At 51.1% G+C, this 115,343-nt stretch carries 104 protein-coding genes, 1 tRNA gene and 1 pseudogene (2 of these 106 only partly in view); 43 read left to right on the plus strand and 63 right to left on the minus strand.

What is annotated here, in order from left to right:
* A protein-coding gene (locus H8K27_RS13125; RefSeq protein WP_186863628.1) for an L-serine ammonia-lyase crosses the window boundary here: on the plus strand, nt 1–523 show its 3' end. The gene continues 860 nt to the left of window position 1, outside the view; 523 of the gene's 1,383 nt are visible here — the last part of the coding sequence; its start codon lies off the left edge, out of view; the stop codon is at nt 521–523.
* A 31-nt stretch (nt 524–554) separates the two neighbouring features.
* Here H8K27_RS13125 and H8K27_RS13130 read toward each other — a convergent pair whose 3' ends face one another.
* The gene (locus tag H8K27_RS13130) at nt 555–2,750 is read right to left on the minus strand and encodes a prolyl oligopeptidase family protein (RefSeq protein ID WP_186863629.1); all 2,196 of its coding nucleotides are present in this window, start codon (nt 2,748–2,750) and stop codon (nt 555–557) included.
* A 127-nt stretch (nt 2,751–2,877) separates the two neighbouring features.
* Between H8K27_RS13130 and H8K27_RS13135 the strand changes: the two genes are divergently transcribed.
* Together H8K27_RS13135 and H8K27_RS13140 are read left to right on the plus strand one after the other, a co-directional pair.
* The gene (locus H8K27_RS13135) at nt 2,878–3,192 is read left to right on the plus strand and encodes a hypothetical protein (RefSeq protein ID WP_186863630.1); all 315 of its coding nucleotides are present in this window, start codon (nt 2,878–2,880) and stop codon (nt 3,190–3,192) included.
* A 102-nt stretch (nt 3,193–3,294) separates the two neighbouring features.
* Nucleotides 3,295–3,621, plus strand: a complete 327-nt coding sequence (locus tag H8K27_RS13140; RefSeq protein WP_176803707.1) for a hypothetical protein — start codon at nt 3,295–3,297, stop codon at nt 3,619–3,621.
* A gap of 53 nt (nt 3,622–3,674) precedes the next feature.
* Here H8K27_RS13140 and H8K27_RS13145 read toward each other — a convergent pair whose 3' ends face one another.
* Nucleotides 3,675–4,121, minus strand: a complete 447-nt coding sequence (locus tag H8K27_RS13145; protein WP_186863631.1) for an Lrp/AsnC family transcriptional regulator — start codon at nt 4,119–4,121, stop codon at nt 3,675–3,677.
* 141 nt (nt 4,122–4,262) lie between these two features.
* On the opposite strand from H8K27_RS13145, the gene H8K27_RS13150 reads away from it, so the two are divergent.
* From H8K27_RS13150 to H8K27_RS13250, 22 genes and pseudogenes are all read left to right on the plus strand, one after another.
* Nucleotides 4,263–5,354, plus strand: a complete 1,092-nt coding sequence (locus H8K27_RS13150) for a saccharopine dehydrogenase family protein (protein ID WP_186863632.1) — start codon at nt 4,263–4,265, stop codon at nt 5,352–5,354.
* Nucleotides 5,355–5,533: 179 nt separating this feature from the next.
* Nucleotides 5,534–7,045 carry an L-piperidine-6-carboxylate dehydrogenase gene (gene amaB / locus H8K27_RS13155; protein WP_186863633.1) on the plus strand — a complete coding sequence of 504 codons (1,512 nt, stop codon included), beginning with the start codon at nt 5,534–5,536 and terminating at the stop codon, nt 7,043–7,045.
* Between the two features lie 388 nt (nt 7,046–7,433).
* Entirely contained in the window at nt 7,434–8,159 is a 726-nt protein-coding gene (locus tag H8K27_RS13160; protein WP_186863634.1) for a substrate-binding periplasmic protein, read from the plus strand.
* 124 nt (nt 8,160–8,283) lie between these two features.
* Nucleotides 8,284–8,766, plus strand: coding sequence for a Fe-S cluster assembly transcriptional regulator IscR (iscR, locus tag H8K27_RS13165; protein WP_186863635.1), 483 nt, complete (start codon nt 8,284–8,286; stop codon nt 8,764–8,766).
* A gap of 15 nt (nt 8,767–8,781) precedes the next feature.
* Nucleotides 8,782–10,035, plus strand: coding sequence for an IscS subfamily cysteine desulfurase (locus tag H8K27_RS13170; protein WP_186863636.1), 1,254 nt, complete (start codon nt 8,782–8,784; stop codon nt 10,033–10,035).
* Nucleotides 10,036–10,092: 57 nt separating this feature from the next.
* Complete coding sequence (iscU, locus tag H8K27_RS13175) at nt 10,093–10,479, plus strand: Fe-S cluster assembly scaffold IscU (RefSeq protein WP_186863637.1); 387 nt, start codon at nt 10,093–10,095, stop codon at nt 10,477–10,479.
* A gap of 43 nt (nt 10,480–10,522) precedes the next feature.
* A complete protein-coding gene (iscA, locus tag H8K27_RS13180) occupies nt 10,523–10,846 on the plus strand; it encodes an iron-sulfur cluster assembly protein IscA (protein ID WP_176803699.1) in 324 nt (107 codons plus the stop codon).
* Between the two features lie 17 nt (nt 10,847–10,863).
* On the plus strand, nt 10,864–11,367 hold the full coding sequence (gene hscB / locus H8K27_RS13185) for a Fe-S protein assembly co-chaperone HscB (RefSeq protein WP_186863638.1): 504 nt from the start codon (nt 10,864–10,866) through the stop codon (nt 11,365–11,367).
* 71 nt (nt 11,368–11,438) lie between these two features.
* Nucleotides 11,439–13,304, plus strand: a complete 1,866-nt coding sequence (hscA, locus tag H8K27_RS13190) for a Fe-S protein assembly chaperone HscA (protein WP_186863639.1) — start codon at nt 11,439–11,441, stop codon at nt 13,302–13,304.
* Nucleotides 13,305–13,335: 31 nt separating this feature from the next.
* A complete protein-coding gene (fdx, locus tag H8K27_RS13195) occupies nt 13,336–13,674 on the plus strand; it encodes an ISC system 2Fe-2S type ferredoxin (protein ID WP_186863640.1) in 339 nt (112 codons plus the stop codon).
* 42 nt (nt 13,675–13,716) lie between these two features.
* Entirely contained in the window at nt 13,717–13,911 is a 195-nt protein-coding gene (gene iscX, locus H8K27_RS13200) for a Fe-S cluster assembly protein IscX (RefSeq protein WP_186863641.1), read from the plus strand.
* Nucleotides 13,912–14,103: 192 nt separating this feature from the next.
* Nucleotides 14,104–15,717: a sensor histidine kinase gene (locus tag H8K27_RS13205; RefSeq protein ID WP_186863642.1), complete on the plus strand. Its 1,614-nt coding sequence runs from the start codon at nt 14,104–14,106 to the stop codon at nt 15,715–15,717.
* Between the two features lie 196 nt (nt 15,718–15,913).
* Nucleotides 15,914–16,708, plus strand: a complete 795-nt coding sequence (locus H8K27_RS13210; protein ID WP_186863643.1) for a thymidylate synthase — start codon at nt 15,914–15,916, stop codon at nt 16,706–16,708.
* Nucleotides 16,709–16,722: 14 nt separating this feature from the next.
* The gene (locus tag H8K27_RS13215) at nt 16,723–17,205 is read left to right on the plus strand and encodes a dihydrofolate reductase (RefSeq protein ID WP_186863644.1); all 483 of its coding nucleotides are present in this window, start codon (nt 16,723–16,725) and stop codon (nt 17,203–17,205) included.
* A 9-nt stretch (nt 17,206–17,214) separates the two neighbouring features.
* Nucleotides 17,215–17,787 carry a DUF4337 domain-containing protein gene (locus tag H8K27_RS13220; RefSeq protein ID WP_186863645.1) on the plus strand — a complete coding sequence of 191 codons (573 nt, stop codon included), beginning with the start codon at nt 17,215–17,217 and terminating at the stop codon, nt 17,785–17,787.
* Between the two features lie 14 nt (nt 17,788–17,801).
* A complete protein-coding gene (locus H8K27_RS13225; RefSeq protein ID WP_186863646.1) occupies nt 17,802–18,590 on the plus strand; it encodes a MipA/OmpV family protein in 789 nt (262 codons plus the stop codon).
* Between the two features lie 319 nt (nt 18,591–18,909).
* Nucleotides 18,910–21,180 carry an arginine/lysine/ornithine decarboxylase gene (locus H8K27_RS13230; protein WP_186863647.1) on the plus strand — a complete coding sequence of 757 codons (2,271 nt, stop codon included), beginning with the start codon at nt 18,910–18,912 and terminating at the stop codon, nt 21,178–21,180.
* Nucleotides 21,181–21,377: 197 nt separating this feature from the next.
* Nucleotides 21,378–22,295, plus strand: a complete 918-nt coding sequence (locus tag H8K27_RS13235) for a flagellar brake protein (RefSeq protein ID WP_186863648.1) — start codon at nt 21,378–21,380, stop codon at nt 22,293–22,295.
* Between the two features lie 45 nt (nt 22,296–22,340).
* Nucleotides 22,341–22,472, plus strand: coding sequence for a hypothetical protein (locus H8K27_RS16630; RefSeq protein ID WP_268977364.1), 132 nt, complete (start codon nt 22,341–22,343; stop codon nt 22,470–22,472).
* 726 nt (nt 22,473–23,198) lie between these two features.
* Nucleotides 23,199–25,412 (plus strand): catalase/peroxidase HPI, encoded by a 2,214-nt coding sequence (gene katG, locus H8K27_RS13240; RefSeq protein ID WP_186863649.1) that lies wholly within the window; start codon nt 23,199–23,201, stop codon nt 25,410–25,412.
* Nucleotides 25,413–25,464: 52 nt separating this feature from the next.
* Nucleotides 25,465–25,865: pseudogene (locus H8K27_RS13245) on the plus strand (organic hydroperoxide resistance protein).
* A gap of 9 nt (nt 25,866–25,874) precedes the next feature.
* Nucleotides 25,875–26,225, plus strand: coding sequence for a cupin domain-containing protein (locus tag H8K27_RS13250; protein WP_230419289.1), 351 nt, complete (start codon nt 25,875–25,877; stop codon nt 26,223–26,225).
* A gap of 98 nt (nt 26,226–26,323) precedes the next feature.
* Here H8K27_RS13250 and dcd read toward each other — a convergent pair whose 3' ends face one another.
* The 4 genes from dcd to H8K27_RS13270 all read right to left on the minus strand — a co-directional run bounded on the left by dcd (nt 26,324) and on the right by H8K27_RS13270 (nt 29,511).
* Entirely contained in the window at nt 26,324–26,890 is a 567-nt protein-coding gene (gene dcd, locus H8K27_RS13255) for a dCTP deaminase (RefSeq protein ID WP_186863650.1), read from the minus strand.
* A gap of 166 nt (nt 26,891–27,056) precedes the next feature.
* Entirely contained in the window at nt 27,057–27,524 is a 468-nt protein-coding gene (locus H8K27_RS13260; RefSeq protein ID WP_186863651.1) for a (2Fe-2S)-binding protein, read from the minus strand.
* Nucleotides 27,525–27,570: 46 nt separating this feature from the next.
* Complete coding sequence (locus H8K27_RS13265) at nt 27,571–28,374, minus strand: ABC transporter substrate-binding protein (RefSeq protein ID WP_186863652.1); 804 nt, start codon at nt 28,372–28,374, stop codon at nt 27,571–27,573.
* Between the two features lie 270 nt (nt 28,375–28,644).
* Nucleotides 28,645–29,511 (minus strand): DUF1653 domain-containing protein, encoded by an 867-nt coding sequence (locus tag H8K27_RS13270; RefSeq protein ID WP_186863653.1) that lies wholly within the window; start codon nt 29,509–29,511, stop codon nt 28,645–28,647.
* A 327-nt stretch (nt 29,512–29,838) separates the two neighbouring features.
* Here H8K27_RS13270 and H8K27_RS13275 point away from each other — a divergent pair, with 327 nt between their 5' ends.
* Nucleotides 29,839–32,097: an OPT family oligopeptide transporter gene (locus tag H8K27_RS13275; protein WP_186863654.1), complete on the plus strand. Its 2,259-nt coding sequence runs from the start codon at nt 29,839–29,841 to the stop codon at nt 32,095–32,097.
* A gap of 137 nt (nt 32,098–32,234) precedes the next feature.
* Nucleotides 32,235–32,504, plus strand: a complete 270-nt coding sequence (locus tag H8K27_RS13280; RefSeq protein ID WP_186863655.1) for a hypothetical protein — start codon at nt 32,235–32,237, stop codon at nt 32,502–32,504.
* A 128-nt stretch (nt 32,505–32,632) separates the two neighbouring features.
* On the opposite strand, the gene flgL is transcribed toward H8K27_RS13280, so the two are convergent.
* The 11 genes from flgL to flgB all read right to left on the minus strand — a co-directional run bounded on the left by flgL (nt 32,633) and on the right by flgB (nt 43,518).
* Nucleotides 32,633–33,847, minus strand: a complete 1,215-nt coding sequence (flgL, locus tag H8K27_RS13285) for a flagellar hook-associated protein FlgL (RefSeq protein ID WP_186863656.1) — start codon at nt 33,845–33,847, stop codon at nt 32,633–32,635.
* Between the two features lie 8 nt (nt 33,848–33,855).
* Entirely contained in the window at nt 33,856–36,114 is a 2,259-nt protein-coding gene (flgK, locus tag H8K27_RS13290; RefSeq protein ID WP_186863657.1) for a flagellar hook-associated protein FlgK, read from the minus strand.
* Between the two features lie 119 nt (nt 36,115–36,233).
* Nucleotides 36,234–37,130: a flagellar assembly peptidoglycan hydrolase FlgJ gene (gene flgJ / locus H8K27_RS13295; protein WP_186863658.1), complete on the minus strand. Its 897-nt coding sequence runs from the start codon at nt 37,128–37,130 to the stop codon at nt 36,234–36,236.
* A gap of 9 nt (nt 37,131–37,139) precedes the next feature.
* Complete coding sequence (locus H8K27_RS13300) at nt 37,140–38,258, minus strand: flagellar basal body P-ring protein FlgI (RefSeq protein ID WP_186863659.1); 1,119 nt, start codon at nt 38,256–38,258, stop codon at nt 37,140–37,142.
* Between the two features lie 15 nt (nt 38,259–38,273).
* A complete protein-coding gene (locus H8K27_RS13305; protein WP_186863660.1) occupies nt 38,274–38,945 on the minus strand; it encodes a flagellar basal body L-ring protein FlgH in 672 nt (223 codons plus the stop codon).
* A gap of 16 nt (nt 38,946–38,961) precedes the next feature.
* Nucleotides 38,962–39,744: a flagellar basal-body rod protein FlgG gene (flgG, locus tag H8K27_RS13310; protein ID WP_176803676.1), complete on the minus strand. Its 783-nt coding sequence runs from the start codon at nt 39,742–39,744 to the stop codon at nt 38,962–38,964.
* Between the two features lie 63 nt (nt 39,745–39,807).
* Nucleotides 39,808–40,548, minus strand: coding sequence for a flagellar basal-body rod protein FlgF (gene flgF, locus H8K27_RS13315; protein ID WP_186863661.1), 741 nt, complete (start codon nt 40,546–40,548; stop codon nt 39,808–39,810).
* A 56-nt stretch (nt 40,549–40,604) separates the two neighbouring features.
* Nucleotides 40,605–41,960 (minus strand): flagellar hook protein FlgE, encoded by a 1,356-nt coding sequence (gene flgE, locus H8K27_RS13320; RefSeq protein WP_186863662.1) that lies wholly within the window; start codon nt 41,958–41,960, stop codon nt 40,605–40,607.
* Nucleotides 41,961–42,012: 52 nt separating this feature from the next.
* Nucleotides 42,013–42,681 (minus strand): flagellar hook assembly protein FlgD, encoded by a 669-nt coding sequence (locus H8K27_RS13325; protein WP_186863663.1) that lies wholly within the window; start codon nt 42,679–42,681, stop codon nt 42,013–42,015.
* A gap of 22 nt (nt 42,682–42,703) precedes the next feature.
* Nucleotides 42,704–43,108, minus strand: coding sequence for a flagellar basal body rod protein FlgC (gene flgC / locus H8K27_RS13330; RefSeq protein WP_186863664.1), 405 nt, complete (start codon nt 43,106–43,108; stop codon nt 42,704–42,706).
* A 2-nt stretch (nt 43,109–43,110) separates the two neighbouring features.
* Nucleotides 43,111–43,518: a flagellar basal body rod protein FlgB gene (gene flgB / locus H8K27_RS13335; protein WP_186863665.1), complete on the minus strand. Its 408-nt coding sequence runs from the start codon at nt 43,516–43,518 to the stop codon at nt 43,111–43,113.
* A gap of 174 nt (nt 43,519–43,692) precedes the next feature.
* Here flgB and flgA point away from each other — a divergent pair, with 174 nt between their 5' ends.
* The 3 genes from flgA (at nt 43,693) to H8K27_RS13350 (ending at nt 45,330) form a co-directional block, all read left to right on the plus strand.
* Entirely contained in the window at nt 43,693–44,400 is a 708-nt protein-coding gene (flgA, locus tag H8K27_RS13340) for a flagellar basal body P-ring formation chaperone FlgA (RefSeq protein ID WP_186863666.1), read from the plus strand.
* 124 nt (nt 44,401–44,524) lie between these two features.
* Nucleotides 44,525–44,839 carry a flagellar biosynthesis anti-sigma factor FlgM gene (flgM, locus tag H8K27_RS13345; protein ID WP_186863667.1) on the plus strand — a complete coding sequence of 105 codons (315 nt, stop codon included), beginning with the start codon at nt 44,525–44,527 and terminating at the stop codon, nt 44,837–44,839.
* 2 nt (nt 44,840–44,841) lie between these two features.
* Entirely contained in the window at nt 44,842–45,330 is a 489-nt protein-coding gene (locus tag H8K27_RS13350) for a flagella synthesis protein FlgN (protein ID WP_186863668.1), read from the plus strand.
* 90 nt (nt 45,331–45,420) lie between these two features.
* Here the strand turns inward: H8K27_RS13350 and motD are convergent, their stop codons facing one another.
* From motD to H8K27_RS13390, 8 genes are all read right to left on the minus strand, one after another.
* Nucleotides 45,421–46,206, minus strand: coding sequence for a flagellar motor protein MotD (motD, locus tag H8K27_RS13355; protein WP_186863669.1), 786 nt, complete (start codon nt 46,204–46,206; stop codon nt 45,421–45,423).
* Nucleotides 46,206–46,958, minus strand: a complete 753-nt coding sequence (locus H8K27_RS13360; protein WP_186863670.1) for a flagellar motor protein — start codon at nt 46,956–46,958, stop codon at nt 46,206–46,208. The genes motD and H8K27_RS13360 overlap by 1 nt, the downstream gene beginning before the upstream one ends.
* Nucleotides 46,940–47,671, minus strand: a complete 732-nt coding sequence (locus H8K27_RS13365) for an RNA polymerase sigma factor FliA (RefSeq protein WP_186863671.1) — start codon at nt 47,669–47,671, stop codon at nt 46,940–46,942. The genes H8K27_RS13360 and H8K27_RS13365 overlap by 19 nt, the downstream gene beginning before the upstream one ends.
* An 8-nt stretch (nt 47,672–47,679) precedes the next feature.
* Nucleotides 47,680–48,522, minus strand: coding sequence for a MinD/ParA family ATP-binding protein (locus tag H8K27_RS13370; RefSeq protein ID WP_186863672.1), 843 nt, complete (start codon nt 48,520–48,522; stop codon nt 47,680–47,682).
* Complete coding sequence (gene flhF / locus H8K27_RS13375) at nt 48,515–49,765, minus strand: flagellar biosynthesis protein FlhF (protein WP_186863673.1); 1,251 nt, start codon at nt 49,763–49,765, stop codon at nt 48,515–48,517. Before flhF ends, H8K27_RS13370 begins: the two co-directional genes overlap by 8 nt.
* A complete protein-coding gene (flhA, locus tag H8K27_RS13380) occupies nt 49,762–51,855 on the minus strand; it encodes a flagellar biosynthesis protein FlhA (protein ID WP_186863674.1) in 2,094 nt (697 codons plus the stop codon). The genes flhF and flhA overlap by 4 nt, the downstream gene beginning before the upstream one ends.
* Nucleotides 51,852–53,003 carry a flagellar biosynthesis protein FlhB gene (flhB, locus tag H8K27_RS13385; RefSeq protein WP_186863675.1) on the minus strand — a complete coding sequence of 384 codons (1,152 nt, stop codon included), beginning with the start codon at nt 53,001–53,003 and terminating at the stop codon, nt 51,852–51,854. Before flhB ends, flhA begins: the two co-directional genes overlap by 4 nt.
* A 176-nt stretch (nt 53,004–53,179) precedes the next feature.
* Entirely contained in the window at nt 53,180–53,434 is a 255-nt protein-coding gene (locus H8K27_RS13390; protein WP_186863676.1) for a hypothetical protein, read from the minus strand.
* On the opposite strand from H8K27_RS13390, the gene H8K27_RS13395 reads away from it, so the two are divergent.
* Entirely contained in the window at nt 53,433–54,869 is a 1,437-nt protein-coding gene (locus H8K27_RS13395) for a hypothetical protein (RefSeq protein ID WP_186863677.1), read from the plus strand. The two genes, H8K27_RS13390 and H8K27_RS13395, sit on opposite strands and share 2 nt — an antisense overlap.
* Before the next feature lie 344 nt (nt 54,870–55,213).
* On the opposite strand, the gene purL is transcribed toward H8K27_RS13395, so the two are convergent.
* Nucleotides 55,214–59,212, minus strand: a complete 3,999-nt coding sequence (purL, locus tag H8K27_RS13400) for a phosphoribosylformylglycinamidine synthase (RefSeq protein ID WP_186863678.1) — start codon at nt 59,210–59,212, stop codon at nt 55,214–55,216.
* A gap of 382 nt (nt 59,213–59,594) precedes the next feature.
* Here purL and mutS point away from each other — a divergent pair, with 382 nt between their 5' ends.
* Nucleotides 59,595–62,228 (plus strand): DNA mismatch repair protein MutS, encoded by a 2,634-nt coding sequence (gene mutS, locus H8K27_RS13405; protein WP_186863679.1) that lies wholly within the window; start codon nt 59,595–59,597, stop codon nt 62,226–62,228.
* A 79-nt stretch (nt 62,229–62,307) separates the two neighbouring features.
* On the opposite strand, the gene H8K27_RS13410 is transcribed toward mutS, so the two are convergent.
* The gene (locus tag H8K27_RS13410; protein WP_186863680.1) at nt 62,308–62,847 is read right to left on the minus strand and encodes an FKBP-type peptidyl-prolyl cis-trans isomerase; all 540 of its coding nucleotides are present in this window, start codon (nt 62,845–62,847) and stop codon (nt 62,308–62,310) included.
* Nucleotides 62,848–62,925: 78 nt separating this feature from the next.
* Here H8K27_RS13410 and H8K27_RS13415 point away from each other — a divergent pair, with 78 nt between their 5' ends.
* Together H8K27_RS13415 and H8K27_RS16555 are read left to right on the plus strand one after the other, a co-directional pair.
* Complete coding sequence (locus tag H8K27_RS13415) at nt 62,926–64,059, plus strand: cupin domain-containing protein (RefSeq protein ID WP_186863681.1); 1,134 nt, start codon at nt 62,926–62,928, stop codon at nt 64,057–64,059.
* 283 nt (nt 64,060–64,342) lie between these two features.
* Nucleotides 64,343–64,570 carry a hypothetical protein gene (locus tag H8K27_RS16555; protein ID WP_223827256.1) on the plus strand — a complete coding sequence of 76 codons (228 nt, stop codon included), beginning with the start codon at nt 64,343–64,345 and terminating at the stop codon, nt 64,568–64,570.
* A gap of 131 nt (nt 64,571–64,701) precedes the next feature.
* On the opposite strand, the gene bamC is transcribed toward H8K27_RS16555, so the two are convergent.
* The 16 genes from bamC to H8K27_RS13500 all read right to left on the minus strand — a co-directional run bounded on the left by bamC (nt 64,702) and on the right by H8K27_RS13500 (nt 82,194).
* Entirely contained in the window at nt 64,702–65,868 is a 1,167-nt protein-coding gene (bamC, locus tag H8K27_RS13425) for an outer membrane protein assembly factor BamC (RefSeq protein WP_186863683.1), read from the minus strand.
* Between the two features lie 78 nt (nt 65,869–65,946).
* The gene (gene dapA, locus H8K27_RS13430) at nt 65,947–66,831 is read right to left on the minus strand and encodes a 4-hydroxy-tetrahydrodipicolinate synthase (RefSeq protein WP_186863684.1); all 885 of its coding nucleotides are present in this window, start codon (nt 66,829–66,831) and stop codon (nt 65,947–65,949) included.
* A 90-nt stretch (nt 66,832–66,921) separates the two neighbouring features.
* A complete protein-coding gene (locus tag H8K27_RS13435) occupies nt 66,922–67,527 on the minus strand; it encodes a class I SAM-dependent methyltransferase (RefSeq protein ID WP_186863685.1) in 606 nt (201 codons plus the stop codon).
* Between the two features lie 13 nt (nt 67,528–67,540).
* Entirely contained in the window at nt 67,541–68,203 is a 663-nt protein-coding gene (locus tag H8K27_RS13440) for a site-2 protease family protein (RefSeq protein WP_186863686.1), read from the minus strand.
* Nucleotides 68,204–68,300: 97 nt separating this feature from the next.
* Entirely contained in the window at nt 68,301–68,924 is a 624-nt protein-coding gene (locus H8K27_RS13445) for an L-threonylcarbamoyladenylate synthase (RefSeq protein WP_186863687.1), read from the minus strand.
* A 52-nt stretch (nt 68,925–68,976) separates the two neighbouring features.
* Nucleotides 68,977–69,852: a protease HtpX gene (htpX, locus tag H8K27_RS13450; RefSeq protein ID WP_186863688.1), complete on the minus strand. Its 876-nt coding sequence runs from the start codon at nt 69,850–69,852 to the stop codon at nt 68,977–68,979.
* 68 nt (nt 69,853–69,920) lie between these two features.
* A complete protein-coding gene (locus tag H8K27_RS13455) occupies nt 69,921–70,775 on the minus strand; it encodes a 3',5'-nucleoside bisphosphate phosphatase (RefSeq protein ID WP_186863689.1) in 855 nt (284 codons plus the stop codon).
* A gap of 106 nt (nt 70,776–70,881) precedes the next feature.
* Nucleotides 70,882–73,146: a TonB-dependent receptor plug domain-containing protein gene (locus tag H8K27_RS13460; RefSeq protein ID WP_230419296.1), complete on the minus strand. Its 2,265-nt coding sequence runs from the start codon at nt 73,144–73,146 to the stop codon at nt 70,882–70,884.
* Between the two features lie 455 nt (nt 73,147–73,601).
* Nucleotides 73,602–75,122 carry an amidophosphoribosyltransferase gene (purF, locus tag H8K27_RS13465; RefSeq protein ID WP_186863690.1) on the minus strand — a complete coding sequence of 507 codons (1,521 nt, stop codon included), beginning with the start codon at nt 75,120–75,122 and terminating at the stop codon, nt 73,602–73,604.
* Between the two features lie 22 nt (nt 75,123–75,144).
* Nucleotides 75,145–75,633 carry a CvpA family protein gene (locus H8K27_RS13470; protein ID WP_176803645.1) on the minus strand — a complete coding sequence of 163 codons (489 nt, stop codon included), beginning with the start codon at nt 75,631–75,633 and terminating at the stop codon, nt 75,145–75,147.
* Between the two features lie 15 nt (nt 75,634–75,648).
* The gene (locus H8K27_RS13475; protein WP_186863691.1) at nt 75,649–76,758 is read right to left on the minus strand and encodes an SPOR domain-containing protein; all 1,110 of its coding nucleotides are present in this window, start codon (nt 76,756–76,758) and stop codon (nt 75,649–75,651) included.
* 68 nt (nt 76,759–76,826) lie between these two features.
* Nucleotides 76,827–78,116: a bifunctional tetrahydrofolate synthase/dihydrofolate synthase gene (folC, locus tag H8K27_RS13480; protein ID WP_186863692.1), complete on the minus strand. Its 1,290-nt coding sequence runs from the start codon at nt 78,114–78,116 to the stop codon at nt 76,827–76,829.
* Nucleotides 78,117–78,176: 60 nt separating this feature from the next.
* Nucleotides 78,177–79,049 carry an acetyl-CoA carboxylase, carboxyltransferase subunit beta gene (accD, locus tag H8K27_RS13485; protein ID WP_186863693.1) on the minus strand — a complete coding sequence of 291 codons (873 nt, stop codon included), beginning with the start codon at nt 79,047–79,049 and terminating at the stop codon, nt 78,177–78,179.
* Nucleotides 79,050–79,152: 103 nt separating this feature from the next.
* Entirely contained in the window at nt 79,153–79,950 is a 798-nt protein-coding gene (gene trpA, locus H8K27_RS13490) for a tryptophan synthase subunit alpha (RefSeq protein WP_186863694.1), read from the minus strand.
* Between the two features lie 192 nt (nt 79,951–80,142).
* Entirely contained in the window at nt 80,143–81,420 is a 1,278-nt protein-coding gene (gene trpB / locus H8K27_RS13495; RefSeq protein ID WP_186863695.1) for a tryptophan synthase subunit beta, read from the minus strand.
* 111 nt (nt 81,421–81,531) lie between these two features.
* Nucleotides 81,532–82,194, minus strand: coding sequence for a phosphoribosylanthranilate isomerase (locus H8K27_RS13500; protein WP_268977368.1), 663 nt, complete (start codon nt 82,192–82,194; stop codon nt 81,532–81,534).
* Nucleotides 82,195–82,318: 124 nt separating this feature from the next.
* Here H8K27_RS13500 and H8K27_RS13505 point away from each other — a divergent pair, with 124 nt between their 5' ends.
* Complete coding sequence (locus H8K27_RS13505; protein ID WP_230419298.1) at nt 82,319–83,101, plus strand: WecB/TagA/CpsF family glycosyltransferase; 783 nt, start codon at nt 82,319–82,321, stop codon at nt 83,099–83,101.
* A gap of 167 nt (nt 83,102–83,268) precedes the next feature.
* Here H8K27_RS13505 and aceA read toward each other — a convergent pair whose 3' ends face one another.
* Nucleotides 83,269–84,564: an isocitrate lyase gene (aceA, locus tag H8K27_RS13510; RefSeq protein WP_186863696.1), complete on the minus strand. Its 1,296-nt coding sequence runs from the start codon at nt 84,562–84,564 to the stop codon at nt 83,269–83,271.
* A 363-nt stretch (nt 84,565–84,927) separates the two neighbouring features.
* Nucleotides 84,928–87,267, minus strand: a complete 2,340-nt coding sequence (locus H8K27_RS13515) for a hypothetical protein (RefSeq protein ID WP_186863697.1) — start codon at nt 87,265–87,267, stop codon at nt 84,928–84,930.
* A 170-nt stretch (nt 87,268–87,437) separates the two neighbouring features.
* On the opposite strand from H8K27_RS13515, the gene H8K27_RS13520 reads away from it, so the two are divergent.
* Complete coding sequence (locus tag H8K27_RS13520; RefSeq protein WP_186863698.1) at nt 87,438–88,769, plus strand: O-antigen ligase family protein; 1,332 nt, start codon at nt 87,438–87,440, stop codon at nt 88,767–88,769.
* A gap of 10 nt (nt 88,770–88,779) precedes the next feature.
* On the opposite strand, the gene H8K27_RS13525 is transcribed toward H8K27_RS13520, so the two are convergent.
* From H8K27_RS13525 to H8K27_RS13545, 5 genes are read right to left on the minus strand one after another with little or no spacing between them, the layout of a single operon-like run.
* Entirely contained in the window at nt 88,780–89,823 is a 1,044-nt protein-coding gene (locus H8K27_RS13525) for an acyltransferase family protein (protein ID WP_186863699.1), read from the minus strand.
* A 24-nt stretch (nt 89,824–89,847) separates the two neighbouring features.
* The gene (locus tag H8K27_RS13530) at nt 89,848–90,786 is read right to left on the minus strand and encodes a glycosyltransferase family 2 protein (protein ID WP_186863700.1); all 939 of its coding nucleotides are present in this window, start codon (nt 90,784–90,786) and stop codon (nt 89,848–89,850) included.
* Between the two features lie 4 nt (nt 90,787–90,790).
* Nucleotides 90,791–91,738 carry a CpsD/CapB family tyrosine-protein kinase gene (locus tag H8K27_RS13535; protein ID WP_186863701.1) on the minus strand — a complete coding sequence of 316 codons (948 nt, stop codon included), beginning with the start codon at nt 91,736–91,738 and terminating at the stop codon, nt 90,791–90,793.
* A complete protein-coding gene (locus H8K27_RS13540) occupies nt 91,731–93,170 on the minus strand; it encodes a Wzz/FepE/Etk N-terminal domain-containing protein (RefSeq protein WP_186863702.1) in 1,440 nt (479 codons plus the stop codon). Before H8K27_RS13540 ends, H8K27_RS13535 begins: the two co-directional genes overlap by 8 nt.
* Nucleotides 93,171–93,178: 8 nt before the next feature.
* Entirely contained in the window at nt 93,179–94,120 is a 942-nt protein-coding gene (locus tag H8K27_RS13545) for a polysaccharide biosynthesis/export family protein (protein WP_186863703.1), read from the minus strand.
* Between the two features lie 400 nt (nt 94,121–94,520).
* On the opposite strand from H8K27_RS13545, the gene H8K27_RS13550 reads away from it, so the two are divergent.
* Both H8K27_RS13550 and H8K27_RS13555 read left to right on the plus strand, forming a co-directional pair.
* Nucleotides 94,521–95,465, plus strand: a complete 945-nt coding sequence (locus H8K27_RS13550) for a glycosyltransferase family 2 protein (protein ID WP_186863704.1) — start codon at nt 94,521–94,523, stop codon at nt 95,463–95,465.
* An 18-nt stretch (nt 95,466–95,483) separates the two neighbouring features.
* Entirely contained in the window at nt 95,484–96,902 is a 1,419-nt protein-coding gene (locus H8K27_RS13555) for an undecaprenyl-phosphate glucose phosphotransferase (RefSeq protein ID WP_186863705.1), read from the plus strand.
* A gap of 12 nt (nt 96,903–96,914) precedes the next feature.
* Here H8K27_RS13555 and H8K27_RS13560 read toward each other — a convergent pair whose 3' ends face one another.
* Together H8K27_RS13560 and H8K27_RS13565 are read right to left on the minus strand one after the other, a co-directional pair.
* Entirely contained in the window at nt 96,915–97,967 is a 1,053-nt protein-coding gene (locus H8K27_RS13560; protein ID WP_186863706.1) for a GNAT family N-acetyltransferase, read from the minus strand.
* Nucleotides 97,964–99,229 carry a YihY family inner membrane protein gene (locus tag H8K27_RS13565; RefSeq protein WP_230419303.1) on the minus strand — a complete coding sequence of 422 codons (1,266 nt, stop codon included), beginning with the start codon at nt 99,227–99,229 and terminating at the stop codon, nt 97,964–97,966. Before H8K27_RS13565 ends, H8K27_RS13560 begins: the two co-directional genes overlap by 4 nt.
* Before the next feature lie 73 nt (nt 99,230–99,302).
* Here H8K27_RS13565 and wrbA point away from each other — a divergent pair, with 73 nt between their 5' ends.
* The 4 genes from wrbA to H8K27_RS13585 are packed head-to-tail and all read left to right on the plus strand — an operon-like array spanning nt 99,303 to nt 102,180.
* Nucleotides 99,303–99,914, plus strand: a complete 612-nt coding sequence (wrbA, locus tag H8K27_RS13570) for an NAD(P)H:quinone oxidoreductase (protein ID WP_186863708.1) — start codon at nt 99,303–99,305, stop codon at nt 99,912–99,914.
* Nucleotides 99,911–100,297 (plus strand): DUF2069 domain-containing protein, encoded by a 387-nt coding sequence (locus H8K27_RS13575; protein ID WP_186863709.1) that lies wholly within the window; start codon nt 99,911–99,913, stop codon nt 100,295–100,297. The genes wrbA and H8K27_RS13575 overlap by 4 nt, the downstream gene beginning before the upstream one ends.
* Nucleotides 100,284–101,693: an FAD-binding oxidoreductase gene (locus tag H8K27_RS13580; protein WP_186863710.1), complete on the plus strand. Its 1,410-nt coding sequence runs from the start codon at nt 100,284–100,286 to the stop codon at nt 101,691–101,693. The genes H8K27_RS13575 and H8K27_RS13580 overlap by 14 nt, the downstream gene beginning before the upstream one ends.
* 16 nt (nt 101,694–101,709) lie before the next feature.
* Nucleotides 101,710–102,180, plus strand: coding sequence for a DUF4124 domain-containing protein (locus tag H8K27_RS13585; RefSeq protein WP_186863711.1), 471 nt, complete (start codon nt 101,710–101,712; stop codon nt 102,178–102,180).
* On the opposite strand, the gene H8K27_RS13590 is transcribed toward H8K27_RS13585, so the two are convergent.
* From H8K27_RS13590 to H8K27_RS13625, 8 genes are all read right to left on the minus strand, one after another.
* On the minus strand, nt 102,171–103,262 hold the full coding sequence (locus H8K27_RS13590; RefSeq protein WP_186863712.1) for an FUSC family protein: 1,092 nt from the start codon (nt 103,260–103,262) through the stop codon (nt 102,171–102,173). The genes H8K27_RS13585 and H8K27_RS13590 overlap by 10 nt on opposite strands.
* Before the next feature lie 341 nt (nt 103,263–103,603).
* On the minus strand, nt 103,604–104,380 hold the full coding sequence (locus H8K27_RS13595) for a transporter family protein (RefSeq protein WP_186863713.1): 777 nt from the start codon (nt 104,378–104,380) through the stop codon (nt 103,604–103,606).
* A 306-nt stretch (nt 104,381–104,686) separates the two neighbouring features.
* Nucleotides 104,687–105,064: a DUF2946 family protein gene (locus H8K27_RS13600; RefSeq protein WP_186863714.1), complete on the minus strand. Its 378-nt coding sequence runs from the start codon at nt 105,062–105,064 to the stop codon at nt 104,687–104,689.
* A gap of 285 nt (nt 105,065–105,349) precedes the next feature.
* Nucleotides 105,350–105,426: transfer RNA gene (locus H8K27_RS13605), tRNA-Arg, on the minus strand.
* Between the two features lie 112 nt (nt 105,427–105,538).
* Entirely contained in the window at nt 105,539–106,882 is a 1,344-nt protein-coding gene (glmM, locus tag H8K27_RS13610; protein WP_186863715.1) for a phosphoglucosamine mutase, read from the minus strand.
* A gap of 14 nt (nt 106,883–106,896) precedes the next feature.
* The gene (folP, locus tag H8K27_RS13615; protein ID WP_186863790.1) at nt 106,897–107,736 is read right to left on the minus strand and encodes a dihydropteroate synthase; all 840 of its coding nucleotides are present in this window, start codon (nt 107,734–107,736) and stop codon (nt 106,897–106,899) included.
* Nucleotides 107,737–107,811: 75 nt separating this feature from the next.
* Nucleotides 107,812–109,701 carry an ATP-dependent zinc metalloprotease FtsH gene (gene ftsH / locus H8K27_RS13620; RefSeq protein WP_186863716.1) on the minus strand — a complete coding sequence of 630 codons (1,890 nt, stop codon included), beginning with the start codon at nt 109,699–109,701 and terminating at the stop codon, nt 107,812–107,814.
* A gap of 121 nt (nt 109,702–109,822) precedes the next feature.
* Nucleotides 109,823–110,467 carry an RlmE family RNA methyltransferase gene (locus H8K27_RS13625; RefSeq protein WP_186863717.1) on the minus strand — a complete coding sequence of 215 codons (645 nt, stop codon included), beginning with the start codon at nt 110,465–110,467 and terminating at the stop codon, nt 109,823–109,825.
* 32 nt (nt 110,468–110,499) lie between these two features.
* Between H8K27_RS13625 and H8K27_RS13630 the strand changes: the two genes are divergently transcribed.
* Nucleotides 110,500–110,973: a YhbY family RNA-binding protein gene (locus tag H8K27_RS13630; protein WP_186863718.1), complete on the plus strand. Its 474-nt coding sequence runs from the start codon at nt 110,500–110,502 to the stop codon at nt 110,971–110,973.
* 121 nt (nt 110,974–111,094) lie between these two features.
* Here the strand turns inward: H8K27_RS13630 and greA are convergent, their stop codons facing one another.
* The 3 genes from greA to carA all read right to left on the minus strand — a co-directional run.
* Nucleotides 111,095–111,571 carry a transcription elongation factor GreA gene (gene greA / locus H8K27_RS13635; RefSeq protein WP_176803614.1) on the minus strand — a complete coding sequence of 159 codons (477 nt, stop codon included), beginning with the start codon at nt 111,569–111,571 and terminating at the stop codon, nt 111,095–111,097.
* 122 nt (nt 111,572–111,693) lie between these two features.
* The gene (carB, locus tag H8K27_RS13640; protein WP_186863719.1) at nt 111,694–114,912 is read right to left on the minus strand and encodes a carbamoyl-phosphate synthase large subunit; all 3,219 of its coding nucleotides are present in this window, start codon (nt 114,910–114,912) and stop codon (nt 111,694–111,696) included.
* A gap of 3 nt (nt 114,913–114,915) precedes the next feature.
* On the minus strand, nt 114,916–115,343 hold the final stretch of the coding sequence (carA, locus tag H8K27_RS13645) for a glutamine-hydrolyzing carbamoyl-phosphate synthase small subunit (RefSeq protein ID WP_186863791.1). The gene runs 727 nt beyond the window's last position; 428 of the gene's 1,155 nt are visible here — the last part of the coding sequence; its start codon lies off the right edge, out of view — the gene reads right to left on this strand; the stop codon is at nt 114,916–114,918.

Raw genomic sequence — 115,343 nt, forward strand, 5'->3', positions numbered from 1 at the left:
TGGTGCTGCGGGCATCATTCCTGCTGTGCTCCGTTACTATGCGGAAGACTGTAAGCCTTCCAATCCGGAACAGGGTATTCGAAATTTCCTGCTCGCTGCATCGGCAATTGGCATGCTTTGCAAAAAGAATGCGTCGATTTCCGGTGCCGAAATCGGTTGTCAGGGAGAAGTCGGCGTCGCATGCGCGATGGCGGCAGCCGGGCTGACTGCGGCACTCGGCGGCTCAAATGAGCAGATCGAAGCAGCCGCCGAAATCGGCATCGAACATCATTTGGGCATGACCTGCGATCCGATCGGCGGTCTGGTACAAATTCCCTGCATAGAACGCAACGGCATGGGCGCAGTCAAAGCCATTACTGCCGCATCGCTGTCCTTACGCAGCGACGGCACCCATAAAGTCACGCTGGATGACGCGATCGAAACCATGCGTCAGACCGGTGCCGACATGCAGGCCAAATACAAGGAAACCTCTCTGGGTGGTCTGGCGGTTCATGTGGTCAGCGTGAATTACGCGGCCTGCTGAGTACAACACTTATTTGAAGCTCATTGCCGGTTTATTGTGGCTGTTTTCCGCCCGGCTTTCCGGCTTGCAGGGAAAAATTTCGCTCGCCTGCCCGCCACAGCAAAAAAGCCCAGCCACTGAGCATATCCGTCGTCGGGTCAGTCACACCGGCAGACTCCGGAGCCGTCCGCAGTAAAACAGGATGGCTTTTGTCTGCATTCAATAACTGCAGGGCAGCCGCCATTTTGGCTGACATCCATACAGGCGCCTGCCCCACTTCGCCTGTGGCGGAAAACAGCATTGCCGGATAAGCCACTCCCGATCGCAGCTGCTCATAAGGAGAATTCGCCAGACCGGCTGCATTGTCTGCCGGTTTCTGCGTGTTGCGCAAAGTTCCGTGATTTTCCGCCTTCTGCACTACCGCCACAGATTTTGCCTGACTAAGGCAATTTCTGACATGCATTGCGGCAAACAAGTCAGGACGGCGCAATGCTGCAAGCAAAATGGCATTGCGTCCACTGACCAGCTCCTGAGCCAGTAATGTTCCCGGTTGCACCAGATGCTCTTTTTGCAGCAGCTCGATTAACCGGATCACATCCGCTGCCGGATCATCCCTGACAGCCGGAGCAGCCCTCGTTGCCACGGCCGGAAACCACCGAAATACAAGCAGCGTTCCATAGCGCCTGACCCACTCAAGACGTGATGCTTCGTATGCCAGATCAGACGAATCTGCGCTGCCGTACTCCAGCTGCAACAGCGTCGGACCATGCGGTAGTTTGTCATCTGAAGGCGATGGATTCCGGCTAATCAGGGTTGCCCATAAAAGTCGTCCGTCCGCCGCCGTCACGGATAAGCGCCTTTCTGTGAATGGCAAGGGTATGAATGTTTTCTGCGCAGAAAACGGCAGAATTTCCCCCTGCGCCGAAACCCGGTAAGCGGATGGCGCAACCGATGCCGATTCAAGCACAAAGCTGGCTCCGCTTTTTGATATTACCGCCTGCAACCGGCTTAATTTCCCTTGAAACGGCAGCATCACTTCTTTGATATTTTTTCCGTTCAATGCGGACTGCATGAGTTTATCTACGCCCCCGCTACGAGCATGCCAATACAAGCCATTCGCAGCGACTGCCAGCTCCACGACCTGACTCTTGCCAGTTTCAACAGCCAGCTTTGCCCTGCTCAACTGCGGAGCTTTCGGGTCTATTCTTAAAATACTGCCTTGCGGATTTTTTTTGACAGACAATGCGTACCAGCCATCCGCTGTCAGCATCACCTGCCGGACACGATCGCCAAACGTTGCCAATTGCTTCCATCGCGTACTGAGACCATTCATGTCACTGTTTCTGACATAAAAATAACTGCGCTCAGCTAATCCCGGTTGCTGCAATTCCAGCAGGACAACCGCCGCATCAGGAGAGAATTGCAATCGGTAACTGCTACCTGGCACAATTCTGAGTTTATTTTTTCCGGGGAAAATGTTCTGGTCCCGCGTCACTGCCTGCCCAAGCAAATGTTGCCGGACTTCAGTTTTCACTTTACCGCCAGCCTGATTCCAGCGCGCATAAATAACTCCCTGACCATCAGAACGCCAGGTCACTGCGGGCAACATGCCGTCCACATCGTTCAGCACATCCTGCATCAGTCCGCCGCCATCGGTCTGAATAAAGCGCAGTTTGCTGATCAGCGTATTTTTGCTATCCGTCAGTAAAAACGCCAGTTTATTTTTATCAGCAGAAACAAAGAATTGGCCGATACGCTCGCCCTGACCGGTCACATACCAGACCTTTTCGGTTCCCAGTGTTTTATCACGCTGCAGAATGCGCGTATTGCCATCACTTCCCGTCAGGGTGTAAACCTGCAGCACCTTCGAGTCCAGCCAGACCGCATCCGGCTCCAGCGGAGTATCCTCCTCACGCATGGCAACCGGTGAAGAAATCGGTTCGGGCTTCGCAATCAGGCCCAGTATGTTTTCGGTGATCGCGTTTTGCCTGGACAACCAGGACCGGATCACAGGATCAGACGTATTTTCCAGCAAACGTAAAGGATCTGCCACATAGTCAGCCCCGGCCTTGCGCTCTTCAGCATCACGTGGCACTGGCGGGTAATCGCCCCATACCTGTATCTGGGCATGCACCGGGGCAGCCCAAAGCAAGAGAAACAGAAAATAAGTTAGTCCTGTCGCGCAGGTTGCCAAGCTGTCGCTACGGTTCGCAAGGCAAAAAAAATGATCATTTTTATTATTTTGCATTCAACCGTCCAGTCTCTGTTTCCTGAATTTCATCCTCCGCATTCTGCATTTCGTCGCAATCCGGTGGCAGCAATACGCAAGCTTATCTACAGTGCAAGCATCGTAACCACCAATGAGGAGAATCATCATGAAATCACTCAATCGTTCTGACAAAAGTATCTTAACCATCGCTATATTTGCTGCTACCATAGTGGTTGGAGCCGCTTTTCAGCACCCGACTGAAACCGCTCTGACTGTCCCTACCGTCACCATAGCAGCCCAGCGAATGACGGAGCAAGAAAAAATCGCTTACGACTTCGCGCAATCAGGCACAACAGTGCAAACCGTGCTGATTCAGGGAAAACGATTGAATGCAGAAGAAAAAATTGCATTTGATCAACAAGATCGGCAAATCCGGCAAGCAAAAGCAAGAGCACAGAAAAAAGCAGCGTTGCTCGTATAACAAGCACCATCAGGCCATAGATGGTGATATATTTACCAAAGATTGAGTTTTATTGTCCGGAATCAAAGAAAGTTTGTCTCACATTTCTCATAGCAGGCAATCATGTTAAAAAAATCATTACTTCCCGGTTTGCTTTTCATCACGACATTAGCTGGTGTTAGCGTCTGCAATGCAGGGCTGGCGATGACTTCGGCATCGCTTCCACAGACTCAGCAAGACCGGAGCACGGTGGATACTGCTGTTGAAACCGTATCAGCCAGTGCCAACGCACAAATCCAGACACAGCTGGATCGTAGCGGTGTTGATCGCGCTTCTGTTCATTTGCAGCTGTTGCAACAATCAAATTCGCATTTCTCGGAAATAGTTTCCCCTAAAAAACCGGGTGTCTATGACAAGAAAGCGCAGATCAAAGCCCCAAGCAACTCCTGAGCAGGTCACATCTCCAGAACCGGTGATGATGCCTACCTGAACCGTTGTACCGGCTACAAGGCAGCCCGGTCAATCCGCTTGCTCAGAATCACTGAAGTGGAAGTCTGACGCACACCATCCATCGCGCCGATATGATCCAGCAACCGGTCCAGCGTATCGGTCGTATCACAGCGCAATGTCAGCATATAGTCAATCGCACCGCTCACCGCGCACAAGGTTTCCGTTTCCGGCAAATGCTGCAGATATCTGATCAAAGCTGCCGCATAACGTGCCTCGACCGATAACCCCACATACGCCCGCACTGCTGGCTGAACGACTTTCTGATTCAGTTTGACACCATAACCGGCAATCACGCCCCGCCTTTCCAAGGCAGCAATCCTTGCAATCACCGTTGTGCGTGCAACACCGACCTGCTTTGCAATCGTCGTCACGGGTAGCCTGGCATCATCCATCAGCAATGCCAGCACCTTATTATCAATTTCATCAAGTTCTGGTTTCATATGTCATTTCATATTTATACATCGTCACATTGTATTAAATAATGGCATATTGACGATAATTTAGAGACTATTATCTGACAAAATTTACATCTAGACTTTCTCCAGCGACTTTTAATCCACAAAAATTACCTGGAGACAATCATGACAACCAAACTCATCCTGCTGGGTGCAGGAAAAATCGGCGATGCCATTCTGAACCTGCTCTCCCACACCGGTGATTACGACATCACGGTCGCCGACCGCGATCCGGAGCGCCTGAAATATGTGGCGCAGGCCAACTTCCCCAATACCCGCATCGTGCAGGCAGATCTCGGGGACCAGGCAGCCGTTACCCGCTTAATTCAGGGGCATCAGGTAACACTGTCTGCCTGCCCTTATTTTCTGACGCCCGTGATTGCCGGCGCGGCGAGAGCAGCGCATTCCCATTACTTCGATCTGACCGAAGACGTTGAAAGCACCCGCATCGTCAAACAGCTGGCGGAAGGCGCTGATTGCGCCTTCGTTCCCCAGTGCGGGCTCGCCCCCGGCTTCATCTCTATCGTTGCCAATGATGTCGCCAGCCGCTTTGATTCCTTGCGCGACGTCAGCATGCGTGTCGGCGCGTTGCCGACCTTCCCGAATAACGCCCTGAAATACAATCTGACCTGGAGTACAGACGGCCTGATCAATGAATACTGCAATCCGTGCGAAGCCATTGTCGACGGGGAATTGCGCGAAACAGCAGCCCTTGAAGAAATCGAGCACTTCTCTCTGGACGGTATCGATTACGAAGCCTTCAATACCTCCGGCGGTCTGGGGACGCTGTGTGAAAGTCTGAAAGGTAAGGTGCAAAACCTGAATTACAAAACTGTCCGTTATCCGGGGCACCGTGATATCGTCAAAATGCTGATCCGCGATCTCGAACTGGGCAAACTGGAACGCCGCCCGATTTTGAAAGATGTTCTGGAAACCTCCATTCCGATGACCAAGCAGGATGTAGTGCTGGTATTTGTCAGCGTCGTCGGAACCCGCAATGGCAGGCTGGAGCAGGAATCCTATGCTAAAAAAATCTATGCGCAGCATGTGAACGGGCAATTGCTGTCTGCGATTCAGCTCACAACAGCATCTGGTATCTGTACCATGGTGGATCTGGTTGTCAGCGGTAAATTGCCGCAACATGGCCTGGTCAGGCAAGAGCAGACCCGTCTGACTGACTTCCTGAGCAACCGCTTCGGCAAATACTATGCTGTCTGACAGTAACTGATGCTGAATCTGTCACATCACTGATTTTTCAGGTACGCCGTCCGCATCCGGATTGACGACACTTGTTGCAATCCTTGCGATACCGTACCTGATCGTCATAACCCCATACCGGATTTTGTTTTTCTGCTGAGCAGGCTAAGATTTCCGGCACAAACTGAGCGAGATTTACCATGGCAATTTCTTCGATTGACAACCTACTCGGCAAACTTGGCGTCACACTTGATGGTTACGCAGGAAGCGATATACCCAGCATCTCACCGATTGATGGAAAACTACTCGCCAGCCTGAAAGCTGACAGCAGCGAAGTCATTGAACATCGCATTCATGAAGCTCATCAAGCCTATCTGGCATGGCGGACTGTTCCGGCCCCACGGCGCGGGGAGCTGATCCGGCTGTTCGGTGAAGAATTACGTACACACAAACAGGAACTGGGACAGCTGGTCACACTGGAAGCAGGAAAAATTCTGCAGGAAGGCCTCGGCGAAGTTCAGGAGATGATCGATATTTGCGATTTTGCAGTGGGTCTGTCCCGTCAGCTTTACGGCCTGACAATTGCATCCGAACGTCCCGGACACCGGATGATGGAGCAATGGCATCCTGCCGGTGTTGTCGGCATCATTTCAGCATTCAATTTTCCTGTTGCGGTCTGGGCATGGAATGCAGCACTGGCCATCGTCTGCGGAGATAGTGTGATCTGGAAGCCTTCAGAAAAAACACCGCTGACTGCCATCGCGACTCAGGCACTATTCCTGAAAGCTGTACAGCGCTTCGGGAACGACGCGCCGGCCGCTCTTGCGCAATTGATTATTGGTGGACGCGACAGCGGCGCACAAATGGTGGCTGATCACAGAATTGCACTGGTTAGCGCCACTGGCAGTACGCGTATGGGCAAACAAGTCGCCGAGGTCTGTGCCAAACGTCTGGCACGCAGCATTCTTGAGCTGGGCGGCAATAACGCGATGATTGTCGCACCAAGCGCCGATCTGGAAATGGCGGTACGCGCCATTACTTTCTCCGCAGTAGGCACTGCAGGTCAGCGCTGCACCACCCTGCGCCGCCTGTTTGTCCATCAGAGCATCTACGACACGCTGGTACCACGTCTGAAAAAAATCTACGAAGGTCTGCCGATTGGCAATCCACTTAATCCCGGCACACTGGTTGGACCGCTCATTGATGAAGCTGCCTTTGACAACCTGCAAAAAACCTTAGCTCAGGCCCTCAGCCAGGGTGCAAACATCAGCGGCGGTCATCGTGTCGACGTGGCAGGTTACGAAAAAGGTTTCTACGTCCGCCCGGCAATTGCGGAACTCGGCGCACCGACCGATATAATGCAACACGAAACCTTTGCGCCATTGATGTATATCGTCCCTTACAGCGACCTCCGGCAGGCTATCCACTGGAATAACGATGTGCCGCAAGGCTTGTCTTCTTCGATCTTCACGACCGACATGCGCGAAGCCGAGCTGTTCGTTTCAGCCGCTGGCAGCGACTGCGGCATTGCCAATGTCAACATCGGCCCCTCCGGTGCGGAAATCGGCGGTGCGTTCGGCGGCGAAAAGGAAACTGGCGGCGGGCGTGAATCCGGCTCTGATGCATGGAAAGCGTATATGCGCCGAACAACGAACACATTCAACTACAGCCATTCTTTACCGCTGGCGCAAGGCATCAGCTTCGATATCTGATCCTGCACATCAACGCATTGATTCGTCTCCCCTTCCTTCACCGGAAGGGTTTTTTATTTCCTGAAAGCATTAAAAAAAATTTAACAACTGTTGACATAAGTCTTTCCATAAAACCATCTTTCCCAAAAGCACAGGACTTATAATGACGCTGTCATCTGCCTTCCCTCAAAAGAATTCAATCAGGGCGAGCAATAACAAATCAGAATAACGACCATATTCCAATCTCAGCCAGATTTCCTGTCAGACTTCATTGATGATGCTCTCTGCTCTTTTTCGCCTGCTGTTGTTGTATTTGCTGTGTGCTCCGCTCACGCTCTGCGCACAAGAAACACAAATCGTCCGGTACCCCAGACAGTCAATGGATGCCGACCCCAACGGCAAGTACATTATGCGATTGCTGTCAGAATCTCTCGCGCTGAACAACCAGCATTACGAGTTAATTCCCAGCAAAGATCCTATGCAGCAAGCGCGCGCCATCTACGAGATGACGTCAGGAGTGGGTTCCATTGATGTGATGTGGACAGTTACCACCGATGAGCGCGAGAAACAACTGATCCCGATCCGGATTCCGATCGACAAAGGTCTTTTCGGCTGGAGGCTGGCACTTGTCGTTAATCCGAAACTGTTGCATCAGGTCAAATCTCTTGATGACCTCAAAAAATTTTCTGCCGGCCAGGGTTTTGACTGGCCGGATGTTGGCATCCTGCGTCAAAATGGTCTGACAGTAATGACCGCTACTGCGTATGAACCGCTGTTTTTTATGTTGCGTGCCAGACGTTTCGACTACTTCCCGCGATCAATGCTGGAAATTCAGCAAGAACTGGATACTTACCGATCTATCGGTCTGCATATCGATAATGCGATCGCACTGCATTACCCCACCGCCCTGTATTTTTTTGTTTCCCCCAGAAAACCGGATGTAGCCAAAGCGTTGCAGCAAGGGTTAGAGAAAATGCTGAAAAATGGCCAGTTTGAAAAATTGTTCCAGCAATATCTCGGCTCAACCATCCAAAAAGCCAGGATGCGCAATCGAACCGTCATTGAACTCAATAACCCCCTGCTGAAAGCAGAATCCTTACCATTAGACCGGAACGAACTCTGGTACCACCCCTGACCCTCAGCCCATAGACGGGCATTACCTGACAAAATTGCTCAAGTTTGCTATACTTGATAAAAATGCTCAACAACTCAGGGCATTCAGTTTATTGCGCCTCCCCCGACATACCGGAGCTTATTGTATGCGCCTTACGACCAAAGGACGTTTTGCCGTCACCGCCATGATTGATCTGGCTCTCCGCCAGGATCAGGGGCCTGTCACGCTCGCCGGTATCAGCCAGCGTCAGGATATTTCCCTGTCTTATCTTGAGCAGCTGTTCGGCAAACTGCGCCGCCATGAAATTGTCGAGTCTGTGCGCGGCCCCGGAGGCGGCTATAATCTGGCCCGGAAAGCACAGTATGTCACCGTCGCAGACATCATCATTGCGGTCGATGAACCGCTGGATGCCACACAATGCGGCGGCAAAGGCAACTGTCACGGCAGCGATCATGCCAACGGTCTGCACTGCATGACCCACGATTTATGGGCGACGCTGAACGCCAAAATGGTCGATTATCTGGACTCTGTTTCCCTACAGGATCTGGTCAATCAGCAAAAACAGAAAAACCTGGAAAACCACGTCGTGGTCATGCATAACAGTCATGCAAACCACACTGCCTCTTGAATATTGGAGTCCCGAATGAATGCCCCACTGGAACAAAGCCTGCTGGACACACTGAAGTCACCGCATTTTCCGATTTACATGGATTACTCGGCCACAACACCGGTTGATCCGCGTGTCGCCGACAAGATGATTCCGTTTTTGCGGGCTCAGTTTGGCAACCCTGCTTCCCGCAGTCACATGTATGGATGGGACGCTGAAGCTGCCGTCGAAGAAGCGCGCGCCAATGTTGCGGCACTGGTCAATGCCGATCCCCGTGAAATTATCTGGACGTCCGGCGCAACAGAAAGCAACAACCTGGCATTAAAAGGTGCTGCAAATTTCTACAAAGCCAAGGGCAAGCACATCATCACGGTCAAAACCGAACACAAGGCTGTGCTCGATACCGTACGCGAACTGGAACGTCAAGGCTTTGAGGCAACCTATCTGCAACCGCAAGACAACGGGCTGATTACGCTGCAACAACTGAAAGATGCGATTCGTCCAGATACGATTCTGGTATCAGTCATGTGGGTTAACAATGAAATTGGTGTGGTGCAACCCATCGCTGAAATCGGCGAATTGTGCCGAGAAAAAGGAATCGTGTTTCACTCTGACGCTGCGCAGGCGACTGGCAAAGTCGAGATTGATCTCGAAAAAGTCAAAGTCGACCTGGTTTCTTTTTCTGCGCACAAAAGCTACGGTCCGAAAGGTATTGGCGCGCTCTACATCCGCCGCAAGCCACGGGTTCGCCTGGAAGCGCAGATGCACGGCGGTGGCCATGAGCGGGGATTCCGCTCCGGTACGCTGGCACCGCATCAATGCGTCGGCATGGGTGAGGCATTCCGTCTCGCAAAAGAAGAAATGACCAGCGAATTAACGCATATCCGCGCAATGCGCGACCGCCTCGCCAAAGGCTTGCAGGAAATCGAGGAAACCTATGTCAACGGCGACATGGAACACCGCGTGCCGCACAACCTCAACGTAAGCTTCAACTACGTAGAGGGTGAATCGCTGATCATGGCAGTCAAGGATATCGCCGTTTCATCCGGTTCGGCCTGCACCTCGGCAAGCCTTGAACCATCGTATGTGTTACGTGCACTGGGCCGCAGCGACGAATTGGCGCACAGTTCAATCCGTTTTACTATCGGTCGCTTCACTACTGAAGAAGACATTGATTTCGCAATCAATCTGCTGAAATCAAAGGTAGGAAAATTGCGCGAACTATCTCCACTGTGGGATATGTACAAAGACGGTATCGATATCTCGACGATACAGTGGGCAGCCCACTAAACGACGGACATCGGCCGCAATGAATGCGGCCTAACGAACAGACGGAGGAACATCATCATGGCTTACTCAGATAAAGTTTTAGATCACTACGAAAACCCGCGTAACGTAGGCGCTTTTGAAAAAGGCGACGACAGTGTCGGAACCGGCATGGTCGGCGCACCAGCCTGCGGCGACGTCATGAAATTGCAGATCAAGGTTGGCGCTGACGGCGTGATTGAAGATGCCAAATTCAAAACCTATGGTTGCGGCTCAGCCATTGCCTCATCCTCACTGGTGACAGAATGGGTGAAAGGCAAAACTCTGGATCAGGCACTCGAAATCAAAAACACGGCAATTGCAGAAGAACTGGCTTTGCCGCCAGTAAAAATCCACTGCTCGATTTTGGCTGAAGATGCCATTAAAGCTGCCGTGCTGGACTACAAAAACAAGCACAATGCAGGCTAAGAGCGACAGAGGGACTGATTAAGGCAGTAAAGGCAGAGACATCATGGCAATCACACTCACAGAAAAAGCAGCAAAACACGTCACCCGTTACATGGAGCGCCGCGGCAAAGGTATCGGACTGCGGTTCGGCGTGCGCACGACTGGCTGTTCAGGCATGGCGTACAAGCTGGAATATGTGGATGAAATCGGCAGTGATGATCAGGTATTTGAATCGCATGGCGTCAAAGTGTTTGTGGACCCGAAAAGCCTTCCTTATATTGACGGCACAGAACTTGATTTTGCACGTGAAGGTCTGAACGAAGGCTTTAAATTCTACAATCCAAATGTCAAGGATGAATGCGGTTGCGGTGAAAGTTTCCGCATTTAATTCTGCGAAAATCAGCAATGCAAAATCACTTCGAATTATTCCAGCTGCCGGTACAGTTTACTCTTGACACGGACCGGCTCAACGCGGCCTATCGCGAGGTGCAGAATCAGGTTCATCCAGATAAGTTTGTTCAGGCTACCGACGCAGAAAAACGGATCGCCATGCAATGGGCTACCCGCGCCAATGAAGCCTATCAGACACTGAAAAAACCACTCAGGCGCGCGACCTATCTGTGTGAATTGCATGGCGTGAATTTGCAAAGCGAATCCAATACCAGCATGCCCGCAGAGTTTCTGATGCAGCAAATGGAATGGCGCGAGGCTTTTGAAGAAGCACGTCACCTGAACGATATGCATGCATTAATGGAGCTGGAAACCATATTGCACGATGCGCTCAAAACACAACTGCAGCAGGTCGCCAGTGCGCTGAACAATCAAGACTTCGCAACAGCATCACAACACATTCGCTCCTGCATGTTTCTGGAAAAATTCATCGCCGATATTGCCGCTTTAGAAGAATAGTATCGACGCCCGTTAAATTCGCACATTTTGTGTGCTAACCGGATGGATCAACCATCCCCGACATCATCATCATGGCATTACTGCAGATTTCCGAACCCGGCATGTCCACCGCCCCTCACCAGCACAGACTGGCAGTCGGCATCGATCTCGGCACCACCAATTCGCTGGTTGCCACCGTTCGTAATAGCATTCCCGAAGTATTAAATGACGAAGAAGGCCGCCCGCTGTTGCCATCAGTCGTGCGCTATTTGCCAAACGGTCATGCGCATATCGGTTTCAAAGCACAGGCCGAACAGAGTAATGACCCTAAAAACACGATTGTGTCGGTCAAACGCTTTATGGGACGCGGCCTGAAAGATATTGCTTACGCTGAAAATCTTCCCTACGATTTTCACGACGAGCCTGGCATGGTAAAACTGAAAACCATCGCTGGAATTAAAAGCCCGGTCGAAGTATCCGCCCAGATTCTGGCAACCTTACGCCAGCAGGCAGAAGATGCTCTGGGCGATGATCTGGTGGGCGCCGTCATCACCGTGCCCGCCTATTTCGATGATGCACAGCGTCAGGCCACCAAAGATGCGGCCAAACTGGCCGGGCTTAACGTGTTACGGCTGCTGAATGAACCAACCGCTGCCGCCATTGCCTACGGCCTCGACAATGCTTCGGAAGGCACTTACGCCGTATACGATCTGGGTGGCGGCACTTTTGACATCTCCGTTCTGCGCATGAGCAAAGGCGTGTTTGAGGTCCTTTCTACCGGCGGTGATTCCGCGCTTGGTGGCGACGACTTTGATCACCGTCTGTTTTGCTGGATTTTACAGGAAGCAAAGCTGGCGCCCTTGTCCCACGAGGACACCAGCCTGCTGATGGTGAAAGCACGCGAAGCCAAGGAAATTCTCTCCAGTAAGCCACATACCTATATTGATGCCAAACTGAACTCTGGTGAGAGCGTTCATCTTCAGATTCATGCCACGCAGTTTGCAGAGATGACGCAGAATCTGGTTTTAAAAACCATCACCCCATGTCGGAAAGCCTTGCGCGATGCCGGTCTGTCAGCGGACGATATCGACGGTGTAGTGCTGGTTGGCGGTGCAACCCGCATGCCGCACGTACGTAAAGCTGTCGGCGAATTCTTCCAGACCACGCCACTTGCCAATATCGATCCGGACAAAGTCGTAGCACTTGGCGCTGCCATTCAGGCAAATCTGTTGGCAGGAAACCGAGCGCCGGGAGATGACTGGCTGCTGCTCGACGTCATTCCACTGTCTCTGGGAGTGGAAACCATGGGTGGCCTGGCTGAAAAAGTCATCCCGCGCAACTCCACGATTCCCTGCGCCCGGGCCCAGGAATTCACGACCTTCAAAGACGGCCAGACTGCAATGGCGATTCACGTCGTACAGGGAGAGCGCGAACTGGTCAGCGACTGCCGGTCTCTGGCACGCTTTGAATTGCGCGGCATTCCGCCAATGGCGGCAGGTGCGGCGCGCATTCGCATCACCTATCAGGTCGATGCGGATGGATTGCTTTCTGTCTCAGCGCGCGAATTACGTTCCGGTGTAGAAGCTGCGGTGACCGTGAAACCATCATATGGACTGGCAGACGAAGACATCACCCGCATGCTGCAAGACTCATTCTCGTCAGCGGACAGCGATATGCAACAAAGAGCATTACGCGAAGAACTCGTGGAAGCAGAAAGAATTCTGCTCGCTACCCAGTCTGCGCTGGATGCTGACCGGCATCTGATCAACGATGCTGAAAATACCGTGATTCAGACACTAATGCATCAGGTCAGGGAGTTAATGCAGCAACAAGATCATCAGGCTCTGCACCATGCGATCAGCACGCTGGCGCAAGGCACCGAAGAATTTGCGGCTCGACGCATGGACCAGAGCGTACGCCATGCCCTGGCTGGAAAAAAACTGGATGAAATCGCCTGAACGGCATACTATTTTTGAATCGAGGCCTACTATGCCACAAGTTATCGTTTTACCGCACGCACAACTTTGCCCGGAGGGGACTGTGCTTGATGTTCCGGAAGGTAAGTCTCTGTGTGAGGCATTGGTTGAAAATGATGTGGAAATTGAACACGCCTGCGAAATGTCCTGTGCCTGCACTACCTGTCACGTCATCATTCGCGAAGGCTTTCAGTCATTAAATTCTTCCAGCGATGATGAGGAAGACTTGCTGGATGCAGCATGGGGGCTGGAATCAACTTCCCGCCTGTCCTGCCAGGTAAAATTGGGCAAACAGGATATTACGATTGAAATTCCTAAATACACGATCAATCACGCACGGGAAAATCACTGACCAACAACCTCTCTCCGGTCAGTCACACTGAAGGGGAAAATCATGAAATGGACAGATACACATCAGATTGCCGGGGCACTGTATGATAAATTCCCGGAGATTGATCCTTTAACTATCCGTTTTACCGATCTGCATAACTGGATTGTCGATCTGGAAGGTTTCAATGACGATCATCAGCGTGGTGGCGAAAAAATTCTAGAGGCCATTCAGGCAGCCTGGATTGAAGAAGCACGTTGAATAATTTGTTGTGTTGCCACCAGCAGAACATTTGATTTCTTGCTGAAACATAAAAAAACTCTTACTATTTCTTGATTGTCTACAATATTTCGCTGCTCCAAATATGGTAGACGCGTCTGAATTTGTGCAGGCCGGGAGTTTAAGCTACCTGACTCTGCATCCCACAGAACAGCGACAAATTAGGATATGGCAATGTGGTTTCGACATGTACTTTCCTCCATTCGCAGCCGAATCACACTTCGCCTGGCGATTATTGCCGCTGTTATATTTGGACTTATGGTACCGTCCGCCATTTTGGTACCTTATCATCTGCATACAATCGAACAAGCAGCACGGGTTCGCAACGCAGAAGACCATAACCGGCTGGTTGAGATTTTATCGGTCATCCTGAGTGAGCCGCTGTGGCAAATCACGCCTGAAATTGCCAATATTTCAAGCGAAGTGGTTTACTCTGACCCTCGTGTTGCCACGATAGAAGTCATTACCTTACCGGATCGCAAAGAATTCATCAAAAACGACACCCGGCGCGCAACGCAAAAAGGCCCATTCACCAGCATGACGCGTGAAATACGGCACGGCGGACAGATCATCGGCGAGGTAAAACTGACGTTAGCCGAAGACCTGCTGCAAGAAAGTCTCCGGTCTGATTTCCGACGCTACGTGACAACAGCTGTCTTGTCGCTGTTGCTGGCCGTTATTTTTATTTTGCTGGTGCTGCAATGGCGGCTGGTCAGGCCAGTCAGGTTGCTGATGGATGAATCGGACAGGCTGGCCAACGGCGAATTAAACGACCCGATCGCCTTAAACCGGGAAGATGAACTGGGACATCTGGCAAATAGTCTGGAAGCCACACGGCAGGCGCTAAAGCGCTCATTTGGCGAGCTGGAAATTAAAAACCAGCAATTACTGGAATATTCCAGCACACTGGAATCCAAAGTACGGCAAAGAACCCAGGAGCTGGAGTTCGTTAACCACAACCTGGAAGCCGCATTGCACAATGTGAATACGGCGCAGGCCGAATTAGCCAGAGTTGAACGCATGGCGGCACTGGGCTCCATGGTGGCAGGCGTTGCTCACGAACTCAATACGCCGCTCGGCAACTGCCTGCTGGTTGCCAGCACCCTCGAAGAAGAAACACGTCGCTTATTGGAAATGGTGGAAGGCGGCCAGATCCGGCGCTCGGACTTAACCCGCTACGCAACGACAGCTGTTGATTCCACCAAATTATTATTGCGTGGATTACAACAATCTGCGCATCTGGTGGGCGATTTCAAACAAGTTGCCGTCGATCAGTCCAGCGCCCAGCGTCGCACCTTTGATTTACTGATCACGCTTCAGGAACTGACGGCCCTGCTGCATTCCAGTCTGCGCAAAACCCCGTTCACACTGGAGCTGGACATTCCTCCCGACATCCAGTTGAACAGCTACCCCGGGCTGTTAGGACAGGTATTTACAAATCTGGTCAATAACGCAGTTATTCATGGCCTGGAGGGGCGCAGTTCCGGCCACATGCGCTGTACCGCAGAAAAGCAAGGCGCTTTTGTACTGATGATTTTCACCGATGACGGCAAAGGAATTCCACAAGAAATTATTAACCGGATTTTTGAACCCTTCTTTACCACTAAATTTGGTCAGGGCGGCAGCGGCCTCGGCCTCAGCATTACATTTAATATCGTCACCAATGTACTGGGCGGATCCATTCATGTATCCAGCGCGCCCGATCGTGGCACACGCTTTGAAATTCGCCTCCCCCTGATTGCTCCTGGTGAAAAGGATGATAAAGATCCGCTGTTCAAAGACCAGTAACCGCCCATTCACAATTGCGATCGTACGATAGCAAATACATTGTTCCTGAATACCCGGGAGTGATTTGCGTATTCCCGAAACAGCAACCGATCTGCTGCCAGTATTTGAAAAATTTACCATAAAACAATACCTGATCCGGGAATGCTGACTGCGCTTGCTGGTATACTACGCATCATTATTTCTTCCCCCTTTATTTATGCGCCAATACCTCGACTTCATGCGGCATGTGCGGGATCACGGCACGACCAAAACTGACCGGACAGGCACCGGTACTATTTCGGTATTCGGTTATCAGATGCGTTTCGATCTGCAACAGGGTTTTCCGCTGATCACTACTAAAAAGCTGCACTTGAAATCAATCGTCCATGAACTGATCTGGTTTCTGGCTGGCTCAACGAATATTCAATATTTGAAAGATCATGGCGTCTCGATCTGGGACGAATGGGCTGATGAAAACGGCAATCTGGGACCAGTTTATGGCTCACAGTGGCGTAACTGGCCAACACCGGATGGTCAGCACATTGACCAGATCGCGCAGCTGATCGACCAGATTCGCAGCAACCCGGACTCAAGGCGCCTGATCGTTTCAGCGTGGAACGTGGCAGACATTCCACAGATGAAACTTCCTCCATGCCATGCACTTTTTCAGTTTTATGTTGCAGATGGAAAATTATCCTGCCAGCTTTACCAGCGCAGTGCCGACATTTTCCTTGGCGTTCCGTTCAACATCGCTTCGTATGCCTTGTTGACCCATATGATTGCCCAGCAAACCGGGCTGGATGTGGGAGAGTTTATCTGGACAGGCGGAGACTGCCACTTGTACTCGAATCACTTGCAACAGGTAGAAGAACAATTATCCCGCACGCCGCTGCCTTTACCGCAGTTGCGGATTCTCCGCCACCCCGAATCTGTGTTTGATTACCGCTTTGAGGATTTTGAATTCAGCAATTATGAATTTCATCCGCATATCAAAGCGCCAGTCGCCGTATAGGGAATGTCATCAACATGTCTTCTTTGACTATTATTGTTGCTACGGATCAACACGCCGGCATCGGTATCAACAATACCCTGCCCTGGCACTTACCGGAAGATCTGGCGCATTTTAAAAGAACAACCAGTGGTCATCCGATCATTATGGGGAGAAAAACTTTTGAGTCCATTGGCCGTCCGCTGCCAAACCGGCGCAATATCGTCATCAGCCGCAACGCAACATGGCAACATGAAGGCACCGAAGTCTTCCCTTCTCTTGAAGCTGCGCAAAAAGCTCTGGCAGCGCAATCCGCTTTTGTTATTGGCGGCGCGCAAATATACGCCCAGGCGATGCCACTGGCTAATCATTTGATCGTTACAGAAATACAACAGGAATTCCCCTGTGATGCATTCTTCCCTCCAATTGAACCAACACAATGGAAAGAAATCAGTAGAGAATCCCATTATTCCGAACCCCGGCAACTACATTACGCTTTTGTCACTTACGAAAAAATTTAAGGATTGCTTATGTCATCTGAAGGCTTTCACGTGCATGGCCCGCACGATCATGAACTTGAACATGTCGCAGAACATGGCGGCGATGATTTCGCCAGCCGCATCGCAGTGATGACGGCCATCATGGCAACAGTCGGCGCACTGTTTGGCTACGAAGGTGGCGCCACACAAAATAATGCGGCGATGTATAAAAATGAGGCCTCCATCAAAAAGACGGCGGCAGCAAACCAATGGAATTTTTATCAATCGAAATCCAACAAACAAAACCTGGCCGAGCTGGCGCTGATTTTACCCGGGGCAGACGAAGAAAAATACAAAGCCAAGATCGCCCGCTACGAAAGCGAAAAAGAACAGATCAAGCAAGATGCTGAAAAACTCGAGGCAGAATCCAAAGAATGGGATCACAAGTCCGAAGAAGCCATGCACCAGCATCATCGCTGGGCACAGGCGATGACAGCGGTACAGATCGCCATATCACTGGCAGCCATCACCCTATTGACAAAGAAGAAATGGCTACAATATGTTTCATATGGCGTAGCCGGGGTTGGCGTTATACTGGCCGGACTTGCCTGGCTACATATCTGAATGAAAGAAAAAAAATGAAACAGGTTCTCGGTATCCTGCTGCTGGCAGGTACAGTTATGGCCCAAGCCCAGACCGCCGATTTTGTGCAAATCGTTCCAGAGTATTATCTGCCGAAAGATGTAAATTTTTCCTTAGGCGCGGCAGCTCTTTATTTACCTAAATATAAGGGTTCGGATGAGCATCGTGTTACTGCTTATCCCTTATTTGATGCTCAGTGGAAAAATGGCGCATTTTTCAGCGCAATCAATGGCCTAGGTTATAACTTTTCCAAAACCCAGGGACTGCAATACGGCCTCCGCATGTCGCTGGAGGCTGCCCGTGATGAATCACGTTCGGCTAAATTGCACGGATTAGGCGATGTCAATACGGCACTGGAACCCGGTGCTTTCCTGAATTATTCATTCACGCCGAACTATTCCCTGCTGTCGTCAGTGCGGTATGGTTCAGGGATCGACCATAACGGATTGCAGATCAGTCTCGGCGGACGCATTTCCACTGCACTCAACAGCCAGCACAGGCTGTCTGCCACAATTGGCGCAAACTGGGCTAACAGCGCATATCAGCAATCATATTTCGGCGTCACCCCACAGCAATCCCTTGCCAGCGGGTATGCGCAATACACGCCAACAGCAGGGCTGACCGACATTCGCCTGCATGCCAGCTGGCATTGGAATATCGATACCAACTGGTCCCTCACGACTGGCGCATCCATCAGCCGGTTGTCAGGAGATGCTGCCAAGAGTCCGTTTGTATTTGACCGGACTCCGGTCACTGTCTATTCAGCTGCCAGCTACCGGTTCTGATCCAGCGCGACCGACCAGATCCGTAACCAGCCACAAAAGGGCGCAGTGCAAGCTGTGCCCTTTTTGTATTCCGCCTCAAATATCCCGCATTATCAGGAATTCAATCTGACACATTCCCCCACCCTCTCCACTTTTCATCTCCACCCGGCACTTCATGACCATCCGATGAAATATGCAGGAAATCCTGAAAATTCACTCTTTTTTTCTACATTATCCGCCGCATATCTGAGAGAATTCGCTCTTTGAATTTTTCGGCGCGCAAGCGGTTACCAAACTTGCCCAGGCGTCTCCCTTGTACGACGTTTTTTTGGAGACCTCCATGAAATTCCGCTTCCCCATTGTCATCATTGACGAAGATTTTCGTTCTGAAAACACTTCCGGCCTGGGCATTCGCGCACTCGCAGACGCCATCGAATCCGAAGGTATGGAAGTCCTCGGTGTCACCAGCTATGGCGATCTGTCTCAGTTCGCGCAGCAACAATCGCGCGCTTCAGCGTTTATTTTGTCGATTGATGACGAAGAATTCGGTGATGGCAGCGACGAAGAGACTGATTACGCACTGAAATCATTACGCGCTTTTGTCGAGGAAATCCGCTATAAGAATGCAGATATCCCGATTTATCTGTATGGCGAAACACGGACCTCGCGCCACATTCCAAATGACATCTTGCGCGAACTGCATGGCTTCATTCATATGTTTGAAGACACTCCTGAATTCGTCGCACGGCACATCATCCGGGAAGCAAAGTCTTATCTCGACAGTCTGGCGCCGCCATTTTTCCGCGCGCTGGTTCACTATGCCAACGATGGTTCTTACTCCTGGCATTGCCCCGGACACTCCGGCGGCGTAGCTTTTCTGAAATCACCGATCGGCCAGATGTTTCACCAGTTTTTTGGCGAAAACATGCTGCGTGCCGACGTCTGTAACGCGGTAGAAGAGCTCGGCCAATTACTCGACCATACTGGTCCGGTAGCCGCCTCAGAACGTAACGCGGCACGTATTTTTAATGCAGATCACTGCTACTTCGTCACTAATGGCACATCGACCTCGAATAAGATGGTCTGGCATTCCACCGTTGCGCCGGGCGATATCGTCGTGGTCGACCGCAACTGCCATAAATCCATTCTGCACTCCATCATCATGTGCGGCGCAATTCCGGTATTTTTAATGCCCACCCGGAATCATCTTGGCATCATCGGCCCTATTCCGCTGGAAGAATTCAGCATGGAAAGCATCCGTAAAAAAATCGAAGCCAATCCATTCGCACGTGAAGCAAAGAACAAAAAACCCCGGATTCTGACGATTACACAATCGACCTATGATGGCGTGCTGTACAACGTCGAAGTATTAAAAAACATGCTGGATGGCGAGATTGACACCCTGCACTTTGACGAAGCATGGTTGCCGCATGCCACCTTCCACCCCTTCTATCAGGACATGCATGCCATTGGCAAAGACCGGCCAAGAGCAAAAAAATCAATGATTTTCTCGACCCAATCCACGCACAAACTGCTGGCTGGTATTTCCCAGGCGTCGCAGATCCTGGTGCGTGAATCGGAAACCGTGAAACTGGATAAGGACAGCTTCAATGAAGCCTACCTGATGCATACGTCTACCTCGCCGCAGTATTCGATCATCGCATCATGCGACGTCGCTGCAGCCATGATGGAAGCGCCTGGTGGCGAAGCACTGGTCGAAGAGTCGATTCTGGAAGCGCTGGACTTTCGCCGCGCCATGCGCAAAGTCGATCAGGAATGGGGCCAGGACTGGTGGTTCCAGGTCTGGGGACCGGAAGAATTCGCTGCAGATGGCGTTGGTTCCAGAGAAGACTGGGTCATTCGTGCTGAAGACGACTGGCACGGTTTTGGCAAACTTGCCTCCGGCTTCAACATGCTGGACCCGATCAAGGCAACCATCGTCACTCCCGGCCTGTCTCTCGAAGGTAAATTCGGTGAAACAGGCATCCCGGCATCGATTGTGACCAAATATCTGGCTGAACATGGCGTGATTGTAGAGAAATGCGGCCTGTATTCTTTCTTCATCATGTTTACGATCGGCATTACCAAAGGTCGTTGGAACACGTTGCTGACCGCGTTGCAACAATTCAAGGACGATTACGATAAAAATCAGCCGATGTGGCGTATTTTGCCGGAATTTGCAGCCGCCAATCCACGTTACGAAGGTGTTGGCCTGAAAGACCTGTGTCAGGGCATCCATGAAGCCTATAAGTCACACGACGTTGCCCGCCTGACAACTGAAATGTATTTATCCGACATGCAGCCCGCCATGAAGCCATCTGACGCATTCGCTATGATGGCGCATCGTGAAATTGAGCGTGTGTCGATTGATGAGCTGGAAGGCCGGGTCACTGCAATTCTGCTGACGCCCTACCCGCCAGGTATTCCGCTATTAATTCCGGGGGAGCGTTTTAACCGGACAATCGTCGATTACCTGCGCTTCGTGCGCGATTTCAACGAGAAATTCCCGGGTTTTGAAACAGATTGCCATGGTCTGGTCAAAGCCGAACTGGATGGAAAACGCGGATATTTTGTCGATTGCGTCAGACTGGCAGCAGAAGCAGGAAAATAAAAACAGCGTATCTCGTATCTGAAAAAAATCCCTGAAGACAACAGTCTGTCAGGGATTTTTTTTAATTATTGCAAACATTTTGCCTGGAACCGGCAGATCGCTTGCTGCTTGCAGTAAAAAAGCAGTAACATCAGACGAATACATGATCAGAATGCCATTTCCTGAACAAGGTCGTCACCGGATATATACGGAAAAACATGGGTGAAGTACAAGGTCTAATGCCGCTGAGAAAAACGGAAATCAGCGTCGGAGAAACAATCAACTGGCCGATTTATAGTCAGGATGGCTGTCTGTTACTTAACGCCGGGTTAAAGATTAAAGACCAGCAGCAACTTGAGCACCTGATGGAAGTCGGGTACTGCAATGCTAACCATCTCTGGGACAGCATCCCATCAAAGCTGTCTGCGTCAGAAGCACTCTCCAAATCATCTGCAGAACAAGCTGCACCTCAGGCCGACCTGAACAAAGAAAGTATCGTTGAGCTCGATAGTGTGCGCTGGACAGTGGGAGAGGTTTTTTATCTGCAGACGCATGACCAGTCGGCAGCACGCTACACTGTCCGGCTCATTGGTTTTATTAAAAATAAAACGCTGCTGGTGACAGCTCCGGTGATTAATGGTAAAGCAGAATTAATTCGTGAAGGACAGGCATTTATCATTCGTGCTTTTCCGGGGAAAAAAGCTTACGCCTTTACTGCCACGCTCGTTAAATATATCTACTCACCGCATGCGTATCTGCATCTGAGTTACCCGAAACAGGTACGCTCCACAACAATTCGCCAGGGCGCAAGGGCTTCCGTCAAAATCATTGCGTCCGTTTCAATGAAAAACTCAGATACCACTGCTGCTGCCACACTTGGCGACCTGAGTATGGGTGGGGCTTCGGGTGTTCTGAAAAAGCAGATTGGCAATAAAGGAGATATCGGCATCATCAAATTCAAAGTTCACGCCGCCGGTAACGACGAGTACCTGGTACTGGATACGATTTTACGATCCGTAGCAGAAACCGAGAATGGCGAAGAATTCCGGCATGGTTTTGAATTTATTAATCTGACACCACAATCTCGTTTAGTGCTCTCCGCTTTTGTGCATCAGACCTTAGCAGAAATCGAATGAAGTCACATAAAGAAATTCTTCACGCCTGACAACCCGCAATATTTGATGTCTTCAACAAAAGGCAAATTTGGTAAATTTCCTTTCTATGTGATGAATGTTTTTGCCACTATTGCAAGCTATATGATTTATGGCACGATAAAGCAGCATCAGATTGCTCACAAAGAAAAATCACACTGATACGAACAAGCATTGGTGTGCAGTACAACTCCCAAACACCAGCCGCATCAATATATCCTGACTTTCCTGGCGATCTGCACCACTGGCAGTGACATGTCAGACTCAGGTTCATGTCATCTGAGTCATACCAAGAACTATGGGGCTGGTTGATTTAAGTGAATACCAGAGCCAGCAGTGATGCTTCTAACTTGCTGATAGCAGTTTTTCTCAGCCCCAGCGGGCGGGCGATAAGCCCGTGTTCTAAAAGCCGATAATGGTCTTACCAGAAATCCTATTCTAAGGTGGCAACCTGAACGGCCTTTCTTATTTCCCCGGGAGCCCGCCAATAAACCAGCCTGCTTTACATAAATCATTGCGCGTTTCAATTAGCGCATTATCTAACTATCACCACGGCTAACCACTGATCGCCTCATGTTTTCCTCGGTCAGGCTTGCACTATACCAATACGAAGATACATGCAGCGTCGAGCGCATTAACAGAGTTCCGCATGGCTCTGAATTAAAAATCAGAGAATAGATGAATACTATCGAATATATAAAAACAATTTCTTGGATATTTTTGATCACTTATCCAATAATTGAATCCGCAGTAAGTGGTTGAGGGTAACTACAACGAGCATCAAATTTTTTCATGTATCTACATTATTCAGAAATGCTCACTAAATTGACGCTTTGCTTTTAAGTGTATTTTCTTCTGTTACACATCTATCAACGACGAGAATCAAACATGAATCAAAATCCAGAAACCACCAAATGCCCATTTCATGCTGCCGTTGGAGCTCGAGTACAGCAAGGTACTCAATCAAATGCAGACTGGTGGCCCAATCAGCTCAATCTGTCTATTTTGCATCAGCACCAGTCCCAGTCCAACCCGATGGATCCCGACTTTAACTATGCAGATGCTTTCAAAAAACTGGACTTTGAAGCACTGAAACAGGATTTGACTAATTTAATGACCAACAATCAAGAGTGGTGGCCAGCCGATTGGGGGCATTACGGTGGTTTGATGATTCGCATGGCCTGGCACGCTGCAGGAACCTACCGCACTGCGGATGGTCGCGGTGGCGCAAACACCGGCAACCAGCGATTTGCCCCGCTCAACAGTTGGCCAGACAACGGTAACCTTGATAAAGCACGCCGGCTACTGTGGCCAATCAAACAGAAGTATGGCAATGCTATTTCTTGGGCCGACCTGTTCATCTTAGCTGGTAACGTTGCAATGGAGTCGATGGGCTTCAAGACTTTTGGTTTCGGTGGTGGGCGCGTTGACATCTGGGCACCTGAAGAAGACATCTACTGGGGTGCCGAAAAAGAATGGCTGGCCACCAGCGATAAACCCAATAGCCGCTACAGCAGTGGCCGATCGCTCGAAAGCCCGCTCGCTGCGGTACAAATGGGGTTGATCTACGTGAACCCGCAAGGACCAGATGGCATCCCTGATCCTGTTGCCTCTGGCCATGATGTACGTGAGACCTTTAGCCGCATGGCCATGAACGACTACGAGACCGTGGCATTGATAGCAGGCGGTCATACATTTGGCAAAATGCATGGCGCCGGAGATCCAGCTCTCGTTGGCCCCGAACCTGAAGCCGCACCAGTGGAAGAAATGGGTTTTGGCTGGATCAATAAACACGGAAACGGAAAATCTGGCGACACAACAACCAGTGGTTTCGAAGGCGCATGGAAACCTAACCCCACCAAATGGGACATGGGCTATCTTCGAGTGCTGTTCAAGTATGATTGGGAACAGGTCAAGAGCCCAGCCGGCGCAACGCAATGGCGCGCCAAAGATGTGGCGGAGGAGGACATGATTGTCGATGCACACGACCCGAATAAAAAACATCCGCCACAGATGACTACAGCAGATTTAGCCCTGCGCTTCGACCCGGCATATGAGAAAATCGCCCGCCATTTCCACAACCATCCCGAGGAATTTGCAGACGCTTACGCACGCGCATGGTTCAAACTGACCCACAGAGATATGGGGCCAAAATGTTGCTACCTAGGCCCTGAAGTGCCAGCAGAAGATCTAATCTGGCAGGACCCAATACCTGCAGTTAGGCACCCATTGATCGACAGCCAGGATGTAGCCGAGATCAAGACAAAAATATCAGCTAGTGGCCTCACTGTTGCTGAACTTGTATTCACCGCGTGGGCATCAGCATCAACATACCGTAACAGCGACAAACGTGGAGGGGCTAACGGAGCGCGTATACGTCTCGATCCACAAAAAAACTGGGAGGTCAACCAACCCGGGCAATTAACCCGTGTACTGGCCACACTAGACACCATCCGTACCGAGTTTAACTCCAGCCAGCGCACAGGAAAGGAAATCTCATTAGCCGATTTGATAGTTCTAGCCGGCAACGTGGGGGTTGAAACTGCTGCCAAAGGTGCGGGACACGCAATAGAAGTCCCTTTCACACCGGGTCGTACCGATGCCACGGCAGAACAAACGGATGCCGAATCATTTGCCGTCCTTGAGCCGCAAGCCGATGGATTTCGCAACTACTGCAAGAAAATTTTTCGGGTTTCACCCGAAGAAATGTTGGTGGATAAAGCACAGCTACTTACCCTATCCGCACCGGAGATGACAACGTTAATCGGTGGTCTGCGCGTGTTAGGTGCGAATCATAATAACAGTCAACACGGCGTATTTACCCACCGTATGGGGCTGTTAACAACCGACTTCTTCGTTAATCTCGTTGACATGTCTGTCACATGGAAACCCATCAGTGAAAACGTATACGAAGGCCGCGATCGTAAGTCGGGTGCGTTGAAATGGACCGCCAGCCGCGTAGATCTCGTATTTGGTTCCAACTCGCAATTGCGAGCGATTGTTGAAGTCTATGCGCAAAATGATAATGCAGGGAAATTCGTTCGCGACTTTGTTGCTGCATGGACCAAAGTTATGAATCTTGACCGCTTCGATCTAAAGTAAATTTGTGCCTAGTAAGCAAAGGAATGATCTTGATACTCACCTGTAAAAAGTTATTTATACTGCGAAAGCACGTACGACCGGGGGACGTGAAGGCCGATCCGTAACTGATGATGGGCTACTGGATGTCAAGCTGACTCCCCCCAGAGAGCTGGGAGGAGCCAGTGGAGCCACCAATCCTGAGCAGTTATTTGCGGCAGGTTACTCAGCCTGTTTCATGAGTGCCCTGAAGCATGCCACCAGGCAAAAATCAGCATTCCGGCTGAAGCTTTCATCCATGCCGAAGTCGATATTGGCCCCATTGCTCAGGTGTTCGGAATTGCTGCTCGATTGAAAATTGCGCTGCCAGGAATGGATCGCCACGTGGCCAAAGACCTCATCGAGGCGGCTCATATTGCGTGTCCATATTCCAATGCGAGAACAAATAATATTGATGTCACTTTGACCCTGTTGTAAGCAGGACTTATGCAAGTCGATGCGGGGAATGAGCGTTCAAAGATTACCGTTCCCCATCAATATCCAATAAATAAATCAGGCGTAACTATGGATGATTTTGAAACCTTCAAAGACAAAAAAATAAAACTAGGATTCGATGAGGTGTTAATTCGCAGCTGGGAACCTCATTTTCAAAACGAAATGCACTCTCATCCATTTGATACTGAGGCAGTCGTGGTGAAAGGCGAGTATTGGCTGACACTTGGGAAGCATATCCAGCATCTTAAAACAGGGGATACCTTTAAGGTACCACGGGATGTGCTGCATAGCGAAAGGTATGGCAAAGAGGGTGCTGTGTTTTGGGCCGCAAGGAAAAATTAAGCTTGATCGGTCAAGCAGTTCAAAGATATTGCTCTACTCCATACACTATAGATGTAAGTGCGCGGAGATACCAAGGCCAGCACCGGGATTACGTCAACTTATGTTTTCGGTAGCGTCACACCATGCTGTCCCTGATATTTGCCGCCGCGGTCTTTGTAAGATGTTTCGCAGACTTCATCACTCTCAAAAAACAACACTTGGGCACAGCCTTCACCGGCATAAATCTTGGCCGGCAGCGGTGTCGTGTTTGAGAATTCCAGCGTGACATATCCTTCCCATTCCGGCTCAAACGGCGTCACATTCACAATAATGCCGCAACGGGCGTAAGTTGACTTGCCGAGACAGATCGTCAGCACACTGCGCGGTATCCGGAAATACTCCATCGTCCGGGCCAGAGCAAATGAATTTGGCGGAATGATGCAGACATCCCCTTTGAAATCGACAAATGATTTTTCGTCGAAATTTTTGGGATCAACAATCGTGCTGTTGATGTTGGTGAAAATCTTGAATTCATCGGCACAGCGGATATCATAACCATAAGACGATGTGCCATAACTGACGATGCGCTGACCATCGCGGGTACGTACTTGCCCCGGTTCAAACGGCGAAATCATGTCGTGCTGTTCCGCCATGCGGCGTATCCATTTATCCGATTTGATGCTCATGCAATTCTCCTGCCAGAAATAGTGGGGAGAATTTTACGCGAAAACAACCGCTTTAATGAGCAAATTGCACAAACATCCATGCAAAAGCGGTCTCTGCGTGTTGCAACGATCTTCCGGCGTCCGCAAATGACAACACGCTTTCGGATATAACTGACGCAAATCAAAATCAGCTGTGCTTTCGCAGATCAGCGGCAGCTGTCTTGATGGCTTCACGGATACGCTGATAAGTGCCGCAGCGGCAGATATTACCGCTCATGGCGTTGTCGATATCCGTATCAGTCGGCGAAGAATTTGATGCCAGCAAAGCTGCGGCGCTCATCAACTGGCCCGACTGACAATATCCGCACTGCGGCACGTCATGAATCATCCATGCCCGCTGCAGAGCCTTGCCATAAGCGCTCTCCAGATGCTCAATCGTCGTGATTTTTTTATTTGCGACCGAGGCGACCGGCGTCTGGCACGAGCGCACAGGCACGCCATCCACATGGACGGTGCAAGCGCCGCATAAGGCTGCACCACAACCGAATTTAGTTCCGGTCAGCCCAAGTTCATCACGCAATACCCACAGTAATGGGGTATCGGACTCAGAGCGACAACTGACTGTCTGATCATTAATCTGCAAATTGGTTGTCATCAGGTCTCCTCTTCGCCGGGTCATATCCCGACGAGCAATAGTTAAGTTATTTTTTATAGGAGGGGAAAAACAACTGCTGCCCATCCACTTTAAATTCTGCAATTTTGTTCTGCCCTTCCGGCGAAGTCATCCATTCGATCAGGCTGTTCGCTCCGCGGATATTGATGTCTTTGTATTTAGCCGGATTCACCGCGATGATGCCATAAGGATTAAACATTTTGGGATCACCTTCGACCTGAATTGCCAGGCCGGTTTTGGCCTTATACGCGCCGTAAGTAGCGCGGTCAGTCAGGGTGTACGCCTGCATCTGTGCCGCCATCGTCAGAACCTCGCCCATACCGAGACCTGCGGAGATATATGATGCGCCAGCCGGCCTGACACCTGCCTCTTTCCAGTACGCCTGCTCCATCTGGTCAGTACCAGAATTATCCCCGCGGGAGATGAACCTGACCTGCGCCCCGGCCAGTTTACGCAAGGCCGCGATCACATCTTTGCTGCCCTTCAGACCTGCCGGATCAGATACTGGTCCGACGATGATGAAGTCGTTGTACATCACGTCACGGCGGTTAATGCCGTGACCTTCTGCCACAAATTTATCTTCTGCCGCACGTGCATGAACCAGAGTCACGTCCACATCACCATTCTTTGCCAACTCAAGCGCCTTGCCGGTACCGACAGAAATCACATGCACTTTGATATGCGTTTTTACCTCAAATTCCGGCAAAATGGCTTTCAGCAATCCGGAATTATCGGTGCTGGTCGTTGTGGACAAACGCAACACTTCCTCAGCATGGATAAGCGGATTCACGCAAAAGATCAATACGGTAGCAGCAGCCATTAGTTTTTTCATTGTTCCTCCTGAAATAAGTGCCACGCTATTCTCGCATGAAAGCAGGTCGTTACGCCGCCCGCCATTCACCGCCACTGCAACGGAATCACTCCTGTACTCCGACCGATTTTTCAAATATCTGCCCGAAAAATGTGTGACATAGATCCGGGAAAATTTCATGTTTGGAGGGGTATCATTAAAAATAAGCCTGTCCTCTGCATCAACAAAGGCTTAAATCTTATCCTCCCCCCAGTATATTGAAACGGAATTTACGGATAAGTGATCCTTGCTTCAACCTGTCAATGGTGTAAACCGCTGCACCCGTTGCCCGTCAATTTCCAGCATCTCAAAGAACACAGTCTTGGGCCGGGTCCAGATGCTTCCGTTCTGGGCGCGATAAACGATCACCGGACTCAGATCCGCCTCTTGAGTCGCCTCGCAGACCAGCTCGTAAATCCCGCCTTTGTAATGTCTGAAACGCTGCGGATGCCCGATACTGACTGCAGGCGGCGCAACCGTCACGGCAGCGTGTTCCGGAGGTGTAAAATACTTTTGTAAAAATTCAGGAGCTTTGGCTGCAGCCAGCCGATTCACCTGCACCAGCAACTGCGGATTAATTGGCGCCTGTGTGGTGTAGCGTTGCTGCAATTGCGTCGCCAGATGCAACATCAGGTCTGCCGTAACCTGCGCATCAGCTTCTGCCCGATGCGCGCGCCCTTCAAAACGGATTTTCAATGTAGCCGCCAGCGGGCCAAGTGAATAGCTGGGTAAACCGGGACAAATCCTGCGTGCCAGCTTGACGGAACAGATCACGCCCTGATGTGCTGGTTGCAACCCAAGACGCTGACTTTCGGACCACAAGAATTTCTCGTCAAAACTCGCATTGTGCGCCACCAGCGCTGCATCACCGATAAATGCCAGCAAAGAGGGGAATACTTCTTCGGCAGGTGGTGCAGCATCGACCATGGCCTGCGTAATACCGGTCAGTTCAGTAATAAAATACGGAATCCGCACACGACTATTGACCAGCGAGACAAACCGTTCCGTGACCGCGCCGCCCACTATCCGCAACGCTGCGACTTCCGTCACGCGCCCACCCTGCTCCGGACTCATGCCGGAAGTTTCAAAATCGATGACAACCACTGCCTGTTCAAACATACGCCTTCAATCATTAATCACATTATCTGACTCGCACCAAATCGCCCGCACCACGCATAACCGCTTGCCTGAGGCCGGCAACCCAAAACCCCCGCCAATCTATCACGTTTAAATCATGATGAACTTTTTCGGCCTCCGGCAATCAGCAGAAGAAACGACACATCACCGGAAAAGGAAGCATCCGGTGATTGCTCAGAAAGGAAAAAAAGCGTGATAATGCGCGATTAGTAAATTGATCATCTGCGGCGACAAAGATCATCAAGTCCGGGCGGGCCCGGCCAGCACAACTAGCAGAGTCCATCATTCATAACAAAAAAAGGGTCACCAATGCAAAAAGAAACCACTTCCGCATTTAAGCCATACATACCCGCTGCAGCACAGTTACCGGAAATGACTGCCCGCGCCCTGATCATGGGGGTGGTGCTCGGTATGATTTTTGGCGCTTCATCACTTTATCTGGTGTTAAAAGTCGGTCTGACCGTCAGTGCCTCGATTCCGGTGGCGGTCATTGCCATCACGCTGTTCCGCCTGTTTAACAAGGCCGGTGGCAAGGATTCCACGATTCTGGAAAACAGCATTACCCAGACTGCCGGCTCGGCGGGTGAATCGCTCGCATTCGGCCTCGGCGTCACTATGCCCGCTATCCTGATTCTGGGTTTTGATCTGGAAATCTCACGTGTGATGCTGGTCGGCTGCCTTGGCGGACTACTTGGCATCCTGATGATGATCCCGATGCGGCGCACCATGATTGTGGAAAAACACGGTGAACTGAAATACCCCGAAGGAACTGCCTGTGCCGAGGTCTTAAAAGCAGCAGCCACTGACACATCGCGTGAGGCAGCAGGTGAAACCAGCAATCCGCATGCCCAGGATGATGCAAACCGCCGCGCAGCCATCATCTTCGGCGGATTCGGAATCGGTCTGTTATATAAAATTGCCAACGTCGCGTTCAAGGGATGGAAAGACACTCCCGAAGTCGTCTTTGGCACACCGTTGAAAGCCGGCTCGATCGGCGCAGAAGTATCTCCGGAATTGCTTGGCGTCGGCTACATCATCGGCCCCCGTATTGCTGCTGTAATGGCCGCAGGCGGCGTTATGTCTTACCTGCTGCTGATCCCGATGATCAAATTTTTCGGTGATGCGCTGACCGTTCCGCTGACGCCCGGAACCAAGCTGATCAGCGCCATGAGTCCTCACGAAATCCGCAGTGCCTATGTGCTGTACATCGGCGCAGGCGCTGTGGCTGCTGGCGGACTGGTCAGCCTGATGCGCGCCATGCCAACCATCTGGCGCAGCTTGTCCGCCGGATTGACGGGCATGCGAAACAGCAAAGAGCAAGCGAGTGCCGTATTACGCACTGATCAGGATATTCCGATGAAGTGGGTAATCATCGGTGCACTGGCAATCATTGCCATCATCACACTAGCGACACCATTGCACATGAATTTACTCGGTGCCCTGCTGATACTGGTATTCGGATTTTTGTTCTCCACCGTGTCTTCCCGCCTCACGGGTGAAATTGGTTCGTCTTCCAACCCGATTTCCGGCATGACCGTAGCAACGCTGTTATTCACCTGCCTGATTTTCCTGCTGATGGGCTGGACCGGCGGACAGTATTATGTAACCGCCCTCTCTGTCGGTGCGATCGTCTGTATTGCGTCCAGCAATGCAGGCACCACTTCCCAGGATTTAAAAACCGGTTATCTGGTAGGGTCCACGCCACGCCTGCAACAGTACGCTATTCTCGCCGGCGCCCTGTCATCAGCGCTGATTCTGGGCCCCATCCTGCTGAAGCTGAACGATGCAGGCACAGTCTACGTGCCTGCAGCACAGGTTGCCGCAGGCCTCAGCACCGATGCCGCCAAACTGACTGAAACCGCGCAATTGCAAGGTCCGCAGGCCGAACAGGATAAAGCCACTTATAAAGTCTGGCACAAGAATGACAGCAATGGCGGCCCTGCCGGCAAGTATCTGGTGAACGATGCAGGACAAGTGGTTTATCTGGTTGATCCGGGCATCAATGGCGCTTACAACAAGCGCCCTGACGGGACTGAGGTAAAAAAATACGATGCCCCCAAAGCTGTGCTGATGTCATACATCATCAAGGGGATACTGGATCGTCAGTTACCTTGGACGCTGGTATTATTTGGCGTGATGATTGCGCTGGTGCTGGAAATGTCCGGTATCCCATCGCTGGCATTTGCAGTCGGCGTTTATTTGCCGCTATCATCATCAGCCCCCCTGTTTGTCGGCGGCATGATACGCTGGCTGGTCGATCGCAGAAACAGCAAGCTCGACCAGTATAAGAACCTGAATGCAGAAGAAATGCAGGCGGCAGGTGACCGCAGTGCAGGCGTTCTGTTATCCTCAGGTTATATTGCCGGCGGAGCGTTGGCAGGAATTGTGATCGCCTTTACCGCAGGTATACTGACTGGTTTTGATCAGGCCATCGGCAACTGGGCAACTGCGCATAATCCTTTCTTTGAAGGACCTAATGCCAATACCCTGACGATGTTGCCCTATGCGGTGATCGTGCTGCTACTGTACTGGGTCGGCAGGGAAAAAAATACCGTATCCCATCGTTAAACAAAGACGACATCCGGCCACATTGACTGCATTAAAGAGGCCGGCATTGCGACCGTTTCAGGGCTTGAATTCCTGTGAATTTGAGCCCTTTTTATTCCCGGCTGTCCACTGACAACCCTAATTGCATCAAGGAACAAATGATGATTTCCTCTCCCATTTACGATTGTAAAAATCAAGCCGTTGCGATTGGCGATATCGTTCGCATCGTCACACTGAATCCTCAGTTCATCAAGAGCTTCCCGGAGGATGAACGCATTCTGATCGAGTCAATGATCGGCCAGTTTTTTAAAATCATCGCACTTGATGAAGATGGCTATCCTTGCGTTGTCAGGGAATGGCATGACGAACGCGGACAACTGCAGACACACGTCATCGGGCTGGACTCAGAAGAAATGGAAAAGATCTGAGATTATCGGTCTGCATCATGATTCTTATATCAAAAAAAATGCCACCAACAGGTGACATTTTTCATGACAGAAATGCGACGGATGCAAATGATCTGAAGAAGTCGCACTGAATCCACTGAAGACGGTAATCAGCTGATATAGCTGAACAGCGATAAGTTGGCCGTTTTAACAAATGATTGCTGCGCTGCCTGCAAAATCGTCTGCTGCTGACTCAGAGATGTAATCGCTTTCGCATAATCCAGATCCTGAATCTGCGACAACGACTGCTTGTAATAGACACTGTTTGCTGAACCGACACTATCCAGATCATCGATTTCTTTCAGGCTGGAACCTATCTGGGCGCGTTGCGTCAACACATTACTCAGCGACATATCCAAATTTGAACCACCCTGGCTCAAAGCTGCCGTCAAATCTTTTTTGGCTGGCGCAGAGGAAGTCGGTGTCTTCAAGGCATTAATCACATCCGTGACGGTTTCAAAGATGTTCTGATTGCCCGGTTGAATAGAAAAGTGATCCCCCGGTGCTGGCGCGCCAGGAGTATTCGTCAAAGTAATCTTCATCCCATCTACAGTGACCGTGGCAGGACTGGTATATGCGGTACTTGGGACAACCACGGCACCCGTGGTCTTATTGGTGATCGTGAAATTTGCGGCCAACGCATCAAATGCCACATCATAATTATTACCTGTCAGGCTAGATGCTGTCGCAGGATTAATACTGACGGTAGCAACCGCTTGCCCGGTATTAGAGGGATTCGGAACGACATTAAACTGTCCGGCTGAAGTGCGGATATTTTCAAACACCATCGTCCCGGGCGTACTCAGCTGCAACTGACGTGTGGTATCGACCTGCAGATAGCGCTGTCCCTGATCGCCATTGTACTTCGCACCGCCGGCAGTCTTGGTATAGGGCGCTGTTGTGGTCGAAAATCCTGAAAACAAATATGCACCGGTACCATCAGTCGTATTAGCCAGCCCCATCAGCTGATCCAGATTACTCTGCATTTCAGTGGCAATAGCACCACGGTCACTATCATTTAATGCCCCATTACCGGCATTGACCATCAGAACTTTCAGATTTTGCAAAGTGGTGGTGACACTGCCCAGTACCGAGTCAGACATTGACAGGTTTGCTTTGGCATTTTGCCGGTTAACGGCATACTGGTCATTGATGGAATCTGCCTGTGTAATCACCAATGCACGCGCAGAACCAATGGGATCATCGGCAGGTGTCAGAATCTGGCGGCCAGATGCGATCTGCTGCTGAGTTTTATTCAGTGAGGATTGCAGATCGCTGATGCGTGAGCCACCGCCCTCATAAATCATCCGAGTACTGATACGCATATAAGTTCCTACCTTCCGATTGCCAGCAAGGTTTCAAACAGCTGGCTGGCGACTTGCATCAGTTTTCCAGCGGCCTGATATGCCTGCTGATATTTCAGTAAATTGGCGGCCTCTTCATCCAGATTAACACCCGATACAGATTGCTGTATATCGGTTGCATTTTTCAATGTCGTTGTTTCAGAAGCACTCGTTATCTGCAATTCATGTGTCTTATTGCCAACCTGGCTGACAAATTGTGCATAGGCCCCCTGAATTGTCGTCGTGCCGCCAATCAGGTTATTTTGCGTCTGTATTCCAGCGAGCAACAAGGAATTACGGTTATCACCAGTTCCGGCAACATTCGGAGAGATATTAAACACGTCGCCATTTGTCGGCGTGCCGGAAATGTTAAAACTGGTTCCCGAAAAACTGTATGTTGCTCCGCTGACGTATGGTACTGCCGTGCCAGCTGGATAAGTAGTGCTGCTTGCGGTATTGGGATTGGTGACAGTGACATTGGCATTCGTAGGAAAACCAGTCAGGGTATTGGCCGGAGCATTGAAAGTCAGTTTGGATGTTGCTACCGGTATCGATGGACTCAGCGTAAAGGTGTCTCCATTTGCCGGTGCAGCTGTTCCGTTGGCAATGACAAAACTCATACCGCTAAAACTGATCGTAGCCCCGCTGGTATAAGGAACAGTCGCCGGAGGTGCATAATTTGTAGTCACCCCGCCAGCTTTCACTGTCACTGTGGCATTCGCCGGGAATCCGGACAAAGTATTCGCTGGCGCCGCAAAAGTCAGCGTGGCCGGTGCTGTCAGCGGCGCACCGGAATAAGTATTGTCTGTTGATACCGGGCCAATCGTTGCACCGGCGGAGGTGGATGCTGCTGCAACTGGCGAGTCCAGCGTGCCCGCAGAAATTTTACCGTTGCCAGTATTGGTTGTCGGTGCAGAGCTGGTCATTGGCGCAGAAGCAGCGACCTTAGACGGATCGTTAATGTAAACCCCAAATCCTGCTGCAGCCGCTGAGGTTGGCCGGATCATATATTCATCACCTGCCGCAGGCTGTGTCGCCGGTGGTTGAGGAAACTGCATACTGACCCCATCCACAGTGATAGGTTGTGATGTTGCGGTTGTAACCTGCCCGTCAGAAACACGAATCACACGATAATTACCCGGACTGGTCACCTGCAACCGATAGTCGCTGGTTGTCAATGCACTCACATTGGTAATGCTTGCTGTGGGCAATGCGTTAGACGTATTTGAAGTCGATGGTGTGGCGACTGGCTGGGGAATGGTAAAAAATTTACCGCCGACTTGCCCGTTCAGATCCAAGCCCAGCGCATGCTGGTCGTTAAAATTAGAAGCAATACCAAGCGCCACCCGTCCAATGGCATTTTGCGCCGGGTCTAATGTATTTGAACGAAAATCAAACAACCCGCCGAGGATGCCTCCGGGCAATCCGTTTTCAGCAACCTGAATAGCGGTACCGTTAGTCGTATAAGAAACTTCAGTTCTTGATGGATCCGTTGTCGATTTGCTGGTCTGCAATTGATTCACCACGCCACCGATAACAATAGGTTGCCCGTTGCCGATAAAAACATTGTATTTACTATCTTGCGGTACGACGGTGACCTTGGTGTATTTGGATAACTCAGTCACCAGCTGATCCCGCTGATCCAGCAAATCGTTCGGTGGAGAACCTGTCGTACTTTGAGACCTGGCAATTGTTTCGTTCAGGTCTGATAACTGTGTCGCATACGTATTGATCGCACTGACAGCCGACTCAATCTGACCATTGATACCCGTCCGGATCTGGTCCAGGCGGGTTTGCAGGCTATTGAAACGGCCGCCCAGCGCCTGAGCGCTGGAGAGTATCGCCTGGCGTGCCGCTGCTCCGGCAGTACCATTGGGGGATGAAGACAAATTCTGGACTGATTTAAAGAAATCTTGCAATGCGGGAGTCACGCCTGCTGTTGAATCGGCAACCAGATTATTAATTTGCTGTATTTGAGACAAATAAGAGTCGGCCTGATTTTTGGATGTCTGCGCAGCATTCACCTGTTGGCCAATAAACGTATCATATTGCCGCTGAATCTGGCTGACCGATACGCCTTGCCCGACATATGAGCCGCCCAGTATCTGGGGCGCATTGGCAGTCTGAAGAACGACTTGACGGTTATATCCTGGGGTTGATGCATTGGCAATATTATGCCCGACGGTACTAATACCCGTTTGCGCAGCAGCCAGAGCACTCTGCCCGATATTAAGAATATTTGTACCCATAATTTATTTGTTGCCCATTAAAACCATCTGATGCCGCTGGGAATGTTTTCGGTAGGAAACCCAAAAACTTTAATATCGCAAAACAAGCTACGCATTAGTCATTAATGTATGTTGATAATTCAGGTTGACAATGTCTGCCTGATAATCCGCGTCAGTTTATTCGCGTACTGAGGATCAGTTGCATAACCGGCACGTTGCAACCCCTGAGCAAAGGAAGTGGCATCCTTGGCATTGGCAATCACTTGTTCGTAACGTGGATTATTTGTCAGCACTTTTGCATAATCCTTAAAAGCATCTGCATAAGAGTCGTAAGCCTTGAATTTTTCGAGTTTGCGGTGCGCGACGCCATTGATATATTCTGTGGTCACGGCATTCACAGTTCTGCCCTTCCATTTACTGGTAGCCTTTACACCAAAGATATTATGGCTGGCAGAGCCATCCGTTGTTTTAATTTCCTTGCGTCCCCACCCACTCTCCAGCGCAGCCTGCCCCAGCATGAATTTGGCGGGAATTCCGGTCTGTTTGCTGGCTTCCTCGGCATGTGCGGCTAATTTTTCCTGAAATTCCCGCACATGGCTGGGTCCGGAAAAGCCGCTTTTCGCGGAAGGGACAGGTTGTGGCTCAAACTTCAGGTTATCCAGGTAGGAATCAATCGCCCGTCCGTTCCCAACGACATTGCCACTACCGTCTCCGGAAAGAACCTGATTGACGGCGTTATTGCTTAATTGCCGCACCAGCGCATCCGCCAGACCAACGCCACGGTTTGCCATAGTCTGGGACAATTGCTGATCCAGCATGGATGTATAGGTTTTCGTTTGTTCATTATCAAACACCCCATCCTGTCCGCCTGCCTGCCGCATAGATTTCAGCATCATGTTCATGAATAATGCTTCAAATTGTTTGGCTGCAGCCTTGATGGATTCCGGAGAATTATCTTTGGCAGACTGTTTCAGTCCATCCAGACTTTTGCTGTCAAAAGCCAGTTTGCTGTCCATGGCATCGGCGCGGCTGATCATGGCTTTTCCTTAAATAATTTCCAGCTCAGCGCGCAATGCGCCGGACGCTTTGATTGCCTGCAAAATCGCCAGCAAATCCTGCGGGGTGGCACCAATCGCGTTCAAGGCCTTGACGACATCCGCCAGTGATGCGCCCGCCTTGAGCATCATTAACTGCCCGGCATCCTTGGTGATTGTAATACCTGAATTCGCAGTAGCAGCGGTCTGCCCGCCCGCCAGCGCATTCGGCTGACTGATCGCATTGTCAGTATTGATCACGACCGACAAATTACCATGTGCCACTGCACAGGCATCCAGTGTGACTGCCTGGTTCATCACGATTGACCCGGTGCGTGCATTCAGAATCACTTTCGCCACCGTTTGTGCCGGTGTCACATCCAGACTCTCCAGCGCGCCCAGAAATGCCACCCGCTGATCACTGCTGACCGGCGCCCGGACCTGAATCGTGCGTCCGTCCATCGCGGCTGCCGTATCAGTACCGAAACGGCGGTTAATTGCCTCCACCACACGGCTGGCAGTCGAAAAGTCCGATGTATTGAGTTCCAGCTGTACTGTTTCTCCCTGTCCCACGGAACTCTGAACCGCACGCTCCACCGTCGCACCACCTGAAATTCTGCCGACGCTGAGATGATTCACCTGTGCCTTGCTGCCGTTCGCAGCGGCTCCTACGCCACCGACCAGCACATTGCCCTGTGCCATTGCGTAAATCTGATTATCCGCACCTTTCAGCGGTGTCATCAGTAGCGTTCCGCCACGCAGGCTTTTGGCATTTCCCATCGATGAAACAGTAATATCCAGCGTCTGGCCCGGTTGCGCAAACGGAGGCAGCGAAGCGGTCACCATCACGGCAGCCACATTTTTTAACTGCAAACTGGTTCCGGGAGGCAGACTCACACCGAGTTGCTGCAACATACTGACGATACTCTGAACAGTAAATGGCGTCTGCGTGGTCTGATCACCACTGCCATCCAAGCCCACCACCAAACCATAACCAAGCAACTGGTTCTGGCGCACCCCCTGAATGCCGGCGAGATCTTTCAGGCGCTCAGCCTGACAGGCTCCAGAAAACAATCCCAAACCCAGGCCACATGCGAGGATGCTGATACGCGTTAATGCAAGCCATTTCATATTAATTCCTTCTGCTTACATAGGTAAAAAACTGAGGAAGAAACGTGTCAGCATCGAATTAATCTCTGCCTTGTCAACCCGGGTGGTTGAGCGATATTCAAAACGGGCATCAGCAACCTGCGTTGAAGGAACAACATTGCCCGTTGCAATCGTCTGCGGATTCACCACACCGGAAAAACGGACAAATTCGGCCCCCTTATCAAAGGCCAGCTGCTTTTCCCCGCTGACCAGCAAATTACCATTCGGAAGCACATCAATCACAGTCACGGCAATCGTACCTGTGAAACTATTGCTCGCCGTTTCTGCTCCTTTTTCATCAAATTTTGAAGAGCCGCTGGAAGTTAAACTCCCTTGCCCTGTACCGGCTGAAGGTAATCCCAGAAATTTTGGTCCCGACAAAGATAAAGCAGATGATTTGCTGGCAGAAGCCGCACTGCCTTTGGCTGCCGAAGTTTTTTCACTGATCGAGATGGTCAGTACATCCCCTACCATACGCGGCTTATTATCCTCATACAAAGGGCGATAACTGGCTGACTGAAAAATTGCACCGTTGATTTCTTTATGCGGCTTGGCAGTCTGCGCCGGCAAAGAAGTCGGCTGATGCACAATCGGGGGCGGTGTGACCGCACAGCCAGCCAATCCAAGAATGGCAACGCCAACGCCACACAATAAAGCTGCAATTTTCATGATTTCCCCGCGTACTTTATAGCTGCGTCAGTTTCTGCAACATCTGATCCGATGTTGTGATTGCTTTACTGTTGATTTCGTAAGCGCGCTGCGTCTGAATCATATTGACCAATTCTTCCGCCACATTCACGTTGGAAGTTTCCACAAAATTCTGTGTCAGTAAACCAGCGCCATTGGTTCCCGGAACATTCGTGCTTGGACTGCCAGAAGCGGCTGTTTCGACATACAGATTTTCTCCCATCGACAACAGCCCGGTCGGATTAATGAAGGTTGTCAGCTGCAAGGAGCCGACCTGCACCGGTGTGTTTGAACCCGGCTGCGTCACAGAAACGGTACCGTCGCGGCCAACCGTGATGGTCTGTGCATTTGCCGGAATCGTGATGGCAGGCTGAATCACAAAACCACTGGATGTGACCAACTGTCCCTGGCTGTCCATCTGGAATGAACCGTCCCTGGTGTATGCTGTTGTGCCATCCGGCATCAGTACGGAGAAAAATCCCTGTCCCTGAATCGCCACATCTTTCGCATTGCCGGTTTGTTGCAGATTACCCTGAGTGAAAATTCTCTCCGTTGCCACAGGACGCACACCTGTACCCAACTGCAAACCGGATGGCAATTGGGTCTGCTGGGAGCTTTGCGCGCCCGGCTGGCGCAAAGTCTGGTACAGCAAATCCTCAAACACGGCACGCGAGCGCTTAAAGCCCGTTGTACTGACGTTTGCCAGGTTATTGGTGATCACATCCATTTGCGTCTGCTGTGCATCCAGCCCAGTCTTGGCAATCCAGAGTGAACGTATCATTTGAATTCTCCATCGCCATCAGGTGGCATCATTAAATCTGTCGCTATTGTGCGCCGTAACGTATCAGCTCAAAGCGATAATCTGAGTGGCTTTTGTCTCGTTATTCTCAGCGTTTTGCAACAACCGCATCTGCATTTCAAACTGGCGCCCCAGATTAATCATGGTCACCATCGAATCGACAATATTCACATTGCTGCCTTCGAGCGTACCACCAGCGACCGTCACGGCGGCATCCGCATCGGGAGTGCTGTTATCTTTAGTCTTAAATAATCCATCGTCGCCACGCACCAGATTTTCTTCCGGAGGATTCACCAGTTTCAGACGCCCGATTACCTGCACTGAATTCAGATTGCCAGTGACAGGAACGGTTGAAATGGTGCCATCTTTGGCAATCGTGACGGAGACATCCGGCGGAACAGTGATTGGCCCGCCATCACCCACAATATTCAGACCACTCAAGGTTTGCAAGACACCGTTTTCACTCAGCTTCAAACTGCCGGAACGGGTATAGCCTTCTGAGCCGTCAGGTTTCTCAACCGCCAGCCATCCTTTACCCTGAATCGCGACATCCAGCTCACGTCCCGTCATCTGCATGCTGCCAACCGAAAAATCGGTGCCGACCGTCGCATCAACAACAAATGCACGCGTCGGCATATCGGCACCCACAACAGGAACCGCGCGGAAAGAATCAAGCTGCGCCCGGAAACCGGTTGTGGTGGCATTCGCCAGATTATGCGAATTGGTTGCCTGCTGCTCCAGGATATGCTTGGCGCCGGTCATCGCGGTATAAACTAGTCGGTCCATCGCGTCTCCTTAAAATACGGCAGCAGAAAAAGATGTATTGACATACCCGACAGTCATTAACGCAGGTTCACGATCGTCTGCAAAATCTGATCCTGCGTTTTGATCGTTTGTGCATTGGCCTGATAAACGCGTTGTGCCGTAATCATGCTGACTAATTCGCCCGTCAGGTCAGTATTGGAATCCTCTGTCGCTGATGATGTCAGCGCACCGATATTCCCTGAGCCTGGAGGACCAATCAGGGACTGTCCGGAATCGGAAGTTTCAGCCCACTGATTATCACCCAGAGATTGCAGGCCATTTGGGTCAGTAAATGAAGCCAGCACGACCTGCCCAAGTACCTTGGTTTGTCCGTTGGTGTAACTGCCAATGATTGTTCCGTCTTTTGCTGTATTAAATTTTGACAATTTACCGGAAGTAAAACCATCCTGCTTCATGCTGCTGACACTGAAATCCGAACCAAACTGGGTTGAATTGGTGTAGTCAAATTTAATATTGGCAGTCGTATTAATTGGTGTGACCGCACCGGACGAAACAGGAACAATCATGTTTAATGCGCGCGGATCTGTAGCGGCATACGCCGGAATGGCACCCGTTAATTTACCCAGATTATTAAAGGCCAGCTTACCAATAGGGGATGCAGCCGTTCCCGTTGGCGTCAAGGCACCAGTTGCATCGAAGCGATTACCATCGATCGTAGCAAACACATTCCATTCGATCGTTCCTGCAGTTGCCGGCGGCGTGGTTGCAGGATTAATCCGCACATAATAAGTTTGTAAAACATGCGAATTTCCGAGACTATCAAAGACCGTCACTGAAGTTGACTTGTTATAAGAAGTCGGATCGGTTGGAGAAAACGCAATCGGAGTAACGACTGGTGGAACCGTGACAGGCAGCTGCGTTCCAGGAACATTCTCGCGAGAATCCAGATTCATCACACCGCTGATTTTGGCAGTTTGCGCAGGCGCGATATCTGCCGTATTAATCGTGATCGGTGACGCGGAACCGGTTGATAATACGCCATTCACATCCGCCAGATACCCGGTCAGGTTTTGACCCGATGCATTCACAATGGCACCGGTTTTATCCAGCTGAAACTGGCCATTGCGCGTATAGGTAATCGCGCCATTTTTACTCATCCGGAAAAAACCATTGCCATTAATCGCAATATCCAACGGATTATTCGTGGAGCTGATATTCCCCTGTGTGAACTGCTGCGCAATGGTCGATACCTTGACGCCAATTCCGACGGTATTCGATGAGGCACCACCGCTCAGGGAATTTGCGTAGACATCAGCAAACTGTACCTGAGCCTGTTTAAAGCCAACCGTATTGGCATTTGAAATGTTGTTGCCAATAACGTCCAGTGATTTGGAGGCTGCATTCAAGCCACTTAAACCTTGCTGAAAACCCATGATATTTTCCCTTCAACGTTGATACTGCAAATGTTCTGTTGCTATAAGTGGCTTAATAAATCTGGCGGATATCGCTCATTCCGATCTGACCAATTCCACTGACATTTAATTTCATGCCCTGCGTGCCGGAACTGACACTGGTGACCATGCCAAAAGCGAGCTGGGTCGCATCAATCTGCTTGCCCTGTGCACTGGCGGTCAGGGTGTAGGTGTAATTACCGTTGGCGGCAGTCGTTCCAGAGTCCGTCTTGCCATCCCAGGTCAGATTATTGGTACCGGAAGACAAGGATCCCAGATCCATCGTCCGCACGACCAGCCCATTGGCATCCTTGATCACGACGCTGGCTTTATCTGCCGCCTGCGGCAAATCGACGGCGTACACCGATTTTCCATCCGACAGTGTCAATGCCTGCCCCGGGGTGAGTACCCCATGTCCGATCATCCCTGCCGCTTGCAGGTTTTGGCTGGCCAGGAAATTCGCATTCAGCGCATTGACGGAGGCATTCAGTTTGTCAATGCCCGTTACTGTTGATAATTGCGCCATCTGACTGGTGACCTGAGCGTTATCCATCGGATTCAGCGGATCCTGATTTTTCATTTGCGTCACCAACAAGGTCATGAAACGATCCTGCGCATCCTGTACGCTGGATTTGCCGGAGCTGGCGCCATTCATCGTCGTCAATAATGATGGATCGACGGTGTTTGTCTGTATGGTTGTCATTTATATTCCTTTACATCAAAGATCACTGACCTAGCGTCAAGGTCTTCAGCAGCATGGATTTAGCCGCATTCATGGTTTCCACGTTCGTCTGATAAGAGCGGGAAGCCGAGATCATATTCACCATTTCCTCAACAACATTCACATTAGGCATGGCAACGTAACCCTTTTCATCGGCCAGCGGGTGCTTTGGGTCATACATCATCTTCGGCGGAGCCGCATCTTCCACGACCTCTGAAACTTTTACCGCAGTGGACGCCGTACCATTGACGGGGACAGCGCTGAATACCACCTGCTTCGCCTTGTACGGAGAACCATCCGAACTGGTGACGCTGTCTGCATTAGCCAGATTGCTCGACACCGCATTCAGGCGCTGGGATTGCGCACTCATTGCTGAACCTGCAACATTGAAAACATTAAAAAGTGACATGATTATTGCCCCTGTATCGCAGCCAGCATATTGCGGATCTGCATATTAATAATGGTCAGACTAGCCTCATAGCGTATCGAATTGTCTGTAAACTGATTTCGCTCCACATCCATATCAACGGTATTACCATCTATGTTCCCCTGCCCGTTTGGACGATATTGCGGCACAACGCCCGCCAGATCCGTCGCAGAAGCCAGGTGCTGGGGATCTGTCTTATTTAATGTGGCAGCAGACTGTTTTCCATCCGTATGAAGCGCATTACTTAATACGGAAGAGAAATCAATATCCCTCGCCTTATAATTAGGCGTATCGGCATTGGCGATATTCGATGCCAGCAATTGCTGGCGCATTCCGCGAACAGCCAGTGCTGTTTCATGAAAGCGCATAAAGTCATCCAGCTTGCTCATCAACCTCTCCCAACAGACTAATCAGAACCATACGGTTTCCCATACGTCTCATATTACTTCGCCGCCACTCGCTTCAATCCGGCAAGAAGAGGCCAATTCCCCCTCTTATTCCCCACTTTAGTTAAACCGGACCGATCTACAATGAAGCCATATCAATGTCGGGACTGGTCATCATTCATGAAACACCTATTTGCATACGGATGCCTGATTGCCGGTTTGTCCAGTCAGGCACTGGCAGCCGGGAGCGGCAGCGACGCGGCCAAACAGGATCATGAGATTCTGAGAAAAGCGGCAACTGACTTCCTGACCCAATTGTCAGCAACCCAACCAGGTGATGCACATATCACAGTGGGGCAGATTGATAATCGCCTGAATCTGGCTGCCTGTGATGCGCCAACCCCATTTTTGCCGCCAGGTGGCAAAACCAGCGGAAAAATCAGTGTTGGCGTGCGCTGCAGCGTCCCGGTCAATTGGGTTGTGTACATTCAGGCAAGCGTTCAGGTGAATGGGGAATACTATGTGGCAGCACGGCCACTCAGTCAGGGACAAATAATCGGAACTGCAGATCTGAATAAAATCAAGGGAGAAATCTCGAATCTGCCCCCTGGCATTATTCACAACCCGGATCAGGCTATTGGTAAAGCGCTGCAGTTGTCTATTGCTGCCGGCACCCCGATACGACTCGACAGTCTCAAAAGCCCTGCGGTGATCCAGCAAGGTCAGTCCGTGCGGATTATCAGTAACGGCCCCGGGTTTCAGGTCGCCACTGATGCGCAATCACTCAGCAACGCCGCAGAGGGTCAGATTGCAAGAGCCAAGACAAGCAGCGGGCAAACTGTCAGCGGGATTGCCAAAGCCGGGGGCGTGATCGAAATAAATTACTAAAAGTATATTTTTTAAGAAATGATGCTTCCAGTCATCTTTTTTGAGGGCAAGATTAAAGTTTAAAAATACCTGGCCGATAACCGGATTGTAGATGTAGATTATTCCCATTATCGAGGGTATCGCTGTGAAAATTGATGACACATTAAATAAACCTGCCGGACTGACGAACACCACCAGTCCCCAGCAGGTGCGCACTGACAAGGCGCCGGACAGAGCGATCTCGACTCCGACACCTTCCAGTAACGTACAAATTTCGACTCTTTCAACGCAATTGCAGGCCATGCAGAGTACGCAGGCAAGCAGCGCGGTGTTTGAGACCAAAAAGGTTGAAGAAATCAAATTGGCAATTTCCGAAGGCCGCTTTCAGGTCAATTCAGAAAAAGTTGCTGATGGACTTCTGGAAACCGTAAAAGATTTACTTAACGCCAGAAAACGATAACGATGAACAATTCAAGCGCATCTGCCACATCCATTACCCAATGCCTGCAAAGTGAGAAAGCTGCTATGCATCAGCTGACGGCATTGCTGAAAGATGAAGAGACTGCGCTTGTAGATAATGACATTGAATCACTGAACAAGGCCATTTCTGCCAAAAACGATCTGGTGCGCACCATGTCCGATCTGGAACGGCAGCGCAATCTTCTGCTCCAAAATCTGGGTTACAGTGATCCGGCAAGCAGCTTGCCAGATTATCTGCGTAGCGAGCTTGCGGATAACGCAGTCAAAGAATTATGGGATGGCATATTGGCGTTATCGGCAGAGGCAAAAGAAAATAACCGGACTAACGGATTATTAATTTCCCGCAAATTATCCCAAAACCAGGCCGCATTAAGCATATTCCAGCAAGGCAATCCTACCGCTTCATTATATGGCCCGAATGGCCAATCCAGCATACAGTCGACCCCCATTAAGGGACTCATTGTTCGCTGAGATAATGCTGCTTCTGCATTTCTGCTGCATCAATATTAAAAAAATGCCCCTTTTTACGAGGGGCATTTTTTTAATTGAGCCTGTAATCAGTCATAAATGCGGGTTACTGCCGGAAGCAACGGGAATATCCACTACTGGTTCTGGCAATACTGCCAACACCGTAATACTCACCCGACGGTTTCTTGCCCGGCCATCCGGCTGCTCATTCGGTGCAACAGGAAACTTTGCTCCCTGTCCCACCGCAGTGACACGGGTTTCATCAACCCCGTTTTCAGTCAGCAACCGGGCAACCGTGCTGGCGCGAACCGCAGATAATTCCCAGTTAGAAGGAAATACTGAATTCCTGATGGGTAAATTATCGGTATGTCCCTCGACCTGTATTGAATGCTTATCCAGGCGCAGCACTGAAGCAATCGCTGTCAGCGCCTGTACAGAATCAGGACTGAGCTTTGCTTCCCCTGTAGGGAACAGCAGACTTGCATTGATCTCGATCGTAACTCCCTTGCTCGTCTGACTGACTCTGACTTTTCCTTCCCTGACCAAAGGTTCCAGCACGGCGAGAATATCTTTTGCCATGTTGGTCATTTGCTCGCGTTCCTTGCGCAAATTTTCATTCGCTCTCGGCTTAATCAGGGGTAAAGGTTCGAGCCTGACCATATTCTCTTTCATCCCCACACCGTCTCTGATGGGAGACGGGGGAGCGTTCGTGAACGCACCGTTTAAGGAATTGGATAAGACGCGATATTTTCCTTCATTCAAAGAAGAAACTGCATACATCACGACAAAGAAAGCAAACAGCAAGGTAATAAAATCCGCATAGGAAACCAGCCAGCGATCATGGCTGTCGGCTTCCTCCTTGTACTTTTTCCTCGCCATCAACTGCTCCCAATAGTGCGCTGATGGTCAACCCGTTCCTCCAGAATACGTGGGCTATCTCCCATTGCAATGCTGTAAAAAATATCTGACAGCATTTCACGCCGGGTTACTTCACGGGCAATGATTTCTTTTAATTTATTACTGACTGGTAAAAACAATAAATTTGCCAGCCCGACGCCATAAATAGTGGCGACGAATGCAACTGCAATACCGCCCCCCAGTTTTGCAGGATCAGTCAGATTTTCCATGACATGAATCAGACCCAGCACCGCACCCAAAATGCCGACTGTCGGGGAATAACCTCCGGCAGATTCCCAGATTTTTGCAGCCTGTCGCTGCTCCATCTCATAAAGAGAAATATCCACATCCAGAATATCTTTCAGCCGCCCCGGATCCACGCCATCAATTACCAGACGCAGGCCTTTACCGATAAAAGGATCCTTCGACGCCGTCATATAGCCCTCCAGGCTGAGAAATCCCTCCCGCCTTGCGACCACACTCCAGACCAGCGCATCCTGAATATTTTTGCGGCTGTTATCCGCTGGCTCGGAAACAATCCACTGGAACATATTCAGCCCCCGGCGGAAAGTGCTCATGCGGCTCTGAATCAGCACTGCGCCCAGCGTTCCGATGACAACGATGACAAATGCGGTCGGCTGCACCAGAGAAGAAAGCTGTCCGCCCTCCATGACTTGTCCAACGGAGATACCGGCAATCACCAATATAAAGCCAATTATGCTAGCCCAGTCCACGCCTTCTCCCTCAGATATGCGCGCAGCCTGGCGACTGCCTGGCTATGCAGTTGCGACACGCGCGATTCGGAAACCCCCATTACAGCGCCAATTTCCTTCAGATTCAATTCCTGCTCATAGTAAAGGCCCATCAACAGTTTTTCCCGTTCGGGCAAGCTGTCAATGGCGCCGATAACGGCATCACGGAAATCGTCGTTCAGCAAATCCTGCAGCGGATCACCGGAACCGTCTGAGCAATAATGATCGAGAAAATGTTCTTTGGTGTCTGAATCATGAAAGTCTTCGTAATACACCAACTGGTGACCACCGCTGTCTGTCAGCATGTCCTGATATTCACCCAGGGATAATTTGAGCGATTTAGCGACCTCTGTTTCAGTTGGCGGGCGCCCCAGCTTCTGCTGCAGCACATTCATGGCGCTTTCCACCTTGCGCATGTTCTGTCGTACCCCGCGCGGCAACCAGTCTGTATTGCGCAATTCATCCAGCATTGCGCCACGTATACGCTGCACGGCATAGGTCTCAAACTGAGCGCCATGGGTATCTTCGTAGCGATTGACGGCATCCAGCAAGCCAATCATGCCAGCCTGAACCAGATCATCCACCTCCACGCTGGGCGGCAGACGCGCCTTCAACTGGTAAGCCAGACGCTTGACCAGTGGCGCATGCTCCCGAAGGAGAAAATTTTTATCTGATTTTCCGCTAGCGGTGTACATAAAATAAATTAAATTCCAAGGCCAACACCCTGACCAGAAAAACTTTCCGGACACAATGCCGACCGCGCAGTGGCAGCAAACTGGCCTGCCAGTCTGGAAAATGCCATCGAAGCACGTGCTTTAGGAAAAGCATCAATGACCGATCGCCCCTCATGCGCCGCTTTTCTTACATGCTCATCATCAGGCACACAGCCGGCAAAATGCAGCGGTACAGCAAGATAACGCTGAGATGCCTGTGCCATATTTGCATAAATCAAATTTGCTTCTTTTTCTGAAGCGCCAGATACCAGAATCGTAAAAGAACGCCGTCCCATTCTGCCGCTCATACGTTTGATCAGACCATAGGCTGCCTTGATTGCTGCCGGATCAGGCGACACCTGAACAACCAGTTCTCCATCGTCCAGAGAGGTCAGCGGAAATGCATCGTTAGCATCCATTTCTCCATCCACAATCACCAGATCCGAACGATGCACAACAAGGTCAAATGTCCGCGACAACAAGCGCGCACTTTCTTTTGGCAAACAGGATGATAGCCCGGCCTGTCCTGACAGCATGGTGACTGACAAACCCGGTACGATGTTTTTGACAGCCTCTTGCATTGTACGCTGTTGTCGTGCCACATCCAATAAGGTACGGTCTTTTCTGGCATTAAACCATGCGCCAATACTTCCGCTGGTTGCCTGCGCATCCACCATTAGAATCTGATGTCCCTGCCGCGCCAGCGTCACCCCCAGATTCACCAGCATTCGACTTTTTTCATCTTCCTTCAGAGCAGACAAAAAAGTCAGCACCCGTGGGCGCGGTGCGGCCAGCAAACGCCGCAAGCCATCTGCCTGATCGATATTAGCCAAGAGACACCTCCCGGGAGGCCTGGCGTGCACGGGCAGCCACCGAGGCGCCCGCCATTAACAGAGGCAACTCTTCATCGAGATAACGGAAAGGTGCCGTTTCACGCTTGAGTTTAAAGGCGCGATCGATCAGGTATTGTTTGTTCGCAACGTGTAAATCTTCCGGCACTCGCTGCCCGCTTGCCACATAGTACAAATTCAGTTTCTGACGGATCGAAATATCCAGTGCGCCACCTATCGTTGCGGCTTCATCAAGTTTGGTCAGAATGCATCCTGCCAGACCAGTTCCCTGATAAGCACGCACCACCTCGCTGAGCGTCTCACCAGTCGATGTGGCGTTCAGGCATAGCAGGCGTTTCACGCCATGCTCCGCACCCGACAGCATCGCGACCTGTTCTGTCACCATTTTGTCCCGCTGACTGACGCCGACAGTATCAATCAGGACTGTATGTTTGTTTTTCAATTCAGACAAAGCAATCCGCAAATCGCTTTCGTCCTTCACGGCATGCACCATCACGCCCAGAATTTTTCCATAAATACGCAGCTGTTCATAACCACCGATACGGTAACCGTCTGTGGTGATCAAAGCCAGCTGGGATGGCCCATGACGCATCACACAACGCGCTGCCAGCTTGGCGGTGGTGGTGGTCTTGCCGACACCTGTCGGTCCTACCAGCGCATAAACACCGCCCTTTTCAAGAATTTCATTTTCATTATCAATTGTTGACAAATTTCTGGCGAGAACCGACTTGATCCATTCGATACCGCTCTCCAGCGTTTCGCCCTCCGGTAATTTCGTGATCATAAAACGGGACAGGCTGGCGCTGAGTCCGGCCGCCAGCATTTCTTTCAACACCCCTGCTTTGACCGGCTCACGCTTCTGGGTCGCTGACCATGACAGCTCTGCAAGCTGGGATTCGAGCATGCTGCGCATGGAACGGATTTCGCTCATCATGTCCTGCAACTCGGAAGAGCCTGGCAGCATCTGATCAGCCCCCCCCTGACGCGGCGTAAATAAACGCTGTTCGGATTGAAAAGCCGGAATCTCAGAGGCTTCGGAAGCAGGAGCAGAGGCAATATGGGAATCTGGTGCAATCGACTGCATCGCTTCATCCGCCATTGCCATAATTTCAACCTTACCATTGACATTACGGTTCGACAAAATCACCGCATCCGCCCCAAGTGCATCCCGGAGCATACGCAATGCCTCGCGCGAACTGTTAGCAGTAAATTTTCTCACATTCATGATTGCCCTCCGACCAGACTGGTGACTCTGATAGTTTTTGTTTCAGGTAATTCGGCATGCGACAGCACTTTCAGCTGAGGCAAAGCTCTGCGCAAAAATCTTGACAGCAAAGCCCGTAAAGGCGCGGGGACCAGCAGCACAGGCGTCAGCCCCATCTGCTCCTGCTGCCGCGCTGCATTTTCAGTTTGGGATGTCAATGTATCGGCCAGACCCGGCTCCAGCGCAGCGGCCTCTGCCCCACCGGTATTCATCGCCTGCATCAGCAAACGCTCCAGCCGGCTATCAAGCGTCATGACGCTTAATTCATTGGTGCCCGGGAATATCTGCTGAACGATGGCGCGTCCTAATGCCACCCGCACCTGGGCGGTCAGCTCGCTGGCATCCTGTGTATGCATTGCCTGCTCTGCCAGCGTTTCAATGATGGTGCGCATATCACGAATATGGACGCCTTCTGTCAGCAGATTCTGCAGCACTTTTTGCAAGGTTGACAAAGGCAACAGTTTCGGTACCAGGTCCTCCACCATCTTCGGCATTTCCTTGGCGAGATGATCAAGCAGTTGCTGCACTTCCTGGCGCCCCAGCAATTCTGCCGCATGCGTGGTGATCAGATGATTCAGGTGCGTCGCAATCACCGTCCCCGCATCTACCACGGTGTACCCCATGGACTGCGCCTGCTCACGCAGGCTGGCGTCTATCCAGATAGCCGGCAGACCAAAAGCCGGATCGGTCGTCTCCACACCAGGCAAGGGACCAGTCACCATACCCGGATTAATCGCCAGATACTGACCATTCACTGCCTCCCCTGCGCCGACCTCAACACCTTTTAAAGCGATCCGGTAAGCAGATGGCTTGAGTTCCAGATTGTCACGAATATGCACCGGCGGAGACAGAAAACCGACTTCCTGAGCAAATTTTTTGCGTATTCCTTTTATCCTGCGCAGCAGCTCGCCTCCCTGGGCTTTATCCACCAACGGAATCAGGCGGTAGCCCACTTCCAGGCCAAGCGTATCAACCGGCAAGATGTCCTGCCAGGTTGCTTCCTCCATCTCCGGCGCAGCTGCTGCCTGCGTCTCCGGTTTTGCATCCGCAGCCGCAGCAGCCCCCTGCTCCGCCTTTTTACGAACCAGATAACCGGCACCCGCCAATAACGCTGCCAGCAGCACGAAAGCGATATGTGGCATGCCGGGAATAATGCCCATGCCACCGATGATGGCAGCGGTAATGAACATCACCTGCGGTTTGGCAAACAGCTGTCCGATCAGCTGCCCGCTGATATCCTGCTCACTGGCGACCCGCGATACCACCACACCGGCAGCAGTAGAAATGATCAGCGATGGAATCTGCGCTACCAGACCGTCACCAATCGCCAGCAAGGTGTAATTTTTAATCGCAGAGGAAAAATCCAGATCATGCTGCACCATGCCGACAATCAGGCCGCCGACGATATTAATCACCGTGACCATAATCCCGGCAACAGCATCACCGCGCACATACTTTGACGCACCATCCATCGCGCCGTAAAACTCGGCCTCCTGCGCCACCTCCGTCCGGCGACGGCGTGCTTCCTGCTCCGCAATCAGGCCTGCATTCAGATCCGCGTCAATCGCCATCTGCTTGCCAGGCATCGCATCCAGAGCAAAACGGGCGCCGACTTCCGCAATACGGCCTGCACCCTTGGTCACCACGGTAAAGTTAATAATCGTCAGAATAATGAACACGACAATACCGACCGTGTAATTGCCACCGATCAGGAAGTGTCCGAATGCCTCAATCACCTTACCCGCGGCATCCGGGCCGGTGTGCCCCTCGGTCAGCACCACACGAGTTGATGCCACATTCAGGGAAAGGCGCAGCATGGTACTGACCAGCAGCACTGTCGGAAACACCATGAAATCCAGCGGCTTTACCGTGTACAGACTGGTCAGTAAAACGATTACCGCAATCGCGATATTGAAACTGAAAAACACATCCAGGACGAATGCCGGCAAAGGCAAGATCATCATCGCCAGCATCAGCACAATCAACAACGGCGCAGCCAGCGCCCGGCCATTAATCCCGCTCATCCACAGCGGTAACTTCAGGCTATTCATACCATCACTCCTGCTTGATTATTCGGGTCCATCTCAGCCGGAACATTCAGCTGCAGAGGCTCCTCAGGCCGCACCCCGCCACGTTCACGGTATACCCGTAACTGGAACACGTACGCCAAAACTTCCGCCACTGCTGCATACAAACCTTCAGGAATTTCATCGCCCAGTTCGGTATGCTTAAACAAGGCCCGCGCCAGTGGTGGTGCTTCCAGCAACGGTACCTGATGCTCTTTCGCCAGTTCACGGATTTTTGCTGCAACCTCATCCGCCCCTTTTGCCACCACCTTTGGTGCGCGCATGCCGCCTTCGGTATATTTTAACGCCACAGCAAAGTGCGTCGGGTTCGTGACCACCACATCGGCTTTAGGAATTTCCGCCATCATGCGGCGGCGTGCCATCTCGCGCTGCTGCTGGCGGATCTTGGCTTTGATCTGCGGATTACCATTGGCTTCTTTTGACTCCTGCACCACTTCCTGATGCGTCATTTTCAGTTTGTTTGCGTAATGCCACATCTGATAAGGCGCATCAATCGCGGCAATCAGGATCAGTGCCGCCACGATCGACATAAAACTGACTGCCATCATGTACCCGACGTGGCCTGTCCCCAGTTTTACATTCTCCAGAGGTAATGCAAAAATCGCCTCTTTCTGCCCCATGATGACGACCCAGGCCACACTGCCAACCAGCACTGTTTTCAGAATAGCTTTCAGCAACTCGACTCCGGCGCGGGCAGATATCATGTTGCCCAGGCCAGAAGCTGGATTGAGCCTGCCAAAATTTGGCTCCAATGCTTTTGCGCTGAACAACCATCCGCCAATCAGTAAAGGTGACCCTAAGGCAACCAGCATCAGCAATACTGCAACGGGAGAAAACGCCAGCATCACATCCAGCAACCCCGAACCAATCTTGCCAATCAAAAGATTAAAATCGAATGCCACTTCACGTTCCAGCGTCAAACCGGCAATCAGATTCTGATTTAAATGACTGATCAGCGTATCGCCCATTGTCCACAAAGCACCACCAGCAGCCAGCAATATCGTTGCGGTGGACAATTCGCGCGACCGCGGAACATCGCCCTCTTCCCGCGCCTGTTCAAGGCGCTTGGGCGAGGCCGGTTCGGTTCTTTCGAGATCGCTTTCTTCGGCCATTGCCGACTCCTGTTATATTTCTGCACCAACCATGATGCGTTGACACTCATTCACAGATGCCATTATTGGCGAATCAATGACAACGGTATGCGATGAACAGCATGGTAAACACCCGTTTATTTCCGATTAAACACATCAATTCACGTAACTAAAAATGTTTCACTAACTTCAAAAAATTACTTTTCAAACAAAATCATCCCCAAAACCCCCTTACCAATACAATTTCCGTTAAAGAACGCAGAGATTGCATCTTTAATGCGACAAGCTGCGAGCACCCAGCGAAGCAAATTTTCGTTGCTGAATTCCTGTAAGGTAAAATAGGTTTTTATCAAAATACAAACACCGCTTATGAAGCCCTGCCCACTCAAATATTCAGCGATGACAAGCGCTCTGATGATTGTTTTTTCCGGTTTATTTGCCGGACCAGCCATGGCCGCAGAACCGGATCAAAACGCCATGCCTGTAGAGAAAGAAACCGCTTCACTTCACCTTGGTCTGGAAAAAATCAAACTTCCCGGTAGTGAAAACATGGGAATGATTAACACCAGCTATCTGATCCAGATCGCACCTGAACTGTATTTCGGACCATCGGTATACGGTTCAGTCAGCGGCAAACGCGGCGGTTTCTATACCATCGGCGGCGAACTGGCCTGGCGCCATCCACTGATATCGAAACTGAATCTCGAAACCGGCATGTACGTTGGCGGCGGTGGCGGCGGAACTTCACTGGTTGGCGGCGGCCTGATGTTGCGTCCTCACGCTGATCTGATGTGGGATTTCGGAGGGTATAAAGCAGGTATTTCTGCTTCTCAGGTTCGTTTCCCAAACGGTTACATCAGCAGCAAACAAATCGGCTTGGTCGTCGATTTCGATACCGAGTTTTTACATACCAGTGCGTCTTCCGGGGATCATAACCGGCCATTATCAACCCGCACTGGTGTTGGTTTTGACCGTGCCATGGCGGTATTCGGCCGCTATCAGCCCCGTAGTAATTCACGATTCATCAGCGGCGCGCCACTGCAGCAATCAATTACTTATGTCGGCACCCGCATGGAACGGTTCCTGACACCTGGGGTATTTGTCGGACTGGAAGCCAATGGCGCTGGTAGCGGCGGCGTGGCGGGTTATGCCGAATATCTGGGCACTATTGGCGCCGAAATGCCGGTATTCAATGACAACTTTAAAATCGGCACGCGCTTCGATCTGGGTATGGGTGGTGGCGGTGCAGTGTCAGTGGGTGGCGGCATCATGCTTAAAGCCGGTGTGTATGCGAGTGCCAATCTCAGCAAAAATTTCCATGTCAATCTAGAAGGCGGCTTAGTGGATTCACCCAACGGGAATTTCCGCGCCACCTACGGTTCTGTGGCTCTGCAATGGGATCTCGATCACCCGTTCAGTCAGTCCAGCAGTTCTACCGTCATCGCCAATGAGTGGATAGGCGGCACCCAGCATTATTTCAATGCTGCCCGCAAAGACGGCAGCAAACGTGATATGGATAACATCACACTGCAACTCAATCGCTATCTGACCGATACGGTTTATCTGACCGGTCAGGCGCACAGTGCATACAGCGGCAATGCCGGTGGTTACTCAGTCGGCCTGATCGGACTTGGCTATCACAGCCCGAAAACCAGCTCAGGTTTATATGTGGGTGCAGAAATGCTGGCCGGTGCAGCCGGTGGCGGTGGCGTTGACACCAATGGTGGTTTTTTGATCCAGCCTTCGGCATATTTAGGCATCCAGATCAATAAAAATCTGTCGGCTCAGTTAAACGCAGGCCGAGTGAAATCACTCAAAGGCAATCTGAACAGCAATCTGCTCGGCCTCGGACTGAGTTATTCATTCGGTACAGTAGAACGTCACTAATTACCGGCTCAAAAAAATCCACCTTACGCAAGCCGTCTCATTAAAGTTTTGAGATATTCAGGCACTGACGATTATGGCCCCTTCGAGGGGCCGTAATCATTGAGGTACTGATTTAGATCGAACGAGGGTCTTTTCAAATTCGTACAAATTTCGTTGCTCCATATAGATTACCACTTCAAATCTATTTGAATCTCTCTCATTGGGCAGTTATTTCACAAACTTCAAATACCCAAGATAAGTACAAGCAGACACGACTCACCCAATATGAACGGCACCTAAAACAATGGGCAGATCGTTTTGTACGACCTGCCCATTGTTTAAAGGTGATTCACCCGCAGTCAGATTCAGCCAACCCACTTTCTGGCATTACGGAACATCCGCATCCATGGTGAATCTTCTTTCCAGTCATCCGGATGCCATGACTGAATCGCAGAACGGAAAACGCGCTCCGCATGTGGCATCATGACGGTAAAGCGACCATCCTGATTGGTAACAGACGTGATACCTTGCGGTGATCCGTTTGGATTAAAAGGATAAGCTTCCGTTGCAACGCCCCGATTATCGACAAAGCGCATTGCCTTGATCGCATCCTGCAAATTTCCGGTAGTTGAGAAATCAGCATAACCTTCCCCATGGGCGACAGCAATCGCCGTGCGTGTACCCGTCATTCCGTCAAAGAAAATCGAAGGTGAAGGCATAATTTCCACCATAGCAAACCGTGCCTCAAACTGCTCGGATTTGTTTTTCGTAAATTTCGGCCATGCCTCTGCACCAGGAATGATCGATTTCAGATTGCTCATCATCTGGCAGCCATTGCAAATACCCAGACCAAACGTATCCTGACGATGGAAAAACGCCGCGAACTGATCTGCCATCATGGCATTGAACAGGATCGTCTTGGCCCATCCCTCACCTGCTCCCAGCACGTCACCGTAAGAGAAACCACCTACAGCGATGAGCCCTTTGAACTCTGCCAGACTGACACGACCAGCAATCAGATCACTCATGTGAACGTCCACCGCTTCGAAACCGGACTTATGCATCACGTAAGCAGTTTCAATGTGAGAATTCACACCCTGTTCGCGCAAAATCGCAACCCGTGGTTTAACGCCGGTGGAAATGTAGGGCGCTGCCACATCTTCATTGATATCAAACGTCAGCACCGGTTGAATACCGGGGTCCTTCAGGTCCAGCAAGCGGGCGTATTCTGCGTCGGCACATGCCGGATTATCCCGCATTCTGGCGATCTGCCAGCTGGTCTTACTCCAGATCTGATGTAAGGAGGAGCGACTCTGGCTGAATATCTGCTTGGCATCCCGCGTGAATTCGATCACATCGCGCGTATCCGGTTTGCCGATGATATGGCTGCATGCACCCAGATCAAATGAACGCAACACATCCATGACTTCCGTGCGCTGCGCTGTCCTGATCTGAATCACTGCACCGAGTTCTTCATTGAATAACGCGCGCAGAGTCTGGTCATTGCGTCGTTCTGCAATCTGACCAGCCCAGTTTTTAGCGTCCCCCTGATCAGCAGCATGTTCTGGATCCATCGTCAGGATATCCAGATTCACGGACAAACCAGCACGTCCGGCAAATGCCATCTCGCACAAGGCAGCAAATAAGCCGCCATCTGATCGGTCATGGTAAGCCAGTAATTTCCCTTCACTGTTGAGCTGCTGGATCGCAGAGAAGAATGCTTTCAGATCATCTGCGCTATCCACATCCGGCGTCTGGCCTCCAACTTTCTGCATGACTTGAGTAAAGCAGGAGGCGCCCAGGCGGTTTTTACCACGACCCAGGTCAATCAAAATCAAGGATGTATCACCCTGATCAAGGCGAATCTGCGGTGTCAGTGTTTTACGCACATCGTAAACCGGTGCAAAGCCTGAAACGATCAGCGAGACAGGAGATGTGACCGATTTATCACCCTGTTCATCTTTCCAGGTAGTACGCATGGAAAGCGAGTCTTTGCCGACAGGAATACTGATACCTAAAGCCGGACACAAATCCAGACCAACCGCTTTAACAGTGTCAAATAAAGCTGCATCCTGACCTGGTTGCCCGCATGCAGCCATCCAGTTAGCGGACAACTTGATATCCGAAATCTTGCTGATCGGCGCGGCGGCAATATTAGTGATTGCTTCGCCCACAGCCATGCGTCCGGAAGCCGGGGCGTTGATAACAGCCAGAGGAGTACGCTCCCCCATCGACATTGCCTCGCCCAGATACCCTTCAAAACTCATGGTTGTGACGGCACAATCAGCAACCGGAACCTGCCACGGCCCCACCATCTGATCCCTGACAGTGGTCGCGCCAACGCTGCGATCGCCAATCGTAATCAAAAATGATTTATCGGCTACTGTTGGCAGACTCAATACGCGCTGAACCACCTCACTCAGCTCGATGCCGGTCAGATCGAGCGGGGAAAACTGTTTGCTGACACGCTCCACCTTGCGATGCATTTTGGGTGGCTTACCCAACAAGACATTCATTGGCATATCGACCGGCGCATTATTGTGCTCAGGATCAATCACCTTTAACTGGCGCTCTTCCGTTGCAGTACCGACGACGGCAAACGGACAGCGTTCGCGTTCACAGAATGCCTGAAAAACTGCCAGTGATTCCGGCGCAATCGCCAGCACATAACGCTCCTGTGACTCATTACTCCAGATTTCTTTCGGTGCGAGACCACTCTCTTCCAGCGGAACTTTACGCAAGTCAAACAATGCGCCGCGCCGGGCATCGTTGGTAATTTCCGGAAACGCATTCGACAATCCACCAGCACCGACATCGTGAATCGACAAAATCGGATTCTGTTCACCCAGTTGCCAGCAGGAGTTAATGACTTCCTGAGCCCGGCGCTCCATTTCCGGATTACCGCGCTGCACAGAGTCGAAATCCAGATCTGCCGTGTTGGTACCGGTTGCCATAGAGGACGCCGCACTGCCCCCCATTCCAATACGCATACCAGGACCACCCAGCTGAATCAGCAGGCTGCCGACCGGCAAATCATTTTTCTTGGTATGACGGGCAGAAATATTGCCCATGCCACCGGCAATCATGATCGGCTTATGGTAACCATACACTGTGCCGCCAACATTCTGCTCGTAGGTACGGAAATAACCTGCCAGATTGGGGCGACCAAATTCGTTATTAAATGCCGCACCACCAATCGGCCCTTCCACCATGATCTGCAACGCGGAAGCAATGCGGTCTGGTTTACCATATGCAGCATCAGTCAATGTGTCACCATCACAGTCAGTCGCATTTTCCCAGGCCTGCACATGACCAGGCAGCATCAGATTCGAGACTGTGAAACCTGTCAGGCCTGCTTTCGGTTTGGCGCCACGCCCAGTCGCACCTTCGTCGCGAATCTCACCACCGGCACCGGTCGATGCGCCAGGGAAGGGAGAAATCGCTGTCGGATGGTTATGTGTTTCAACCTTCATCAGGATATGCGTCTCTTCCACAGATGGCTGATAAGTATTGCCAGCTGCTGCCTGAGGATAAAACCGCATTACCGGCGCCCCGGCAATCACGGAAGAGTTATCGCTGTAAGCAATGATGGTTCCTTCCGGATTTTTCTCATGCGTATTCCGGATCATCTGGAACAGGGATTTATCCTGCTCCACACCATCAATCGTCCAGTCCGCATTAAAAATTTTATGCCGGCAATGCTCACTGTTTGCCTGAGCGAACATCATCAGCTCCACATCCGTCGGATTGCGCTTTGCGGTCAGAAATGCGTCTTCCAGATAATCAATTTCATCATCTGACAGCGCCAGCCCTAATGCGCTATTTGCGTTTAACAGCGCCGCTTTTCCGCCTTCCAGCACATTCACGAATTCCAGAGGTTTGGCTTTCAGTTCAGAAAACAGAGCCTTCACGGCATCCAGATCAGTCAGCACCATCTCGGTCATGCGGTCATGTAATTGTGCCGCCACGGCATCACGCAGCTCCGGCGCGAGTTCTTTGGTTCCGCCGAAGAATCCAGATTTCATCTGGATAAAATAAGCAATACCGCGCTCAATCCGGTGGATCTGACGCATACCGCAATTCCGCGCGATATCCGTCGCTTTGCTGGCCCAGGGAGAGATCGTTCCGATGCGTGGAATGACGATAAACATCAGCCCATCTTCTGTCCCGGTAAATTGTTCGCCATACTCCAGCATCGCCCCGAGACGTTCGGTTTCGTTTTTTTGCAGATCTGCATGAAGATCAACAAAATGTTGGTAACGCGCAGTGATACCAACAATATTGGAATCAATTTCTTGCAGTCTGGAGAGAAGATTCGATGAGCGGAAAGCAGACAGGGCGTTGGAGCCTGGCAATATCAACATGGCAAAAGGGATAGTTGAGGCAATAGCCCGAGTCAGGTTCAGTTTCCCGGTGACTATCGCGGGTTAGACGAGAAAACCATGATTATACCTTGATGCCCTTGACCGCTCCAGAATAATGGGCGATCAGTCCGAAGGAAATGATTTAACAGAAATTCGTCCGGCAGAGGTCCTGTATGGAGTGCCCTGCCCTAAAATTAGCCATGCCGGTAGATTATAATGTGCACCAATTGCAACGCCCCCAAAGCTTGCCTTTTTCCATCGCATGCTGCCCTCCCGTCACGAATGCCCGGAACAGCCTGTGCACTGTGCAGCATGTTTTTGAGAAATATGGCACGTCGCACGACAAAACAATTTTAAAATAATAAAAATCACCTCCTTACTTATGAGCATAGAAAAATCCAGCCATACACCAATGATGCAGCAATATCTCAGCATCAAAGCCGATCATCCGGAAACACTCGTTTTTTACCGGATGGGTGATTTTTATGAACTTTTTTTTGAGGATGCAGAAAAAGTATCCCGCCTGTTGGGAATCACGCTGACTCAACGCGGCAGCTCCGCAGGCAATCCGATCAAAATGGCTGGTGTGCCGTTTCACTCACTGGAATCCTATCTTGCCAAACTGGTCAAACTCGGTGAATCTGCCGCCATCTGCGAGCAGATCGGTGACCCTGCGACCAGCAAAGGCCCCGTCGAACGCAAGGTGATGCGCATCATTACGCCAGGCACGCTGACCGATACGGATTTATTACCCGAAAAATCGGAGCGCCCTTTACTGGCGCTGTGCCTCACGCAGCACAGAAGAACAATCACTGCCGGGTTGGCATGGTTGTCGCTGGCAAGCGGCAATCTGAAACTGATGGAAATCAGTACCGATGAAAAATCCCTGTTGCAGCGTTTGCAGCAGGAGCTGGACCGGATCAGTCCGGCAGAAATCCTGATATCGGCAGGCGTCTTGTTGTCAGATACGTATTACGAACAATTGCCCGGTAAATTTTCGGAAGTGGCCGACTGGCATTTCGATCTGAAGCAAGGACAAAAAGCACTCCAGGAACAGCTTGGCACTATCTCTTTAACCGGATTTGGTGCAGATCATTTGAGTGCGGCTCTGGGGGCTGCTGGCGCCTTGTTGCGTTACGCAGAAAACACGCAAGGCCGGGGACTGAAGCATATCAACAATCTGACGGTTGAAAATGAACATGAGTTTATTGGCCTCGATACAGCAACCCGGCGCAATCTTGAGCTCACCGAAACGCTGCGCGGGCAAGAGTCCCCGACGCTGTTTTCTCTGCTGGATCATTGCCGTACGGCGATGGGCTCAAGACTGCTGCGGCATTGGCTGCATCATGCAAAGAGAGACCAGTCGGTCGCGATTTCAAGACACGAAGCAATTAAAGCTTTATTGAAAATCGACTCGACCGAGGGCTTGTCTGCACTTCTGAACGCAATACCTGACATTGAACGCATTACAACGCGCATAGCGTTGCAGTCGGCTCGCCCCCGCGACTTATCGGCCTTAAGGGACGGATTGCAGCATCTGCCGAATCTGCGTAATTATGTGAGCATGTGTATCGCTGACAACCAGACCACGGTACTCAGCCGCATCCTGGCGGATCTGGCAACGCCGGATGATTGCCTCGATTTATTAGAACGAAGCCTGATGCCGCTGCCAGCTACGATGGTCAGGGATGGCGGCGTGATCGCCACCGGTTTCGATCATGAACTGGATGAATTACGTTCACTGTCTGAAAATGCAGGACAGTTTCTGGTACAGCTGGAAGCATCCGAACGGGAACGCACTGGTATTGCCAACCTGCGGGTGGAATACAACCGCGTGCATGGTTTTTATATTGAAGTCACCAACGGACAAAGTGACAAAGTACCGGATAACTACCGTCGCCGGCAAACCCTGAAGAATGCAGAACGTTACATCACACCGGAATTAAAAGCATTTGAAGATAAGGCGCTGTCGGCGCAGGAACGTGCGCTTGTCAGGGAAAAGACTCTGTATGAGCAAGTGTTACAGGATTTACTGCCATTCATTCATCTGCTGCAAACTGTCGCGCAAGCGATTTCCCAGCTGGATGCACTGGTCAGCCTGGCGGAACATGCCAATAAAAATAACTGGTGCGCACCTCAGATGATTTCGGAACCTGTGCTCCAGATACGTCAGGGCAGACATCCGGTTGTGGAAAATCAGATTGAACGCTTTATTGCCAATGACTGCGAATTATCTGCCGAACGCAAACTCTTGTTGATTACCGGACCGAACATGGGTGGTAAATCGACATTTATGCGCCAGGTGGCACTGATTACTCTGCTTGCCTACATTGGCAGCTACGTACCGGCAGAAAGTGCCGTCATTGGGCCGATCGATCGCATATTTACCCGTATCGGAGCTGCGGACGATCTGGCTGGCGGGCGTTCGACCTTCATGGTAGAGATGACAGAATCTGCTGCCATTCTGAATGCGGCAACTGCTAATTCGCTGGTACTGATGGATGAAGTCGGGCGCGGCACATCCACATTTGATGGCCTGGCACTTGCCTGGGCGATTTCCCGGCATCTGATACAGGTATCGCAAAGCTACACCCTGTTTGCCACCCATTATTTTGAATTGACGCAATTACCGGACATGCATCCGACTGCAGAAAATGTTCACTTGTCTGCAGTTGAGCACAAAGAAAATATTGTATTTCTCCATGCGGTACAACCAGGACCGGCATCGCAAAGTTACGGTTTGCAGGTAGCGCAACTGGCCGGCATTCCCCAGTCAGTCATCCGGTCAGCGCGCAAGCATCTGGCTGAACTGGAGGCACAATCACTGCAGGCAACACCTCAATTTGACCTGTTTTCTTCGGCTCCAGCCATTCCGCACCCAGAGCTGGAACCTGAAATAATAACGGCGATCAATCCAGTTTTGATGGAAAAGCTCATGGCGCTGGACCCGGACAAATTAAGCCCGCGAGATGCACTGGATATGCTGTACGATCTGAAAACGCTAGCGAGCCAGTAGCAGTCTTTGATTGACTTAACGTGATCTAAAATAAAAAAACCGCAAGAATTTGCGGTTTTTTCATTTACTCAGGAAAGGCTCAGTGAATGATATGCGTCCGGTATTCATCTCCGGTATCGCCATCATCTTCATCATCGTGCGCGTGTCCATGTTCGCCATGCACGTGACCATGTGCAACTTCTTCCTCAGTAGCTTCACGCACTGCCTCTACTGTCAGAGTAAAACGCAGCGCAATGCCTGCCAAGGGGTGATTGCCATCCAGCACGACCTTATCATCAGCAATATCGGTGATGGTGAAAATATGTCCATCATGATCATCAGATTCTTCAGGGGTTCCTTCAAACTGCATACCGACTTCCAGCGGTGAAGGAAAACGGTCACGCGCTTCCACCTTCACCAGTTCCGCATCATAATCACCAAACGCGTCTTCCGGATTAAGCTGGACGGTCGTGTGATAGCCGGCTTCCTTGCCTTCCAGTGCTTCCTCAATTTTCGGAAAAATATTGTCATAGCCACCATGCAGATAAACCATAGGCTCAATGCCTTCCTCGATCAGATTGTCTTGCGCATCCGTTAGCTTATAACGGGCTGTAACAACTGAGTTTTTGACAATCTTCATATTTCATCCTTCAAAATTTTATCGATGTCAGATTATACCTGTCTGGAACTGCCGGGCAGGCAAGCCTATAATGCCAAAATGAAAAAATTTAATTCCCCGATCAGTCTTTTGGGCAACATCAGCCCGGAGCAATTTCTCAGCGAGTACTGGCATAAAAAACCTTTACTCATCCGTCAAGCAATTCCTCAGTTTAAAGCCTTTATTGAGCCCCAGGAGCTATTTTCCATGGCAGAGCGCGATGACGTGGAGTCTCGCCTCATCAGCTTCTTCAGCAAGCATTGGGAAATGCAACGCGGCCCCTTGCATCAAATTCCGCTCCAGCAAAAGAAAGACTGGACTCTGCTGATTCAGGGTGTCAACCTGCACCATACTCAGGCAGACGAATTACTGCGGCAATTCCGCTTTCTGCCCGACAGCCGGCTGGATGACCTGATGATCAGCTATGCCGTGGACGGCGGCGGTGTTGGTCCCCATTTCGATTCCTACGATGTGTTTTTGCTGCAGGCGCATGGCCAGCGCCGCTGGCAAATCAGCGCCCAGAAAGATCTGTCATTGATTGAGGGAATGCCCCTGAAGATCCTGAGCCATTTCACTCCGGAACAGGAATTTATTCTGGAACCGGGGGACATGCTTTACCTGCCACCCCATTATGCTCATGATGGGGCGGCAATTGGTGAATGCATGACTTATTCGATTGGTTTCAGAGCACCGGCTTATCAGGAAATCGGTGAGGCATTCCTGCATTTCATGTCAGACACCATTGATTTACCGGGCCGCTACAGTGATCCAGATCTGCAGGCAACATCAAAACCAGCCGAAATCAGTCAGGAATTTTTGCAGAAAATCAGCGAACAAATTCAAAAAATCCAGTTTACGCCGGATGACATCGCCATTTTCCTCGGAGAGTATTTATCCGAACCCAAACCCAGCGTGTATTTCTCGTCGCCAGAAAAACCTTTATCACCCAAGCGTTTTGAACAGGCAGCACGCAAAAAAGGAATCCGGCTCTCATTAAAAACGTCCATGCTGTACAAAGGTAAACATATTTTCATTAATGGAGAATCGTTTGCTGTCGGACGGGAAGACAAATCATTGCTCAACAAGCTGGCCAATCAGCGCTTTCTCGAGGGTATGGACTTAGAAACTGCTTCAACTGACGTCATTGAAGCTTTTTGTCTCTGGTATGAAGATGGCTGGATAGAAATAAACTGAAGCGGACAACTCGAATAAGTAACTGTTTATCAATATAATAACGAGCAAATGGATTAATTTTTTTTCTTATATGAAATATTTATGAAATTAAATCTAATTAGACGCCAATATCTATTCCATTGCCTGAAAAATCATTATAATCGTGGGTTAGGAAACTTTTGAAGGAAAAAGTGAGTTCCATCAGCAATTTCCTTCGGGTAAGCCTATAGAGCGATAATTACCGGTAATTATTCATCGCAAAATTTTGATCTTATTTTTTGATCTACTTATTGAAAGTACAAACATGAAAAAATCACTCTTGCTCGTATCCCTGTTGGCAATCGCTTTGGCTGCTTGCGGCAAAAAAGAAGAAGCTGCACCAGCTCCAGCAGCTTCTGCAGTTGCTCCAGCTCCAGCATCCGCAACTGACGCTCCAGCAGCAGCTCCAGCTCCTGCAGCAGCTTCTGACGCAGCAGCAGCTTCTGGCGCAGCTCCAGCAGCTTCCGCAACAGCAGCTCCAGCTTCCAAGTAATTTTTACTTGTTTGCAAAAAAGCCGGCCATTGGCCGGCTTTTTTTATGTCTGAACTTTCCCCCTCCAGAAGAATGCAGATACAAAAAAAGCACGGAAATCCGTGCTTTTTTTGTATCTGATTTTATTGCGTTTACTTCAATTGTTCATTCAACAGTTGCAAAATCTTTTCAGCAACTGGCGAAGAATCAATCTTGCCGTCATTGTTATGAACAGAGATATGACTTACTTCGCCATTTCCTGCATTTTTTACCAGGATACGATACCGCTTGGCATCTTTGGCTGCATCGCTTGAAGAACCAAATGAGAACAATCTGGAGAAGAAACCTTCACTGGCACCTTTCGACTTGGCATCTATATCCTGATCAATATAGCGAACAAAATACAATCCCTGAGAACGATCCCGGTCTTCAACAGTGAATCCGACGCGGTCCAGCGCCAGTCCAACACGACGCCATGAACGCTCAAAGCCCTCATCTACCTCAACATAGCTCAGCTCACCACTCTTCAGCAGTTGTGAACGTGGCTTCACCGGAGCAGCAGCAGTCGTCACAGCAGCTTTCGCTGTTTCCGCATCAGAACCCAGGCGAACCATCAGGCGGGACAGAAATTCCGCCTCCAGGCCAGGATCTGCCGGGCGCGGAGTCCAGATCGTGCCATCCTTCTGTGCGCCGGTCACCACTTCCTGCGCGCCACGGTGGCTGATATAGATTTCGACTTCGCCATTCGCACTGCGCTCCAGTCGGGTACGGAATTTATCCCGTTCGCCTGTCGAGTACAGCGAGTCAATGACTTTACCCAGCGTACTGCGGATAATGTCTTGTGGAATCTTTGCCCGGTTTTCCGCCCAGTCCGTTTCCATGACGCCAGCTTCCTGATTTTCTACATTGATCAGGAAACCCAGTTCTTGCCAGAAATCTTTAATCTGCGGCCATAACGCTTCAGGCGCTTGCCCGACAACCAGCCAGCGCTGGGAACCATCACGCATGATGCGCATATTTTTCAGTTGCAGCGGAGCGACTGTTGCTGTCGTACCAGTCGTCTGCTTCACACCTTTTTCCAGATTGTAACTGGAAGCAGTTGCGCTGCTTTTATTCGCATCAGGAATAGCAAAACGGCTGTCACGGCGAATCTGGGTTAAATCAGGCGGGACCTCCAGCGAAGCAGTTGTCACTTTTCCTGCACTCTTATAATCAATTTTATTGGGCTCGATCATATTACTGATCGAGCTGCAACCGGCTAATCCGATAATTGCGACCGCTCCGATAATCCCATTTTTGGCGACAAAGCTTTTTGCCATGTGAAAGTCCCTAGATTGATAATCAATTAAACTGCACCTGCGCCGCGGACAATGCATGACATTGTCCGCCGGGGATGCTTATTGTAATACACCTGCTTCACGCATCGCTGCACGCACAGTTTCGTGATACGAGTCCGCGAGCGGAACGAGCGGCAAACGGATTCCTGACGGGATCAGCCCCATTTCTGTCATCGCCCATTTCACCGGCAATGGGTTTGGTTCAATGAATAACTTGTTATGCAAAGGCAACATACGATTATTGATGCTGACGGCCTGACGGATGTCTCCGCGCATCGCTGCCGCACACAGTTCGCTCATGGCTTTTGGTGCAACGTTTGCAGTGACGGAGATATTTCCTTTACCACCGCAAAACATCAGGCTCATAGCAGTCGCATCGTCACCCGAATACACGGCAAAATCTTCAGGAGCGAGGCGGATCAGGTCTGTGCCACGCGCAATATTACCTGTTGCATCTTTCACACCGATAATGCCCGGCACCTGAGCCAGGCGCAAGATCGTATCGTTCGACATATCCGCGACAGTACGGCCTGGGACGTTATACAAAATGACAGGAATATCGACAGATTCAGCGATTTTTTTGAAGTGCTGGTACATTCCCTCCTGAGTCGGACGGTTATAGTAAGGCACGACCTGCAGGGACGCATCAGCACCGATCTGTTTGGCAAACTTGGTCAGTTCAATGGCTTCAACAGTGGAATTGCCACCAGAACCGGCAATGATGGGAATGCGCTTATTTGCATGCTCTACCGTCACACGGATCAGCTCGCAGTGTTCTTCAACTGAAACTGTCGGCGATTCGCCAGTAGTTCCAACGATCACAATGCCATCAGTTCCTTCTGCAATATGCCAGTCGATCAGTTTGCGCAAGCATGGCAAATCAAGACTGCCATCCGCGTGCATAGGGGTCACAATCGCGACCAGACTTCCCTGAATATTTGTCATGTTAGTGCAAGAAAAAAAGTAAAACCCCGATTGTAGCGGATACACCATCAGTCTGGGCGCAAATGGAATGTAAATAGCTGGAATTAAGACTCAAAGTGCCGCCGTCCGGAGGCAAAGGGAATCCAGCGCAGTCAGTGCGCTGGCCTTGCGGGCACATATTCTCTGCACCATCGCGACCCTGGGAGTTTCAACAACACCATTTTCATAAGCAATGATCTGCATCTGCACAAGAGGATTAGACTGCATTTGCTGCAGAAGTTCGCCAGTACGCAGCAGAAAATCCGGGTTGGATGGTCGGCCGAACTGCGCATTGCCATCTGAAAATGTTTCATAAATCAGCAAGCCCCCCTCTTTCAGGCTGGAGAGCAAATGCGGGAATAACGGTCTGTGCAGATAATTACAGACAATGACACTGTCAAACGTATGTTCGCCAAACGGCCAGTTCACACCGTCCGGCCCGGATTCGAGATCATGCAGCATCGTTTCGGCACCAAGCTGCTGCAGCGCATGCAATGCAGCTGGATCGCGATCCAGCGCCAGTACCGGTCTGCCCTGCGCCAACAGCCACTGCGTGTGCCGGCCACCGCCACAAGCGAGATCCAGACACAGGCCTGGCGGCAATAACGGGGTGAATCGCCGGACCCAGCCGGACGGTGGTACTGCTTGCACAGAAGAAACGACGGCAGCTTGTTGCATAAATTTTTCCCGGCTATACGCCCAGCAGCAGCGTCAGTGGCGACAAGAGCAACTGTATCAGCATGCTGGACACCATCATGACAGGCATCAGCCAGAATTGCAGCACATGCAGCATCACCAGTGCCATCACAATGAAAAATCCATATGGTTCGATCTGGGCAAATTTATACGCCAGCTTATAAGGCAGCAGGCTGACTAATATCCGCCCCCCATCCAGCGGCGGCACAGGGAACAGATTAAACGCAAACATGACCAGATTGGTCAGCAGACCCGCATTCGCCATTTTCAGGAAATACGGTTCAGTAACGCCGCCTGCCTGCAAGAGTATATCCATGCACACCCAGCCAATGGCCATGACAAAATTGGCAGCAGGCCCCGCCAGCGCGACCCACGCCATGTCTCTTTTCGGTTTGCGCAATTGTGAGAAATTAACCGGCACCGGCTTGGCATAGCCGAACAAAAAAGCGCCTCCTGTTGCCACATAGAGGACAGCAGGAATCACAATCGTCCCCAGCGGATCAATATGCACTATCGGGTTCAGGCTTACCCTGCCCTGGCTGTATGCTGTCATGTCACCGAAATATTTCGCTGCGTAGCCATGCGCAGCTTCATGCAGGGTGATTGCAAAAATCACTGGCAACGCATAAACCAGCACGGTCTGTATCAATTCATTCATAAAATTTCAGTCACTCTCATTCAGATTCAGGTACCCGGAAAATCATCCGCCACAGAACGCAGTATTCAATCTGTTGGCCGGTTATTGACAAGCAAAATTACAAGCCGAACAAACTGGCATCCCCGCGCCCCTGCCGGACCAGCTCCAGCGTATCGTGCGTCATATCAATCACGGTTGTAGGTGATAAACTGCAGGCTCCGCCGTCGATGACCAAATCCACCAGTTTCTCGAGCTTTTGGCGAATCTGTTCAGCATCAGTCAGCGGCTCACTCTCATCAGGCAAGATGAGTGTGGTTGCCAGCAAGGGTTGCCCCAATTCATGGATCAGCGCATGAATGATTTTATTCTCAGGCACCCGCAAACCGATGGTTTTTCGTTGCGGATGGCTCAGTCTGCGCGGCACTTCTTTAGTCGCTTCCAGAATCATGGTGTAAGGCCCGGGAGTTGCCGCCTTCAGCAAGCGATACTGGCGGTTGTCCACCTTTGCGTACAAGGCAATCTCGGACAGGTCCCGGCACAATAAAGTCAGATGGTGTTTTTCATCCACCCCGCGGATGCGACGCAAACGCATGACCGCCTCTTTGTCATCCAGATGGCATACCAGCGCATAACAGGAATCCGTCGGAACAGCGACCACACCGCCCTGATCAATGATCTGCACCGCCTGCTTAATCAGCCGCAGCTGAGGATTATCGGGATGAATTTGAAAGAATTGGCTCATAAAAAGAATAAGGCGGCAGCCAAAGCTACCGCCGCAAATCACTACACGGACATTATTTCAGATTTTGCAATGCCGCGATACGTTCTTCCATCGGAGGATGCGAAGAAAATAAAGCGCTCCAGCCTGGCTGATCGCTGATTCCCGCTGCGGCCATCGATTTCGGTAATTCACCCGGCTCCATACCGCCGAGTCGCGCCAGAGCATGAATCATCGGCTGGCGATTTCCCAGCAGCCGCGCTGAACCGGCATCAGCCCGGAATTCACGCTGACGTGAAAACCATGCCACAATCATGGATGCGGCGATGCCGAAAATCATTTCACAGACAAACACGGTAATCATGTAACCAATACCTGGCCGGTCATCATCACCATTCCGGAACACTGTTTTATCAATCGCGTATCCGACAACCCGCGCCAGGAAAACGACAAAGGTATTCACCACGCCCTGAATCAGCGTCATCGTGACCATGTCGCCATTAGCAATGTGCGCCACTTCGTGTCCGAGCACCGCCTCCACCTCTTCCTTCGTCATACTTTCAAGCAGACCGGTGGAAACCGCGACGAGTGCAGAATTTTTAAATGCGCCGGTTGCAAAAGCGTTTGGCTCGCCGTTGTAGACAGCAACTTCCGGCATCGCAATACCGGCACGCTCCGACAATGCCCTGACGGTATTAACCAGCCACAGTTCGGTCGATGACGCGGGCGCTTCGATCACGCGCGCTCCGGTGGACCATTTGGCCATGGGTTTGCTGATCAGCAGGGAAAAAATAGCCCCGGTAAAACCGACGACCAGCGAAAACGCCATCAGCGTGCCCATTTGCAGGCCATTGGCGGTCAGATAGCGGTTTACCCCGAGTACAGAAAGCACAATGGACATCACTGCCATGACAGCCAGATTGGTCAGCAAAAACAGAACAATACGTTTCATCCGGATTCTCCCGATAGAAGGAAAAAGTCAATCAATTGGCGTGCATATGGGGATGTGATGCCCTGATTTCAAGCCAGCGACCAGTTTTCCCAGACTGCTCTGGATGCCGCGGGCAGTGCTGGCAAGCGGCCAATATCGACTTCGGCATCTTCCGGTGAATGGAAGTCGGAACCACGGGATACCAGAAAACCATACCGATTCGCGATGCGGGTGTACTCGTCGTACTGATCCGGCGTATGGCTGCCAGTGACGGTTTCAATGGCGACGCCGCCCAGCGTGCGGAATTCATGAAACAGGCTGTCAAAGGCAAGCGGGCTGAACTCATATCTTCCCGGATGCGCAATCACTGCCTGACCGCCTGCGCCGCGTATCCAGTCAACAGCTTCTGTCAGCGTGGCCCAGCGATGCGGCACAAAGCCGGGCTTTCCATCGGCCAGATAATGCCGGAATACTTCCGCCACCGAGCTGCAGGCGCCAATTTCCACCAGATAGCGGGCGAAATGCGAGCGGGAAATCAGGTCAGGATTGCCCACATACCGCAATGCGCCCTCAAAAGTACCGTGAATGCCTGCAGTACGCGCCAGATCATCCGCCATGTCATGCGCGCGGCGCTCGCGTCCGGAACGGGTTTTCGCCAGTCCCTGTACCAGCGCAGAATTCTGCTCATCAATACCCAGGCCGACAATATGCACGGTCTTACCAGCCCAGGTTACGGAAATTTCAACCCCCGCAACAAAAGGCATACCCAGTGACTGCGCCGCAGCGCGCGCCCCGGCAATGCCACTGACTTCATCATGATCGGTCAGCGCCCACAGCTCAACCCCGTTGTCGGCAGCGCGCTGCGCCAGCGTGGCAGGAGACAGGACACCGTCGGAAACGGTGGAATGGCAATGCAGATCCGCATTCAATAACAGGACAGACATAATCAACCTTGAACAAACTATTTCACACAACACATTAATTCAGGTCTGATTGTACTCCTGCTGTTTCTATTGCGCTGCAGCAGCCCGGCTTCCAGGTTGCAAAGTCTTACAGCTTCATTTCCAGGCGCAAGGTCCAGGTGGTGTAGGTTCTGGCGGTTATGTAATCAATATGGCTCAGGTTTGCAGTTGTGAGCTGGCTGCTGCTCAGGAAATCACTGCCCTGCAGGTTATTGGCGGAGAGACGCAATTGCAGGTCGGGAGAGAATTTCCAGAGGCCATATAAATCCAATTGTCGTTTAATACCCGTAAAACTGAGCTGCTGATTGGTGGACTGGGTGTAATACGCCGGCGTCCAGTTCACATTCCCCCCCAAAGTCAGCGGTGTGCCGCCAACACGATAGTCCATTCCGAGGTTGGCAGTCTGGGATGGCTGCGTATCAAGGCGGTTATTCGGTCCCTGAATATCATCGACACTGGACCAGAAATGACTGTAATTGCTGCGAAAATCAATGGCTGGCCCGTTCGGGAAAAACTCCTGCAACTGAAATTTCGCTTCCAGCTCCACGCCTTTGGTGATGGCATGACCAATATTGACCGGGGAAGAAACCCAGCGCGGACCAGTTGAGGTATTTACCAGCTGCGTGGTGCGTCGCATCAGATCATCAATGCTGCGGACAAACAGGTTAGCGCTCAGAATTCCGGCACGGGTCAGATAATGCTCAAAAGCGAGATCAAGTCCCTTGGACAGCTCCGGCTTCAGATTCGGATTACCGGTACGGTCTGGTCGGGTCGGGCTGTTCAGGTTGGAAATACTGGGTAAGGCGATCAGATCATTCAACGCTGGCGCCCGGTAAGTGCTGCTGAGGCCAATCCGGAACTGATCCCTGGAATCAGGAATCCGCCAGACTCCGTGCACAATCGGACTCCAGACACGGCTGTCATTATTCACAGCACCGGAAGACAGTGTGCTGGAAGTATGAATACCTTCCCAGCGTAATCCTGCATAGGCGGCGAGCTGCGGATTGATATCGAATTCATCCTGCACAAACAAGGTAATGCGTCTTGTGCTGGCATCCAGATTATCGCCGGAATCAGCAAACTGGGGCAGACCGTTGTCGAGCGATGTGCGGGTCTGGGTGCGTTTGCCGGCTTCCAGCTCCCATCCTGCCGCCAGAGTCTGTCCCTCTCCAAGCGGACGCATATATTTGCCGCCGGTATTCAGACTGCTGTCACGGGTATTGTTGACATCAGTGATCAGGTCAATCTGATGCCCGCTCTGATCGAATTGCGTCCGCAGCGAGGAACTGTCCATTTTGCCCACGCCACCGCCAAATTTCACGGTCAGTCTGCTGTTGTCCTCAAAGCGATGTTGCCAGTTTCCAAAGCCGCGCAAAAATGTCGTATCCGCATGGGCGGAAGACGACGCCGATGCATAAGGCGCAGGCGCCAGCAAAGTTGGTGACCGGTAAAGCAGATCAACCTGACTTTGCCCACTCGAATCACTGCGGGAATTCATCAGAAAAGGCTGCAGCATCAGGGTGTCGCCATTTTCAAAGCGATAATTAAAACGCGGCGTCAGGTGAATACCGGTAGTCTGGCGATTGGTCAGATCATGTTGATTCTGCAGCAGCGTCGTATTTCCGGCGCCATCCTGCTCCTGGGTGGCGGTTTCTGTATCGTCATGCTGCCGGTTCTGAAATACTGAGCCGCTGATGGCATAACTCAGATTGCCGATCTCGCCCGGATAAGTCAGGGACACATTCGGTGCAAGGCGCCCCTGCTCGGAACCGAGCGACATCTTGAGATCGGTATTTTTCTGCTTGTATTCCTCGCGCAAAACGATATTGATCGTCCCGGCAATTGCCTGTGTACTGAATTCCGCTACTGCACCGCGTACAATTTCAATCCGCTCGACCTGATCCGGCGTCAGCGAGTCCATCGAAAAGCCACGGGGGGGGCGCTCGCCATTAATGAGAATCTGGGTATAACCATTGCCCATCCCGCGCATACGGATGTCACCGCCGCGCCCCGGGCGCCCACCCATAGTCACACCCGGCAGGCGCTTTAACACTTCACCGATACTGGTGTCGCCATTCCTGTCTAATTCATCGCGGCCAAAAATCAATTTTGCGGCGGTCGCCTGACGCCGCTCGTCCATCTCGGAACGCGCTCCGCTGATCGTGACTTTCTGGACTGAATCTGCGTTTTCCTTGCCGGCTTTATTTGGCTGCGTTTTAGCTGGTAATGCCTTAGGATCATCTGCGGTCCTGACCGGGTTATTGGCGGTCTCCTGCGCCCGGACAATCGGTACAGGTAACAATGTGGCGGCAATAGCCAGCGTCAGCGGTGAAATACGGTAGAGAATCAGCATGGAAAAAAATGAAAATGTCGGCTTCACACTGTGCCGTTTTATGACGACATGCAGTACCTTAAACAGCACTGAACGATGAGCCGGAATTCACCGGCATCCGCTTTCCGCGCACCGTAGCAATGCCGCCTCATCAAAACGGTCTCATTGTATTTTTATCAGCCGGCACGCACCAGTATGCGGGGCTTCCGTTTTGTATGGTATTGAAACAGGCAAGCGTCACCGATACTTTGTGATACCTCCCGGCTCACCTGCAATGACACTGGCGGTGAATCACTGAAACGAGGTCAGCAGAGAAATTATCACACCAACATACTCCCACCCAGTATATTTAAAACCTCTTTATTGACGCTGAGAAGCAGCCATTTTTAGCCTATACTCCCGTAAAAAAAGCCTGCCCTGAAACTCAGGACAGGCTTTTGATCTCACAGTTCACGCTGTACCGGGAGTAGTCTGATTCAGTCAGACTGACCAGACAAATTCAGATTCAGCTGCGAACGCAGCAAGTCCTCCGTCTCTGGGCGAGGGTTGCTGCGCGCGGCTTCCAGCTTGTCGAGATAAGCCGGCGTGACATCGCCGGTTACGTAAAAACCATCGAAGCAGGATGCCTCAATATTTCTCAGTGCCGGATTCACGTCTGCAATAGAACGTTTCATGGCAGAGACGTCCTGATACACCAGCGCATCCGCCGTAATTTCGCGGCACACTTCTTCTTCGCTGCGGCCATAGGCAATCAGCTCGCTGCGGGTTGGCATATCAATGCCGTACACATTAGGGAACTGCACCGGCGGCGCCGCCGAAGCAAATATCACGCGCTTGGCGCCGGACTCGCGCGCCATCTGCACGATCTCACGGCTGGTCGTTCCGCGTACGATGGAATCATCCACCAGCAAAACGCTCTTCCCTTTGAATTCCTGGCTGATCGCATTGAGTTTCTGGCGGACAGATTTGCGGCGCACAGACTGCCCCGGCATCATAAACGTACGGCCAATATAGCGGTTTTTGATAAAACCTTCGCGGTACTCCAGATTCAGCTTCTGCGCCAGCTCCATCGCCGATGGACGGGAGGAATCGGGAATCGGCATCACCACGTCAATCTCGCCATGTCCAAACTGATTACGGACTTTCTCTGCCAGATATTCGCCCATTTTCAGGCGGGTCAGATAAACGGATGCACCGTCGATAATCGAGTCTGGACGCGCCAGATACACATATTCAAACGCGCAGGGGTTAAGGCTGGGGTTTTCAGCACATTGCTGCTGATACAGCTGACCATTCAGATCGATGAACAGGGCTTCGCCCGGTTCCACGTCACGCAAAAATTTAAATCCCAGACCTTCCAGTGCGACCGATTCGCTGGCAATCATGTATTCGACACCCACTTCTGTGTGAGATACGCCGATACACAGAGGACGAATGCCGTATGGGTCGCGGAAAGCCAGCAAGCCGTAACCGGCAATCTGCGCCACGACCGCATATGATCCGCGCACCCGGCGATGCAGCATGGCCACCGCGCGGAACAATGCCTCCGGGTCCAGCGAATAGCCGCTGGTCACTTCCTGAATCTGATGCGCCAGGATATTGAGCAACACTTCTGAGTCGGAATCCGTATTCAGATGACGGCGGTCATTTTTGAACAATTCGATTTTGAGTTCGACCGCATTCGTCAGATTGCCGTTATGCGCCAACACAATACCGAACGGCGCATTCACGTAAAATGGCTGCGCCTCTTCTTCACTGGTCGAACCCGCTGTCGGATAACGAACCTGACCAATACCGACATTACCCGGCAGGGAGCGCATATTGCGGGTGCGGAACACGTCGCGCACCAGACCATTCGCTTTATGCATCGCAAATTTATTGCCGTGACTGGTGGCGATACCAGCCGCATCCTGACCACGATGCTGCAGCAATAACAGCGCATCATAGATCAGTTGATTAACGGGATTACTTGAAACAACACCGACGATGCCACACATGGTGGACTCCTAAAAAGACAAATTAAAACCGTACATGACTGGAAACCGACGCCGGCAAAAACGGAATCACCGTATTCGCTGCGGTTTCTGCCAAAGGACTGAACACGGCATTTTTCCAGAATGCCTGCTGCGGCATGGAGGTCATCCCGCACACCAGCACAGCTGCCAATACCAGCACGCAACCGCGTGCCAGTCCAAATAATCCACCCAGACCACGGTCTGCCAGCGACAGGCCGCTCGCCTTGATCACCGCATCGACCGCCATCATGACCAGCGCCATCAACAAACGGACACCGATAAACAAGGCCAGAAACGCAATAATCAACCGGACAATCTGCCCCGGGAAAAGCGATGGCAGCCAGCCAGCCAGTACTTCGCTGTAGGCGTTGGCAACCACAAAAGCAACGATCCAGCTCACCAGCGAAAGAATCTCTTTGATCAGGCCGCGCATCGTACTGATCACGATAGAACAAATCAGGATGATCAGAACCACATAGTCAAAAAGCGTCACGATGAATGCATCCGGTTAATTCGGCACCAGCGTGCCATTGAGTCCCTGTTTCACTAATCGGGCGCGCATTTTTTCCGCCTCGTCCTTAGAGGCAAACGGGCCAACCCGCACACGAATTTTTTCGCCTGAAGCAGTTGCCACTTTCTGCGTATAGGAACGGATGCCGGCGGCTTTCAGTTTTGACTGTAGTTCATCCACCTTATCCTGGCTGGCCAATGCCGCCACCTGTACCTGGTAAGCTGAAGATTTTTCGGCAACCTCTGTTTTGCCAGCAGGTTTGGCAACCGGTCTGGGCGGCGCTTTTCCTTCCAGAATCGCCATCGCACGGGCTGCCTCATCCTCGTCACCGGCAGGTTTCTGTGTTTTGACAGCCAGATTAGCGGAAGCGGCCGGCTTGATATCGGCGTGTTCGGTTTTGCGTTCTGCTTTTGCAGCAGGTTCTTTGACAGGGTCTTTGTCCCCTTGTCTGACGGCTGTTTTTGTATCGGCTTTTACTTCTGCTTTTGGCTCAGCCCTGAGTTCATTGCGGGTATCAGGCTTCACAGCGGAGAGATTGTCATTTTTGCCGTCAGTCCGCGCAGGTGCGGTCGACGTCGCTGTTGCTGCTTTTTCCGACCGGTTCTGACTGAGCGCCGTCACGGTGGCGACCGTTGCCGCCCCGGCAGCCACTACGGCAGCAGTTTTTCCGGCAGGCTGAGGGATATCCCGCTTTACCTTGTCTGCGCTGACAGGATCGATAATTTCTTCTCCGGCATCATCGGCACTGACGATTGTTTTACGTGGATTGACCGGTTCTGCCGGCTGGCTGGCGCTGCTGTCATTTGCCTTGTTGTCTTTGGAGGGAATCCTGATGGCGATATCATCCGGCAGGGGTCTGGGTTCAGAGTCGAGCAGCATTGGCAAACCGATGATAGCCGCCAGCGCCAGTGCGACCGCACCAATCAGGCGTCTTCTGGCGCGTTTTTTTTCGGGCAGGATAGGATCATCCGCTTTACGGCGGCTGGTATCGGCCTTCTTGCTGCGGCTGCGCGACTGTACGCTGTCTTCTTCGGCACGGGAGCGGAATTCGCCGCTGTCGTGGCTGTCAGATGTTTCCTGTTTTTTAAAACGCGAGAACAAACCCATGAGCGAATAATCTGTTTGGTGGACATTGTTTTACCCCTGAAAATCAAGGGTAAATCCGCAAAATTGTCTTAATGCAGCGCTGACCTTCTGGCGCGCATCACACCCGCCACCGTCAGGAAAGAACCGAAGACCACTATTCTATCATTTTCACCCGCCTGACTCATGGCCTGTGCATACGCCTGCTCAGGAGAATCAAAGGTCTGGATGGTTTTTTCCGGATCAGCCAGCACTCCGGCGTCCAGCAGTTTCTGTTTCAGCTGCAATGCCGTTGCCGCCCGTGGCAGCGGCAGGCCGGTCACATACCAATGGTCAATCTTTCCTTTCAGATGTGCGATCACACCGTCAATATCTTTGTCCAGCATGGAACCGAAAACGGCGTAGGTATAAGCATGAAAACCCATGTTGTCGAGATTCTGGGACAGCGTCGCCGCTGCATGCGGGTTATGCGCCACATCCAGCACGACGGACGGCCGGCCGGGCATCACCTGAAAACGCCCGGGTAAATCGACCATCGCCAGTCCGGTACGAACCTCTTGCGCCCCCACCGGTAACTCAATCCGCAATGCTTCCAGCGCAGCCAGTACCGCCGCCGCATTCAGCAACTGATTCGCGCCGCGCAGACTCGGATACCCGAGCGAATTGCGCCGCTGGGAACGGCCGCCGTAATTCCACTGCTGTTTATCGCCGTTGTAATTAAAATCGCGGCCAAACAACCAGAGGTCGGCACCAATCGCATTCGCATGGTCAATCAGCGATTGCGGCGGCAGCGGATCAGCGCAAATAGCCGCTTTACCGGGGCGGAATATTCCAGCCTTCTCAAAGCCGATTTTTTCGCGGGTATCGCCGAGGTAATCAGTGTGATCAATATCGATACTGGTCACGACAGACACATCGGCATCAATCACATTCACCGCATCCAGACGTCCGCCCAGCCCGACTTCCAGAATCACCACATCCAGCGGCGCTTCCGACAATAGTTGGCAGATTGCCAGCGTAGTGAATTCAAAGTAGGTCAGCGAGGTAGCCTCCCTCGCCTGCTCCACCGCTGCAAATGCCTTGATCAACACCGCGTCGCTGACGTTTTCGCCATTGATACGGGCACGCTCATTGAAATCAAGAAAATGTGGCTTGCTGTACAGCCCAACCCGGTAGCCGGCCTGCATCAGAATCGATTCCAGCATGGCACAGGTCGAGCCCTTGCCATTGGTTCCCGCCACCATAATGACAGGGCAATGGAACTGCAAATGCAGGCGGTCTTTAACTGAAGCAACGCGCTCCAGTCCCATGTCGATTTCTTTCGAGTGACGCGTTTCAAGCAGCGTCAGCCATTCCGGCAAGCTTACGGGTAAATTTGGCATAAGATAAAAAAAGCCCGAAGAACAGCGTTTCGGGCTTGGGGTATCAGAGTAAAGAGAAAATCAGGCAACGGCTTCAGCAGGCTGGCTTTGCAGCAAGGCTAACAAACGGGCAATTTCCTCACGCATCTTGCGGCGGTCGACAATCATGTCAATCGCACCTTTCTGCAGCAGGAATTCAGAACGCTGGAAACCTTCCGGCAGTTTTTCACGAACGGTATTTTCAATCACGCGCGGACCGGCGAAGCCAATCAGCGCTTTCGGCTCGGCAATCACGACATCGCCCAGGAACGCAAACGAGGCCGAAACGCCGCCTGTGGTCGGGTCAGTCAGTACCGAGATGAAAGGCAATTTCTTTTCAGATAATTTCGTCAGCATGGAGGTTGTTTTTGCCATCTGCATCAGCGACAGCACGCCTTCCTGCATACGGGCGCCACCACTGGCAGTAATGCAAATAAACGGCACTTTCTGCTCCAGCGCAGCCTGCGCACCACGGACAAAACGCTCACCCAGTACAGAGCCCATCGTACCGGCCATGAATTCATAGGCGAAACAGGACACAACGACCGGCACAGCCATGATGGAGCCGCCCATCACAACCATGGAATCGGTTTCCCCGGTACCTTCCAGCGCGTCTTTCAGACGGTCTGTGTATTTTTTACTGTCTTTGAATTTCAGCGTATCAACAGGTAGGATTTCCTGTCCGATTTCATAGCGGCCGCCGGCGTCGAGCAAAGCGTCGAGGCGTTCGCGGGCACTGATACGCATGTGATGACTGCATTTCGGGCAGACATGAATATTGGCTTCCAGATCAGAACGGTACAACACAGCCTCGCAGGACGGGCACTTGACCCAGAGTCCCTCAGGAATCGATTTCCGGTTTGCGGATTCCGAACGTTGTATGCGCGGTGGCAACAGTTTTTCTAACCAACTCATGTTTTCTCCTCATTGCTACTGGCAACCCCAGGGGTTTGCCAGTGTCTGATTCTCTGGTGCAAGAACCGTTCAGCGATCTGTTTTTTAACAGCAGGCGCGTATTTTACTCGTCCAACGCCTGTCTGACACCAGAAATAAAACTTTTTACTGCAGCAACTGCCTGTTCAGACGGGGTGTTTTCCAGCTCCTGAATAATACGGGACCCAATTACCACGCCGTCTGCCACTGAGCTGACCGCTCTTGCAGTGGCGCCGTCACGGATACCGAAACCGACGCCTACCGGTACGTTCACGTGCTTCCTGATCCGCGGGATCATGTCTGCAACCGCAGCCAGATCCAGATTACCGGAACCGGTAACCCCTTTCAGCGACACATAATACACATAACCGCTGGCAATCTTTCCAACCTGAGCCATGCGCTCATCGGTGGATGTCGGCGCCAGCAGGAAAATAGTGTCCATGTCATGTTGCTGCATTTCCGATGCGAATTCTTCGCACTCCTCGGGCGGATAATCCACCACGAGCACTCCGTCCACTCCGGCTTCGGCAGCCTGGCGGATAAAAGCCTGCTGCCCCATGCGTTCGACCGGATTGGCATATCCCATCAGCACGACCGGCGTTTTTTGATTGTTTACTCTAAATTCGCGGACGAATTGTAATACATCACGCAAACCAACTCCAAATTGCAGCGCCCGCTCCGATGCGCGCTGAATGACCGGGCCATCCGCCATCGGGTCGGAGAAAGGGACACCCAACTCAATAATATCCGCCCCGCCCTCGACCAGAGCATGCATCAGCGGCACCGTCATGGCGGGTGCCGGGTCTCCGGCAGTAATAAAAGGAATCAGTGCTTTTCTGTTGTGTGCTGCCAGTGCAGCCAGGGTACTTTTTATCTTTGACATAGTAGAAAACCTGTTGATCTGCCCGTCATTACGGGCCATAAAGTGTGTCAGGATGCATTCTCAGAATCCAGATACTCCCCCCAGTATGTTTTGAAATCCTTATTTTTTGTGGACTTCAGAAGAATTTCCTCAAAAATATGGGGGAGTATCTGTTTTTCTGAGTCTTTCTGATTTTTTCTGCCTGAACCGCAGTCAGAATTTCAATCCGGCGCGCTCGGCAACCGTATGCATATCCTTATCACCACGGCCTGACAAATTGGCCAGCACAATCTGATCTTTGGGCAATGTCGCCGCCAGCTTGGTGGCATAGGCGAGCGCATGACTGGATTCCAGCGCCGGAATAATGCCTTCAATCCGGCAGCAATCATGGAATGCCTTTAATGCTTCTTCATCGGTAATCGTCACGTATTCGGCGCGGCCACTGTCCTTCAGCCAAGCATGCTCCGGCCCGACTCCGGGGTAATCCAGTCCGGCGGAAACGGAATGCGTTTCAATGACCTGTCCGTTTTCATCCTGCAGCAGATAGGTCCGGTTACCATGCAGCACGCCGGGGGAACCCGCCGTCAGCGAGGCTGAATGGCGGCCACTTTCCATGCCGTCACCTGCCGCCTCGACGCCGATCAGCCGGGTTTCTCGATGATCGATGTAAGGATAAAAAATGCCCATCGCATTTGAACCGCCGCCAACACAAGCCACCACATAATCGGGCTGACGTCCGGTCAGTTCCGGCATCTGCCACAGACATTCTTCACCGATCACCGACTGAAAATCCCGCACCATCATCGGATACGGATGTGGTCCCGCCACGGTGCCGATGATATAAAACGTGTTATCGACATTCGCCACCCAGTCGCGCATCGCTTCATTCAAGGCGTCTTTCAGGGTCTTTGAACCCGATTCGACCGGCACCACCGTGGCGCCGAGCAACTTCATCCGGTAAACATTCTGCGCCTGACGCTTCACGTCTTCCGACCCCATGTACACCACGCACTCCAGGCCAAAACGTGCGCAGATAGTGGCTGTTGCCACGCCATGCTGACCAGCGCCGGTCTCAGCGATCACTCGCGGCTTCCCCATGCGCTTTGCCAGCAAAGCCTGGCCGATGACGTTATTGATCTTATGCGCCCCGGTATGATTCAGATCTTCACGCTTAAAGTAAATCTGCGCGCCACCAATCAGATCGGACCAGCGCCTGGCGTGATAAACCGGGGATGGCCGGCCGACAAAATATTTCAGTTCATTTCTGAATTCAGCCAGAAACGCCGGATCGTGCTGATACTTGGCATAAGCATCCCGCAGTTCATTCAGGGCATGCGTCAGCGTTTCGGAAACAAAGCTGCCGCCATAAGGACCGAAATGACCTCGGCTATCCGGCAAGTGATAGCCGGCAGACTGGTAAATGGCTTGCTTTGTCTGCTGATTCAGGGATTGACGCTCGAACTGAGCGTCGAGGGATTGTAATTCTTTCATAATCATCCTTTGTCCGGCGGTCATGCGCTGCGCTCATGGCAGTGGCAGCCCGCCCGTGTCTTAGTCTGGCATATCCGGAAAGCAGCGCACAGTCTGCGCCACATCCCGGCATTACCGGCAGGCTTCATGCACTGCACGAATAAACGCCTGCACCTTTACCTCATCCTTTACACCTTTCGACAGCTCGACGCCACTGCTGACATCGACCGCAAAAGGCCGCACCTGACTAACTGCGCCAGTCACATTTTGAACGCTCAAGCCACCACTTAAAACGACCCGAGGCGCGAGCTCTTTTGGAATGAGAGACCAATCAAACACCTTTCCACCGCCGCCGTAACCATCCACGAAGGTATCCAGCAGCAAACCATTAAACAAAGGACTTGCATCACGATATGCACGCTCACATTCTAGCAAATCGTCAGCGCTTGTGTCAGGCCTGATACGGTATGCCCGGATAAACGGCCGCTGCACGCCGGCAGCCAGCATGGCACACTGCTGCGGCGTTTCATCACCATGAAATTGTAACAACTGTACCGGAGCCTGCTCCAGCACGGTGCGCAATTCAGGCTCAGTCACATTCACAAACAATCCCACAGACATCACAAAGGGAGGAAAAGTACGCAACAGATCTGCCGCCTGCGCGGGCGTCACATAGCGCGGGCTGGCCGGATAAAACACCAGCCCAACCGCATCTGCCCCGGCAGCAATCACGCTTGCCACATCTTCAGGCCGGGTCAGGCCGCAAATCTTGATTCTGGTTCTGCGTGTCATCATCAAACTCATTGATCGGATGTGTAATTTTTCATTGTACTCTCACCGATTGTTTTTCTGAGCAGGCGCCTGAAAAGACAGGAAGTTCTGCGATAATTCAAAGATCACCCAGATTCCAATCATAACCATGCCAAGCGCCGACAACCGCATCACAACCCTGTTTGATTTGCCGATCCGGAGCATGCGCTTTCATGAAGCCAGCCAAACCTTGATGACCGCCGCCACCCGGCACGATCAGCCATCCCAGATCGTGGTGACGCCGAATGTCGATCATATTGTGCGGCTGGATCAGCAGCCAGAATTCAAAAACCTGTATGCCACGGCAGATTATATTTTTGCAGATGGCATGCCCGTGGTCTGGGCCAGCAAAATGACCAGCAACCCGCTACCGGAACGCGTCACCGGCGCAGATTTATTCGTCGCCCTGTGCAAGCAATGTGCACAGAAAAACCTGCCCGTATTCATCCTCGGCGGCATGCCCGGACAGGAACAGGAACTACAGGACGCCTTTGCCCGCACCTACCCGGGGCTGCCAGTCAGTATTTTTTGCCCATCCATGCAATTCACTCCCGATGGCAATGAGGCTGACACCGCTATCGGGCGCATTCAGGACGCCGGTCCTGCTATTTTATTCATCTGCCTCGGCATGCCGAAGCAAGAATATTTCGCTTTTCGTTATCGCCGTGAAATTCAATCGGGGAATGTGCCGTTAATTCTGTGCGTCGGCGCAGCGATGGAGTTTGCACTTGGTCAGAAAAAAAGAGCGCCTCTGTGGATGCAAAAAATCGGCATGGAATGGTTCTGGCGCCTGGCTTCAGAGCCCCGCCGTCTGTGGCAGCGCTACACGGTTCAGGGCAGCCGTTTTTTCGGCATTCTGCTCAGGGAACGCCGAAAACTCCGGCAATCCTAGCCGGCACGCGCGCAGAATAGACAAGGGCATCGGCACAGCAAAAAGCCGCACAGAAAACAATCTGTGCGGCTTTTTCTTTACTACGGGAGATTGTTGCCGGCATCACACCGACCTGCTGAACGACGCCGAACCAAACGTCCGGCGGTCATTGAGCAACATGCAATGCATTAAGCGATTTTCTTTTCGAAGAATTGCTCATCTTCAGTGGAGCCGTGCAATGCGGTTGTCGAAGACTGACCTTGCTGGATAGTCTGGGTCACTGCATCGAAATAGCCGGTACCGACTTCACGCTGATGCTTCACTGCTGTAAAGCCTTTTTCTGCCGCGGCAAATTCTGCTTCCTGCAGTTCAACGAATGCCGACATCTGGCGACGTGCATAACCATGAGCCAGGTTGAACATGCCGTAGTTCAGTGCATGGAAGCCCGCCAGTGTGATGAACTGGAATTTATAGCCCATTGCGCCGAGTTCTTTCTGGAATTTCGCAATCGTTGCGTCATCCAGATTTTTCTTCCAGTTAAACGATGGCGAGCAGTTGTAGGACAGCAGCTTGCCTGGGAACTTGGCGTGGATTGCATCGGCAAATGCTTTAGCAAATTCCAGGTCAGGCTTACCAGTTTCGCACCAGATCAGATCAGCATATTCAGCATAAGCCAGACCACGGGAAATCGCTTGCTCCAGACCTGGTTTAGTTTTGTAGAAACCTTCAACAGTGCGTTCGCCAGTGCAGAATGGCTTGTCGTTTGCGTCAACATCAGAAGTCAGCAAATCTGCGGCTTCGGCATCAGTACGCGCCAGAATCACGGTTGGTGTGCCCATGATGTCCGCAGCCAGACGTGCCGCATTCAGCTTTTCAACTGCTTCACGGGTAGGAACCAGAACCTTGCCGCCCATGTGGCCGCACTTCTTGACGGAAGCCAGCTGATCTTCGAAGTGAACGCCAGAGGCGCCAGCTTCGATCATCGCTTTCATCAGTTCAAAAGCATTCAGAACACCACCGAAACCGGCTTCCGCATCAGCAACGATTGGTGCAAAGAAATCGATATCGTCTTTACCTTCAGACCATTGGATCTGATCAGCGCGTGTCAATGTGTTGTTGATACGCTTGACGACCAGCGGAACAGAGTTCGCTGGATACAGGGATTGGTCAGGATACATTTCACCAGCAACGTTGGCATCGCCAGCAACCTGCCAGCCAGACAGGTAAATCGCTTTCAGGCCAGCTTTCACCTGTTGCATTGCCTGATTACCGGTCAACGCGCCCAGTGCATTGATGAATGGCTCGTTATTGACCAGATCCCACAACTTGATCGCACCGTTTTTCGCGATTGTGTGCTCCACCTTGATGGAACCACGCAGACGGACTACGTCTTCTGCTGTGTAGTTACGCTTGATACCTTTCCAGCGTGGATTGGTATCCCAGTCTTTTTGCAATTCTGCTACTTGTTGTGCGCGTGTTGTCATGCTGCTCTCCTGTGGTCAAAACAAATGAAATGTGAATTCCGTTGAGATCAATAATAGGAGATTTTTTGCGCAGCAACAAGGTCTTATATAAGACATATAACAAATATTTATTCTTTTAAATTCATACACTTAAATTTGTTTTTTTGCGATACGAAATACCTTTTCTTAAAATGAGAAAATTAATTTGTGCAAATAGTGGCGATCTTTTCACAATACGAGAAATGAATTTCACATTACAATATTTTGCCGGGAATATTCGATTCAGAAGATTATTCTGCCGGCATGCCAACACAGATGCACAGCGTAACCTGCATCAGATCACGCCGCGCACCGGATCAATAGCTTTTACACCAGGAGAAAATTTCAACGCGTGCCTGAAAAAATCAGCTCAAACCAGGGGGATGACTGATGCAGCGTAACAGAGAAACCGCCTTTGACGACGGCAACATCCTTATCGGGCACAGCAGCCAGCCTGCTGCCATTCCCATCGAGGGGATACACGGTCAGATGTTTGGCCGGCGACGGGTAAAAAAAACTGGCAGCAATCCGCTCCGTCCATACTGGACCGGTCGCGTCTCTTGCTCCCGATATTTGGCGGGTATGCGGCAGGTCCGGCTCCAGCGTCCACCACATCCTGTCACCGGTATAGGAAATCAGTTCTTTGGGACGCTGCGGCATCTCGCCTGGCTGGCTGCCGGTCGTTGCGCCGCTGAGGCTGAGCAGTACGCGACGCGAAGTGACCAACGGCAAGGCATCGCGGCTCATCAATGTCATCACACCATAGTGCCTGCCACCAAATACCGGCAAAAATGGCATATCCTGCGTGACGATCATTCTTGAGGCTGTGGTTCCTGCAAAAAAAGCACTGTACGGCGTAATGACCTGCAAATGATGCAACTCTGCGTTATAACGGAGAAACTTCTCATTTTTTACCACCGCGTTGTCACTCTGCTGACCTTCACTACGCCCCGGCTCCCGATCTTTTCCGGTCGCCAAACCCGTACCGACAATTCCCTGCAACGGCTGCGAAGAATCAACCGAGATTTGGCGCGTTAACACCTGCTGCGGGCTGACCTGTTCATGTTTTTCCAGATAATCCAGATAGCCCGGGGAAGAAACGCCCTCTCCCAATGCGCCCAGCATCTGGCGTTTTTCAACCGGCACGGAAAGAATTTCCCGTTCGCGTAACACCGGAATCTGAAAATAGCGGAACATGGCAGCAGACATGCCGACATGCACCAGCTGACCGGTCATTCCGCTCAACCCAAAACTGTCCGGTAAAGCATTCCAGGTCTTGCCATCGCCATACTGAAAGAAAAACAATCCGTCCCAGTCCTGCGCACTGGCCACCGCAGCCATGACCGGGATAATTTCGGCACTCTGACGATTTGGATACGCCTGATTGAATTCGCTGATGACAAACGGTTTCCTGACATCGCGATAAAAGGCTCTGGATAATAATCCGTCCCATCCCTCGCGGAGCACGGACTGATCTCTGATACGCCAGTCATGGCTATCCCAGGACTGATGCGGAAAGTCGTAATGATCTACATAAAAATGCTCATCGACGTAATCCATGTCCTGTTGCGTATCGACATTCAGCAAGCCGCCGAAATACGCCTGCGTGCCTGTCACGGGAACCAGGCCGCCCACCTCGGCGTGGACGGTATTACGCAAGGTATCGACATATTGTTTATCCATCTCGACCAGGAAACGGACAAAATCCAATACTCTGCGCCCGGCGCCGGCCTGATGTAATTTCAGGCCGGGCTCAAGTATGTCCGGTACCTGCCATCCAAGACGATTCAGTACGCGGTACAGAAAATACTTCACGCGCCCCAGCCAGCCTTCACCGTGCGCCAAAACAGCATTTTCAGTGCTTTTTACCAGCAACGCTCCCTGCTTGGGCAGGTCACAGCTTCGCCACAGACTGCAAGCCTGAGCCAGGCTGCCATGTTGCCGCACCAGCCAGTGCTGCCAGTGTTGCTGCAAGATGCGTTCGTATTCACCCGGTAACTGATCCAGCTGTTTTCTTTGCCATGCGCCGGTCAGCGAAGACTCGTTATTGATTTCCACCAGCGCCAGCACCGGGTCATTGTTCAACTGCAACCGGCGCAGCAGCTGCTGGGCATATTCGATCTGCAATGCGATCATGCGCGGCTCGAACAAATGCAGGGGGTGACTGGCAAACGGCATGGATGCGCCCGGCGGCAAGGGAGTCAGCTGATCCACTGCATAACGGAAGGTGTAGCCGACATGCAGATTCAGGTTCACATACAGTCCCTCTTCTTTCAGGGCATCCATAAATACCCGCAAGCGATGGAGTGCCGTCTGGTTAAAGCTGGGGAAAGCGCCAGTCGTCAGAATTCCCAGGGGCTGCTCATCACTGTCGCTCAGCACCGAGTCCAGATGATGCAGACGTACCGCATTGAACCCGAGTGCCCGCAAACGCCGCGCAATGACCGGCGCATCTTCCTCGCGCGGGAAATTGGCAGCGTCCGACAGGTTGATGCCAAACAGTCTGACCCGCTGGTCGTCACGGGTGCGGGGCAGATGATCCGGCCCAACCCGGAAAAAATGTCCGTCTTTCGCGAATAACTGATCCGCCGGATTTAACGTGTGATTCAGTGCAGAAAAATCGGCAATTGCCGGGAGTTTATTTTCGTCGATTTGAAACGGATACCATTCCAGTGCTTCGGCCATTGCCGGACGGATGGCACAATAAATCAGCAAAATAGCCGGAAAAAGGAAGCCGACACAGCAAACCCGGAATAAATGACGCCTTTTACAATGAAAATAGTTCATGAATTAAATCGCCACAGCTAAGCAAGCCATTAGAATATCGCACAAACAAATAAGAAACGCATCCGCTGATGAAGAATCCCCGGCCACTCCCGTCAGACCAGCTCGCTGTATATGAGATCCACATCATCAGGCTCATGGTGGTGCTGTTTGTCGTTTTTTCGCTGCTGCCTTATGGCCTGTCATGGGACTACACCGGCTCATCTGCCCTGACCATGGAAGGTTCGATGACCACCAAACTGGAATGGGGCAGCCTGTTCGCAGTTTCGGCAGTCTTGCTATACCGCCATCTGCCAACAGTGTTAAAAGATCTGCGCGTCATCAATCCTTTTTTGGTGATGGTGCTGTTGTGGTGCGCCTTATCAAGCCTGTGGTCACCACTGCCGCTGGTCACTTTCAAGAGAGCGATTCAGCTATACGGACTCGTCATGCTGGGTCTGGCTATCCAATTGGCTCCGAATGCACTGCACTTGCTGGCAAAAACCATGCTGTACACACTGATGTGCATACTCGGTCTATCGCTCCTGATCGTCATTGTTTCGCCATCAACCGGTATTGACTATGAACTTGGCCGGGCATGGCGCGGGGCGCTTTCCCAGAAGAATGAACTGGGTCAGGTGGCCGCCATGTCCATCCTGCTGTGGCAGGTACGGTCCTGCATGGAAAAAGTGGATGTGAAAATTCTGATGCTTTCGCTGCTGTTCTGTTTCTTTATGCTGGTCATGAGCAAAAGCTCTACCAGCATGATCATCACCATTGTCACCAGTGGTATTTTTCACACCTTGCGCAAACATCATCTCGCATCGATTTATCCGCTGACGCGCATCTTCCTTGGAGTGTTCTGCCTGGTGCTGCTGGCAGTCTATGTGTTCTACATGCAGGAATCCCGCCTCCCCACCTGGCCGGAGGTGACTGCACCGATTGCAGGTATTTTTGGAAAAGGCACCGACCTGACTGGCCGGACCGATATCTGGGAGCTGATCTGGGTTGAAATTCACCGCCATCTGCTGATTGGACTGGGTTACGGCTCGTTCTGGCTGGGACCGGACAGCCTTTCGCAATTCATCATTGATGCTCTGCACTGGATTCCGCTGCAAGCCCATAATGGCTATCTTGATATCCTGAATGAACAGGGAGCGATCGGGCTGACTTTGACAATCCTGACTTTACTGATGCAAGCACGATCACTGACCTTACTGGCCCGTGACGACCGGGTACAAGCCGCTTTCTGGAGCGCCATGCTGCTGGTCGTTGTAGTAACAAACTTCACTGAGAGCAGCCTGTTCCGCGGTTTCGGATTTCAAAACGTCTTGTTCATCTGCGCGCTGACCTCGGTCACATCGGCAACACGCCGCCTGAATCAGGTTGACCGGGAAGCTACGCAAACCATCAACGCAAGATAGGCAAACCGGCTTAGTGGGCGTAAGGGTAACCAAGCCGCTGGAAGGGCTGCTCGATCAAACGATAAGACAGATCAGAAAGTACAAATGACGCGATCAGCAGGAGCGCCATCCGCGACGGCAATGACCAGTCTGGCAACCAGAACGTGATCATCCCCAGCACCAGCCAGTGATACAGATACAGGGAATAGCTGACCCGCCCGATATACGCCATCGGGCGCGAACCCAAAATACGCGCAGCCAGCCCTTGCTGCAGCACCAGCGTTGAAAACATCATCAGCAAGGCGATGCCTTGCAGGGAATAACGCCAGGATTCACGAAAATCCTCGCCGCGGTATAACAATGTCGCCAGCAGCAGCACCGAACCACCCGCCGCGAGCCATCGGCTGTTTAAAACCGAGTGCGCCCCGGGATAGCGTGCCAGCAGCAAAGCAAGACAGGAACCATACAAAATCGAATCGGCACGCGTATCAGTCGCTTTATAAATCCGGAACCTCGCCAGATACTCCTGTCCCACACCATACACAAGATATAAGCGCCACAACAGGATCAACACGATGAGTGCGGTGATCATTTGCAAAAACCTTTTCGGCGAAGCGATCAGCAACGCAAACGCAAACGGGAACACCATGTAAAAATGCTCTTCGACAGCCAGCGACCAGGTAATTCCCAAAGGAGAAGGAAGTGCAGTACCGCTGAAGCCCACAAAAATATCAAAATAATTTGCGAAGTAAAAAAACACGGCAAACAGCTCCACCCAGCGCCATTCCACATGTGCTGCATACATTACCAGTAAAGCGATCGCTACAAAAACCAGGAGCGCTGGCAGCAGCCGGAAAAATCGCCGCAGATAGAATTTTTTAATATTCATCACGCCGTTCTTATCCCACTCCCGAATCATGAGGCGTGTGATAATAAAACCGCTGATGAAAAAGAAAATTGTCACCCCGAGCCCACCAGGGACAATATGACCAAGCCAGGCATGCGAGATCAGCACCAATAAAATAGAAACCGCCCGCAAGCCATCCAAAGCCTGCAGGCGTGAAGAATTATTCATACCCGCCACTCAAAAAATACCGCATTATTTGTCACCATAGGCAGCAAACAGCCGGCCACGAAAATGATTTAATTTTCCCAACTGGGAGACGCATGTCCGCAGCCATGAAAAGGCTTTCAGCGGAGCAAACAACATCAGCAGTACACTGAATAACAACGCCGCTACGGCCTGCACAATGGCTTTTATTGAGAGAAACACTGCCCGCTTGCGACGTTGCTTTAGAGGGGTGCATGCCAGTTCGGTTCGCATATACAGCTGCCCGGTACGGAACGACCTGTTGAGCAACCAGGTTGCCGTGGCACGTTCGGCAGGCACGATTTCGGAGACGGGTGCCTCATCACACCAGATCATGCGCGCTCCCGCGAGATCCAGCTGTCTGAACAGCATGGAATCCTCACCGCCGGTCTGGCCATAGGCAGGATCAAACGGTCCGGCATCCGGTGAGCCGGCGTAAATGGCGCTTAAAGTCTGTTTCCGGACCAGCACATTGCCGCTGCGCGCATCCTGATGACGAATCTGGGTACCGGTCAGTAATCGTCGCCGGTCAAAATAAGCACCACGACGTATCCAGCCGGGAACACCATTCTGATACTCAGGCACAACCGGCGCAAACACAACATCTGCCTGATATTTTTGCTGCGCTGAAAACAGATTCAGTAACCAGTCACGCCCAGGACACTCATCATCATCGACCATGCTGATCCAATCAGCACTCGCGGCGTGAATAGCCGCATTTCTGGCCAGAGAAATATTCGGCGTCTGCAGTGCCAATGCAATCAGCCTGCTGCCATATTGATGCCCGAACTCAGTCAGCACCTGTGCGGCGGACTGCGCCGGATCATTATCAACGACGACGACCTCCAATACATCGGCAAAACCCTCCTGCGAAAAAACAGCCTGCAGAAGGCGGCGTAAAAGTTCGGGACGCCGGAATGTGCAAATACAGATACTGATCCGGACCATAGAATCAGTTCTGTCCCAGATAAGTCTTCAGAAAAGACAATCCTGGCAATGATGTCAGGCGATTGCGCCATCCCTTTGAATGGCTGGCAGCAGACGACTCATTGAAGATCGTTCCGATAATCTCGACCCCTGCTGCCTGCATCGTATTTTGTGTGTGGCGGATATCGTTAATCAGCGTCACATCCTGCTTCGCCACCAGCAGCGCATAACCCAGCTGGTGTGCTACCAGCTGGGCATCTGAAGCCCGCGTCGCAGCATAAGTATCAACAACAAATGTATCAAACTGACCTGCACAGGACTCTAAAAGCTGGCTCATTCTCGGAACACGTAAAATTTCCAGCGGATTAGGAGGACGCGGCCCCGACGGCAATATATGCAGATCAGGCATCAGAGGAATCAACGCCTGCTGATACGGAATACGACCTGCCAGTACCGACGAAAGCCCATCCTGGGTACCAAGTGCCAGATAATCATGCAGATTGCCAGTGCGCAAGTCGGCATCAATCAATAACGTCTTCCGCCCAACCTGAGATAAAGCAATTGCCAGACTGATCGCCATATAGCTTTTGCCTTCATCAGAACCCGGGCTGATCAGCGCAATACTGATCTTGTCCTGCGTACTGAAGCGCAATAACAACTCACTGCGTAAACGACGAATTTCTTCTGCCTCTTTTGAAAACGGCGCATGCAAAAAGCGCAGTCCCGGATCAGCGACGCCATTCAGCAATTCTTTGCTGCTGTAACCGAACTGTTCTCCCAGCGCAGAATCAATTTCTGCCTGACTGAGCAATCCCAGACTCAATGCAGCATCGCCAAAGCGCAGTTTTTTGAGTTTCTGCTCCTGCGCAATCTGCTCAATTTGCTGGACTGTCAGCAAGCCTTTTTGCAAAAATAATTCACCGAGACGACCAACTCTGACGGATGCATGTTCCGGATTTTTCCATTCAGACATGAGATGTCCCTTCCGTTTTCCGGCCACCAGATTTCACTTCCCACATGCTTTCACTAAAACCGATATGCGCCATCACCGGCACACTGAATTCCTTTTCCAGATCTTCAAGACAACGTACCCGCCTTTGCGAGAGTTCCAGTAAAAAAGCTGAACTCAATGCAAACAACAGCCCTGCAATCATGCCAAAAATCAGATTATTCCTAAGAATCGGCTTGGCATGTTTCTTGGGCAAATCGGCCCATTGCATGACTGTCGCGTCAGAAATCGCAACATTGCTGGTCATCAGCAACTCATCAAACTTCTGTATCGCTGCGTTATACACTTTTTGCACACTGTCCAATTGGCGCTGATACGAACTGATCACATCACGATGTTTTTTATTTTCGAATGTCTTTTTCTGAAAACTCGCCAACTCATCTTCCATGACCTTTTGTTGCTGTGCCAACCGCCCTTCAACTGCCATTAAAGAATCCATGGCCGTCGCCGCCTCCCGCTGCAGCTTATCGTTTAAAGCCTGCCGTTCATTCTGGATGGCGATGTATTTGGGATGACGAACACCAAGTGTCGCCTTCGCATTTGCCAGTTGCGCATCGAGTGCGATCAATGCGGATTTGACGCCGGATATGTGACCGATGCCTGCAATTTCAGGTATATCGGAATTCAGATTTCCCTGTTTCAGCAGTTTTTCCAGTGACTGTCGCTTTGCCTGCGCTTCCACTTTCTGAAGCTGGACATCCAGAATACGGGCGCTGAGCGCGCTCATCTGGCGGGACTCCACATCGACCCGTTCATCCACATCCACAATCTGATACTGCTCCTGATAGGCCGTGAGTTTTTTCTGGATCTCATCCACCTGCCGGCTCAGCGATTCGAGTTGAAAGTTGTACTGCTCTTTACGCGCGCGTGCCGGGGCATTCATCATTTCCAGCGATAAATTGATATAGGCCTTGACTACCGAATTCACCACATCTTTCGCATGTTCAGGTGTGGATGCAGCATACTGAATTTCAATCACGCGGCTGTTTTTGTGTGGCGCCACCTCAATATTACGGGTAATCGATTCTGCGATAATGCGCATCGCGCTCTCAGGTCCATATTGCGCAATTAATTTTTTGTTCGCGGGAACATTCTGTAAATGCAGATCGGCAATCACACGCTCAGCGACCTGCACACTTTTAATCACGTCGAATTGCGTCTGCAGATAGCTCTCATCCTGCAAAGGGTGAAACTGTTTGCCGCTGATCGGATCATTCATGCGGTAATCAATATAAATATCCGCAACTGCCACATACGTTTTTGGCAGCAAAAAACTGGAAATACCAGCCAGTAACACAGCGATAACGACAATCACAACAATCAGGTGCCGTCTGGCGCGCAGCATGGCGCCAATCTGGGTGAAAGAAAGAATAAGTTCGTGAGAAGAAGATCGCATCGGCTGTGTTAAAAAATTCTTTCGTTAACAAACACCACATCACCGGGCAATACCGGATCGGTCAGATTGGCAGGAACTGCCTGTATATTGCCGCCATCCGATTTCCGGTAAATCAGCATGCGCGACGTTGATCCCCTATCAGTCACGCCACCGCCAATCGCCAGAACGCGCATGATGTTCAGGTCGTTTTCAACCGGATACATACCTGGTCGCCGGACTTCACCGTACACATAAAAATTCTTCTGCTGTCCAATAATCAGCACATCATTCGGCAAAACTGACTGCATCAATGCGGCCTGATTCTTTCCTTCCTCCAGATCCAGCTTCAGGGAAAGCACCTCCTGAGCTGCCGTTGCGCCGGCAGAAGGTGTCCGGCGCAAGATGCGCAGACTTTTATCTGCCCTGGTCGTGGTTCCGCCCGCCAGACTCAGCGCATCCAGCATGGATACCGGGCCCTGCAAGGGATATCTTCCGGGGCGCAGCACTTCCCCCAGGACAGAAAAACTGCGGCTGATTTGCTGGGCGACTTTGACCGACACTTTCGGGTCCAGCAAATATTGTCCCTGTTCCAGCTTACGAGCAAATTGTGCGGCGACTTCGCTGGCGGTTTTACCTTTGACTTCAATCACGCCGACCAGCGGCAGCGTAATGATGCCGCTTGCCCCCACCAACACGTCAGCACTCATGTCAGGTTGTCCGAATACCGTAATCAGCAACTGATCCCCCTCACCGATTACATCTGGAAATTGTGCTGACTGACTCAGCCCGGCATCAACCGGTTTATCCGGGATAGTGTCTGATGTTGAGGTCGTGGATGCAGGCGGTAACCTGCGCAGTTCAGCCTCCATCTTCAGCGGAGCAGCAGAATTCGTTTCCTGCGCAAAGAGCGCACTCCAGCCAAGACACAGCAGACAGGCAAGCAGCACTCGCCTTGCCAGGCATAAGTTCATTTTAACAATGAGAGGGAAGATCATTACACACTAAAAAAAGAGTCAATCGGATTATTCTATCTTGCCAATGCCGGTGAAACAGGATATTTCTCCTGAATGGACGAATAATACTCAGGCATTTTTTTGAGTGTGAAGAAATAAATGCCGCATAACAATTATTAACCATTAACAAATTGTAACTTAACTCTTGCTCATATAACATTGCCAGACGTATTTCATCGACGGGAACAAAAGTTATTTACTACCTGCCGTGCTTGGCGCGATGAGGAAAACAGTCAATCGTCCTGTCTGATGATGACTGTCTCTGCGCTTTAAGACACACCATGACGACAACCAGCATCATAAGTTCATGCCTGCCCTGAGAGTGAAATACATTCTGCCAATGACTGAAAGCCCATCCATGACCACAACGCCGTCCATACCTGTCACTCCACCGTCTTCGCAGGACGTGTCCAGTCACCCACAGACCGTGGTTCCGCTAGTCATCATTGCCCCCGTCAGGGATGAAGCCGGGCTGATTCGCCTGACGCTCGATTCCATGGTCAGACAGACCGTGAGGCCGGTTGAATGGGTCATCGTGGATGACGGCTCAAAAGACGAGACACCTGAAATCGTCCGTGAATATGCCCAAAAATATCCCTTCATACGCCTGGTGCGGCGACCAGACCGCGGATTCCGGAAAGTCGGCGGCGGGGTCGTTGCAGCCTTTAAATACGGCATCACCCAGATAGTAAACCAGGACTACGCCTACATTGCCAAACTCGATGGCGATATGTCTTTTGGTCCGCGCTACCTGGAAATCATGTTCGAAAAATTTGCAAACGACAGCAAACTGGCCGCCGTTTCAGGCAAAGTATTCCGGGAAGAAGGCGGAAAAAAAATCGAGGAAATCATCATTGATGAACATGTCGCCGGACAGTTCAAACTCTACCGCCGGGAAGCATTTGAACAAATCGGTGGCTTCGTGGAGGAAGTGCTGTGGGATGGCATCGACGTGCATACCGCCCGGATGAAAGGCTGGAACACGCTGAGTTTTTATCATCCTGATGCCATCCTGATGCACCACCGGCTGATGGGGTCATCCGATAAAAATGTGTATCGCGGCCGCTTGCGCTGGGGACGGGGTATCTGGTTTATGGGTTACCATCCTCTCTATGCAATCGCTTCCGGAATTTTCAGGATGCGGGAAAAACCGTTTGTTATCGGCGGCCTGCTGATTATTGCGGGTTATCTGGGTGCTGCACTGAAAGGTGCTCCCCGCTATGACAATCCGGAGTTCAGACAACATTTACACCAATGGCAGTTGGCCCAGATCAAAAATCTGATATTCAAAAACAAAACCTGATAAAACCCAGTTCAGTTTATGTTCAATTCTTATTCTCCGGAACGATCATCCCAGCCGGCACATCTGCTTTCTGTATTGATAGGGATATTGTTCGGATCAGTCATCTGCATAACCTTATTTGCCATCATTATTAATGTCGAGCATGTCGAACCAGAGATTTTTGGCGTACGCCTGCTGATTGCAGCACTCACCAGCGTGATTGTGTTTTCCAGTCATCACCTGCTGAATGCCCTGCAGACCAAAAAGCCACTGACCATATTTCCCAAACTGACCTGGCGCTGGTTTGTCGTTTTCATGGTGGTTTTACTGACCGCTTATGTTGATAAAGCGGCAGAACAACTATCGCGTCTGGTGATGTTGCTGTGGCTGGCAATCACACCTTTCGCACTGATGCTGACAGCAATACTGGTCCGGACTACCGCGATCCTGTACTACTCGAATCCGGCGCGCCGCCGTAAGGCCGTGATCGTGTGGGCTAATTCAGCCTGTGCTGATCTGGTCAAGGAGTTACGCAGCTCCCCGCTGGCCGCTATTGATGTGATCGGTTTTTTTGATAACCGGAGCGATGCCCGCCCTCCCGCACATTTAAAAAAGCTGGGCAATCTGAATGAGGCCGTTGACTGGATCGTGGATCCGGCGACCGGAAAAATCAACGTCGATGTGGTTTTTATCGGTCTTAGCAATAAAGAACCCGCAGAACTCATGGAAGTCATCGAAGTGTTATATGACAGCACGGCAACCACTTATTTTGTTCCGGAGTCTGCCATTTTTGGAATGCCCGGCATCCAGCTGAGGGAACTTGCCGGGAAACCTGTCCTGGCCTCTTCCGAAACTCCATTCATCGGGCTGGCGGCGCTGCCCAAACGCTTGCTGGATCTGATCGGTGCCACGATTGGACTAATTTTATTGTCACCAGTCATGCTCGCCATTGCCATCGGTGTCCGACTCAGTTCGCCCGGCCCTGTTCTGTTCAGACAAAAGCGTTATGGTGTCGCCGGGAAACCGATTAATGTGTATAAATTCCGCAGCATGAAAGTGACGCAGGCGGATGTGCCGGTGATTCAGGCAAAGGTCGGGGATACCCGGGTCACCAAATTCGGCAGCTTCCTCCGCAAAACCTCGCTGGATGAATTGCCGCAGCTATTCAACGTACTCCAAGGTAATATGAGCCTGGTAGGCCCGCGTCCTCACGCGATTGAACACAATGAGCTATACCGGAAGCTCGTGACTGGTTATATGTTCCGTCACAAGATCAAACCGGGGATTACCGGCTGGGCCCAGGTTAATGGTCTCAGGGGAGAAACGGAAACGCTGGAAAAAATGCAGGCCAGGGTCGATTACGATCTGTATTATCTCCAGAACTGGTCGATCTGGTTTGATATCGTCATTATCTGGCGCACCGTCAAGGTTCTGTTCGGTGATAAAAACGCCTACTGATTTCTGAAAATATCAATGCTGTTTCCATTGACGGATCAACTTTCCAGCAGCTGACTGTTTGAGATTCTGCCGCAGCGAACGGTAGCACATCTGCACATCGCGAATCAGGCGCGGAGCAGCGATGGCTCCCTCGCAAAGGGGAATAAAATCAGTTGCGAAACGCTGTTTGTAAGCCTGCTCTCCCCGTCCCAGATCAATCAGGGTAATGCCATGCTGCTGCGCCTCTCTGGCACAAGCAGCAAGTAGAATCAGGCCCGGCGAAAACTCGGCATAATCCGTGTCATACCATGGAAACCAGTAATGCAACACCTGGCCGGAGCGCATACCAAAATGAGCCGCCACCAGATGATCTCCTGCATGCAGGGTTGAAAGCATGCCGGAAAATTCCGGTGTAGTCTGCTCAAAAATATCATTCACTGCGTCGCGTATCCATGGCACGGCAAATATGTCATGTTGCGCCCCCACTGTTTTAATAAACTGAGCTGACTTTCCCTTCAATAAGGCCAGGAAGTCATCACGGCTGCGGGACTCCATCACAAAGCGCAACGGCCCAGCCTTTTTTTCCAGCTTGCGCTGATTGGTTTCTGTTTTCTTGAATAAAGAAGCATCGCGCAATTGAGTCAGCGTCTGGATATATGCATCAAACCCTCCCGCCAGATTCAATGTCAGCGAACGGCTCTGCTCCCAGGAAAACGCAGCAAACTCCCTGCGCTCCGCAGGCATGTGATTAAAGCCCATATAATGAACCTGCGCTGCACGTAACATCTCTCCGACAGAAAGCATCATTCCGGGCGAACATACCGGCCCCTGATAGTCAGTCAGACTGCCGCCAACCGGCCCGGCAACAAAGGCACTCTTACGCTGGAAAGGGAAAAATCCAATAATCTGATTGTGATCTTCGATCACCAGAACCCTGACATCTGGCTGTGCCACAGCCATGATTCTGGTGTAAGCCGGATGATAATACGGACTTTGAAAAACAGGTGACAGGCTACGCTGATGCTGCCATACACGCTCCAAAGCAACATCAATTTCATCGACACTGATCTGGCTGAATTTCATCATTGCGCGGATGCACTGCTGTTCATGTTTAAAAAATATTGCTCCAGATTTTTTTGCAGGCTGGACTCAATCACTTCCTCTACCAACGCCGACAACTGACTACCCCGCACCGGTTCAAATACGAATACCTTATACACATCAGCCAGCTTGAGCACACCGGGATGAATCGCCAAGGTCCACAATTCGCTCCCCTCCCCGCCACTCCGCCACCATGCTGCAGATTGACTCTGGGACAGATCGGGAGTGATTTTTGCCACCCACCCCATTTCCAGCATTCTTTCCAGCAAACCTTCAATTTCGTCCAGGCCAAACCGGGTCTCCAGCCGGATTTCCGATACCTGAACAATTGCATTGCTTTCTTTTGCTCTTGCCCTGACCAGGACACGAAGGATATTCATGGCATCTTCAAAAGCGCTGCCCGGTGTAGGGACATGCCACCAACGCTCATACTTCACGACAGGTAATGCCGCCGCAATCACTGCGCCAATCAACGTAATGAGCCACGATAAATAAATCCACACCAGAAATATCGGAATAGCTGCCAAAGCACCATACACAATAGTGTAAGTTGGAAAATGCGTGACGAAGATAGCAAATCCACGCTTGGCAATCTCAAATGCACATCCTGCAAACAGGCCGCCCCAGGCGGCATCGCGCCAGTTGACTGTGCGGTTTGGTACCGACATATACAGCAGTGTAAAAGCGCCGGTCGTAAACAAAATTGAGATCAGGGTGAAAACCATTCCGCCCAAAAATGGCACTGTGCCGACCATGCCACTGGTCGCCGTGAACAGATAGGAAGTAATCGAAATCGAGCCACCGATCAGCAATGGCCCCAGCGTCACAATCGCCCAGTACACCAGAATCCGCTGAAACAGCGGACGGGAGCGCTTGACCTGCCAGATCTGATTGAATGAACGATCAATCATCGCCATTGTTGTCACCGCCGTCAGCATTAATGCAATACCGCCGACTGCGGATAGTCTGGTGGCCTTGGTTGCAAACTGCGTCAGATAACCGAGTATCGTATTTGCAATTCCCTTCGGCATCAGATTCTGTACAAAATACGCCTCCAGCGAGGCGCGGAATGTATTAAACAAGGGAAAAGCTGTGAAAATCGCCAGTGCAACCGTCAGAATAGGCACCAGTGCCAATACGGTCGTAAAAGTCAGACTGCCAGCCACCTGCGGCAAACGTCCCTCACGCAAACGGCGACGTGCAAACTGAAACAGATTCTGTAAATGCTTCCAAGATAATCCTGGCATAAAATTCTTCATTCCTTACACAAGGCTGCTATTTTACTGATTGCATGACAATAAAGCCCCATATAATCGCAATATGAATACAACAAATCTCAATATTCTGGTTTTATATTACTCTCGGCATGGAGCAACCAGAAAAATGGCTGAACTGATTGCACAAGGCATAGAGAGTGTCCCCGGCTGCGATGCCCGCTTGCGGACTGTCCCGGCAATCTCTCCGGTATCCGAAGCCACCGCCCCGGATATTCCGGAAAGCGGCGCCCCGTATGCAGAACTGTCGGACTTGCGCGAGTGCGCAGGACTGGCACTCGGCTCGCCCACCCGTTTTGGCAACATGGCTGCTGCCATGAAATATTTTTGGGATGGTACTGCCAGTGAATGGCTATCCGGAGTCCTGACCGGCAAACCGGCCTGTGTTTTCACCTCCACCGGCAGCCTGCATGGCGGACAGGAGTCCACCCTGCTCAGCATGATGCTGCCGCTGATGCATCACGGTATGCTGCTGATGGGTATTCCATACGGCGAAGCCGATTTAATGACCACCTCGTCCGGAGGAAGCCCGTATGGCGCCACGCACTGGTCAGGACTGGATGGGAAACACGCCATATCGGAAGAAAGCCGCCGGCTGACCATCGCTCTGGGTAAACGTCTGGCAGAAACCGCCATCAGGCTGAACAGGGCATCATGATTAGTTCACGCCAAAAGCAGGTTCATCTGCTCGCCTGTTTCAGCCTGATCGCACTGATCCTGTTGTGCATTTCCTGGGAAATGTGGATCGCGCCGCTGCACGCTGGCGGATCCTGGGTTGTGCTGAAATTTCTGCCACTGCTGTTTCCATTACGCGGAGTGCTGGTCAAAAACAATTACACCATGCAGTGGACCTCCATGCTGATCTGGCTGTATTTCACCGAGGGTGTCGTACGCGCCTACAGCGATACAGGGACTTTATCGGCAAGACTGGCATGGCTGGAAATCGCTTTATCACTCAGCTATTTTTTATGGATCATGATCTACCTGCGTCCGCTTAAACAGGCCGCAAAAGCACGTAAAAAACAACATGTCGAAAACTGATTTTTTAAATCTGTGTCGCCAAGTCACCGGAGCAGATCATGTAGTCACCGATGCGGATTCTCTGCAAGCTTACGAATCCGAATGGCGGCAACGCATAAAAGGCAAAGCACTGGCAGCAGTCCGCCCGGGCTCTACCGAAGAAGTCGCACAGATCGTCCGTCTATGTCAGCAGTTCAGGGTTCCGCTCGTACCACAGGGAGGTAATACCGGGTTGGTGTACGGCAGCATTCCCGACCATCAGGGCAACGCCGTGGTGCTGTCCCTGAAACGGATGCAGACAATCCGCGAGCTGGACATAGACAATGAAACGATCACTGCGGAAGCAGGCTGCCTGCTCGCACAAGTGCAACAGGCGGCTGCAGATGCAGGAAAACTATACCCTTTATCGCTGGCATCGGAAGGAAGCTGCACAATAGGCGGGAATTTATCCACCAATGCCGGCGGAACCGCCGTGCTGCGTTACGGAAATGCCAGAGAATTATGCCTGGGGCTGGAAGTGGTGACTGCCAACGGCGATATCTGGCATGGACTCAAAGGGCTGCGCAAAGACAACACCGGATATGATCTGAAAAATTTATATATCGGTGCGGAGGGCACACTCGGAGTCATCACTGCCGCCACTTTAAAATTATTCCCGGCGCCGCGGGCCAGCTGCACGGCCTTGGCTGCCGTTGCGACACCGGATGCAGCCTTGCGCTTATTAAATGCGGCCAAAAATCATCTGGGCCCGACCTTAACAGGTTTTGAGTTGATATCGGACTTTTGCCTGCAATTGGTGCTCAGACATTTTCCAGAGCTGCGTCATCCATTCCAGCAAACTTCTCCATATTACGTACTACTTGAAATTGCCAGTCATGAATCGCAGGAACATGCGGCCGGATTATTGCTGGATCTGCTGGAAAAAGAGTCCGCCCAAAATCAGCTGCAGGATGCCGTCATTGCGGAATCAAGCCGTCAGGCACAAACCTTGTGGAGCCTCAGAGAAAATATTTCGATGGCCCAGGCTGCGGAAGGGAAAAATATCAAACATGATATCGCCGTCCCGGCCTCATCCATTCCGGCATTCATTGCAGAAACCGATGCGCTGCTGCACCGGCACTTCCCCGGGTGCCGCATTGTCTGCTTTGGGCATATGGGGGATGGCAATCTGCATTACAACATCTCCGCGCCCAAACACACCGGCGATATTTTTTTAAAACAACAGGAGCCAATTAACCGTATCGTGCATGATCAGGTTCAGCGGTTTAACGGTTCAATTTCCGCGGAACACGGTTTGGGAACATTAAAGAAAGAAGAGATCCGACGCTACAAATCCACGATCGAACTGAATCTGATGCAAACCATCAAAACCGCACTCGATCCGCACAATCTCATGAATCCTGGAAAAGTTCTGTAACCAGAAAGGAGCCCCTATGTCTCAGCCTGATAACCCTTTTCTGTTGAAACTGAGTTCCCTTATTTTCCTGTTGACGCTTTCAGGCAGCAGTCTGGCAACGGTTTACCGCTGTGAGCAGCAAGGAAAAATTCAGTATAGTCAGACGCCCTGCCCGTCCGGGCAAACAGGACAGGTATTGCATCAACCACTTTCTTCAGTTCCCTCCGAATCGGAAAGAGTGCAGGCTACCGGGGTCGCAAATCAGGAAAAAGCTGCGGCCAATAAGCTGGAAAAAGACCGGCATACCAGAGAGCAAAAACAGGAACGGGAGCTCCGCCAACTCAGCGCACAACGGGAAAAACAAAAAAGCCAGTGCGAGCGGGCACAACTTCAGGTGAAATGGGCGAACGAAGACGTACACCGGGCACAACCCAAAGCAGAGACCAGAGCAAAACAAAAACTAAAGCGGGCGAATGAAAAAGCTGCTCTGGCTTGCCGTCACTCCTGAGCCGCTTTCATTTTCCTGGCGGCATAGCTGAGCATACCTGGATGATGCATGATGCTGCCACCAACAAAACCGACCACACTGCCGATCACAATATCTGACAGCCTTGTCATCACCAGCGTTTCCGGGGGAATGTGAATCGTCCCGCCCTCAGCAAACAGCATCGTCATCGGCGTGATAAAAATCACTGCCAGACCATAGTTCCTGACCACCAGTGACTCTACAATAAAATTCAGAAGAACAATACTGACTGCATACGTCCAGACATTCAGGGAAAGTGAAAAAACCATCCATGCCAGCCCCATGCCCAGTGCGGTTCCTGTGATCCTGTGAATATTCCGGTGCCAGACCGATCTGAAATTCGCGCCCTGCATGATCGCCAGACAGGAAACCGGTACCCAGTAAGGATTAGGCAATTTGAGCATCAGCGACAGTAAATAAGAACCGCCGACAAAAAAACCAACGACACCCGCCTCCAAGGTGATTAAAAATAACTCCTGCTTTGAACGCGATGGCTTTGAGGGCTGCGTCAGCCCTAATACCGGTCCGGGAAAAACAATCAGTGTGTAAATAAAGGCGACCAGGCAAGACAGCATGCATCCCAACGCGAGCAGGCCGATCCTGACCGGAATCAACGCAACATCAAAAGGTAAAGTGCTGCCAATTGTCGCCATAAAAATAAAGAAAAAACTGCCGGGCGGGGAAATCGAATAATAGCGGCAGATGATTTCAACAAGCACGACGGTCAGCGCCAGCACGATCGTAGACAAATAGGGGTTGATGCCAGCGACGATCGCCAGCGTGAAACACGCCAGGAAACCGAAAGTACACATCATCAGACTCTGCATACGGTGAACCAGCGCGGTCTTGGGCAGATATAAAATCACCAGCGTTCCCATACATACCAGCAAAGCATAATCCATCCGGCCATAATAGGCACCGGTAAAGACGGGAATCGCCATACAGACAGAAGCAACGAATGCAATATGCCACGGACGCGAAGGTGTATTCAGCCGCAGCAAATGCCTTACCTCATCCGCCAGATGGCTGAACCATATCCGGATCCGGGTTTTATCAATACGCATTATTCCTTTGCTCCATCTCTCATTTTCCGGCTTACTGACAATTGAAGTGTCAGCCTGAAAACAGTCTTTACCTGCTTATGCGTAGTTTATCTCACATCCGGAATCCATGAGATCGCAGCGGCGTAATTCCATGGTCAATAATTCAGGGTAATTTGAGCCTGAAGCCACCAACTCTTAACAAGGACAGTATTGATTTCAATGCATAGCCTGAGTGATGAAGACGTGTGGCTTCCGTGCCCTCCCGGAAAGGAGAAGTAAGCACGGGAGCCACGCATCTGCGAACAGAAATCATCGGGAAAATGGAAAAAGAAAATACCATCGCGTTTCAATTCAGGTGGACCTTAAAACCCCAGGCTTGTACCCACCGAAACGGTATATTTCGGCGCCAGTTGATATCCATTCAGATTGTGATAAAGCGGTACCTGTAAAAACATATACATCCTGACCCGCTCAGTCATATTCCAGGTGAGACCTGGGCTGATATATAAGGTCTTACCTCCACTATCATCCGGAGACGCATTCACACCGGAATCTTTCGATGAAATCCGTCCATTCAACTGCAATTGCGGAATCCAGGCACCCATAGCTGCATACCGGATTCCTGCATTCAGATTCAAACTTTTTCCCGGTTGATAACCATCACGATGATTCAAAGGAAGCTGGGTCATTGCCTGAACAAAGTAATCCCAGTCAGGAGAGAGTTCATTAAATTGAAAAATTCCTGCAATCAGATCTGTCGTTCCGCTGCCTGGCTGCAAACCGCGATCCAATGGCTGTCCTGCCAATGCACCACTGTTAAAATTTTCAGTATGACTGCCCGTAGCCAGCTTCAGGCCGAACTGAATACCCAGATTATGATTTTCAGTCAGTCCGGTATACCGTCCGATCACCTTCATATCTCCCAGACTATGGGTATGAGATGCTCCGGCATCCGAGCCATCAAAGGCAAAGCCATTCGTTGCATGAGTGCGATCGACATACGGCAGCTGGACAGTGACTCCCCAGTCCGGTGATGCCGTGTAATCCACGCTCGCCGTCAGGTATTGATTTTTTGTGTACAGCTCCTGCTCATGTCCATCGACCGGCCATGTCATGGTTTTACCAGTCCCGTTTCGCATCTGGTTTTGATTCAGATAGTCATAGCGCAGATCGAACCGGAATCCGGGATCGGATGAAAAACCCTGATTTTGCCAATCCGAACTGAGGGAACATCCACAGCTGGCGCAGGAAAATGCAGCTGCAGATGTGAGAGAAAAAATAGCACCCGCCGTTATTTTTAAAAATGTTTTCATGTGATTACGTCGCATAAAGTCTGATGCAACCAGCCATTCACTGGCCCGGTTCGCATCAACAGGTTAGCAAAAATACTGTCATCATCTGACATGAACCAGGCAAGCACCGATTCATTCAGACTAAGCATCCAATCAACATGCAGGCGGTGCGCGGGTCTGATAGGCGTTGTGAAAACGACCTGAAGGAAGTACCTCATCATCCGGTATAACACTAATTGCCGAGCGAATGAAGGCAGGAACAAAACTACGGCTAACGGGAGGATGCGCACTCTGAGAATCCAGACTCAGCAGACAAAGAACACAGTGCTTATCTGATACAGAAAAATCGACTTTCTCAGATAAAAACTGTTTGATCTGAACTGATGGAATTGCCGCACTACAAATGCTATCCGTTCCCGGATTGCCGGCACGGAGACGATGTACCAACGAGGGGGCGATGAATGCAAAAAGCATGACTCCTATCAGGAGCCAGATGATGCGCTTTTTATGCAATTCACTGAAATAAATCATTTTCCGGAAATATTAGACTGTCAAAGTCGGCGTTAATTGTATGCAATATGATTACTGCTTGGTTTGATTCAGAACATAAATTCTTCGGCCAGACAGCAGATGTTTTTTGAAAAAAATAATCCGGCTCAGATTATCATGCAAAGATTGCAGTATTTCACGTTATTACGGTATAACGCACCTCTGTAACTCACCCGGCCCAAAGAATAGATTTTGTGACAATCCCGCCAATGCAAAAGCCCAGTCTGCATACTGGGCTTTTGTATTAAATCACATGCTGAAATTTATTGGCCTGCCCAGCAGGAATCGAACCTGCGACCCCGAGCTTAGAAGGCTCGTGCTCTATCCAACTGAGCTATGGACAGTCTGATTTCCGGATCGGTGCCACGGAAAAACTGAAGGCTGAATACTACATGTTATCCGTCCTTGTTTCAAGAACGGGATGTGATTCATGCCAAATCGGCTGACAGAAATTCGTCAGATTTTATCGATACAGGCAACCAGACGGCGCGCGTAGGAAGTCGCCAGCTCCCTGTCATCCGCTTCAACCATGACACGGATTAACGGTTCTGTGCCTGATGGACGGATTAATACCCGTCCCCGCCCATCCAGCAACGCCTCTACATTCTCTTTTTCCTGCATCAGCGCTTCATTTTTTTGCCAGTTAAAGCCAGGAACAACCCGCACATTTAACAGCACCTGAGGAAACAATGTTAGCTCATCAAAACACGCATCCAGATTTTTTCCCATACGGCGCAATGCAGACAAGACCTGTAACGCGGAAACGATCCCATCCCCGGTTGAATGTTTATCCAGACAGAGCAAATGACCAGAACCTTCGCCGCCCAGTATCCAGCCGTGCTCCTGCATTTGCTCCAGGACATACCGGTCGCCGACTTTGGCCCGGATAAAACCGACACCAAGTTTTTTCATCGCGATTTCAACCGCCATGTTAGTCATCAGCGTGCCGACGACGCCTGCCACGGGGCCAATGGCCAGACGGTCAATCACCATCAAATACAGCAGCTGATCGCCATCGTAAATCTTGCCATTTTTATCGACCATTACCAATCGGTCGGCATCACCATCCAGGGCAATACCCAGATCGGCGTGATTGGCGCGTACTGCAACTGCCAATGCATCAGGTGCCGTTGCACCAACCTTGTCATTAATATTTAAACCATTGGGTGCATTACCAATCGCAATCACTTCCGCACCCAGCTCATGGAATACATGAGGGGCAATGTCGTAAGCAGCGCCATGCGCGCAGTCAACCACGATCTTCAGGCCACGTAAATCCAATTCTGTGGGAAAAGTACTCTTGCAAAATTCAATGTAGCGACCGTTCGCATCACGTAAACGATGCGCTTTTCCAAGATGCTCCGAACTCACGCACTCCATCGGTTTCTCAAGCTCAGCCTCGATTGCTAGCTCAGTTTCATCGGCCAGTTTATTGCCTGACGCAGAGAAAAATTTAATCCCGTTGTCGTCAAAAGGATTATGAGACGCCGAAATCACCACTCCAGCAGACAATCGCAAAGCTCTGGTCAGATAAGCCACGGCGGGCGTCGGCATAGGTCCGGATAACATCACATCCACACCGGCAGCAGCGAAACCTGCTTCCAGCGAAGCCTCCAGCAAATAACCTGAAATACGGGTATCTTTACCAATCAAAACCGTAGGACGTTTATCAGTATGCACTCCAGCCTGTACCAAGACCTTACCTGCGGCATAGCCAAGACGCATCACAAAATCCGGGGTAATCGGTGAAACACCTACCCGTCCGCGAATACCGTCAGTTCCAAAATATTTTCTTGTCATAGTCAATTATCCAGTTACACCAATGCCTGCCACACATTCAATACATCAACGGTTTCAGCGACATCATGGACACGCAAAATCGCTGCACCGCGTTGCGCAGCCAACAGCGCTGCCGCAAGACTCCCCGCCATCCGGTGCTCTACCGGCCGGCCAGTCAGGTCACCAATGATGGTTTTGCGCGAAATACCAACCAACACAGGCAGTTTAAGTTGACGTTGAAGCACATCAACTCCACAAAACAATTCGATATTATGCTGCCTGCTTTTGCCAAAACCAATACCGGGGTCGATACAGATACTTTCCTCAGAAATGCCTGCCCCAAGCAGCGCCTGCACCCGGTCCTGCAGGAAATGTCCGACTTCCGTGGAGACATCCTGATAGTCAGGTGAAATCTGCATGGTCGCCGGTAAATTTTGCATATGCATGACACACAGGCCTGCGTCAGTTCCGGTAACCGCAGCGATTGACTCGGCAGAAGCAAACCCCTTGATGTCATTGATCATGTCCGCACCTGCCAGCAATGCCTCACGCATGACTTCCGGCTTGTAGGTATCGATTGACAAAGGCTTTCCGCAATCGCGCAATGCGAAGATCACCGGCATAACCCGATCGAGCTCTTCATTCAGCGACAGGACTTGCGAACCAGGCCTGGTCGATTCACCACCGATATCAATGATATCCACACCATCCCGTATCATCTGCTCAGCGCGAGAAATCGCGCTGTCCAGAGAGAAAAACTGCCCGCCATCAGAAAATGAATCCGGCGTGATATTCAGGATTCCCATGACCAACGGTTTTGCCCCTTGCTGACGCAAGGGAAACCGGTATCTGCCACATTGAAAATAGGTCGTCATAAAAAATAAAGGCAAGGATTTCTCCTTACCTTTTTTAGATTTTTTGAATTTTATTAATCAATTACGTTATCAGAGTCAGGCAGGCGCTGTGGCATTGGCAGGCATGCCGCCAGAAGTATTGTCGCTGGAGGATTTTCCTGTTGACTGTCCCAATTTTGGAGGGCGCGGTTCCAGACCATTCATGATGTCGTTGACCTGATCAGCATCAATGGTTTCCCATTCGAGCAGCGCTTTCGTCATTACCTCGACTTTTTCACGGTTCGCCTCCAATAACTGGCGGGCATGTGCATATTGTTTATCCAGAATCGCCCGAATCTCCGCATCCACTTTCTGTTGCGTAGCTTCGGAAATTGTTTTGGAGGACATGCCGAAATAACCTTCCTGCTGATTATCCTCATATACCATGACACCCATACTGTCAGACATACCGAAACGGGTCACCATGGAGCGCGCCAGCTTGGTAGCACGGGCAAAATCGTTGGATGCGCCAGTTGACATCTGACCGACGAAAATCTCTTCTGCAATACGGCCACCGAACAGTATCGAAATTTCTTCCAGCATCTTATCTTTGTAGCCGCTGATCTGATCATGCTCTGGCAGTTGCCAGGTCAAGCCGAGTGCAAACCCGCGAGGCATAATGGTGACTTTATGAACCGGGTCTGCCTTAGGTAAAAGTTTAGCAACCACCGCATGACCTGATTCGTGGTAAGCCGTGTTGCGACGCTCTTCCTCACGCATCACCATGGATTTACGCTCAGGTCCCATGAAGATTTTGTCTTTTGCATCTTCAAAATCCAGCATCTCTACCAGTCGCTTGTTACGGCGGGCGGCAAACAGAGCCGCCTCATTGACCAGATTAGCCAGATCAGCGCCGGACATACCTGGCGTTCCGCGAGCAAGAATATCCGCTTTGACGTCGCTACTGATAGGAACCTTGCGCATATGGACATTCAGAATCTGCTCACGACCACGAATATCCGGCAATCCGACTGAAACCTGACGATCAAAACGTCCCGGGCGCAGCAAAGCCTTATCCAGCACATCGGCACGATTGGTTGCAGCAATCACAATCACACCGGAATTTGCTTCAAAGCCGTCCATTTCAACCAGCATCTGGTTCAGCGTCTGTTCCCGCTCATCATTACCACCACCCATACCGGCACCACGGTGACGGCCAACGGCATCAATCTCATCAATAAAAATAATGCATGGAGAATGTTTTTTAGCATTCTCAAACATGTCCCGCACGCGCGAAGCACCGACACCGACAAACATTTCAACAAAGTCAGAACCGGAAATAGTGAAGAAAGGAACTTTCGCTTCACCCGCTATAGCACGCGCCAACAGTGTCTTACCCGTTCCTGGTGGCCCCACCATCAGAATACCGCGGGGAATGCGTCCGCCCAGTTTTTGAAATTTGGTCGGATCACGCAGAAAATCGACAACTTCAGTCACTTCCTCTTTGGCCTCATCACAACCCGCCACATCGGCGAAGGTGACATTATTATTGGTGTCATCCAGCATGCGGGCTTTGGATTTGCCAAAAGAGAACGCGCCACCTTTGCCACCGCCCTGCATCTGACGCATAAAGAAAATCCAGACACCAATCAACAACAGCATCGGGAACCAGGAGATAAACACTTGGGAAAGGAAGGATGGTTCTTCTGGCGGTTTATTATCAAATTTGATGCCATTATTGACCAGATCACCTACGAGGCCGCGGTCAAAAATCGTCAGCTGAGACTTGATTTTCTTACCGTCAGACGTGATGGCAGTCACTGTTCGGTTGGCATCATCAATCGTGGCCTCTTTAATATGCTTCGCTTTTACTTCATCAAGGAACTCTGAATAAGGCACAGAAGCCATACCAGTACCAATGCTCTTCCCTTCAAACTGCTTGAAAAGCGTGAAAAGCACGAGGGCAACCACAACCCATATAGCTGCTTTTGAAAACATATTATTCACGAGAACTCCTTGGACGCTCTAAGCGCCATTTGATACGTAATCATTCATTCTACCCCCATTGGGCAGAGCTTGCTAGTTGACATATGCTGTCAGCATTGACGATTATCAAGTGCAAAATCAGTCATTCCGGATGTTTTAAACCTTTTCCAAGTAAAAATATCTCCGATGATTTGTCCTTGCTCGCTTTAGGTTTTTTATTCATGACGAGTTTGAACTCGTCCTTAAACATATTGACAATATTATTGTAACTTGGACCATGAAAACACTTGACCAGCAAAGAGCCGCCGGGCTTTAAGTGCGCGCGCGCAAAAGCAATCGCGAGCTCAATGATGTACTCTACACGAGCCGCATCCACCGTCGAATTTCCTGACAAATTGGGCGCCATATCCGATAAGACAAGATCCACCTTCCGCCCCACGAGTTTTGATTCCAGCTGATCCAGAACTTCATCCTCACGGAAATCTCCCTGAATAAACTGGACATCCGCAATCGGCTCCATTGGCAACAGGTCCAGAGCAAATATTTCCCCCAGAATCCCCCCGCCTTCCTTGCCAGCGAGCTTGTTTCTGACATACTGAGACCAGCTGCCCGGTGTTGCACCCAGATCCACAATAATCTGCCCCGGCCGGATCAGTTTTTCAGCCTCATCAATCTCTTTCAGCTTATAAACAGCGCGCGCACGGTAACCCTCTTTTTGTGCCAGCTTCACGTAAGGATCATTAATATGATCGTGAACCCAATTTTGATTGAATTTATTTTTTGCCATTCGCGTAAAATACAGCCTTGAAAGGAATTATTATGTTAAAACTTACGCCCGCCGAAAGAAGCGAACTCAGATCCGAAGCCCATGCCTTAAAACCGATTGTATTGATCGGCGAAGCTGGACTGACACCTGCCGTGCTCAAGGAAATCGATGCTGGCCTCAATGCACATGGATTAATGAAAGTCCGGGTGTTTGGTGATGACCGTGAAGCACGTATCGCCATGTACGACTCAATCTGCGCGGAACTGAATGCAGCACCGGTTCAACACATCGGCAAGCTTCTGGTGATTTATCGCCCCAAAACCGACAATATCAAAGAAACCAAGCTGGTTAAAAAGGGAAAAGGCCTGCGCGAAGTCACGATCGTGAAACCCAGTGCCAGCGGCACCAAAAAACCGACTGTTTCCAAAGTAATGGTTAAAGGTAACGAACGCGTTACTCAGGGTGGCAATGTCAAACGCGCCAAACCCCGCCAGGCCAGCATGAAGAAATCGTCTTTGGGGAAATAACAAAGCAATCAGGCATCAGCCACATACAAGATGACCCGGCGCAAGCCGGGTTTTTCTTAAGCGCAATACCTTTTTACTCATTCGCAGAGCGCTCAACGCAGAGCGCTCAAAACGGACAAGATCAGACGTACAACACTTCCAGCACTTCATACTCACGAATACCAGCCGGCGCCTGAACACCGACCACATCTCCGGCATATTTGCCGATCAATGCGCGCGCAATCGGAGATGTAATAGAAACCTTGCTGAGTTTAATATCCGCCTCATCTTCGCCAACGATCTGATAACTGACTTTCTGTTCGTTCTCCAGGTCTTCAAGATGCACTGTTGAACCAAACACCACACGACCTTCCGCATCCAGCGTAGCCGGATCAATGACCTGTGCAGACCCCAGCTTTCCCTCCAGTTCTGCGATGCGACCTTCAATGAACGCCTGACGCTCTTTCGCCGCATCATACTCCGCATTTTCAGACAGGTCACCCTGAGCGCGAGCCTCTGCAATCGCATTAATAACAGCAGGACGCTCCTTTGTTTTCAAATTGTGCAATTCCTGCTTTAACAATTCTGCACCAAACTTGGTGATAGGCACTGTACTCATATTATTCACATTGATCAAAGTAAAAATACAGAGGTCACAGCCGACATAATTAAAACTATGTCTTTTGTGACCTCTGTATCAAAAATTCAGCACCGGAAAAACTGCCGGCACCCTTGTTTGCGTCAGTTTAAGGTCTTATGCAAGCCTTGTAAATCATAAACATGCAATTCGTTCAAATAACGCATACCCTCAACCGCCGCCTCTGCACCGGCAATCGTGGTAAAGGTGGTTGCACGCGCAATCAGCGCCGAAGTGCGGATTGCACGGGAATCGGTAATCGCATTACGTTTTTCCTCAACGGTGTTGATGACCAGAGCAATTTCATTATTCTTGATCATATCAACAACATGCGGACGACCTTCCACCACTTTATTGACAACAGAAACCGGAATGCCTTCTGCTGCAATTGCCGCAGCCGTTCCTCTGGTCGCGACAACAGAGAAACCCAGCTCGACCAGATCCTTCGCCACTTTGACACCACGCGGCTTATCGCTGTTTTTGATACTCAGGAAAACTTTACCAGAAGTTGGCAACTTCACACCAGCTCCCAGTTGTGATTTCACGAAAGCTTCGCCGAATGTCTTGCCCACACCCATGACTTCACCGGTCGATTTCATCTCAGGTCCGAGAATCGTATCAACACCAGGGAATTTCACGAACGGGAATACCGCTTCCTTCACACTGAAATATGGCGGCACGACTTCTGCACCGATACCTTGCGAATCCAGTGACTGACCAACCATGCAGCGTGCCGCGATTTTGGCAAGCTGTAAGCCGGTGGCTTTCGATACATACGGAACGGTACGCGAAGCACGCGGATTGACTTCCAGCACAAATACGACGTCCTGACCGTCTTTGTGCTGAATAGCAAACTGCACGTTCATCAAACCGACTACGTTCAGACCTTTTGCCATCAATGCAGTCTGACGTTTAAGCTCAGCAATCGTTTCTTGCGAGAGCGAGTAAGGCGGCAGCGAACATGCAGAGTCACCCGAATGGACACCTGCCTGCTCAATATGCTCCATAACACCACCAATGAAAGTACGGGTGCCGTCAGACAAGCAATCGACATCAACTTCAATCGCATCATTCAGGAAACGGTCGAGCAATACAGGAGAGTCATGCGAGACCTTGACCGCTTCACGCATGTAGCGCTCCAGATCACGCTGCTCATGCACGATTTCCATTGCGCGTCCGCCCAGTACATAAGATGGGCGTACGACCAGCGGATAACCGATTTCCTGCGCCAATGCCAATGCCTCTGGTTCAGTACGTGCAGTGCGGTTTGGTGGCTGACGCAGGCCAAGCTCCTGCAACATTTTCTGGAAACGTTCACGATCTTCCGCAGCATCGATCATGTCGGGCGAGGTACCGACGATAGGTACGCCGTTTGCCTCCAGATCAAGCGCCAGCTTCAAAGGTGTCTGACCGCCATATTGCACGATCACGCCGACTGGTTTTTCCTTGTCGACGATTTCCAGCACGTCTTCCAGTGTCAGCGGTTCGAAATACAAACGATCAGAGGTATCGTAGTCGGTCGATACGGTTTCCGGATTACAGTTCACCATGATGGTTTCGTAACCGTCTTCGCGCATCGCAAATGCAGCATGTACGCAGCAATAATCGAACTCAATACCTTGACCGATACGGTTAGGGCCACCGCCCAGCACCATGATTTTCTTCTTGTCAGTTGGATTCGATTCGCATTCTTCTTCGTACGTCGAATACATGTAAGCAGTATTCGTGGCAAATTCACCGGCACAGGTATCCACGCGCTTGTACACCGGACGCACGTTCAGGGCACGGCGCTTTTCGCGGATAGCAGTGTCTGTGGTTTTCAGTAACTTGGCGAGACGGCGATCGGAAAAACCTTTTTTCTTCAGCGTCAGCATCATGTCTTTATCGATGCTATCCAGACTCTGTTCGTCCAGCCACAATTCGATATCGATAATGTCCTTGATCTGCACCAGGAACCAAGGATCAATGTGCGTCAACTGATGCACTTCTTCCATTGTGAAACCTTGAGCGAATGCATCACCCACATACCAGATACGATCAGGACCAGGTTCGCCCAGTTCTTTTTCCAGAATCTCGCGATCCTGGGTTTTTTCGTTCATGCCATCGACGCCAACTTCCAGACCGCGCAAGGCCTTCTGGAAGGATTCCTGGAAAGTACGGCCAATCGCCATGACTTCACCCACCGATTTCATTTGCGTCGTCAGACGATTATCGGCCTGCGGGAATTTCTCGAATGCGAAACGCGGAATCTTAGTCACAACATAGTCAATTGACGGTTCGAACGATGCCGGCGTTGCGCCGCCGGTGATTTCGTTGCGCAATTCGTCAAGCGTGAAACCGACTGCCAGTTTCGCCGCGATTTTAGCGATCGGAAAACCGGTCGCTTTCGATGCCAGTGCCGAAGAACGCGATACGCGTGGATTCATTTCGATGACGATCATGCGACCGTCGGCCGGATTGACCGAGAACTGCACGTTGGAGCCGCCGGTATCGACACCGATTTCACGCAGCACCGCCAGCGAGGCGTTACGCATGATCTGATACTCTTTGTCGGTCAGCGTTTGTGCCGGAGCAACCGTGATGGAGTCGCCGGTGTGCACGCCCATCGGGTCCAGATTTTCGATGGAGCAGACGATAATGCAGTTATCCGCTTTATCGCGCACCACTTCCATCTCGTACTCTTTCCAGCCGATCAGCGATTCTTCAATCAGCAATTCATTGGTCGGCGATGCTTCCAGACCGCGTTTGCAGATGGTTTCGAATTCTTCCGGATTGTACGCAATGCCACCACCAGTACCGCCCATCGTGAACGATGGACGGATGATGACCGGAAAGCCAACATCCTTTTGCACAGCCCAGGCTTCATCCATCGAATGCGCAACGCCGGAACGGGCAGAACCCAGGCCGATCTTGGTCATTGCATTTTTGAATTTCAGACGGTCTTCCGCTTTATCAATCGCTTCAGGGGTTGCGCCGATCAGTTCAACTTTGTATTTATCGAGCACGCCGTTGCGCCACAAATCCAGCGCGCAGTTCAGTGCAGTCTGACCACCCATGGTCGGCAGAATGGCGTCCGGCTTCTCCTTGGCGATGATGCGTTCAACCACCTGCCAGGTAATCGGTTCGATGTAAGTCACATCGGCCATTTCCGGATCCGTCATGATGGTCGCCGGATTGCTGTTAACCAGAATCACGCGGTAACCTTCCTCGCGCAAAGCCTTACATGCCTGTGCGCCGGAGTAATCGAATTCGCAGGCCTGGCCAATGATGATAGGACCAGCGCCGATAATCAGTATGCTTTTTATGTCTGTACGTTTTGGCATTTATTATTCTCCTGTTTTTGCCGTGGTCATCAATGCGGTGAAACTATCGAACAGGTAAGCGATATCGTGCGGACCTGGTGACGCTTCAGGATGCCCCTGGAAGCAGAATGCAGGTTTGTCAGTGCGCGCAAAACCCTGCAGCGAGCCGTCGAACAGAGACACATGCGTGACGCGGCAATTGGCGGGCAACGAGGCCGCATCGACTGCAAAGCCGTGATTCTGTGAGGTAATCAGCACTTGCTTGCTGTCGAGATCCTGCACCGGATGGTTGGCGCCGTGGTGACCAAATTTCATCTTGAGTGTTTTCGCACCGGAAGCCAGCGCCATGATCTGATGCCCCAGACAGATGCCGAAGGTCGGGATACCTTTTTCGATCAATTCTTTGGCAGCAGCAATCGCGTAGTCACAAGGCTCAGGATCACCAGGACCAT

Source organism: Cognatundibacterium griseum (assembly GCF_014284195.1).
Classification (GTDB): Bacteria; Pseudomonadota; Gammaproteobacteria; order Burkholderiales; family Burkholderiaceae_D; genus Undibacterium; species Undibacterium griseum.

What these genes read in the sequence shown, in the direction of transcription:
- H8K27_RS13130 (WP_186863629.1), bottom strand. Translation starts at nt 2,750, where the DNA reads ATGCAAAATAATAAAAATGATCATTTTTTTTGCCTTGCGAACCGTAGC.
- H8K27_RS13135 (WP_186863630.1), top strand. Translation starts at nt 2,878, where the DNA reads ATGAAATCACTCAATCGTTCTGACAAAAGTATCTTAACCATCGCTATA.
- H8K27_RS13140 (WP_176803707.1), top strand. Translation starts at nt 3,295, where the DNA reads ATGTTAAAAAAATCATTACTTCCCGGTTTGCTTTTCATCACGACATTA.
- H8K27_RS13145 (WP_186863631.1), bottom strand. Translation starts at nt 4,121, where the DNA reads ATGAAACCAGAACTTGATGAAATTGATAATAAGGTGCTGGCATTGCTG.
- H8K27_RS13150 (WP_186863632.1), top strand. Translation starts at nt 4,263, where the DNA reads ATGACAACCAAACTCATCCTGCTGGGTGCAGGAAAAATCGGCGATGCC.
- amaB (WP_186863633.1), top strand. Translation starts at nt 5,534, where the DNA reads ATGGCAATTTCTTCGATTGACAACCTACTCGGCAAACTTGGCGTCACA.
- H8K27_RS13160 (WP_186863634.1), top strand. Translation starts at nt 7,434, where the DNA reads ATGCGATTGCTGTCAGAATCTCTCGCGCTGAACAACCAGCATTACGAG.
- iscR (WP_186863635.1), top strand. Translation starts at nt 8,284, where the DNA reads ATGCGCCTTACGACCAAAGGACGTTTTGCCGTCACCGCCATGATTGAT.
- H8K27_RS13170 (WP_186863636.1), top strand. Translation starts at nt 8,782, where the DNA reads ATGAATGCCCCACTGGAACAAAGCCTGCTGGACACACTGAAGTCACCG.
- iscU (WP_186863637.1), top strand. Translation starts at nt 10,093, where the DNA reads ATGGCTTACTCAGATAAAGTTTTAGATCACTACGAAAACCCGCGTAAC.
- iscA (WP_176803699.1), top strand. Translation starts at nt 10,523, where the DNA reads ATGGCAATCACACTCACAGAAAAAGCAGCAAAACACGTCACCCGTTAC.
- hscB (WP_186863638.1), top strand. Translation starts at nt 10,864, where the DNA reads ATGCAAAATCACTTCGAATTATTCCAGCTGCCGGTACAGTTTACTCTT.
- hscA (WP_186863639.1), top strand. Translation starts at nt 11,439, where the DNA reads ATGGCATTACTGCAGATTTCCGAACCCGGCATGTCCACCGCCCCTCAC.
- fdx (WP_186863640.1), top strand. Translation starts at nt 13,336, where the DNA reads ATGCCACAAGTTATCGTTTTACCGCACGCACAACTTTGCCCGGAGGGG.
- iscX (WP_186863641.1), top strand. Translation starts at nt 13,717, where the DNA reads ATGAAATGGACAGATACACATCAGATTGCCGGGGCACTGTATGATAAA.
- H8K27_RS13205 (WP_186863642.1), top strand. Translation starts at nt 14,104, where the DNA reads ATGTGGTTTCGACATGTACTTTCCTCCATTCGCAGCCGAATCACACTT.
- H8K27_RS13210 (WP_186863643.1), top strand. Translation starts at nt 15,914, where the DNA reads ATGCGCCAATACCTCGACTTCATGCGGCATGTGCGGGATCACGGCACG.
- H8K27_RS13215 (WP_186863644.1), top strand. Translation starts at nt 16,723, where the DNA reads ATGTCTTCTTTGACTATTATTGTTGCTACGGATCAACACGCCGGCATC.
- H8K27_RS13220 (WP_186863645.1), top strand. Translation starts at nt 17,215, where the DNA reads ATGTCATCTGAAGGCTTTCACGTGCATGGCCCGCACGATCATGAACTT.
- H8K27_RS13225 (WP_186863646.1), top strand. Translation starts at nt 17,802, where the DNA reads ATGAAACAGGTTCTCGGTATCCTGCTGCTGGCAGGTACAGTTATGGCC.
- H8K27_RS13230 (WP_186863647.1), top strand. Translation starts at nt 18,910, where the DNA reads ATGAAATTCCGCTTCCCCATTGTCATCATTGACGAAGATTTTCGTTCT.
- H8K27_RS13235 (WP_186863648.1), top strand. Translation starts at nt 21,378, where the DNA reads ATGGGTGAAGTACAAGGTCTAATGCCGCTGAGAAAAACGGAAATCAGC.
- H8K27_RS16630 (WP_268977364.1), top strand. Translation starts at nt 22,341, where the DNA reads ATGTCTTCAACAAAAGGCAAATTTGGTAAATTTCCTTTCTATGTGATG.
- katG (WP_186863649.1), top strand. Translation starts at nt 23,199, where the DNA reads ATGAATCAAAATCCAGAAACCACCAAATGCCCATTTCATGCTGCCGTT.
- H8K27_RS13250 (WP_230419289.1), top strand. Translation starts at nt 25,875, where the DNA reads ATGCAAGTCGATGCGGGGAATGAGCGTTCAAAGATTACCGTTCCCCAT.
- dcd (WP_186863650.1), bottom strand. Translation starts at nt 26,890, where the DNA reads ATGAGCATCAAATCGGATAAATGGATACGCCGCATGGCGGAACAGCAC.
- H8K27_RS13260 (WP_186863651.1), bottom strand. Translation starts at nt 27,524, where the DNA reads ATGACAACCAATTTGCAGATTAATGATCAGACAGTCAGTTGTCGCTCT.
- H8K27_RS13265 (WP_186863652.1), bottom strand. Translation starts at nt 28,374, where the DNA reads ATGAAAAAACTAATGGCTGCTGCTACCGTATTGATCTTTTGCGTGAAT.
- H8K27_RS13270 (WP_186863653.1), bottom strand. Translation starts at nt 29,511, where the DNA reads ATGTTTGAACAGGCAGTGGTTGTCATCGATTTTGAAACTTCCGGCATG.
- H8K27_RS13275 (WP_186863654.1), top strand. Translation starts at nt 29,839, where the DNA reads ATGCAAAAAGAAACCACTTCCGCATTTAAGCCATACATACCCGCTGCA.
- H8K27_RS13280 (WP_186863655.1), top strand. Translation starts at nt 32,235, where the DNA reads ATGATGATTTCCTCTCCCATTTACGATTGTAAAAATCAAGCCGTTGCG.
- flgL (WP_186863656.1), bottom strand. Translation starts at nt 33,847, where the DNA reads ATGCGTATCAGTACTCGGATGATTTATGAGGGCGGTGGCTCACGCATC.
- flgK (WP_186863657.1), bottom strand. Translation starts at nt 36,114, where the DNA reads ATGGGTACAAATATTCTTAATATCGGGCAGAGTGCTCTGGCTGCTGCG.
- flgJ (WP_186863658.1), bottom strand. Translation starts at nt 37,130, where the DNA reads ATGATCAGCCGCGCCGATGCCATGGACAGCAAACTGGCTTTTGACAGC.
- H8K27_RS13300 (WP_186863659.1), bottom strand. Translation starts at nt 38,258, where the DNA reads ATGAAATGGCTTGCATTAACGCGTATCAGCATCCTCGCATGTGGCCTG.
- H8K27_RS13305 (WP_186863660.1), bottom strand. Translation starts at nt 38,945, where the DNA reads ATGAAAATTGCAGCTTTATTGTGTGGCGTTGGCGTTGCCATTCTTGGA.
- flgG (WP_176803676.1), bottom strand. Translation starts at nt 39,744, where the DNA reads ATGATACGTTCACTCTGGATTGCCAAGACTGGGCTGGATGCACAGCAG.
- flgF (WP_186863661.1), bottom strand. Translation starts at nt 40,548, where the DNA reads ATGGACCGACTAGTTTATACCGCGATGACCGGCGCCAAGCATATCCTG.
- flgE (WP_186863662.1), bottom strand. Translation starts at nt 41,960, where the DNA reads ATGGGTTTTCAGCAAGGTTTAAGTGGCTTGAATGCAGCCTCCAAATCA.
- H8K27_RS13325 (WP_186863663.1), bottom strand. Translation starts at nt 42,681, where the DNA reads ATGACAACCATACAGACAAACACCGTCGATCCATCATTATTGACGACG.
- flgC (WP_186863664.1), bottom strand. Translation starts at nt 43,108, where the DNA reads ATGTCACTTTTTAATGTTTTCAATGTTGCAGGTTCAGCAATGAGTGCG.
- flgA (WP_186863666.1), top strand. Translation starts at nt 43,693, where the DNA reads ATGAAACACCTATTTGCATACGGATGCCTGATTGCCGGTTTGTCCAGT.
- H8K27_RS13350 (WP_186863668.1), top strand. Translation starts at nt 44,842, where the DNA reads ATGAACAATTCAAGCGCATCTGCCACATCCATTACCCAATGCCTGCAA.
- motD (WP_186863669.1), bottom strand. Translation starts at nt 46,206, where the DNA reads ATGGCGAGGAAAAAGTACAAGGAGGAAGCCGACAGCCATGATCGCTGG.
- H8K27_RS13365 (WP_186863671.1), bottom strand. Translation starts at nt 47,671, where the DNA reads ATGTACACCGCTAGCGGAAAATCAGATAAAAATTTTCTCCTTCGGGAG.
- flhF (WP_186863673.1), bottom strand. Translation starts at nt 49,765, where the DNA reads ATGAATGTGAGAAAATTTACTGCTAACAGTTCGCGCGAGGCATTGCGT.
- flhA (WP_186863674.1), bottom strand. Translation starts at nt 51,855, where the DNA reads ATGAATAGCCTGAAGTTACCGCTGTGGATGAGCGGGATTAATGGCCGG.
- flhB (WP_186863675.1), bottom strand. Translation starts at nt 53,003, where the DNA reads ATGGCCGAAGAAAGCGATCTCGAAAGAACCGAACCGGCCTCGCCCAAG.
- H8K27_RS13395 (WP_186863677.1), top strand. Translation starts at nt 53,433, where the DNA reads ATGGCCGCAGAACCGGATCAAAACGCCATGCCTGTAGAGAAAGAAACC.
- H8K27_RS13390 (WP_186863676.1), bottom strand. Translation starts at nt 53,434, where the DNA reads ATGGCTGGTCCGGCAAATAAACCGGAAAAAACAATCATCAGAGCGCTT.
- purL (WP_186863678.1), bottom strand. Translation starts at nt 59,212, where the DNA reads ATGTTGATATTGCCAGGCTCCAACGCCCTGTCTGCTTTCCGCTCATCG.
- mutS (WP_186863679.1), top strand. Translation starts at nt 59,595, where the DNA reads ATGAGCATAGAAAAATCCAGCCATACACCAATGATGCAGCAATATCTC.
- H8K27_RS13410 (WP_186863680.1), bottom strand. Translation starts at nt 62,847, where the DNA reads ATGAAGATTGTCAAAAACTCAGTTGTTACAGCCCGTTATAAGCTAACG.
- H8K27_RS13415 (WP_186863681.1), top strand. Translation starts at nt 62,926, where the DNA reads ATGAAAAAATTTAATTCCCCGATCAGTCTTTTGGGCAACATCAGCCCG.
- H8K27_RS16555 (WP_223827256.1), top strand. Translation starts at nt 64,343, where the DNA reads ATGAAAAAATCACTCTTGCTCGTATCCCTGTTGGCAATCGCTTTGGCT.
- bamC (WP_186863683.1), bottom strand. Translation starts at nt 65,868, where the DNA reads ATGGCAAAAAGCTTTGTCGCCAAAAATGGGATTATCGGAGCGGTCGCA.
- dapA (WP_186863684.1), bottom strand. Translation starts at nt 66,831, where the DNA reads ATGACAAATATTCAGGGAAGTCTGGTCGCGATTGTGACCCCTATGCAC.
- H8K27_RS13435 (WP_186863685.1), bottom strand. Translation starts at nt 67,527, where the DNA reads ATGCAACAAGCTGCCGTCGTTTCTTCTGTGCAAGCAGTACCACCGTCC.
- H8K27_RS13440 (WP_186863686.1), bottom strand. Translation starts at nt 68,203, where the DNA reads ATGAATGAATTGATACAGACCGTGCTGGTTTATGCGTTGCCAGTGATT.
- H8K27_RS13445 (WP_186863687.1), bottom strand. Translation starts at nt 68,924, where the DNA reads ATGAGCCAATTCTTTCAAATTCATCCCGATAATCCTCAGCTGCGGCTG.
- htpX (WP_186863688.1), bottom strand. Translation starts at nt 69,852, where the DNA reads ATGAAACGTATTGTTCTGTTTTTGCTGACCAATCTGGCTGTCATGGCA.
- H8K27_RS13455 (WP_186863689.1), bottom strand. Translation starts at nt 70,775, where the DNA reads ATGTCTGTCCTGTTATTGAATGCGGATCTGCATTGCCATTCCACCGTT.
- H8K27_RS13460 (WP_230419296.1), bottom strand. Translation starts at nt 73,146, where the DNA reads ATGCTGATTCTCTACCGTATTTCACCGCTGACGCTGGCTATTGCCGCC.
- purF (WP_186863690.1), bottom strand. Translation starts at nt 75,122, where the DNA reads ATGTGTGGCATCGTCGGTGTTGTTTCAAGTAATCCCGTTAATCAACTG.
- H8K27_RS13475 (WP_186863691.1), bottom strand. Translation starts at nt 76,758, where the DNA reads ATGGGTTTGTTCTCGCGTTTTAAAAAACAGGAAACATCTGACAGCCAC.
- folC (WP_186863692.1), bottom strand. Translation starts at nt 78,116, where the DNA reads ATGCCAAATTTACCCGTAAGCTTGCCGGAATGGCTGACGCTGCTTGAA.
- accD (WP_186863693.1), bottom strand. Translation starts at nt 79,049, where the DNA reads ATGAGTTGGTTAGAAAAACTGTTGCCACCGCGCATACAACGTTCGGAA.
- trpA (WP_186863694.1), bottom strand. Translation starts at nt 79,950, where the DNA reads ATGTCAAAGATAAAAAGTACCCTGGCTGCACTGGCAGCACACAACAGA.
- trpB (WP_186863695.1), bottom strand. Translation starts at nt 81,420, where the DNA reads ATGAAAGAATTACAATCCCTCGACGCTCAGTTCGAGCGTCAATCCCTG.
- H8K27_RS13500 (WP_268977368.1), bottom strand. Translation starts at nt 82,194, where the DNA reads ATGATGACACGCAGAACCAGAATCAAGATTTGCGGCCTGACCCGGCCT.
- H8K27_RS13505 (WP_230419298.1), top strand. Translation starts at nt 82,319, where the DNA reads ATGCCAAGCGCCGACAACCGCATCACAACCCTGTTTGATTTGCCGATC.
- aceA (WP_186863696.1), bottom strand. Translation starts at nt 84,564, where the DNA reads ATGACAACACGCGCACAACAAGTAGCAGAATTGCAAAAAGACTGGGAT.
- H8K27_RS13515 (WP_186863697.1), bottom strand. Translation starts at nt 87,267, where the DNA reads ATGGCCGAAGCACTGGAATGGTATCCGTTTCAAATCGACGAAAATAAA.
- H8K27_RS13520 (WP_186863698.1), top strand. Translation starts at nt 87,438, where the DNA reads ATGAAGAATCCCCGGCCACTCCCGTCAGACCAGCTCGCTGTATATGAG.
- H8K27_RS13525 (WP_186863699.1), bottom strand. Translation starts at nt 89,823, where the DNA reads ATGAATAATTCTTCACGCCTGCAGGCTTTGGATGGCTTGCGGGCGGTT.
- H8K27_RS13530 (WP_186863700.1), bottom strand. Translation starts at nt 90,786, where the DNA reads ATGGTCCGGATCAGTATCTGTATTTGCACATTCCGGCGTCCCGAACTT.
- H8K27_RS13535 (WP_186863701.1), bottom strand. Translation starts at nt 91,738, where the DNA reads ATGTCTGAATGGAAAAATCCGGAACATGCATCCGTCAGAGTTGGTCGT.
- H8K27_RS13540 (WP_186863702.1), bottom strand. Translation starts at nt 93,170, where the DNA reads ATGCGATCTTCTTCTCACGAACTTATTCTTTCTTTCACCCAGATTGGC.
- H8K27_RS13545 (WP_186863703.1), bottom strand. Translation starts at nt 94,120, where the DNA reads ATGAACTTATGCCTGGCAAGGCGAGTGCTGCTTGCCTGTCTGCTGTGT.
- H8K27_RS13550 (WP_186863704.1), top strand. Translation starts at nt 94,521, where the DNA reads ATGACCACAACGCCGTCCATACCTGTCACTCCACCGTCTTCGCAGGAC.
- H8K27_RS13555 (WP_186863705.1), top strand. Translation starts at nt 95,484, where the DNA reads ATGTTCAATTCTTATTCTCCGGAACGATCATCCCAGCCGGCACATCTG.
- H8K27_RS13560 (WP_186863706.1), bottom strand. Translation starts at nt 97,967, where the DNA reads ATGATGAAATTCAGCCAGATCAGTGTCGATGAAATTGATGTTGCTTTG.
- H8K27_RS13565 (WP_230419303.1), bottom strand. Translation starts at nt 99,229, where the DNA reads ATGCCAGGATTATCTTGGAAGCATTTACAGAATCTGTTTCAGTTTGCA.
- wrbA (WP_186863708.1), top strand. Translation starts at nt 99,303, where the DNA reads ATGAATACAACAAATCTCAATATTCTGGTTTTATATTACTCTCGGCAT.
- H8K27_RS13575 (WP_186863709.1), top strand. Translation starts at nt 99,911, where the DNA reads ATGATTAGTTCACGCCAAAAGCAGGTTCATCTGCTCGCCTGTTTCAGC.
- H8K27_RS13580 (WP_186863710.1), top strand. Translation starts at nt 100,284, where the DNA reads ATGTCGAAAACTGATTTTTTAAATCTGTGTCGCCAAGTCACCGGAGCA.
- H8K27_RS13585 (WP_186863711.1), top strand. Translation starts at nt 101,710, where the DNA reads ATGTCTCAGCCTGATAACCCTTTTCTGTTGAAACTGAGTTCCCTTATT.
- H8K27_RS13590 (WP_186863712.1), bottom strand. Translation starts at nt 103,262, where the DNA reads ATGCGTATTGATAAAACCCGGATCCGGATATGGTTCAGCCATCTGGCG.
- H8K27_RS13595 (WP_186863713.1), bottom strand. Translation starts at nt 104,380, where the DNA reads ATGCGAAACGGGACTGGTAAAACCATGACATGGCCGGTCGATGGACAT.
- H8K27_RS13600 (WP_186863714.1), bottom strand. Translation starts at nt 105,064, where the DNA reads ATGATTTATTTCAGTGAATTGCATAAAAAGCGCATCATCTGGCTCCTG.
- glmM (WP_186863715.1), bottom strand. Translation starts at nt 106,882, where the DNA reads ATGACAAGAAAATATTTTGGAACTGACGGTATTCGCGGACGGGTAGGT.
- folP (WP_186863790.1), bottom strand. Translation starts at nt 107,736, where the DNA reads ATGACGACCTATTTTCAATGTGGCAGATACCGGTTTCCCTTGCGTCAG.
- H8K27_RS13625 (WP_186863717.1), bottom strand. Translation starts at nt 110,467, where the DNA reads ATGGCAAAAAATAAATTCAATCAAAATTGGGTTCACGATCATATTAAT.
- H8K27_RS13630 (WP_186863718.1), top strand. Translation starts at nt 110,500, where the DNA reads ATGTTAAAACTTACGCCCGCCGAAAGAAGCGAACTCAGATCCGAAGCC.
- greA (WP_176803614.1), bottom strand. Translation starts at nt 111,571, where the DNA reads ATGAGTACAGTGCCTATCACCAAGTTTGGTGCAGAATTGTTAAAGCAG.
- carB (WP_186863719.1), bottom strand. Translation starts at nt 114,912, where the DNA reads ATGCCAAAACGTACAGACATAAAAAGCATACTGATTATCGGCGCTGGT.